Source organism: Marininema mesophilum (genome assembly GCF_900106775.1).
Classification (GTDB): domain Bacteria; phylum Bacillota; class Bacilli; order Thermoactinomycetales; family DSM-45169; genus Marininema; species Marininema mesophilum.
This window is the reverse complement of record NZ_FNNQ01000007.1, coordinates 57672-171666: the sequence shown is the minus strand read 5'-3', so window position 1 is coordinate 171666 and position 113995 is coordinate 57672. Positions and strand designations below refer to the sequence as shown.

Here is a 113995-nt window from a genome sequence, read left to right as displayed (position 1 = left end):
CCGGAACCAACCGGTGCCCTATAGGCTCATTACATTAATCCATCCCATAAAAGAATCCTTTTTTCCATTCCCCACTCTATGAGAGTTGAGGAAACAGATTTTTTTATCTTAAAGGGTTCTTTTCATCACATCGCGAGCAAGGTCCCGATACCGCTGTCCTGTTGGTGTATCGGCAGCATAAACCGATGGAGAATATCCTGGGTCTCCGGGATCTCCATTATCAGGAGCACCGAGAGGAATTTGCGCTAAGAGGTCTGTATCTAACTCTGCCGCTAGCTTCTCTCCGCCACCACGACCGAAGATATAATCCTTCTTCTTACAAGAGGAGCACTCATACCAAGCCATATTCTCTACTACACCGAGAATTTCATGATCCGTATGTAATGCCATCGCTCCTGCCCGGGCAGCGACAAAGGCTGCTGTAGCATGAGGCGTAGTTACCAATAGCTCCTTAGATTGAGGAAGCATCTGATGGACGTCCAGCGCAACATCTCCAGTACCTGGCGGTAAATCTAACACCATATAGTCCAGTGTTCCCCAGTCCACCTCTTGAAAGAAATTGCGAAGCATTTTTCCAAGCATGGGTCCGCGCCAGATGACCGGTGCATTCTCCTCAACAAAGAAGCCCATCGAAATCATTTTGATACCAAAACGTTCCACAGGATAGATCCTCTTATCCACTACACGAGGCCGTTCTTCAACACCCATCATGTCCGGGACACTGAAGCCATAAATATCTGCATCGATCACACCCACCTTAGCCCCTTCACGCGCTAGGGCAATGGCCAGGTTGACAGTCACTGTTGATTTACCTACGCCACCCTTCCCACTGGCAATGGAAATAAAGCGGGTCTTCGACTCCTTAGATAGTAGCGGCGGGGTATTCTGCTCGGAAGACAAAGCCGCACGCCCTTCAGACCGTTTGGTACGGATCTTTTCTTGGTGTTCTTCGCGAATCCGTTCAGAAAGAGCAGTCTGCTCTCGAGAACTAAGAACTTCTGTCTCTACTTCTACCGTAGCAGCTCCAATATTTTTCAGTGCCGTTATTACCTGTTGGATCAGCTCTTCCTTGTGAGGAGCATCCTCAGAGAGAAACATTAAAGTCAGCACAATTTTATCGCCAAAAATCCGGATGTTTCGCGCTAGATTTAATGTGACAAGGTTGTTCTTTAACTCCGGCTCTTCGACTTGCCGAAGGGCTTCCAATATCCGTTCGACCGTTAGCAAAATCAACACCCCAATTGGCTAATTACGTTTTCCTTGTCATTATAGCATACGCTACCCAGAATCTTTAGTAGCGAAGGGGCTCTTCTTGGCGAGTATAGTACAAGATGATCCCATTGTAGATCGAAGCAGCCAACTTTTGTTGATAGGAAGGGCTTGCAAGACGTTTTGCCTCTGCTGGATTGGATAAAAACCCAACTTCCACAAGGGCTGAAGGAACAGGGGATGTTTTTAGAATGTAGACATTTCCACTATGGCGTGCCAAACGCTTGGTGTTATCCAGGTTTCGGATTAACTCCGATTGAATAGACATGGCTAACTGTTGATTGGCCTCAAGGGTGGGGTAATAAAAGGTTTGCGCTCCTTTCCATTGAGAGGAAGGGGTAGAATTAAGATGGATACTAATAAAGGCATCGGGTGCTGTTTCCTTGACTAATTCAGCCCTTCTGATGAGGTCTTGAGACTTGCGCCGGATCGCATCCTCGTCCGCTAAGTCTCGATCCGTCTCCCTCGTCATCAAAACAAGTGCCCCTGCTTCTTGTAGATAATCCCGCACCCGTAACGTGATCTCAAGTGCTATCTTCTTTTCAATAACTCCTGAAGAACTAACAGCTCCGCCATCAATCCCACCATGACCTGCATCCAATACAAAGGTCTTTCCTGCTAAGGGTATACTCCATACTTCTCGGCTATTTTGAAAAGTAGACATAACAAATAAGAGTACTGCTATGAGTAACGCCACTCCGACCGTCCGCCAAAATGATGGCTTTTCCATCCATCTCCTCTTCACAACCCTCATCCTCCGACCTCCCCAGCAAGTCCGATAGGTTATTCATATATATGGGACAAGTCGCGCTGATATGTTAGAGGAGTCGCCGTTTACGCAGATGGATTCCATAGTCTATGCCATGGAGAAACCAACGAAGAGCTACTTCATCAAAAAAAACGAGCACCGATTGACTGGTCCATTCGTCTAAGTGATAAAAAAGGTCCATGTCACGAGCGATCCGGCTTACAAGCTCATCTCCCTCTTGACCGAAAACCTCATTACACCACCTTCTTCGCTCAACCTCTGATCGCTCGGGTGGGCACTCCACTTCCCCTCGACGGCATCCTTCGATTCCACACACATATGCCTCAAAAGCCAAGCGATACACAGCTTCGTCTAAGGTAAATCGCTTCCGCGGAGACAGAAAAGAAAGACAGGGTTCCAAAACTTCCTCTAAGAACCGTGATAGCTTCCCCCAGGGAAACCCATGCAGTGCTTCTTCGCGTAATTTTTCTATGCGATTGCAACGCCATACCTCTAACCAGACGACCTTTCCCACCGGTATCCCTCCTCAAGTACTCATAGTGTTACCGGAGGGAGAGGTCGTATCCCGATGAAGGACATAAAAAAACCCGTTTCCATGTTGGAAACGGGTACCATGCCACATCAGCGCTTGGAGAACTGAGGTGCACGACGAGCTTTTTTGAGACCGTATTTTTTCCGTTCTTTCATCCGTGGGTCCCGAGTCAAGAAGCCAGCTTTTTTCAGGGACGGACGTAGTTCCGGATCCACTTTCAGAAGTGCACGAGCAACGCCGTGACGGATTGCACCAGCTTGACCGGTAAATCCGCCGCCGTCTACGTTGACCAGCACATCGTAACGGTTCAGGGTTTCTGTGAGAACCAGCGGCTGTTTCACAATCGCTTTCAGGGTTTCGAGACCAAAGTACTGATCCATGTCACGACCGTTGATGACGATGCGACCATCGCCTGGAACAAGACGAACGCGAGCCACGGATTCCTTACGGCGACCTGTGCCGTAGAATTGGACTTGTGCCAAGATTAGTTTCCCTCCTTATAATTCTAAAGATTGGCTTTAACCGCCTACAAATTCTGATTCTGTGATGCACACGCTTTTTGTATTAACCGCGGAATTCCCAGTTAGCAGGCTGTTGTGCCTGATGAGGATGCTCCGTACCAGCGTATACTTTCAGTTTTTTCAACTGCGCCCGGCCTAGCTTGTTCTTTGGCAGCATACCACGAACAGCTAGTTCCATCATCAGTTGAGGTTTTTTCTCACGCAGGTCACCAGCGGAGATGGACTTAAGTCCACCTGGGTAACCCGTGTGACGGTGGTACATTTTATCTTCTGGTTTATTACCAGTCAGATGTACTTTAGACGTGTTGATAACGATGACAAAGTCACCAGTATCCACGTGGGGTGTGTATTGGGGTTTGTGTTTCCCGCGCAGCAGAGTAGCCACTTCCGTAGCGACACGGCCCAGCGGTTTATCCGCGGCATCGACCACATACCATTTCCGATCGACTTCGTTCGGTTTGGCCATAAAAGTGGTTCGCATCGTGTTCCCTCCTCATGAAAAGACCCATTGGATTATATTAGGTATGATCCAAAAGTGGTCAGGATTTTGCGTATTGCGCCGAACATTGTTCCACCGGGGCAAGTGGAAAAATACCAACGATTATACTACACCAAATGGCATTCGGTGTCAAGGATGGAGAGATTACTCCCATGGTTGATAGGATACCTCCACCATAGTTAGTCCTTCAGGCGGTAGCGTTTTGCCAATTCGTCCCCGATCCCGAGATGCAATAATTTCTGGAATTTGCTTTGGCGTTAGGCTTCCTCTCCCTACCTGAACGAGCAAACCCGCCATAATTCGTACCATGTTATAAAGAAAGCCATCTCCCGCCGTGGTAATAAAGACCCCTGTCGCCGTGCTTTCTACATCACATTGGTACAGTGTGCGCACTCTATTTTTTTTCGTGGACTTCGCTGAAGAAAGGGTTGTGAAATCATGGGTGCCCAGGAGGTGGTGCGCTGCCTCCTGCATCTTCAGGATATCGAGCTCACCAGCAAGCCTCGTCCGGTAACGCCGGGTAAAAACATCAGGAACGCGGCCAGTATCGATCTCATATCGATATCGTTTCCAGCACGCATGATAACGAGCATGAAAGGATTCATGTACCTCCTCAGCAACGAGAGCCGCCAAATCCCGTGGTAACATATGGTTTAGAACCCACACCCACTTCTCGAGCGGGATCATCGCCTCCGAAGTAAAATGAACCACCTGTCCCTTCGCATGTACACCGGCATCTGTCCGACCAGCACCATAGACGATCACCGATTCTCCAGTCACCTTCTTCAGAACCCGCTCCAACTCACCTTGTACTGTGCGTTGGGATTGTTGGCTCTGGAAGCCAGCGAAATCAGTGCCATCATAGGCGATGGTCAACTTAATCTTCCTTATGACTCCATCGCCTCCTTCACTGGTTTCGAAGCCAAAGTAACCCCAGGATAATCAATAATAAAAGAATGAAAGCCATTCCATCATGCCATGTAAAGGAAAGTTTCCTGAGACGAGTCCGCCCCTCGCCTCCGCGATATCCCCTCGCCTCCATCGCCAAGGCAAGTTCTTCTGCTCGTCGAAACGCAGAGACAAAGAGAGGGATCAAGACAGGGATATAACTTTTTAGCCGCCGGATTATGCTCCCACTCTCAAAGTCTGCTCCACGAGCCTTTTGCGCTTTGATAATCTTATCTGTCTCCTCCCAGAGTGTGGGGATGAAACGAAGAGAGATGGACATCATCAATGCCAATTCATGGGCAGGCACACCGATCCGACGAAAGGGTGACAACAGCCGCTCCATTCCATCTGTCAGATCAATGGAGGAAGTAGTCAAGGTAAGTAACATCCCCGTGACGACTAACAATAGAAAGCGAAGGGAGATCCATCCTGCTTGGGCCAACCCCTTCTCCTCTATTGTGAGTGGCCCAAGCGAGAGGAGTACTTCCCCTCCCTTAGTAAACAGCACATGGAGACCGGCAGTAAACAGAATGAGAATGAAGACAGGCTTTAAGCCGCGTAGAATCAGACGAAGCGGAACACCCGATAAGAAAACTCCTATCCCTGTAACCAGGATTAAAAGTCCATACGTTAGACCATTATTGGCTAGGAAGACAATTAGCATATAGGTGAAAATAAAGAGAATCTTTGTCCTAGGGTCTAAGCGATGGAGGATGGAATCCCCAGGAACATATTGTCCAAGTACAGGTGTAGAGAGAGCACTCATGGGTCCTCCCTCCCCTGCCACCGGTCATAAAGATACTTCTCCAATGCTTCTACCGTCAAAAGATCCTGGGGTACCGAGGATCCTAGTCGCTGACGAAGGAAAGCGCCTAGCATAGCCGCTGGCGGCAGTTCTAGTCCCCACTGCACGAGCTTCTCACGCTGAGAAAACACCTCAACAGGTGATCCGGACAACACTCTTCTACCCTCATGCATCACATGGATCACATCGGCATAACGAGCCGCTTCAGCCATGCTATGAGAAACAAGGATTACTGTCATGCTACGCTCTTGATGCAGCTTGTAAATCTTCTCTAGAAGCTCTCGTTGTCCCTTCGGATCGAGTCCCGCTGTCGGCTCATCCAGCACTAATACTTCTGGCTCCATCGCTAGCACTCCCGCAATGGCAACACGGCGCATCTGTCCACCAGAAAGGTGAAAAGGAGAACGTTCAGCAAAGGTCTCAGTAAGTCCCACCCACTCCATCCCTTGCCGCACCCGAGCTGCTAACTCTTCACCAACAATTCCTTGGTTGCTCGGACCGTAGGCGATGTCCTTGGCTACGGTTTCCTCAAACAATTGGTGCTCTGGATATTGGAAGGCGACTCCCACGTGGCGTCGCAATGGGGCCAATTTTTTCGTGTTGGAATCCACAGTGGTGTCAAAGACACGCAAACTACCTGTTGTAGGGCGCAAAAGGCCCGCAATATGTTGAATCAGCGTGGATTTTCCTGAGCCTGTTGAACCCAGAATCGCGACAAATGATCCTGCCTCTACTGTAAGATCAACATCGATCAATGCTTTCTTTTCAAAGGGGGTACCCGCCATATATACATGGCTTAACCCTTGGACAATAATCCCCATAATTCCTCCACCAGCTCCTCCGAGTTGGCGCTGTGTTGGGAAAGGGACATCCCCTGCCTACGCAAGCGTTCTCTGAGATCAATAAATAGAGGCACTTCGAGGGCGTCCTCTATCAGTTTTTCAGGCTTAGAAAAGATTTGAAGAGGCGTTCCTTCCCGCTGGATTTGCCCCTCTACCATCACAATCAAACGCTCTGCATGAAGGGCTTCATCTGCAGAATGGGTAATATGGATCACCGTCGTCCCTTCCTGATGAAGGGTTTTCATGGCAGCGATCACTTCCCGGCGACCCACAGGATCCAGCATCGAAGTAGCTTCATCAAAAATAATCACCGAGGGACGCATCGCCAAGATACCCGCTATCGCCAATCGCTGTTTTTGTCCACCGGAAAGGTGATGAGGAGCGGCTTTTTCTAAGCCAGTTAACCCCACACGGGCGATGGCATCCTGAATACGTTCCACCATCTCATCCCGAGATACTCCTCGGTTCTCTAAACCGAAGGCAATATCATCAAGCACTGTGGTCGCAACAATTTGGTTATCAGGATTTTGAAAAACCATCCCTACCCGGCGCCGAATCTCCCATACTTCTTCTAACTTGCGGGGATTCAATCCATCGACGGTGATTTCCCCTTCGGTAGGCAAAAGTAATCCATTGAAGAGGCGTGCCATCGTCGATTTTCCAGAGCCATTGGGCCCCATCACCGCTAGGTACTCTCCTTGATCCACCGTTAAGTCGATATTGGATAGTACCCTTTCCTCTGCGCCGGTTTCTTTAATGGACGGATATCGGAAGCCCACTCCCTTGAGTTGGATCATCCTTTATCACCGCCCTTTCTATAGAAATCCGGATAAAAGAAAAAAGGGCAGATTCCAGGATCGGATCGATCCTGCCCTCTCCCTTTGATCATACAAAAGCGGTACTTACACCAGTTCCAGAAAGACCATTTCCGTCGCGTCTCCGCGGCGAGGACCGATCTTGATGATCCGGGTGTAGCCACCGTTTCGTTCTTCATAACGGGGGCCTACTTCGTCAAACAGTTTCTTAACAGCGTCAACCTGCTGATGGGTGACTTCTTCCCCGTCTTTTTCCGTACGAGAACGCTGTTGACGAACGTAGGCGGCCGCCTGGCGGCGAGCATGCAAGTCATTGCGCTTCGCCAGGGTGATCATTTTATCAGCGACAGAACGTACTTCCTTCGCTCTAGAAGCAGTGGTTTCGATCCGCTCGTGTATGATCAAATCGGTCACCAGGTCCCGAAGCAAAGCTTTTCGCGCACCGGAATTTCGACCCAGTTTGGAATGTGCCATGTGTTTCCCCTCCCTCGTCTCAGAATGGGTGTTAGTCGTCGTTGCGCAGGGAGAGTCCAAGCTCAGACAATTTTTCCTGCACTTCTTCGAGCGACTTCCGCCCCAAGTTGCGAACTTTCATCATGTCCTCTTCTGACTTTTGAGTCAGCTCTTGAACAGTATTGATTCCAGCCCGCTTTAGGCAGTTGTAGGAACGAACGGAGAGATCCAGCTCTTCGATGGTCATTTCCATGACCTTTTCTTTCTTGTCCTCTTCCTTTTCGACCATGATCTCAGCATCCTGGGCTTCTTCGGTCAAACCGACGAACAGCATCAAATGCTCAGTCAAGATCTTCGCACCTAAACTTACCGACTCGTCCGGCCGTAAGCTACCATCGGTCCATACTTCCAAGGTTAGCCTATCGTAGTTGGTCACTTGACCGACACGAGTATTTTCAACCTTGTAGTTGACACGCTCGATCGGTGTATAAATAGAGTCAATCGGAATCACTCCGATAGACTGCTCTTCCGACTTATTGCGATCAGCAGGTACATAACCCCGGCCACGATTCGCTGTCAGACGAACATTTAGACGTCCATCAGCAGCCAATGTTGCGATGTGTAGATCCGTATTGAGAATCTCCACATCGGAATCTGCACGGATGTCACCAGCTTTTACTTCCCCGCCGCCTTCCACATCGATCTCGAGCACTTTCTCTTCGTCCGAGTGGACTTTCAAGGAAAGTTGTTTCAAGTTGAGGATAATTTCGGTTACATCCTCAACTACTCCAGGAATAGTGGAAAACTCATGCAGCACCCCGTCGATTTGAATCGACGTTACCGCCGCACCCGGAAGGGACGACAATAGGATGCGACGCAAGGAATTACCCAAAGTGGTGCCATAACCGCGTTCCAAGGGTTCCACAACAAACTTTCCGTATCGACTGTCGTCGCTGATCTCTACGGTTTCAATCTTCGGTTTCTCGATCTCAATCATACGGTCGAACCCCTCCTTCTAAAACGTCGCATTCCGGGTGATCGGTCTTTTGCGCTCACTTAATGGTGTACCATCGACGACTCGTCCCGGCAAACGAACGCTGGGCATACGTATAGCCATGATTTGTCCAATACCAGTATATACAAGTCATTGGTAATATAAACCAATCTCTCTCCCGGAACTCAAATTATTAAACTCGGCGACGCTTCGGCGGGCGGCACCCGTTGTGTGGAATCGGAGTGACGTCTTTGATCAGGTTCACTTCCAGACCAGCAGCCTGGAGTGCGCGGATAGCCGCTTCCCGACCCGCTCCAGGCCCTTTTACCGTCACTTCGACCGTTTTCAAACCGTGCTCCATACCCTGCTTGGCAGCAGCTTCAGCAGCCATTTGTGCTGCGAAAGGCGTGCTTTTACGAGAACCCTTGAAGCCCATCGTACCTGAGCTGGACCAGGCAATAACGTTACCCCGTCTGTCTGTAATCGTTACGATCGAGTTGTTAAAGGTCGACCGGATATGCACGATGCCAGACTCAATATTCTTACGGGCTTTCTTTTTCACGCGCTGGGTGGAAGTCCGTTTTTTTACAGCCATGGTTTTCCCTCCTTACTTCTTCTTGTTCGCCATCGTGCGACGTGGACCTTTACGTGTACGAGCATTGTTTTTGCTGTTTTGTCCACGTACTGGTAGGCCGCGGCGGTGCCGCAATCCACGGTAAGATCCGATTTCAATCAAACGCTTGATGCTTAGAGCAGTATCCCGACGTAGATCCCCTTCGACGATCAAGCTCTTATCGATCGTGCTACGAAGCTTAGCAACCTCATCTTCAGTCAGATCGCGAACACGAGTGTTTATATCGATGCCCGTTTCAGCGAGGATCCGGTTGGATTGAGCCCGACCGATGCCAAAGATATACGTCAGTGCGATTTCCACGCGCTTTTCGCGGGGAAGGTCAACACCAGCAATACGTGCCAAAATGACCCACCTCCTATCTTATCCTTGTTTTTGCTTATGTTTCGGGTTTTCGCAAATAACCATAACGGTCCCTTTGCGACGAATCACCTTACATTTTTCACAAATCGGCTTTACGCTAGGCCGTACTTTCATGTGTCTTTCCCTCCTGTCTTCTCCACGGATTTCTAATGGGCTTGGTACCCAGAGAGTCCCGTGGAGCCTCGGTGTCCATTATTGCCGGCTACGCGGCCCGCGGCGACATCCGAGCATAAGGGCTAGGTACCTTCACGTTACTTATAACGGTAGGTGATCCGGCCCCTAGTCAGGTCATAGGGGGAGAGCTGAACCGTCACCTTGTCCCCAGGCAGGATCCGAATAAAATGCATACGGATTTTGCCAGATACGTGGGCAAGAACTTTGTGACCGTTCTCCAACTCTACCCGGAACATCGCGTTGGGCAAAGGCTCGATAACCTTCCCTTCCACCTCGATTACATCTTCCTTGGCCATTGACTCACTCTCCTTTTCCTTCTCCGATGTGAAGAAGATATTGGTTCAAGGCGTAGCGCAACTTCGCATTGGAAACCCGGCCGTCAGCTTGTATCGACTCAGCAACTTCACGGTCGATATGGTTGGTGAGTTGGATATGCTTGACGTTTTTCTTCTTCGCCTGGCCAAACTTTCGCTTGTCCCCATCCACCAACCAAACGAAGTGTGGTTCATCAAACCGGATCACCACCGCATAACTCCCTGCCTCACGGCCTCGGGTCACCCGGACGATCTGTCCTGGCAAGGGCCGATGCTCGGCCTCCGTCACATCCATCACCCTTCACCTATACTGTGGTCAATACTTCGTGGCCGTCTTCCGTAATCGCGATGGTATGCTCGAAATGGGCGCACAGAGAACCATCCTGTGTAACAACGGTCCAGTTGTCAGCCAACGTTCGCACGTATCGCGTTCCCACATTCACCATCGGCTCGACGGCCAACGTCATCCCCGTTTTTAAACGAGGACCTTTGCCCGGCAGTCCGTAATTGGGAATGCTGGGCTCTTCGTGCAACTCCTGGCCAATTCCATGTCCTACATACTCACGAACAATGGAAAACCCGGCATTTTCAGCGAAAAGCTGTACGGCATGAGAGACATCCCCAATTCGATTACCCGGTTTCGCTTCGGCCAAACCCCGATACAGGGACTCCTCCGTTACTTCGAGTAACCGCGACGCCGTCTCAGAGACTTGCCCAACAGGATAGGTCCAAGCCGAATCGCCGTGATACCCATTGAGACAAGCTCCGATATCGATGCTGATGATGTCGCCATCTTCCAGCCGTCGATCTCCAGGGATGCCGTGAACCAGCTCCTCATTCACCGAGGTACAGACACTCCCTTTAAACCCATTGTAACCTTTGAAAGAAGGAATCGCTTTATTCTTCACAATGAAGTTTTCCGCGATTTTATCCAAATCCTTTGTCGTTACACCAGGTCGGATCGCGTCTTTCATGAGCTGATGCGTTTCGGCGACAATCCGCCCCGCCGCGCGCATATGCGCAAGCTCCTGACTCGATTTAAGTACAATCATCGGGCTGTACTCCCTAGAAGGTCTAAAATCGAATCCGATACGCTATCAATCGACTTTTCGCCGTCAATTGGACGTAGGTTGCCTTGTTTCTCGTAATACCCGACGAGAGTCCGAGTCTTTTCCATATTGACTGAAAGCCGTTTGGCAACAGTCTTTTCTGTGTCGTCTTCCCGCTGATACAATTGACCGCCACACCGATCACAGACACCTTCTTCTTTCGGTGGGTTGAACACCACATGGAATGTGGCGCCACAATCCTGGCAAATCCGCCGGCCGGTCAACCGTTTCAAGAGTTCTTCCTCAGCCACTTCAATATAGATGACGTGGTCAAGGGTCTTTCCCATCTCCTTCAGCATCTCATCCAACGCTTCCGCCTGGGGCACCGTTCTTGGAAACCCATCTAACATGAAGCCTTTAGCACAATCATCCTTAGCCAAGCGATCCCGGACAATTCCGATTGTGACTCGATCAGGAACCAATTGACCTTCATCAAGGTATGACTTGGCTTCCCGACCAAGTGGTGTCTCTTCCTTCACTGCTTGGCGGAACATATCTCCGGTAGAGATGTGAGGGATGTGAACTGCCTCAGTGATGCGATCAGCTTGTGTGCCTTTCCCGGCACCGGGCAGTCCCATCAGCACGATATTCAAGCCTCATCCCTCCCGCTGATTGACAGCACAGGGCGATCCGCCAAGATGACCCTACAGGGTACATCCCTGACTCCAATCATGGTGCCAATGGCTTTCGTCCTGCCTTCGCAGCCTAGTAAGCTCCGGTTTATGCATGATCCCCGGAAGGGATCCGGGGGGTAGCATTACTTGTTGATAAACCCTTTGTAGTGCCGCTTGATCAATTGGCTCTCAATGGTTTTCATCGTCTCCAGTGCAACACCGATAACGATGAGGATGGATGTTCCACCGATCTGTACCGAGGCAGGCAAGCCTGCCAATTTGGTGAAGAAAACAGGTAGAACAGCAATCGCCGCCAAGAAGAGTGATCCAGCAAGGGTAATTCGGTTCATAATCCGCGTCAGATATGTGGTGGTGTTCTTCCCTGGACGAATCCCTGGAATGTAACCCCCGTTTTTCTTCATCTGATCAGACAACTGCATCGGGTTGATCTGCACAAATGTGTAGAAGTAAGTAAACCCGATGATCAGTAGAACATAGAAGACAGTGCCTAGGGGTGCTCCAAGTTGGAAGTTCGCCGTAATCCAATCCGCAAACGCATTACCCTTCCAGAACTGAGCGATAGTAACTGGGAAGAGTAACAGCGACATCGCGAAGATTACAGGGATCACACCAGCAGCATTCACTTTCATCGGAATGTGAGTGGACTGACCACCAAACATCTTCCGACCAACCACGCGCTTAGCATACTGCACGGGGATTTTGCGAATACCCTGTTGAATGAAGATCACACCTGCAATCAAAGCGACAATGACCGCCAAGATTAGCACAACCTCAACGATACCCAGAAAGACCTGACCTTCGTTTTTCTGAAATAAAGACGTGTAGATCTGTTGAGCCCCTCCAGGAATTCCGGCGATAATCCCACCAAAGATAATGATCGAAATTCCGTTACCAATCCCTTTTTCCGTGATCTGCTCACCTAACCACATCAGGAAGGCTGTACCCGCCGTCAGAGTAAGAGCAATCAACGCAAATGTAGAGACGTCAGAAGTCTTAATGAACTGGCCACCCGCTTGAGCACTCATCTTGCTAAAACCAATCGTCAGTCCGATGGACTGAATCAGTCCCAAGATAATGGTACCATAACGAGTCACTTGACCCAATTTACGGCGGCCCACTTCTCCTTCTTTGGCCCACCTTGCAAAGGCCGGAATCACATCCATCGTTAACAGCTGCACGATAATCGACGCTGTAATATAAGGCATGATTCCCATCGCAAAGATAGAGAAATTGGCAAGCGCGCCCCCAGAAAAGGTGTTGATCAACCCCAATGCACCGGACTGCTCAGCCATCCTTTGCAATGCATCACTGTCTGTACCTGGAACAGGAACATGGGCTCCGATCCGAAAGACGATCAGCATAGCAAGTGTAAAGAGAATCCGACGACGGAGATCCTCCACCTTCCAAATATTGCTTACGGTTTGAAACATCAGAGCACCTCCGACGTACCTCCGGCTTTTGCAATCTGTTCAGTAGCCGCTTGAGAGAACTTATGTGCCTTGACAGTCAACTTTACCTTCAGCTCCCCATTTGCGAGCACTTTCAAACCGTCCTTCATGTCTTTTACAATGCCCTGCTCCTTGAGGAACACAGGAGTTACTTCGGTACCTTCCTCAAAGCGATTCAAATCTTCGAGGTTGATTACCACGTACTCCTTACGGTTCACGTTCTTGAACCCACGTTTTGGCAACCGGCGGTACAAAGGGTTCTGACCACCTTCAAACCCTGGACGTACACCGCCGCCCGAGCGAGCTTTTTGACCTTTATGACCTTTACCGGAGGTTTTGCCTTGACCTGCGGAGATCCCGCGACCCAGACGCTTACGGGTTTTACGAGCACCAACAGCCGGTTTCAGTTCATGAAGATTCATTTCCTTGCACCTCCTCGATAGGCCTCTCTTCTTGAAGAAGAATTATTGTTGTACTTCTTTTACTTCAAGCAGGTGAGAGACTTTCTTGATCATCCCACGGATCGCGGGGCTGTCATTTTGAATCACAGTCTGTTCCCGTTTCGTCAGCCCGAGTGTCCGAACGGTTACCCGCTGGGTTTCCGGACGGCCGATTAGGCTACGTTTGAGGGTAATAGCCAGCTTGTTTGCCACGGTCAATCCCTCCCTTATCCCAGCAGTTCCTCGACGGATTTTCCGCGCATTTTGGCTACATCTTCCGGCCGTTTCATGTTCTGGATACCTTGCAGGGTAGCCCGAACCATGTTGATTGGGTTGTTAGATCCCAACGACTTCGTTAAAATGTCACCCACACCAGCTACGGTGAGAACGTCACGGACAGCACCGCCTGCGATAACTCCCGTACCTTTGGAAGCGGGTTTCAACAATACGCGGCCAGCGCCAAAACGGCCAATGATCTCGTGAGGAATCGTTGTTCCTTGAAGAGGAACAGTGATCATGTTGCGTTTTGCTTCTTCTACACCCTTACGAATCGCTTCTGGTACTTCAGTTGCTTTTCCGTAACCTACGCCCACTTTACCTTTTCCATCGCCGACGACGACTAGAGCAGTAAAGCTGAAACGACGGCCGCCTTTAACAACTTTGGATACGCGGTTAATTGTGACGACTTTTTCGTTCAAATCGTCCTTGGCCTGATCGTTGCGCATGCTTCTACCTCCTTTGCTCAAAACTTGAGACCTCCTTCACGGGCACCTTCAGCCACCGCTTTAATCCGGCCATGGTAGATGTAACCACCACGGTCAAAGACTACAGTGTCGACCCCTTTTTCGATAGCACGTTTCGCTAGAAGTTCGCCTACTTTCCGGGCTGCTTCCACGTTGCCACCGTAGATTCCGCTCTCTTTCAGCTCAGCATCCTGGGTAGAGGCTGCTGCCAAAGTTACGCCTTTAATGTCGTCGATCACTTGAAGGTAGATGTTACGTGCAGAACGAAATACGTTCAAACGAGGACGTACCGCTGTGCCCGTAACTTTTTTACGTACTCGCAGATGACGACGCTGTCGGCTCTTGCTCCGATCGAGCTTGCGAATCATGCCGCATACACTCCTTTCCTATCAATCTTACTTACCTGTCTTCCCTTCCTTACGACGCACGTATTCGTTACTGTAACGAATCCCTTTCCCTTTGTAAGGCTCAGGTTCGCGGACCGAACGGATTTTAGCAGCTTGCGCGCCCACTTTCTCCTTATCGATCCCTTTAACGATCACTTGCGTTTGGCTTGGGACATCCAGTTCAATACCCTCTTGAGGATCGATTTCTACTGGATGAGAGTATCCCACGTTAAGAACGATTTTCTCGCCCTTTTTCGTAGCCCGGTAACCGACACCCACGAGTTCCAGAGATTTCTGGTAGCCGTTAGTCACGCCTTCGATCATGTTAGCAACGAGGCTACGGATCGTACCATGTAGTGCACGGTGTTTACGATGATCACTTGGGCGCTCCACGAGCACTTCGTTTTCTTCCACTTTGACCGTGATTTCAGGATGCAATGACCGGGTGAGAGAACCTTTCGGCCCTTTCACGCTGACAGTAGTGCTATCCAGCTTCACTTCCACTCCAGCAGGAATGGTGATCGGTTTTCTACCGATACGGGACATCTGCGTTCACCTCCATCCTTTCCGGCGACTTTACCAAATATAAGCTAATACTTCGCCGCCCACTTTCGCGGTGCGAGCTTCCTTGTCCGTCATAACCCCTTTTGAGGTAGAAACAACGGCAATCCCAAGGCCACGCAATACGCGAGGGATCTCATCGTACTTTGCATACACACGCAGACCAGGCTTACTGATCCGTTTCAGTCCAGTAATTACCCGCTCGTTGTCTGATCCGTATTTTAGGAAGATACGGATGATCCCTTGTTTGCCATCCTCGACATATTCCGCATCGCGGATGAAGCCTTCACGCTTCAAAATTTCAGCAAGGTCCCGCTTCAGCTTGGAAGCCGGCACCTCCAGGCTCTCATGCCGAACCAAGTTTGCATTGCGGATACGAGTTAGCATATCAGCAATCGGGTCAGTCATCACCATGCCGGGTTCCCTCCTTCCACTTCTAGATTACCAGCTCGCTTTTTTTACACCGGGAATCTGACCTCTATAGGCCAAATCACGGAAACAAATCCGGCAGAGACGAAACTTACGGATTACGGAGTGAGGACGACCACAACGCTCACAGCGTGTATAACCTTGTACTGCAAACTTCGGCTTGCGGTTCGCTTTCACAACCATCGATTTCTTGGCCAACGGATTCCCTCCTTATTAAGAGAAGTTAGCGGCGTTGCCGCTCTGTATTCAAATCCGGTTGTTACCGGTCAAATATTACTGCTTACGGAAAGGCATTCCCACTTGGGTGAGAAGTTCGCGCCCTTCCTCATCGGTGTTTGCGGTGGTTACGATAATGATGTCCATCCCGCGTACTTTATCCACTTGATCGTATTCGATCTCAGGGAAAACCAACTGTTCTTTCAGGCCCAATGTGTAGTTCCCACGACCATCAAAGGCTTTCGGGGAGATACCACGGAAATCGCGTACACGAGGCAGAGCGGCATTGATCAACCGATCCAGAAAGTCATACATCCGTTGTCCGCGCAGGGTAACTTTTGCCCCGATTGGCATACCTTCGCGTAGCTTAAAGCCAGCGATGGATTTTTTCGCCCGGGTGATGACCGGCTTCTGACCAGAGATGGTGGTCAAGTCCTCAACTGCACTGTCGAGTACTTTTGGGTTCGCAACCGCTTCACCAACCCCCATGTTGATAACCACTTTCTCGATCTTCGGCACCTGCATAGAAGATTTGTATTCGAACTTCTTCATCAGCGAGGGCGAGATCTCTGCCTCATAGTGTTCTTTGAGACGTTGTGCCAAGGTCTCCATCCTCCTTTCCGGTCAACTCTATTACTTATCCAGCACTTCGCCGGATTTTTTGGCGTAACGGACTTTCTTCTGTCCGCTCTTGCCGTCGATCGTTTTATAACCAATCCGAGTTGGAACTTTCTCTTTCGGATCTTCGATCATCAAGTTGGAAATGTGAACCGCAGCTTCCTGCTCGATGACGCCACCTTGTGGGTTGTCTTGGGAAGGGCGGGAATGTTTCTTCACCATGTTCACACCTTCTACCAGCGCACGACCTTCTTTAGGTAGCACTTTTAGGACACGACCTTTGGTGTAAACCTTTTTACCGTCCTTATCCAGGGTCGGCGCTTCTTTCCCACGCATCACAATCACAGTGTCGCCTTTTTTGATATGCAACTTGTTTGGACGCTTGGCCTCCATGCTCGGCACCTCCTCTTCCGGGAGTTCACGTTCCCAGGCTTAACCGGTGTTAGATAACTTCCGGAGCCAGTGAAACGATTTTCATAAATTCATGTTCACGCAGTTCCCGGGCGACCGGTCCGAAGATCCGGGTGCCGCGGGGGCTTTTATCATCCTTGATGACAACCGCAGCGTTTTCGTCAAATCGAATGTAAGAACCATCCTGACGGCGAGAAGAACGCTTCGTACGTACGATGACGCACTTCACGACTTCCCCCTTCTTGACAACGCCCCCGGGTGTAGCTTGTTTTACCGATGCGACGATGATGTCACCGATCCCTGCGTACTTACGCTTGGATCCACCCAGTACTTTAATGCACATCAGTTCCTTTGCGCCAGAGTTATCAGCAGCGCGCAGGCGGGTTTGTGCTTGAATCATCGGTCTCCCTCCTTCCGCCAGTCAGTTAAACTTAAACGATCACTGATTCTTCGACGATTTCAACGAGACGCCAGCGTTTGTCCTTAGACAGCGGCCGCGTTTCCATGATGCGAACGACATCGCCCAATTTGGCTTTGTTCTCCTCATCATGAGCTTTAAACTTATTGCTGTATTTCACACGCTTGCCATACAGTCGATCTTTTTTATAGGTTTCCACCGCTACGATGATCGTTTTGTCCATCTTGTCGCTGACGACTTTACCTAGACGTACCTTACGCTTGTTCCGCTCGGTCATGCCTGTTTCCTCCTTTCGATCCCTAGCTCGCGCTCCCGCACAACGGTTTTGGCACGGGCGATGTCCTTGCGCACTTGTCGGATCCGGGCCGGATTGTCCAACTGGCCAGTCGCAGCTTGGAACCGGAGGTTGAACAACTCTTCCTTTAAAGAAGTCAGCTTTTGTTCGATCTCTGCGGTGGTCATATCAAAGAGCTCTTTAGCTTTCATTGCTTCCACCACCCGCTTCGTCACGTATTACAAATTTCGTTTTCACTGGTAGTTTCATCGCTGCAAGACGTAGAGCTTCACGAGCTACTTCTTGCGGAACACCAGCTAGTTCAAACATGATCTTGCCCGGTTTCACAACGGCAACCCATTTTTCAGGGGACCCTTTACCGGAACCCATCCGTACTTCGAGAGGCTTTGCAGTGACAGGTTTGTCTGGAAAGATCTTAATCCAAACTTTACCGCCCCGTTTGATGTAACGGGTCATCGCAATACGCGCTGCCTCGATCTGACGGTTAGTGATCCAGGATGCCTCAAGAGCCTGCAAGCCGTATTCACCGAAGGCTACCTCCGTACCGCCTTTCGCTTTCCCTTTCATGCGGCCACGGTGTTCTTTCCGATACTTTGTCCTTTTAGGCACCAGCATGGTCACTTACCTCCTTCCGCATCTCCCTTTTTCTTGGTCGGGAGTACTTCGCCACGGTAGATCCACACTTTCACGCCAATACGACCGTACGTAGTGTGAGCTTCCGCAGTACCATAGTCAATGTCTGCTCGTAGCGTATGAAGTGGTACAGTTCCTTCGTTATACCCTTCAGAGCGTGCAATGTCAGCGCCGCCGAGACGACCAGACACTTGGGTGCGAACTCCTTTTGCACCAGAGCGGAGTGTACGTGTGATAGTTTGTTTCATCGCACGACGGAAAGAAATCCGACGCTCTAGCTGTTGAGCGATGTTCTCTGCCACAAGGCGAGCATCCAACTCAGGGTTTTTAATTTCGTTGATATTGATGTGAATTTTCTTTTCCGTCAGCTTGTTTAGCTGCTTGCGCAGAGTTTCCACCTCAGAACCACCCTTACCGATAACCATACCAGGTTTGGCGGTGTGGATGGTCAAGTTCACGCGGTTTGCAGCACGCTCGATCTCCACAGTGGAGACAGCCGCGTCTTTCAGCCGCTTCGCCAGGTATTCACGGATTTGGATGTCTTCGTGCAACATGTTTGCGTAATCCTTACCGCCGAACCACTTGGATTCCCAGTCACGGATAACGCCAACACGTAAACCTACCGGGTTGACCTTCTGACCCACGTGCTATCCCTCCTTATTTTTCAGATACGATCACAGTAATATGGCTGGTTCGCTTGTTAATCTTACTTGCCCGGCCCATGGCACGGGGGCGGAACCGTTTCATGGTCGGTCCTTCGTCGACCATTGCAGTCTGGACCACGAGGCTATCGGGGCTCAGGTTGTAATTGTGCTCCGCGTTGGCAATAGCCGATTTCAAGACTTTCTCGATAATCGGGGATGCTGCGCGAGGCGTATATTTCAGAATGGCCAGGGCCTCACCCACGGACTTACCGCGGATCAGATCGATGACCAGACGCGCCTTGCGAGGTGCGATCCGCACTTGGCGAGCCATCGCCTTAGCTTGAGTCGCTTCCATCATCTGACCTCCTCTCTTTCAGCCGAGCTTGGGTTAGCGTTTGCGCGTTTTCTTGTCGTCCCCAGCGTGGCCTTTGAAGGTCCGTGTGGTGACGAATTCTCCCAGCTTATGGCCTACCATATCTTCCGTCACGTATACAGGAACGTGCTTGCGACCATCATAAACAGCGATCGTGTGGCCCAAGAAATCTGGGAAGATCGTAGAACGGCGAGACCAGGTTTTGATAACCTTTTTCTCATCATTCTTGTTCAACAGCGCCACTTTTTTCAACAAATGATCGTCTGCAAAAGGCCCTTTTTTCAGGCTGCGACCCATGCATTCAACCTCCTTTCCAACATTGCGCGCAAGCGTGCGCGAAAATTACTTCTTGCGGCGACGCACAATATATTTGTCGGACGGCTTGTTCTTCTTGCGAGTCTTGTAACCGAGGGTCGGTTTACCCCAAGGAGTAACAGGAGATTTACGACCGATCGGAGCGCGACCTTCACCACCACCGTGTGGGTGATCGTTCGGGTTCATTACAGAACCGCGGACAGTTGGGCGGATACCTTTCCAACGAGAACGACCCGCTTTACCGATGTTGATCAACTCATGATCGAGATTACCCACTTGACCGAGAGTCGCACGACATTGGCGTTGTACCATACGGGTTTCACCCGAGGTGAGACGCAGGATTGCGTATTTGCCATCTTTACCGAGCAACTGCGCGGAAGTACCCGCAGCACGTGCCATTTGACCACCTGCACCAGGCTTTAGCTCGATGTTATGGATGGTGGAACCTACCGGGATGTTTTCCAGGGGTAGTGCGTTACCCACTTTGATGTCCGATTCAGGACCGGATACGATGGTAGCGCCCACTTTCAACCCATTAGGGTGAAGAATGTAGCGTTTCTCACCGTCCACATAGTGGATCAAAGCGATGTTCGCGGAACGGTTTGGATCGTATTCGATCGTAGCAACCTTACCAGGAATGCCATCTTTGTTCCGTTTGAAGTCGATGATCCGGTATTTCCGCTTGTGACCGCCACCTTGGTGACGCATGGTCAAGCGACCTTGGTTGTTCCGCCCAGCTTTTTTCGTCAACGGAGCCAACAAGGATTTTTCCGGAGTCGCGGTGGTGATCTCTTCAAAGGTAGAGACCGTCATTTGCCGACGACCTGGAGAAGTCGGTTTAAACTTCTTGATACCCATTGGTGTTTTCCTCCTTTACTATAAGATCAGCCTTCGAAGATCTCGATGCCTTTACTGTCTTCAGTCAGCTTGACGATCGCTTTTTTACGATCGGAGGTCCGGCCAGTGTGACGACCGAAGCGCTTCGGCTTCCCTTTAACACGCAACGTGTTGACCTGGTCCACTTTTACGCCAAAGATCGATTCGATTGCTCGTTTGATCTCGGACTTGTTCGCTCTCAGATCCACTTCAAAAGCATATTTGTTTTGTTCCATGAGGTCGGTGGTTTTCTCCGTCACAAGCGGGCGACGGATGATATCGCGAGGATCTCTACTCACTGCCCCAGCACCTCCTCTACGCGAGACACCGCTTCCTGAGTGATGATCAGTTTATCGTAGTTCAATACGTCTAGGACGTTCAAACCTTCAGCATCGACAAACTTCACACCAGGAATGTTCCGCGCAGACAGTACTACGTTCTCATCATATCCACGTCCTACGACCAAAGCTTTGCGGTCGGCCTTCAGATTATTGAGGACCTTTGTCATTTCCTTGGTCTTAGGAGCATCGAAGCTCAATTGATTGAGAACCACTAGTCCGTCGCTCTTCACTTTGGAAGATAGTGCGGAACGAATCGCTAAGCGGCGCACTTTTTTCGGCATTTTAAAGCCATAGGAGCGCGGGGTTGGTCCGAAGGCCACACCACCACCCACCCAGATCGGGGAACGGATGCTGCCGTGACGGGCACGCCCGGTTCCTTTTTGTTTCCACGGCTTGCGGCCACCACCGCGTACAGCGGAACGGTTTTTGACAGCATGGGTACCGCGACGCAGGGAAGCTTGTTGCATCACGACGGCTTCATGAAGCACAGCTTCATTGGGCTCAATACCGAAGACGGAAGCGGATAATTCCAATTCGCCTACTTGGCTGCCGTTCATGTCGAGTACGTTTACTTTAGGCATGACGTCTCCTCCCTTCTCGGTGAAATTACTTACCCTTCACCGCAGATTTAATCGTTACGTAGCTGTTTTTCGGACCCGGAATCGAACCTCTTACAAGAATCAGATCTTTATCGGTATCCACCCGGACAACCTCCAGGTTTTGGATGGTTACTTTATCGGTACCCATCCGACCAGCCATCTTGTGGCCCTTAAATACGCGCATAGGATCAACAGCGCCCAAGGAACCAGGACGGCGATGGAAGCGAGAACCGTGAGACATCGGACCACGAGCATGGTTGTGCCGTTTGATCGTACCAGCAAAACCTTTCCCTTTAGACGTGGCGGTGATATCTACTTTCTCGCCCGCTTCGAACAAGTCTGCTTTTAGCTCTTGACCAAGTTCAAAGTCGCCTTCCACACCGCGAATTTCACGAACGAATTTCTTAGCGGCAGTACCAGCTTTTTTCGCATGGCCAGCTTCTGGCTTGCTTGCTCGGTGTTCTTTTTTATCAGCAAAACCGATCTGAATAGCTTCATAGCCATCGATGCTCACTTCTTTTTTCTGAAGCACAGCACAAGGACCGGCGTTGATAACTGTTACAGGGATCGAGGTGCCATCTTCGGCGAATACCTGCGTCATCCCCAACTTTTTACCGAGAATTCCTTTCACGTCGTACACCTCCTGTCGGCACGTTTCAATAGAACATTAGAGTTTGATTTCAATGTCGACGCCGGATGGCAAGTCGAGACGCATCAGCGCGTCCACAGTCTGCGGAGTCGGGTTGACGATGTCGATCAGCCGCTTATGGGTGCGCATCTCGAATTGCTCCCGTGAGTCCTTATATTTGTGAACCGCACGTAGGACCGTGTACACTGCACGCTCTGTAGGGAGCGGAATAGGTCCAGATACATCCGCCCCCGTCCGATTGGCCGTCTCGACAATCTTCTCTGCCGACTGGTCCAAGGCGCGGTGTTCATACGCTTTAAGGCGAATGCGAATCTTTTGCTTTGCCATGTATGCCCCTCCTTTTCGCTCATTTTCTCGGAAACGAACTTGCTCCACGGAAATTATCCCGACTTCCACCCATGGCAAAGGGGCCGGGTGTGTCGGCAACCTTCCGCATCATAGCCGTCCATGACCAACATTCCTCATTATACGGGAATCGCCTGGTCATTGCAAGGAAAAATAGGCCTACAACATCGGTTTTGCGAGAGAGTCGCACCTTTGTCACAGACTTATGCCCTTTCCTTGCGGGCAGACAACCCTATGTATCCTATCACGGGGTAAGGGGTGGATGCAAATGTTTAGGAGCGTATAGGAATAGAGAAAAAGCCCCAAGATTTTTTCGGGGCAAACATCGCTTAAATTTGATGCAAATATATAGTTAATATGTACTCTCATATAATAACACAATATTATATGAGAGTACATATTAACTACATTTATCTGCGCGATTCATTTTTCTTTCCCCTTCAATTGTATATATTTTTCTTCCATTTCGCAGATGTAATCTAGATCATCCTCCCAATCACTATAAGAAGGGTGCGATTGTCCAAAACAATTTAATAAGCTATTAAAAAAATGGACAGCACCTAAATAAATCGTCTCTACAAACTCTTTTTTAGGTAGTATCCACTTTTCCATACCAACCTTAAATAATATATTCTTAGATCCATTAAGGTTGGACATGGCAAGCTTAACTGGCATATCCGGAAATGTTCGGAAAGATTCTTGTTGTTCTTCTAGTTCATTAATCATTTGAACAAGATAAGTCCAAGTTTGATCAACTAAATCCCACTTATTAAAGTCTAATAAAGGTGTATCGTAGTATTTAAGTACTATCGCACCATTTAAATACCACCAATCTAATGTTTTTTCTAACCTTTTTAACTCTTTACAGTTTTCCACATCTATAAAGAATTTGTGCATTTCGTTTTTAAATATCTCGTCCGAAGTATGTTCCATTTTTGGAATGTCCAAAATATAGGATTTAATTGAAAACATACAGTTCTCATCCCTCTTATTTAGGATACAATTGTCCTAATTTATACTTATTGAAACCTAATGTATATTCTTTACCATCCACAACAATATCCACTTGCGGTCCCATCCCAGCTAAAATCCCAATCGTGTAAATATCCTTCACGTTTTCTCCATCCTCTTAAATCATTTTAGACAACGTCGTACCCATAACTGACATTCTAATGGCATAAAGATGGCTCACATTCTATTGAAACTAGAACGTCTCAAGTCCTACTTTGAATCTACCTCTCAATATTCCTACAACAAAATGCATTTCCTATTAACATTAAAGGTATTTAAAATGTTCTTAGCGAATAACTGACCAGAGGTGATAGCATTGAAAATAGGCTTTTTAATTATTGATATGCAAAGAGCATTCTTGCAAGATCAAATGAAAGAATTAAATGTCGAAGGCGCATGTGAATACATTAATTATGTTGCAGACTTGCTTCGCTCATCTGGTCATCATATCATTCACATCCAGGATATCGAAGGAAAGGATGAAACTCCCGCTGAGCTACTGGATATTATTCCAGAAATCAATGTAGATGAGAAAGATACTCGTATTACAAAGATCCATTCAAATGCATTTTGGAATACTGAATTGGAACATATCTTAAAGAACAGTGGCGTTGATCTAGTAGTTGTATCAGGTTTTGCTGCTGAACACTGTGTACTCTTCACTTACAATGGCGCACTTGAAAGAGGCTTTAAATCGGTGATTCTGCAAAATGGAATTTTGAGTACAAACATCGATAATATAAGTCTGACTTATCGTGACAGAAAGATTATTTCATATCCCGTTATCGAGAGTATAATTCATATTTAATCGGATCGTTAATGATTAGTAAATAAACAAAAGAATCTACGCACTAATGAGTAGGTTCTTTTGTTTAAACAACTTATTGAAAATTAGAATATGAGGCGCCTTTAGCTTTTTGGCTATAATTAAATTTATCAGAACCCGCTTCTTTTTTCATAGAGATATAAAAAACCATTAATAGAATCATAAATCCACCTAACCATTGATAGATTCCAAAGGGAATCTTGAGCCATAAAACAGATGTAAGTATGGCAGATAGTGGCTCAATACTTCCTAACAAGCTGGTTTCTTGTGCATTCAGATATTTTAGACTCTCTAAGTAAAACCAAAAAGCAAACATGGTCCCAAAGAAAATAACGAATATCAAAAAGACCAATGTATCAAAGGAAAAATCTGTAACATTAGCTTGCCAAGGTGGGTTAAAAACACCTAATACTACTCCACCAATTACCATAGCCCAACCAATAATATTCAACGAACCCCACTTGTTTAATAAAGGTCCTGCATATAAGGTATAAAACGCCATGGCTACACCCGATAAAATACCCCAAACTACGGAGGAATAAGGGACGGACAGTGTTGATAATGAACCATTTGACAGTAAAAGAAATGTACCTGTTAGCGCTAAGACAATCGCAACAACGTACCTGATTTGTAGCTTTGTTTTACCTGTAATCAGCAAATAAAGCATGATAAATACCGGCGCTAAATACTGCAGTAACGTTGCAATAGCGGCATTTCCATGGCTAATAGATGCCATATATGTGTACTGAACAGTTAATATCCCCAATATACTAAAAAAAAGTAATTGTACCACGGCTTTTTTATCTTTCCATATACCCCATACCTTATTTCTATTTTTTAAAGTGAGTGCTAGCGCAACCATGATCACGCCAGATAATAATAATCTTACGGAAACAAGCCATTCAACAGAGACAGAACCTTTCTGAAATAACCGTTGAGCAACTGTCCCCCCAACACCCCATAACGATCCACCTATTAAAACTAACATATATCCTATATAATTATTATTTTTCATAATGGACACCCTTTTTCAATCTAAGGTAGAATGTTTACTTTCCAATTTTCTTTTATTGTATCTTTTGCTTTGCTTAATTCTTTAGATTGAATGTAATTAATCAACTCTTGATGCTGGGAACAAGAAAGAGAAATGTTTTGTTGATTATTAAAAAAATGATACTCAAAACGTTTTATTTTCTTTTTAAGGTAAGAGAGTATTTTTTGCAGCTCTTGATTTCTAGATTTGTTGATTATAATTCGATGAAATTCATGATCTAAATCAACACATTTAATGTGACTTAAATTTTCGTCATTTAATTTCTGATTGATGGCAGCCATTCGATCCAGGTCTGCATCCGTTATGTTAAAAAAAGCCTCTTCTAAAGCTAAAGCTTCCAGATTCCAGACAATGGGGTAAAGGGAATGAATTTCATTTGGATCGATAGAAGCCACTGTCGTCGAACGATTCCGTTTTGTCACCACAAATTCTTCGTCCTCTAACCTCAATAGTGCTTCTCGTATGGGTGTACGACTAATTCCAAGCTTTTTAGACAGTTCGACATCACGTAAACGACTTCCAGCCTTTAATTCGCCCGTAATGATCCATTGCAAAAGAAGGTTGTAGGCTTCATCACGTAATGAAGTCTGTTTGATGAGTACTTTTTCAACCACTGGTATCCCTCCCATGTGATATGTAATATATCACATGACAGTCTCAGTACTACAATTAAAATATTAACAATCAGGATACTCCGAAGCCTAATATCCACTTAACCAGTTGGTCATCGTTCCTGCTAAAATGTCTCACCCATATGGATAACAATATTTTTATTAATATACAGCATCATAATATATTAAATTATATATACTATATGATAAATTAAATAATAACATATCTTAAGCCGCCAATATCCGTTCAATTTATTACCGATATGTCATTTTAGACAGTGCCATAAAACAGCGATCAGAACTTCTCTTGCTACTAAAATTCAGTACGTAACTAACTGATATTTCATATGAGGCGTCTTTGGCTTTTTGAGGTACTGATTTATTTTATTTAAACAGATGAAAACGTGATAGAGGCCAGATAATAGCGACAACCTTTTCATCCACTGCCTGATACGAAATTGGGCCGAGTGTACGGCTGTCGATACTTTGAGTTAGGTTGTCTCCTAAAACAAAGATATGTTGCTCTGGTATATAGATAGAGGGAAAACTAGATACCTTCTGTTTTTGCCATCCACAATTCCGTATAGGTTGTGAATTGACATAGATCCGCTGATTTTTTTCCTCAACCTGATCACCTGTCAATGCAGCTACTCTCTTAATATAAGGAATGCTTGTCTTTTTTGTCTGAAAAGTAATGATATCTCCCTTTTCAATTTCACTGGGTTTAGGATTACTCTGAAGGAGGATCACATCATGTGACTGAAAAGTTGGTTTCATACTCGATCCAGTAATAACACTCCAATCAAAAAAAGAAAAAAGAAAAAGGGCGATCAATATCATCCCTGACCAAATTGCGATTGCTATTTTAACTATCTTTTCCAATTTAATTCCTTCTCCTTTCTCAATTTCTTTTTAATACTAAATTATTACCATATTGATCTTGAGGTTTCTACTTGGGATTTATATAATTAAGGAGTGGAATTAAAACCTTTTCTCAAAAGAGTTATGGAGGATGCAATGAGCTATTTAGATGAAGAAAAAGAAATTAAACCTTGGCTTTCTATGTGGTTTAAACCAAGGAAAACGGTTAGGCAGTATCTAGATTCAGATCAGTCCAAGTGGATCTGGTTATTAGTTATTTTTTCAGGTATTAAATTCTTCCTTGATAATGCAGATGCTCAAAATGTAGGGGATAAAGTTTCTGCAGGTTCTATACTATTTTTATCAATGTTCTTTGGTTCGATAATTGGGATTATTCAGTGGTTAATTATGAGTGCTTCCCTAGCATTTATGGGAAAATTCTTTGATTTGCATGCCACATGGGGGCAACTAAGGAAAGCAATCAGCTTGTCCTATATACCGTTAGTATGGGGTCTTCTTATATGGATTGTAAAGATCTATGCCTTTGGTCAAGAAAACTTCACCGCACTAACACCCACAATTGACGCAAGCATCCCTCTCCTTGCTTTGATTGTCCTTTGCTACTTACTGAACTACCTGATCTTATGTTGGTATGTAATTGTTCTTAGTAAGAGTGTTGCTGAAGTATATGACATTTCTGCTTGGGGTGCCTTAGGGCTAATTATACTTACCATCATTGTACTTTCAGTAGCTTGTTTAATATTGTTTTTACCGTTTATTTTTATCTTTGCAAAATGATTAAGAACTAGAAAGGAACTCCGATGGAATCAATTAATCAATACCTTCGTTATGGTTTACTCTATTTATTCGTTCCCAAGCGTGTGGTAAATCAGTCGATCCATGTTTCCCTCCCTTGGTATATTGCCTTTGGTTTCGTTATTCTTTTTGGACTTGGCTTTACGATGGATCAGTTATCGTATCAGCGATTAGGGGATTACTTTGATTCTGGAACTATCCTCCTCCTCACTCTAGGCATTGGTTTAGGTGGAGGCCCTCTGATCTGGATGATCCTTACTTCGTTGTTTTATGGTTTAGGTAAGGTATTTAAAGGAGAAGCGTCCTGGAGGGAGATGCAAACAGCAGTGGCTGTTTCCTTCACACCCTATCTATTTAAATTAGGATTGTGGATGATTCAACTTATTTTGTTTGGTAATGAGATGTTTACTACTCTCTCACCCCGAATTGACCATAGCTTTTTTCTTACTCTATTTTACTTATTGATTTTTCTATTAGATGCCATCATTACAGTTTGGTATTTGATTCTACTCATCTTTGCAGTAAGTGAAGCTCACCAGTTTTCGGCTTGGGTTGGTTTTATCATCACCCTCGTTGCGATGGGATGTATATGGTTTGTTTCACAATATATTTTCAATCTAACTCTGTTTCCTATTTAAAGAGAATGAGAGGAGGAATAATGTTTAATGAATAGATGGAAGAGTTGGTTAAGTCAATTTGGTAAAATAATTAATAATCGGCGAGGCGCCTCTACTGTAGAATATGTTATCATTTTAGCAGCAGTTGCACTTATTTGAGGATTTTTATATACCACATTAAGTAGTAATCAAACTGAAACAGCTATCAAACAAAAAATTAATGATGCAATTGAAGGGAAAGTAGGGGCTGGCCAAGAAGTCCCAGGTAAAGATAACCCTAACCAAAAACCACTACCCAAGAATAAACCAACTCTATCTCCCAAACCTTCGCCAAAGAAAGATAAGGGCTTTTTCAATAAAGTAGGTAATTATTTCTCATCAGGAAAGGTCCTCGATGATACCTTCAATATCGGAAAAGAAACAGCTAATTTTCTACTACTAGATGATTTATCTGGTTGTGCCACTGGTAAAGATATGGATGGCAATCAAGTGGGCGGTTGGGAAAGAGCCATTAGTTGTGGTTCCATGATACCTGTAGCAAAGCCCATCAAAGCATTAAAATATGGTGACGAAGCGGTAGGATTTGCAAAGAAGCTGGACAAAGGTCTTTCAAATAGCAGCGCTGGTAAAAAAGCAAGGAAAGCGAAAGATAAAGTTGATGATGTAGCGCAGAAGAAGAAAAAGTTTAAGTGTGCGTGTAAGCCTGCTGCATCTGTTAAATGGAAGGGTTTTCGAAAAAATAGTCTTGCACCACATTACGAAAAACATGGACATGAATTTGGAAATATAACTCAAGGAGAGTATTTTAAAAAAGCAAAGGAATTTGCGACTGAAACAGGAAAATCGTTTCAAGAAACAAACGTAGGTAATTTTGTTATAAAATATGATCCTGATACACGTCGTACTCTGATTGGGCATATAAAGAATCGAGAAATACGAACTTTTTATAAGGCTGATTATAGAGATGAGGATCCGTATAATGCAGCTATTGAATTAGCAAAAGAATTAAGCCGGAAATAAAGGGGATGAGTTTTTGTGGAAAGAGATCAGGCTATATTAATTATAGTTGAGAATGAGTTAAGGGGGCTAACAAAAGAAAAGCGTGAGGAGATGTTGCTAAATTGGTGGAGCATTGATGAAGAGGATTCAGAGTTTAATAGATTGTCAGATGGGTTACAGAAAGAAATAGTAGAGGAAAGTGGCCCTCTATATGATCCCTTGAATAAAAAATATGACCCTTTAATATTGGAAGGATTAAAAAATAAATTTATCGGCGTTAAAAATGCGTATTTATCCAAAAGAGTATCTAATATCGAGGATAGAGAAATTATTGTGACTGGAGAAGAAGAAAAATTATTCGCTTGTCCATGTTGTAGATATAGAACAATAGAGGACCGTGGACATTATGAAATATGTCCTGTATGTTTTTGGGAAGATGATGGAAGTGATCAAGCTACAGTCTACAGCTTTCCTAATCATATGACTTTAGAACAGGGGCGCTTTAATTTTGATAAATTTGGATGCGTAAATGATAGATTGAAAAATAAACTTTGTAAAGACTCTGTTGATATGTATATCTATGAGGTTAAGTAGGTTAATATAACGGTATTTGTGTAAGCAAATATAAAGCTCATCAAAAATCAGAAAGGGACAACTGCCCCTATATTTGAATCTATGATGTACATATGTTTAAGTACATCATAATTAATGTAGAAAAATTTGAACTTGTTTCTGCGTCTGAATAGAAATAAATATGCATGGTTGATTTATACGTGTTATTGATGTTAAATAGGGATCAGCTTCCTACTTGGGGGATTTTAACGATTAAAGATATTTAACAAACGCAGCATCTATAGCTATGGATGCTGCGTTTGATGTAGTCTAGAACAGCAAATGGGATAAATAACTGAGAAAAAGGAAACTGAAGTGTTCATCGACAACACTTCAATAAATTATATAAAATTACCCACGAAGGAAGTGCTTGGAGTTTTTCAGCTGTGAGAGTATCGAATTCTGAATTTAAAAAGCACCCTAAGATAACTTATTTAATAACACAATTTTTCTTTTCTGTTGGTTACCACACATACTCAAGGAGGTTCCCCCATGATCATTCGCAAAGCAACCATCGACGACACATCCAACATTGCTAAAGTTCAGGTGGAAAGCTGGAGAAGTACGTACTCAGGCTTCATTCCTGCTGATTATCTTGATTCTCTTTCTCTCTCTGAAAAAGAGGCTCTCTGGCACAAAGTGATATCGGCTAATAAAAGTAGCACTTACGTTGTGGAAATACCCTCTCATCAGGTCATCGGATTTGTAAACGGGGGACCTGAACAGACAGGGGCGTTCCCATATAGTCATGAGCTTTATGCGATATACATTCTAAAGGAATACCAGCAACAAGGCTTAGGTATCCGGCTGTTTCAAGAATTAGCGAAGGATGGTATTCACTCTTTTGTTGTGTGGGTTCTAGCACAGAATCCGTCCCGTGAATTTTATAAATATCTGGGAGGAAGAAAAATTGCAACGGAGATGGTTACGATTGGTGGGGTGAATTTAGAAGAGGTGGCTTATGGAATTACCCTAACTAAAATGAAATGACTTGAATTATTAGAGCTTATATCCTCTGCTTCGTATCTCAATTGCCCGCATTTCGGGAATTCGTTATTGAAGCATTAAAATGCGCAAAAACAGAACAACCTCGTAGCTATGAGTACTCCGAATGGACGAATTTATAACACAAACCTATATCTAACTGAAGAAAACACTGCTGATCCCATGGTTTCCATGGGATCAGCAGTGTTTTTTAATTGGATCAAAACTGAGAAAAGGAGGTAAATGGGCAAAAATAAGAAAAATTGCAGGCTAAAAATTAGCAAACCAACTTCTAAAAAAAGAATTGGATAACATTACCGCTCTGCTGAGCACTGTGACCCTGCTAAAATAGAGTTACAAATTATAAAGAAATAATACCTCGGTTATGATGGAGGAAGTTTTATGGCATTTAAAAAGCCGAAAAAACCACCTGAGGAAAAAAACATATTTAGGATTGTGAACAAGCAACCGGTGTCACTGGAAAAAGTACTCATGGACCAACGATTGTCACTGAAATCAAAAGGGCTGATGTGCCTGTGTCTTATAACAAAATCGGATGAGAGCCCGTTTAATTTTGCACATCTAATTGAAAGATCAAATAATGGTAGAGTTTCAGTGCAATCAAGTATCACTGAACTGAAAAATTCAGGATATATACAACAAGTAGTCATTCGCAGAGTCGGTAAGATCAGTAGCTACGAATACTTAGTCTTCGAAGACCCCAGTCAAAATCCATTTGATCCTGAAGTATGGGGAGAAATCATATATGTTACTGAAGAGGATAGAGAATGTGGATTGCTTGAATAACCGATTTAGCACAAACAAAACCGGGACAGTTTCGCACTGTCCCGGTTTTTCTATCTTAAGCATTTAATCTTTCAAAATTCGTAGCTCTGCTTGATCGCGGGGTACCTCACATTGGAAAAGAAGGCTTTTTCCTGTACTGGTTGGCGACTTGATATCCTCTACGCTATAGGCTGACCAGGTCGCTTTATTGTGGGATAACTCCAAGACGGCATATCCATAAGTAGTGCTATTAAAAAGTTTCAACCACGGATTCTCCACGCTAACAAGATTAAAAATCTTCTCAAGGATTTTATCGATCACGTCATCCATTATATCCTGCTCACGGATTTTATTTTTCTTCGCTTTTTCCTGCGCATCCTCAATTAACTTCCCTGCATCAATTTTAGAGAGAATCTCATCAAAAGCTTCCTCAGGAATCGGATAAGAATTGGATGATTTCCTTTTCTTCGCCATAGGTAAGATACCTCGCACTTTATCCTTCGCCATATCGGCATAGTTGGCAGAGTTGATGGATCCCACCATAAATTCGACACCCAGAGCCTCCTCATCGCGATCTTTCTTAAAATCATCCTTAACGATCGCTGCCTCATAACTGTGTAAATCCCCTGTGAGGATGATCCAATTTTTAATCCCTGCTTTTTTCAATTCGGAGGTGATGATTTTCCGCTCACCACTATACCCATCCCAAGCATCTAGATTCATATAGCGGCCTAGAATTTTCATCGGTGTAAACTGCACACCATTGGCCCATATCTTCCATACATTTTTGGATTTTTGCATGCGATCCAAGAACCAATCCCGTTGCTTACTCACTTGATTACCAAACATCGATTGGTTGGGGTCGAACATCTTATCGCATCCATTGGCAAAAAACTTGTCTGATGATTTGCTTCCACAGGGTGGTGCATCTCGATATAAACGTTCATCCGTGAGAATCAGTTCAGCCAAATCACCAATGGCAATTGATCTATATATTTGAAATTCCGAGAACTTTTGTTTGCGATCAAAGTGCACTCGTGCCGGTGTATATTCAAACCAGGCTTGGTTGGCAATCAGTCTTCGCCCAGGATTGGATTGATCACTATCATCAGGTGCTATAGCGGGATAGTAGGTATCATTCGCGAACTCATGATCGTCCCAGATCGCAACCATAGCATGGTTTTGATGAAGGAGTTGTAGATCTTTATCCGACTTTATCGTTTGATAAAGAAATCGATAATCATCGATGGTAAAGGCATGATCAGCGCCACTAGGTAGCTGGATCTTTCGTTCAGCCACCGTCCCATACTCCACCTCAGCGTAGATATAATCCCCTAGGTGAACGACAAAATCTAACTCCTCCTCAGCCAGATTTCGTACCGCATGGAAATATCCATTGGTATAGTCCTGACAGGTTAACTGGCCAATCTTCACAGATGGTAGATGTGCCCCCTTTGATGGCAAAGTTTTAAATCGACCCGTCTGACTAACCAATCCCGACTTCGTGATAAAGCGATAATAGTATGTTTTTTTCGATTCCAGATGTCCATCCAAATCCACTTTAGCTACATGATCAAACCCATTCCAGATTGGAGTATAGCATCGCATAGCAAGTTTATTAAAGGTTGGAACTTCGGATACTTCAACCATGATAAACTGCCCATCTTCGATTGCTTGCCGGACGGCTTTGTTGGGGGGCTTCGATCCAGAGTCTAGCCACTGCACTAAACTCATATCAAAATCATCCCCAGATAGACCGGCTTTCTCTTCTGCAGGATCCACCCTTGTCCACAATATGGCCCCTGTAGCAGTTGGATCCCCAGCTGCTATGGATTGGGGAAATCCTTTACCTACTGCGCCCTTTGGTTGAAAGACTGGTAAATCGTATGCCTTAATAGCGGATCGTGTATCGCCATCAGCCAACACCTTCGAAATTAATCCACCACCAAAGCTTTGTGCAACAACCAATGCTGAACCAGTCAATAACGATTTGAGAAATACCCGTCTACCCTTGTCCATTTCTTTTGAATCCACGTGTAGTCCCCTCTCATTGTTACATGGTTAATGATGCATGGTGTTTTTCAGTCAAATTTACTTTGCGCTACCTTCTACATCAGTCATATTGAAGGAAGCTACACCTTTCCTGCCCATACTTCATTGTAGGACATTACGTGAAAATCACCAACCCTCTTTTTGCTGATTTACCGATAAATAAAGCAATTTTTCACGATCGTCATTATAACTTTACAGAAAAATAAAACCACTAGAGCTAAAAACTGCTTGAATACCGTAGAACGCGGCCTCAATACGTTCCTTTCCCACTCACGACCGCACTCCCAAACGGTAGGCACCCTATATTCTTTTGCGCAAAACGCTGCTCTTTTCCTTTCTTCTCAAAGGATAAATTTAGTACCCGATTGAAGGTATGGGATTCTTATCTTCGCAAAAAATAAAGTACACTTCCCGTATATCCAATCCACCTCTTTCCTCAAAGTACCTCAGTCCACACCTAGGAGCGATTTCATATGAGTCAAGGAAACCGATTTATTACAGTCACTATGACGGTTATAACCTTCTTCATCCTAATCTCCACCGTATCATGTGCCAATCAAAAGAACGCATCTCTGATTCCTTCTAGTCAATCCAATGTGTTAGTAATCGCTCATCGAGGAGCTTCTGGATATGCCCCAGAGCATACACTACCTTCGTATAACCTCGCTAAAAAAATGAAAGCCGACTATCTAGAAGTGGATTTACAACGAACGAAGGATAACAAACTGGTCATTATTCACGATGAGACACTGGATCGAACAACCACTGGTACCGGACGTGTCAAGGACCACACCTTAGCAGAAATAAAAAATCTCGATGCAGGTTCTTGGTTTAATAACATGTACCCGAAGTTAGCCGACAGGGAGTTTGCAAAACAAAAAATCCTTACCTTAGATGAAATACTTAGTTACTATGGGAATGGAGTAAAGTATTATATTGAAACCAAGGCTCCAGAAGTTTATCCAGGCATGGAAAAAGAGCTTCTAGCCATGTTAAAAGCCCATCTTCTATTAGATAAAAAATCATTGCAAAAGCGACAAGTCATTATTCAATCCTTCAGTGCAGATAGCTTGAAAAAAATCCATAAGATGAACCCTGATATCCCCCTTGTTCAATTACTTTGGTACACCGGAAAAGGCAAAGGACAGATCAGCAAAAAGCAGATGAACATCTATGACGACTATGCCTTCGCCGTTGGACCCAACATTGAAAAAATTGATGCAGCATACGTTAAGAAGGTTCGTGGCCATGGACTAGCCGTTCACCCTTATACCCTCAATGATCCTAATGCGATACAGAAAACATTGAACTGGGGTGTGGATGGGATGTTTACTAACTACCCAGATCGTCTTCATGATGCGGTTTTTAAGAGAAGTCGGCGGTAATAGGGCCTCCATTTGGAGCTATCTTCGATACTTCCCCATGTCCATGCATATTTTAACCACAAAAAAAGCCCCTCCATAAAAGGAGAGGCTTTTTCCGTAGAATTACTCAAAGATGGTGGTTACTGCGCCAGCACCTACGGTACGGCCACCTTCGCGAACAACGAAACGAGTTCCGTTTTCAACAGCGATAGGAGCGATCAATTCTACGTCCATTTCGATGTTGTCGCCAGGCATAACCATTTCGGTACCTTCTGGCAGTTGAATTACACCAGTTACGTCCGTTGTACGGAAGTAGAACTGAGGACGGTAACCGTTGAAGAAAGGAGTGTGACGACCACCCTCATCTTTGGAGAGGATATATACTTGAGCTTTAAACTTGGTGTGCGGTTTTACACTACCAGGTTTAGCAAGTACTTGACCACGTTGGATATCTTCACGGTTTACACCACGGAGAAGAGCACCAATGTTGTCTCCAGCTTCAGCTTGATCCATCAACTTACGGAACATCTCAACACCGGTAACAACCGTTTTACGGGTATCAGTAATACCGATGATTTCAATCTCGTCAGATACTTTAATAACGCCTTGTTCTACACGACCGGTAGCAACTGTACCACGACCAGTGATGGTGAATACGTCCTCAACAGGCATCAAGAATGCTTTATCGATGTCACGTGCAGTGGTAGGCACGTACTCATCTACAGCTTTCATCAAATCAAGGATTTTCTCAGCCCAGTCGCTATCTGGGTTTTCAAGAGCTTTTAGAGCAGAACCAGCTACAACTGGGATGTCATCGCCAGGGAAGTCGTACTCGGAGAGAAGTTCACGAACTTCCATTTCTACGAGTTCCAACAACTCTTCATCGTCAACCATGTCGACTTTGTTCAAGAATACGACGATGTGCTCAACACCAACCTGGCTGGAGAGCAGGATGTGTTCACGAGTTTGAGGCATTGGGCCGTCAGCAGCGGATACAACGAGGATTGCACCGTCCATTTGAGCAGCACCAGTGATCATGTTTTTAACATAGTCAGCGTGACCTGGGCAGTCTACGTGAGCATAGTGACGGTTTTCAGTTTCGTACTCAACGTGAGCGGTGGAGATGGTAATACCACGCTCGCGCTCTTCAGGAGCATTATCGATTGAATCGTAAGCCATAGCGGTTGCGCCGCCAGCTTTGGACAAGATGGTGGTAATTGCAGCAGTCAGCGTGGTTTTACCGTGGTCAACGTGACCAATAGTACCAACGTTAACATGGGGTTTCGTACGTTCAAACTTAGCTTTTGCCATGTCGTTACATCCTCCCTTAAATCTTTCATCAGTTTGTTTGATGTATGAGGGAGAAAGTCTTAACGGTATGAACCGTTTGACTTTCTTCACCGATTGATTCAGCTTGCCAATGGCTTATTGACCAGAGGCTTTCGCTATAATCTCATCCGCGATGTTCTTCGGCACTTCTTCATAGTGATCAAAGTGCATGGAGTAAACACCGCGGCCTTGCGTGCGAGAACGGAGGTTGGTTGCATAGCCGAACATTTCAGCCAGCGGAACCATTGCACGGATGACCTGACCGCCAGAACGTGCTTCCATTCCTTCTACACGACCACGACGGGAACTTACATCCCCCATCACGTCACCCATATACTCTTCGGGGACAGTGACTTCCACTTTCATGACGGGCTCAAGCAACACGGGGTTACATTTACCTTTGGCTGCTTTAAGTGACATAGAACCAGCAATCTTAAAGGCCATTTCCGAGGAGTCAACATCATGGTAGGAACCATCAACGATGGTAGCTTTAAGGTCTACTAAAGGATAGCCAGCAATTACCCCATTCTGCATCGACTCTTCAATCCCTGCCTGAACAGCTGGGATGTATTCTTTTGGTACTACACCACCGACGATCTTGTTGACGAACTCAAAGCCGCCACCAGCATCCATCGGTTCAAACTCGACCCAAACGTGACCGTATTGACCACGACCACCGGACTGGCGGACAAACTTACCTTCCACCTTAGCCCCGTTACGGAAGGTTTCGCGGTAGGCTACCTGAGGTTGACCCACATTAGCGTCTACTTTGAATTCCCGCTTCAAACGGTCAACGATGATATCCAAATGCAGTTCGCCCATCCCTTTGATGATCGTCTGCCCAGTTTCTTCATCGGTTTCCGTCCGGAAGGTCGGATCTTCTTCAGCCAATTTGGCAAGAGCGATCCCCATTTTATCCTGGTCACTTTTGGTCTTCGGCTCGATGGCAACGTTAATTACCGGCTCAGGGAAGACCATGGATTCCAGGATAATCGGGTTTTTCTCGTCACACAGAGTATCACCCGTACCGGTGTCTTTCAGACCCACAGCAGCTGCGATATCTCCAGCGTAGACGGTTTTGATCTCTTGACGGGAGTTCGCATGCATCTGGAGAATCCGGCCAACCCTCTCTCGTTTCTCCTTGGTGGAGTTCAAGACATAAGAACCAGAATCCAGTGTACCGGAATACACCCGGAAGAAGGTTAATTTACCCACATAGGGGTCTGTCATGATTTTGAAAGCAAGGGCTGCAAAAGGCTGATTGTCATCGGATTCGCGAGAGACTTCGCTACCATCAGGTAGTTCACCTTGGATAGCAGGTACGTCTAGTGGCGACGGCATGTAGTCTACTACCGCATCCAGCATCGGCTGAACCCCTTTGTTCTTGTAGGAAGAACCGCAGAACACAGGGATGATCTGAACGTCGCATACACCTTTGCGCAATGCTGCTTTCAGTTCTTCTTCTGTGGTCTCTTCACCCTCGAGATACTTTTCCATCAACTCTTCATCGAGTTCTGCGATGGATTCGATCATATGGGTACGGTATTCTTCCGCTTGCTCTTTGTACTCATCAGGAATATCGCGGGCTTCCGTAGTAGTCCCGAGATCATCCAAGTAGTAGTACGCCTCATTTTTGATCAGGTCGATGATTCCTTCAAAGGTATCTTCTTTCCCGATCGGTAGTTGGACAGGCACCGCGTTCGCTTTCAGGCGATCACGCATTTGCCCTACCGCACCGAGAAAGTCTGCACCGATGATGTCCATTTTGTTTACGTATGCGATCCGGGGAACATGGTATGTGTCCGCCTGACGCCATACGGTTTCGGATTGGGGTTCTACGCCACCTTTAGCGCAGAAAACTCCAACCGCTCCATCGAGCACGCGGAGGGAACGCTCAACTTCAACGGTGAAATCCACGTGACCTGGCGTATCAATGATGTTGATACGATGGTCGTTCCACTGAGCGGTTGTCGCAGCAGAGGTAATGGTAATCCCCCGCTCTTGTTCTTGCTCCATCCAGTCCATCGTGGCAGCACCTTCGTGTACTTCACCAATCTTATGAACTCGACCAGAGTAGAACAGAATCCGTTCAGTCGTTGTGGTTTTCCCAGCGTCGATGTGAGCCATGATCCCAATATTGCGCGTGTCTTTTAAGGAGAACTCACGTGCCATCGGAAACTGTCTCCTTTCGTGTTGGGAAAAAAGCTTAGGACGAATCTTACCAGCGGTAGTGAGCAAACGCACGGTTTGCTTCTGCCATACGGTGGATGTCCTCTTTTTTCTTAACCGCTGCACCAGTGTTGTTAGCAGCATCCATTAGTTCATTAGCCAAACGCTCCTGCATGGTTTTTTCACCGCGCAGACGAGCGTAGTTAACGATCCAGCGAAGTGCTAGACTCGTGCGGCGTTCTGGCTTTACTTCAATCGGCACTTGATAGTTCGCACCACCCACACGGCGAGCTTTTACTTCAAGCACCGGCATAACGTTTTTCAGAGATTGTTCAAAGACTTCCATCGGGTCCTTGCCAGCTTTATCACGTACGATATTGAATGCATCGTACAAGATTTTTTGGGCTTTACCCTTTTTCCCGTCATGCATCAGACGGTTGATCAAACGAGTGACCAACTTGCTACTGTATAGCGGATCAGGTAGGACTTCCCGTCGCTCTACGGGTCCTTTACGAGGCATGGTTTCCCCTCCTTTGCTGTAATGTCACGGATGCGCAAATTATTTCTTAGGGCGCTTGGTACCGTATTTGGAACGACCTTGCATCCGGTTTTGTACGCCAGCGGTGTCGAGAGCGCCGCGTACGATATGGTAACGTACACCTGGCAAGTCTTTTACACGACCACCGCGCACCAATACCACAGAGTGCTCCTGCAGGTTGTGACCTTTCCCCGGGATGTAAGCCGTCACCTCGATGTTGTTGGACAGACGCACACGAGCATATTTCCGCATTGCGGAGTTCGGCTTTTTCGGTGTCATCGTACCTACACGGGTGCATACCCCACGTTTTTGCGGAGAGCTTTGGTCCGTCGCTTTCTTCTTGTAGCTGTTATATCCTAGTTGCAGGGCGGGTGCAGTGGATTTTTCCACTTTACTTTTCCGACCTTGGCGGATCAGCTGGTTAATAGTTGGCATGGTGTCACCTCCTCTTTATTTAAGTCCACAGAGCCAGGCGGTTCATTTTGAGGCATAAAATTGGAACCCACCCCAAACCGAACCGCGTCCTCTTCCGCAGAACGCGGTTCGGTTTGGGTATATAGCGGGCTTCCAATCATTCGCTCATTTTAGAACTGCAGCCGTCGCAGCACCTACGTCAATCCCACAGGCTCTGCCTAACTCTTTCATAGAGTCAACATAGACGACGGCGATACCATGGTTTCGGCAAAGGGTAGAGAGGGCTGTAGTCAACCGCTCATCAGCGTCCCGAGCTATCAGGACTTCTTCTGCCTTCCCCTGTTCAATCGCCTTCTTGGTCTGCTTGGCTCCGATCACAATCGTTCGCGCCTCTTTCACTTTATCATAAGACAAGAAAGTCGCCCTCCAAAGTGAATTTGACCCAAGCACACGAAGACATCTTACCATCTAGCATTCTCAATGTCAACAAGTGGATAGACCCTCTTAATCGACGAGAACCGTTGGTTCTATTGCTTCGCTCTCCTTCGCAGAGGCTTGATTGCCTTCTTTGGTTCCCATATGGCGATAACGGGACATCCCTGTACCAGCAGGAACCAGTTTTCCGATGATCACATTCTCTTTCAAGCCAAGGAGACGATCGACTTTTCCTTTGATCGCTGCATCCGTCAGAACCCGTGTGGTCTCCTGGAAGGAAGCCGCAGAGAGGTAGGATTCTGTCTCTAGGGAGGCTTTGGTAATCCCTAGTAGGATCGGACGAGCTACTGCTGGTTCACCTTCTTCAGTGAGGGTCTCTTGGTTTGCTTTCTCGTAATCATGGATCTCAACAAAGGAACCAGGCAACAACTTGGTATCTCCAGAATCAGTGATCCTCACTTTGCGCATCATTTGCCGGATCATAACCTCAACGTGCTTATCATTAATTTCTACCCCTTGCAGGCGGTAAACCTTCTGCACTTCTTGCAGGATGTACTCCTGTACACCCCGTACACCCTTGACCTGAAGAAGCTCTTTCGGGTCAATGGAACCTTCAGTCAGTACATCTCCAGTTTCGACCGCGTCTCCAAGCTGGATCTTGATCCGAGAACCGTAAGGAATCGTGTAGGTTTTGGTTTCAACTTCACCCTCGATCTCCACTTCACGACGGTCCTTCACTTCACGAATATCGATCACTTTTCCGCCGATCTCGGTAATCGTCGCTTGCCCCTTCGGATTCCGAGCTTCAAAGAGCTCCTGAATACGAGGCAAACCTTGGGTGATATCGTCTCCAGCCACACCACCAGTGTGGAAGGTACGCATGGTCAACTGGGTACCTGGTTCACCGATGGATTGTGCCGCGATGATCCCAACCGCTTCACCAATCTCCACTCGTGTACCTAAGGCCAAGTTGCGCCCGTAACATCTGCGGCAGACACCGTGGTGTGTCCTACAGGAGAGAACAGAACGAATCTGCACTTCCTTCACGCCTGCTTCCACCACAACAGCGGCCAATTCTTCATCGATCAACTGATTGCGTTGAACGAGAACTTCTCCGGTCTCCGGATGACGTACAGTGTTAAAGGCAAGACGACCCACAATACGATCGAAGAGCTCTTCGATCACTTCGCCGCCATCTGCGATATCAGAGACAGGTAGCCCCTTATCTGTACCACAATCATCTTCACGCACGATAACATCCTGGGCCACATCCACAAGCCGACGGGTGAGGTAACCGGAGTCAGCAGTACGAAGAGCCGTATCAGCCAATCCTTTCCGCGCACCGTGGGTGGAGATGAAGTATTCCAACACCGACAGGCCTTCACGGAAGTTCGATTTAATCGGCAACTCGATGATCCGACCCGATGGGTTAGCCATCAACCCACGCATCCCAGCAAGCTGGGTGATCTGCGAAACGTTACCACGAGCACCCGAGTTAGCCATCATAAAGATCGGGTTAAATTTACCCATTTGCTTCATTAAGACTTCCGTAATATCGTCCTTCGCTTGACTCCAAATAGCAATGACGCGTTCATACCGCTCTTCATCGGTAATCAGACCCCGACGATATTGCTTCAGAACAGTTTCTACCTTCCCCTGAGCCTCTTCGAGGATACCAACCTTCTCTTCCGGCACAATAACGTCAGAGACAGACATGGTGATCCCAGCCTTGGTGGAGTAGGAGTAACCGAGAGCTTTGATATTGTCGAGCAGGACAGAAGTTTCCTTCGTACCAAAACGACGGAAGCATTCGGAGATGATCGATCCGAGGAACCCTTTTTTCAGAGCCCCAGCATCAGGCAGGGCCTTAATTCGTTTTGGAATATCTTCACCCTTGTCGTAGATGAAGTATTTTTCTGGAGTTCCCTTGGTCAAATTCTCCTTGGAAGGTTCATTGATATACGGGAATTCTTCCGGGAAAATCTCGTTGAAAATCAATTTCCCAACGGTGGTGATCAACAACGCTTCTTTTTGCTTCTCTGTAAAGTTAGGTTTATCGATGCTTTTTACTGGGATCGCAATCCGAGTGTGCAAGCTAACGTAACCCTGGGTGTACGCGTTGATCCCTTCCCCTACAGTCGAGAAGACCTGCCCTTCACCTTCATCCCCCTCACGCTCCATGGTGAGGTAGTAGGAACCAAGCACCATATCTTGAGAAGGTGTAACAACCGGTTTACCATCTTTGGGGTTAAGGATGTTTTGAGCAGCCAACATCAACAGGCGAGCTTCCGCTTGTGCTTCTGCGGACAAAGGTACGTGAACAGCCATTTGGTCCCCATCAAAGTCCGCGTTGTATGCCGTACAAACAAGAGGATGGAGGCGAATAGCCCGCCCTTCAACGAGAATGGGCTCGAATGCCTGAATTCCCAAGCGGTGAAGCGTAGGTGCCCGGTTAAGGAGCACGGGATGTTCTTTAATGACTTCTTCAAGTACATCCCACACTTCAGGATGAACCCGTTCAACCTTCCGCTTGGCACTCTTGATGTTGTGAGCTAACCCTTTCGCGACAAGCTCTTTCATCACAAAGGGTTTAAATAGTTCCAGCGCCATTTCCTTCGGCAAACCGCACTGATACATCTTCAGGTACGGACCAACAACGATTACGGAACGGCCAGAGTAGTCTACCCGTTTACCCAAGAGGTTTTGGCGGAAACGACCCTGCTTCCCTTTTAGCATATGGGAGAGGGATTTTAATGGACGGTTACCAGGACCCGTAACCGGACGGCCGCGACGACCGTTATCGATCAATGCATCGACAGCCTCCTGCAACATCCGCTTTTCATTCTGTACAATGATATCTGGAGCGCCGAGGTCAAGAAGACGCTTCAGGCGGTTATTCCGGTTAATCACCCGGCGATACAGATCATTAAGGTCTGAGGTAGCAAACCGCCCCCCATCCAACTGTACCATCGGGCGCAATTCTGGTGGGATCACTGGCAGGACATCGAGTACCATCCAGTCAGGATCATTGCCTGATGCACGGAAGGATTCAAGTACTTCCAAGCGTTTGATCGCACGGTTGCGACGTTGCCCTTGGGCCGTGTTCATCTCTTCCTTCAAGCTTAGTACATCTTTATCGAGGTCGATATCTGCCAACAGGCGTTTAATGGCTTCAGCACCCATCATCGCACTAAAGGCGTTACCATACTTCTCCCGATAGTTGCGATACTCCTTTTCCGAGAGAAGCTGCTTCTTCTCCAACGGAGTGGCACCTGGATCGACGACCACATAGGAGGCGAAGTAGATTACTTCTTCGAGAGAACGGGGAGACATATCGAGTACCAAGCCCATCCGGCTTGGAATTCCTTTGAAATACCAAATGTGGGAAACTGGAGCCGCAAGTTCGATGTGGCCCATACGTTCCCGACGTACTTTAGAACGGGTTACTTCTACGCCGCAACGATCACAAACGACGCCTTTATAGCGAACCCGCTTGTACTTCCCGCAATGACATTCCCAGTCCTTCGTAGGTCCGAAGATCTTTTCGCAGAAGAGACCTTCCTTTTCCGGCTTCAACGTCCGGTAGTTAATCGTCTCCGGCTTTTTCACTTCACCCCGAGACCAGGAACGAATTTTATTGGGGGAGGCGAGTCCGATTTTCATAAACTCAAAGTTATTGACGTCCAGCACTGGTCATTCCCTCCTCAGGATCATCCATATCCAAAGCGCGCGCTTCTCATGATCCTTTGATGACGAAACGCCTCATAGATCGAGGCCCCACGGCGGTCAGGATGATCGCTCGACTTCCGTCTCCATCTCCAAACCAATTTTCTCAGAAGTCGGCTCATCTTCATCATCGAGTTCCCGCATCTCGATCTCTTCTTCATCCCCAGATAGGATCTTTACATCCAAGCCAAGGCTTTGCAGTTCTTTGATCAAGACCTTAAAGGATTCAGGCACACCAGGTTCGGGGACATTTTCTCCTTTGACGATCGCTTCGTAGGTTTTTACACGGCCCACCACGTCATCGGACTTAACAGTGAGGATTTCTTGTAGGGTGTAGGCAGCACCATACGCTTCAAGCGCCCACACTTCCATCTCCCCAAACCGCTGCCCACCGAACTGAGCCTTCCCGCCGAGAGGTTGCTGTGTAACGAGAGAGTATGGACCTGTCGACCGAGCATGGATCTTGTCATCAACCATGTGAGCCAATTTAATCATGTACATCACACCGACGGTTACGCGATTTTCAAAAGGATCCCCAGTACGTCCATCGAAGAGAGTTGTTTTACCATCTGCATCGAGCTCTGCTTCTTCTAAAGCGCTAAATACATCCTGCTCTGTCGCACCATCGAAGACCGGGGTAGCCATATGAAGACCCATCTGACGAGCCGCCATACCAAGATGAACTTCCAACACCTGACCGATGTTCATCCGCGATGGTACACCCAGTGGGTTCAAAACAACTTGGACAGGAGTACCATCAGGTAGGAAAGGCATATCTTCCTCAGGAAGTACCCGAGCGATAACCCCTTTGTTTCCGTGACGTCCAGCCATTTTGTCCCCTTCAGAGATCTTCCGCTTCTGAGCGATATAGACACGTACCAATTGGTTAACACCTGGTGGTAGTTCATCGCCATTTTCCCGTTCAAACACTTTTACGTCGACAACGATCCCGTCGGTACCATGGGGTACACGAAGAGAGGTATCGCGTACTTCCCTCGCCTTTTCACCGAAGATCGCGTGGAGTAGACGCTCCTCAGCCGTCAGCTCCGTAACCCCTTTTGGAGTTACTTTACCAACGAGGATGTCACCGGATTTGATCTCCGCACCAATGCGGATAATCCCACGCTCATCTAGGTTTTTCAGCGCATCTTCACCGACGTTGGGGATATCCCGGGTGATCTCTTCTGCTCCCAGTTTGGTATCCCGTGCTTCGGACTCATACTCCTCGATATGAACAGAGGTGTAGACATCCTCTTTCACCAATTTCTCTGAGAGAAGAATAGCATCTTCGTAGTTGTACCCCTCCCACGTCATGAAAGCAACAACAACGTTACGACCTAGCGCCATCTCACCCTGATCGGTAGAGGGGCCATCTGCCAAGGTATCCCCGACAGCTACTTTTTCACCCGCGCTAACAATCGGACGTTGGTTAACGCTTGTTCCTTGGTTGGAGCGGATGTACTTGTGCAGCTTATAGCGATCGAGATCACCTTTTACGGGACGCCCATCCACTTCTTCCTCATGGCGGACCCAAACTTCCTCTGCACTTACCCGTTCCACCGTACCTGGGCGCTTCGACAAGACCATAACCCCGGAATCCCGAGCCGATACATACTCCATTCCCGTTCCGACAAAGGGAGCTTCTGGCTTCAAGAGCGGCACTGCTTGCCGCTGCATGTTAGAACCCATCAGCGCACGGTTGGAGTCATCATTCTCAAGGAATGGGATACATGCTGTCGCTACAGATACTACCTGCTTTGGCGATACATCCATGAAGTCAACCCGTTCACGAGGAACTGGCATCGTCTCTTCTTTATAACGAACGATGACCTGTTCATTCACAAAGCAGTAGTCATCATCCAATGGTGCATTTGCCTGGGCAACATAGTAGTTGTCCTCTTCATCCGCAGTCAAATAAACGATCTCAGTCGTTACCTGATTGGTCTCTGGATCTACTTTACGATAGGGGGTTTCAATAAACCCATAATCGTTGATTCGAGCATAGGAAGACAATGAGTTGATCAACCCAATGTTCGGACCCTCAGGAGTTTCAATCGGGCACATCCGACCGTAGTGAGAGTGGTGAACGTCACGCACCTCAAAGCCTGCCCGTTCCCGAGTCAAACCACCAGGACCCAGAGCAGAGAGACGCCTTTTATGGGTCAGCTCAGCCAAGGGGTTGGTTTGATCCATAAACTGAGACAACTGAGAGCTACCAAAGAACTCCTTAATCGAGGCAATCACAGGGCGGATATTGATCAAAGCCTGTGGGGTAATCGCATTGGCATCTTGAATCGACATCCGTTCGCGAACCACACGCTCCATCCGAGAAAGTCCGATCCGGAATTGGTTCTGCAAAAGTTCACCCACAGAACGAAGACGACGGTTACCCAAGTGATCGATATCATCGGTGTTCCCTACTCCATGCAATAAGTTGATGAAGTAGTTAATTGAGGCGATGATATCTTCTGGAGTAATGTTTTTTACGGACTGATCCACATTGCCATTGGACATTACTTGAATCACTTTGCCTTCTTCCACAGGGGAGAAGATCTTAACCGACTGAATCTTGATCGAACCGTCCTCGGGCACACCCCCACGTACAGAGTGTTCCACCCAGCCAAAGCTATCTTCCTTTTCAAGCACAGGCATTAGACGGTGAATCACACGCCGGTCGATGACCTGTCCTGCCTCAGCGATAATTTCACCTGTTTCAGGTTCGATCACACTCTCGGCCAACCGTTGGTTTAAGAGACGGTTTTTGATATGAAGCTTCTTGTTCATTTTATAGCGACCCACATTGGCTTGGTCATAGCGCTTGGGATCGAAAAAACGAGAGAATAAAAGACTACGTGCGTTATCCGCTGTTGGTGGTTCACCTGGACGTAAACGCTCATAGATTTCAATCAATGCCTTTTCCGTGTTCCCTGTATTGTCCTTATCCAAGGAATTACGAAGATACTCATCATCACCAAGTAAATCGAGAATCTCAGCGTCGCTAGAGAAACCTAGAGCACGCAAAAGGACCGTCACCGGTATTTTCCGCGTACGATCAATCCGCACGTAGATGATGTCTTTGGCGTCGGTTTCAAATTCTAGCCACGCTCCTCGGTTAGGGATCACCGTAGCAGAGTATGTCAATTTGCCGTTCTTATCGACCTTACTGTTATAGTAAACGCTGGGCGAGCGTACAAGCTGACTAACAATAACACGCTCAGCACCGTTGATGACGAAGGTGCCAGTATCGGTCATCAAAGGAAAATCACCCATGAAGACTTCCTGTTCCTTCACTTCACCCGTTTCTTTATTGATCAAACGTACTTTCACCCGCAATGGGGCAGCATATGTGACATCCCGCTCTTTAGACTCATCAACACCATACTTGGACTCTTCCAACGTATAGTCGATGAATTCTAACACGAGATTGCCCGTGAAGTCTTCAATAGGTGAGATGTCTTGGAACATCTCTCTCAGTCCTTGATCCAAGAACCACTGATAGGATCGTTGCTGTATTTCGATCAGGTTAGGCAGATCCAAAACCTCATTGATCCTTGCGTAACTGCGCCGCTTTCTCCGACCGTACTGGACTAGTTTACCTGCCAAACGAGCTCCCCCCTCAAACCCAATCGGATGTGCACACTCTCCAACCGAGACCGTGCGACACCTCAACGCTTAGCGTCTTCGGGTTGCGTGCACCGCACAAAGCGGTGTTACTACGAATCTTGCATATCTCCTACCTTAAGGAAAACCAAAATCAACCGTTATGCTTCACTCTCAATGAAGAACTATCATTCTCCAATAAAATTCAAACTTGCCAAATCTCCCGCATAGTCAAGCGTTAGCGGTGTTATAAAATAAAAGGGGCGATGAAAGTCTGTTCTTCAAGCAGGAAATTCCGGTGCACTTGAAGAAAAAATATAAGGAAACTACGTACATATGTGCTGACTAGCAAATCGGCACGAGAGAGCACCCGGTCAAACTTTAGTCTAAAATCCGTCTAAGTAGGAAATCCCCCCTAAAAAACCGACAACCACTAAAAGGATGTGACGGTTTATAAATCACCCTCAAAATACCGCATTTTTCCAGCGACGAGGGTCCATTTATACAGGGTTGACAAAAAGACTCTTACTCATACACAACAAAAAACACCCGTACGTTGTTGGATTCCAATTTCAACAAGCAATGGGTTTAGCATTCTAAAACAATATCACAGCACTAAACCCGTGTCAATCAATATCTTTCAGCTTTTTATGCTTCTTTTTTTGCCTTTAAAATCCAAAATCCCTTTTTTTGTACTGCGCGCTCGACTGTAGAAAATAATTCTTCCAATCGAGTTTTTGCAGAAGGACCCCCGTGTTGCTTGCGGATGACTACCCATAACACCCCGCCCGACGTCAAACATTCATGTGATTCTGTAAATAAACGGTGAACGGTCTCCTTACCTGAACGAATCGGCGGATTGGTGATCACAGCATCAAAGCGTTGCTCAGACAACTCTTCTAATCCATCGCTTTCGCAGACTGTAATCCGCTCCCCAACTCCATTGCGGTCAGCATTTCTCCGCGCAAGTTCCAGGGCTCGCTGGTTCACATCCACCATCGTCACTAAGCTATCCACTACCGTATGTGCAATCGCGATTCCTACTGGTCCATATCCACATCCCAGATCCAGCACTGTAGCTCCCGCCGGGACTTCCGCAGTCTCAATCAAAAGCCGTGTACCATAATCGATGCTATCCTTGGCAAAAACCCCACGGTCCGCTGTGAAACGAAAATGGGATCCGCGCAATTCCGCTTCGATGGCTCTCTCCTGACTTTTTGCTCGTGGCTCTGAACTATAGTAGTGCTCGCTCATGCCGCTCTCTCCTTACAGAATCTAATTGATAGAAAAAAAGACCCGCCAGATTCCTGACCGGCGGGTCCGGCTAGCCGATGGTTATTTAAGTTCTACCGTAGCACCAGCTTCTTCCAACTGGGACTTAATTTCTTCTGCTTCATCTTTAGAAGCGCCTTCTTTGACTGGTGCAGGTGCGCCATCAACGAGAGCTTTTGCTTCTTTCAGGCCGAGACCTGTAACACCACGAACAGCTTTGATAACGTTGATTTTAGAGGAACCAGCGTTAGTTAGGACTACATCGAACTCCGTTTGCTCTGCAGCAGCTTCACCAGCAGCGCCACCAGCAGCAGCTACTGGAGCAGCAGCGGTTACACCAAATTCTTCTTCGATTGCTTTAACAAGGTCGTTCAATTCAAGAACGCTCATGCCTTTGATCGCTTCAATGATTTGCTCTTGACTCATGAGATAGTACCTCCCAAAAATATTGTAGTAGTGATGCGCCTATGAAACGCACCCTATAGTTTGATAACTCTTAAGCTTCTTGAGCTTCGCCAGTATCTTCTTTGTCTGCCACCGCTTTGACGGCCAGAGCAAAGTTGCGTACTGGAGCTTGCATAACGGAAAGCAACATGGATAGAAGACCCTCGCGGGAAGGAAGCTCAGCAAGTGCTTTCACTTCATCCAGGGTTACTACACGGCCTTCTACAACTCCACCTTTAATTTCAAGCGCCTGATGATCTTTAGCGAACGTATGCAACACTTTTGCTGGAGCAACTACGTCTTCCTGGGAGAAGGCGACAGCTGTCGGTCCTACTAAGTGCTCATCTAGTTCGTTTAGATTCGATTCAGACGTTGCACGGCGGGTCATGGTATTTTTCAAGACACGATATTCGACACCCGCTTCACGCAGTTGTGAACGAAGTTCATTCATCTCAGCAACGGTTAGCCCGCGGTAGTCGGTGATGATCGTCGATTTGCTGTTTTGAAACTTCTCAGCGATCTCAGCTACCACTTGTTTCTTGCTCTCGATTGCCTCGGACATGAACCACACACCTCCTTTGAGAAAATCAAACCGCAACCATTGAAAAAAGCCTTCGCTGTTTGCAGACGAAGGCCGGGAACATACCGTGATCGTTTCCTTACAGGAACACATCATGATACAAAATCCCTTGGCCTCGGTCGAAATTAAGTGCAGTAAAGCACACCGACTGTCTGCGGCTAGAGCTTTATTCAGTTATCACGGTACAGTTTATTTTAGTAACCACTAAATGAAATTAGCGGCCAATAAAACGCGAAGTGCCAACAGAGACACCAGGTCCCATCGTAGAGGAAACAGCGGCATTTTTAACATAAACGCCTTTTGCAGCAGCTGGCTTCGCTTTGATCAAGGTTTCGATCAGAGTAACGAAGTTTTCAACCAACTTCTCGGTGTCGAAGGAAACTTTCCCGATCGGAGCGTGGATGTTACCAGATTTATCCGCACGGTATTCAATCTTACCGGCTTTTACCTCTTCAACAGCTTTCGCTACTTCAAAAGTAACGGTGCCTGTTTTCGGGTTCGGCATCAAACCGCGAGGTCCGAGAATACGGCCTAGTTTACCAACTTGACCCATCATATCGGGAGTAGCAATTACGACATCGAAGTCGAGCCATCCTCCAGTTACTTTTGCTACGAGATCTTCTTCGCCTACGAAATCAGCACCAGCGGCTTCCGCCTCTTTTGCCTTTTCTCCTTTAGCGAAAACGAGTACTCGTTGCGTTTTACCAGTACCATGAGGAAGAACAACTGCTCCTCGTACTTGTTGGTCAGCCCGCTTGGTATCGATACCCAAACGGAAAGCTACTTCAACCGTTTCGTCAAACTTTGCTGGAGCGACCTCTTTGACGAGACGAAGCGCTTCTTCCACTTCGTAGGATTGTTCCCGGTCGATCTTTTTCAGCGATTCTTGATATTTCTTGCCATGTTTAGCCACGGGTATTCCCCCCTTCGTGGTGATAACGGATATTCCTCCCACTCGTGTACCGGCCCGTGGCGGCCTTGCACACGTGTTCCATACTTGATCAGTCTTCGACGTTGATGCCCATGCTACGAGCGGTACCTTCAACCATCTTCATAGCACCTTCGACATCAGCAGCGTTCAGATCAGGCATTTTCAGTTCAGCGATTTCGCGAACTTTATCCCGCTTGATCGTTGCGACCTTATTCTTGTTAGGCTCGCCAGATCCCTTGTCAAGACCTGCGGCTTTTTTCAACAATACAGCAGCCGGAGGTGTTTTCGTGACGAAGGTGAAAGAACGATCTTCAAAAACGGTAATCACTACAGGAATGATCATACCCGCTTGATCAGCAGTGCGAGCGTTGAATTCCTTACAAAAACCCGGAATGTTAACACCAGCTTGACCCAGTGCCGGACCAACAGGCGGTGCTGGGTTGGCCTTGCCGGCGGGAATTTGCAACTTCACAAGTTTGATGACTTTCTTGGCCAAACCATCCAACTCCCTTCTAAGTGTGGTTTTCTCGGGCTATACCCTCCCACGGTCGAACAACCAAAGCGCGAAGGATGCCTAAGCGCTTTGGCTTGCGAATCCAAACATTCATAATGTAGCATACTTTTTTCCAAAACGGAAGAAAAAAGCCGATTAAAGTTTTTCCACCTGGTAAAAATCGAGTTCCACCGGGGTTTCCCGACCGAACATGTTTACCAGCACCTTCAGCTTCTGACGGTTGATATCTACCTCTTCAATCGAGCCTACAAAGTTAGCAAATGGACCTTCCTTCACTTTTACGCTCTCAGAGATTTCAAAATCAACCTTCGCCCGAGCTTCTTCCATTCCCATTTGGTTGAGAATAGTGTGCGCTTCCTCTGGCAGAAGGGGGGTCGGCTTTGAACCGGACCCAGTGGAGCCCACGAATCCCGTAACACCTGGTGTATTGCGTACCACATACCACGAGTCGTCGGTCATAACCATCTCGACAAGGACATACCCCGGGAAGACTTTTCGTTGGACGGATTTACGCTTCCCATCCTTATGTTCAATTTCTTCCTCCGTCGGTACGAGGACGCGGAAAATTTTATCCTCCATATCCATTGAGTGGAGGCGTTTTTCCAAGTTTGTCTTTACTTTGTTCTCGTATCCTGAGTACGTGTGGACAACATACCAGTTCTTCTCCATGCAATCGGGGCCGGATCGCCCCGTCCCCCCTTATGACAAATTACTGCCGACGGTACTTACTTTTGAATAACATCAAACAAACTAGCTAACCCCATATCAATCACAAATACGTATAGAGTAACTAGAACCACCGTTACCAAAACCACAGTAGTGTAGTTAACCATCTCTTTGCGATTAGGCCAACGAACTTTCTTCAGTTCAGCTACACCGGTCGAGAAGAAGCCGGTTGTCCCAGAAACACTTTTTTTGATATTGGTTCCCAATTGGCCGAAAAAACCCATGCACCGATCCCTCCTGCGGAAATCTCCCAATCATCACTTTGTTTCGCGGTGCGATTTGTGCCCATTACAACGGGGGCAGAACTTACGAAACTCCATCCGGTCGGGATGTTTTCGTTTATTTTTGGTGGTGGAATAATTGCGCTCTTTGCAATCGGTGCAAGCTAGCGTCACCAGTACCCGCATTTGACACACCTCCTTGACTCCGCATCCAGCGGACCCTAACTCACGGGCGTTATACAAAATACCCAAACAACATTATCATAGAGTGTCGATCATGTCAATGAATGACAGTCGTTACTCTAGAGGGCGATTGCAAGCGTTTTTTCCGTACTCTAGAGGCCTTCTCTTTCTCTGCCAGTATATCCCCACTGCGCTTTCAGTCAAACCTCGTTCATCCATTCAATTTTCTTGTATAAAGGAAAAGGATTTTGGCGATTGGTGTCGAAACCCTTCCCTAAGGCTAAAGAAAAAAAGAAAGAGGGTCTCCCCTCCATCCTCAGCGATCACATAATATTATCATTAAGTGCTCACTTCACGTACTTCCAAGTAACGCTCTAGTTTTCGCTTTACCCTTTGCAGGGCATTGTCGATAGATTTAACATGCCGTTTCAGATCGACAGCAATTTCCTGATAGGACCGACCATCAAGATAGAGCATCAAAACCTGACGTTCAAGTTCACTTAAGATTTGCGACATCTTATCTTCTATATCGTCAAACTCTTCTTGATTGATATAGAGTTCTTCTGGGTCAGAAACACGCCCACCTGTGAGGACATCCATCAACGTACGGTCTGAATCTTCGTCGTAAATGGGCTTGTCCAAAGAGACATAGGAATTGAGGGGGATGTGTTTTTGACGTGTCGCAGTTTTGATCGCAGTGATGATTTGGCGGGTAATACATAATTCTGCAAAAGCTTTAAATGAAGCCAGCTTGTCCCCTCGGAAGTCACGAATCGCTTTATAGAGACCGATCATTCCCTCTTGGACGATATCTTCATGGTCCGCTCCGATTAGAAAATAGGAGCGGGCCTTCGCCCGGACAAAATTTTTGTATTTACTGATCAATTGCTCCAATGCGGCGCCGTCAGCCATACGTACAGCTTCCACCAGCATCTCGTCGGTCATCGCTTCATCAGTTGTGGACACGCTCCATTGAAGATTGACACTCACCTTCATCCCTCCGACCCGTGGGGTGGAAAACCAAGATAGATTTATTATAGCTGAGTTGCTACAAAAACGTCAAATTTTCAACCTATTTTTCCCGCCGCCATTTTTCCAGAATTTCTAATAAGTCTCCAGCTAATCCTTGACCTAATGTCGCAGGTCTTTCTTTTTTTTCTTGAATTCGCCGAGATATTTTTTTATCGATTACTGCTAAGTCTTGAATAAGTTCCCGGGAGGAGACGCGGTAAGCCCCCTGCCCAAATACCATCCGCTGTTCTAAATAATCCGATGTGGCAACATAGATGTGCCGCTTGGCTTTTTTGTGTTGTCGTACTAATCTCTCAATCATCTGATCAGCGGTCTCATGCTCTCGAGTAAACCAGACGCTCACTCGACTCTCTATTATTTTCGTTTCCGCCCCAGGAGAGCGGTGGGCATCAAAGACAACGGTCACTTCTCTTCCCATCACAGCCTGATACTCTGCCAAAGCAGCTACAAGGAGATCGCGAGATTCATCCAACGGAAGAGTAGCCCATTTTATATGCGCCCCGATGACGTTGTACCCATCCACAATCAGCCACTCTTCCATTAGAATTCACCCCGTCATCCTTCACGCTTTCGCAATACTTCATACATGAATAGCGCCGCCGCTACTGAAGCATTTAGAGAAGAGACTTGTCCTTTCATAGGCAAATTGACAAGGAAATCACAACGTTCACGCAGGAGGCGGCTAATCCCCTTGCCTTCATTCCCAATGACAAAAGCCAAGGGTAGTGCATAGTCGACCCCATCATAGCGATCATAGGCATCCGCAGCACTGCCTACCAGCCACATTCCACGCTCTTTTAGTTCCTCGGCGGTCCGATTTAGATTGGTTACACGAGCAACTGGAACGTGTTCAACTGCACCAGCGGAAGTCTTGGAAACAATTTGGGTTAGCCCCACTGCCCTCCGCTTGGGAATAATCACCCCGTGGACTCCTGATGCATCTGCTGTACGCAGAATCGAACCCAGGTTGTGTGGATCTTCAATCCCATCGAGGATTAGGAAGAAAGGATCCTCTCCTTTCTCCTCCGCTCTCCGAAAGAGATCATCTACAGTCGCATACTCATAAGCTGCTACCAAAGCGGCTACCCCTTGATGGTTCTCCCCTTCAGCGACTTGATCCAGCTTCTTACGCGGAACCTCTTGTACCAGGACGCCACCCTTCTTCGCCTCGACTAAAAGAGCTGCAAGAGAGCCTTTACTCGCCCCCTCAGCTACCAGTAACTTCTCCATATCGCGCCCAGCTTTTAACGTTTCCTTGACCGCTTGTCGGCCAATCACCCATTCATTCCCCATTATCTTCGCCTTCTTCCAATACTTGAATCATCCGTTTCATCATCTCAGTCAGCCGCTCCGTTTGCCCTGTAAGGTACCAATGAGCGACAAGGGTTTCCAACCCCGTTGCATAACGATACTCTGAAGGTTTTGCGCTCTTTGGAACACCACCCGACTTCGCGTTGCGCCCTCTCTTCAGAACTTCCCATTCCTCATCTGTCAATTGTTCCTCTACTGCTCGGACACCACGCGCTTGAGCTGGTGCCGCCACGAAACGGATTGCTTCATCATGAACCTCCTTCGGCCGAATGTCACTCCTTTTAACGAGATGATAACGAATAAAGAGTTCATAGATCGCATCACCTAAATAGGCTAGGAGAAGTGGATTCATTTCCTTCGTCTCTTTCAGGTCAACTGTCTCCGTCATGCCAATCTCCATGCCAACCCCTCACTTTCGACGCCAGCGTACGCCTTGGGGTGTATCTTCAAGAAGAATCCCCTGAGCTGCTAGCTCATCACGAATGGCATCTGCACGGCTAAAATCTCGATCTCTTCTGGCTTGTTGACGTTCTTCGATCTTCGCTTCGATCTCCGCTTCTAAATCGACTTCTCTTGTTGTTTTTACAAGACCTAGGATATCCCCACCAAAGTGGTTCAACCAACCCAGGACTGCTTCCAGTGAGCCACGGGAGACAACATCTCTTGCTACCAGTTCATTAGCCAAGTGGACCCCTTCAAAGAGGACACTGATTGCGTTAGCAGTATTGAGATCATCATCCATCGCTTTTTCAAAGTCGACAGTCAGCGTACGTAAACGCTCACGCATTACCTTCTCCGCCTCCCCATCCAGAGCCGCACCAATGCGATGGGAGAGGTTGGTGACCGCTGTGTCGATACGAGCGATAGCTCCTCCGATTTGGCGGATCGATTCGTCAGAAAAGGAGATCGGATTGCGATAATGAGCGGAAAGCAAAAACCAGCGAAGCTCTCTACCTGTGTAGCGACTACGTAAATCTCGTACACGCTCCACATTACCTAGGGACTTGGACATCTTCTCCGCTCCCATATTGATAAACCCATTATGGAGCCAATAACGAGCAAAGGGTTTTCCTGTCCATGCCTCACTTTGGGCAATCTCGTTCTCATGATGAGGGAAGCATAGATCCATCCCCCCGGCATGAATATCCAAGGTGTCACCTAGGTATTTCCGCGCCATCGCTGAACATTCGATATGCCAGCCAGGCCGCCCTTTACCCCATGGGCTATCCCAAGAGATTTCTCCAGGCTTGGCCTTTTTCCACAATGCAAAATCAAGGGGATTATCTTTACGGTCATTCATTTCTATCCGCGCTCCCGCTTTCAATTCTTCTAGGGGTTGATTGGATAGTTGACCATAGTCTTCTTTTTTGAGTGGACGATAGTAGACATCCCCATCCACCTCATAGGCATATCCCTTCTTGATTAACGCACGAATCGCGTCCTGCATCTCTTTGATATGTTCCGTCGCCCGTGGGTGAACATCCGCGCGATTCACACCAAGGTCATCCATATCTTCAAAGTAAGCCTTTATATAACTCTCCGCTACTTCTGGAACCGCCCTCCCTTCTTCGATGGACTGCTTAATCAACCGATCATCCACATCCGTAAAGTTTTGAATGTAATGGACCTCATACCCTCGATAGGTAAGATAACGTCGCACTACATCAAAGAAAACAAACACCCGGGCATTACCGATATGAATGAAATTATAAACTGTCGGTCCGCAAACATAAAAGTGAACTCGATCCTTTTCCAAAGGCTGGAACGGTTCTTTCCTCCTCGTCAGCGTGTTATACAGTTGTATCGTCATATTCTGTTTTCCCCTTTCCTGCCGGTTCCACTTCTTTACGTAATTGATTTAATTCTTCGCGCAAACGATCAATCTCCTGTTGCAACTTGCCACAGGTTTCAGCTACTGGATCAGGGAGATTCACTTGATCGAAATCGGCATGCTCGACGTGGTTTCCCTGATGAGCACGAAGGACTCGAACCCCATCTTGAACCACCACATGTCCAGGTACTCCTACTACCGTAGAGTTAGGAGGAACGTCCCGTAGGACCACAGAACCCGCACCGATCTTGGAGCAATGACCGATACGAATCGAGCCAAGTACCTTAGCACCCGAGGCGATTAGTACACCATCCTCTACCGTCGGATGACGCTTTCCTCGTTCCTTACCTGTACCACCTAAGGTAACCCCCTGATAGATCGTGACATAATTGCCGATTTCACAGGTCTCACCAATCACAACTCCCATCCCATGATCGATAAAGAATCCAGTACCTATTTTAGCTCCAGGATGGATTTCAATCCCAGTAAAGAAGCGGCTCAGTTGCGAGATGACCCGGGCAATAAAATACCCTTTGCGTTTATAAAACCAGTGGGCAAAGCGATAGGACCATATCGCATGTAACCCCGAATAAGTAAAGATAACCTCAAATGTATTCCGCGCTGCTGGATCCCGGTCGAACACCGCATCAATATCTGAACGCATCAAGGAAACTACGTTTTGCATCCGCTTCATCATTCCCATCCCTCGTTTCAACCTTTCATTCCACATTACTTTAAGTTTGCTCGTTCTCTCTCATCTCACACATCAGCGATAAACAACTAGATTAAGAAAACAAAAAAGCCCCTGCAATCTGTTACCAGATTACAGAGACGGTAATACCGCGGTTCCACTCTGTTTGACTAAAGCCCATATAGGCACTTATTCGTCCGCTCAACCCGATAACGGTGGGTACCGGTTCTTCCTACTCCCTTACGGTTTGGGTCGAACAGCTCACGGGGGCATTTCGAGCGGCTTAAGAACAGAACCCTCTCAGCTAATAGGTTCCTCTCTGGTGATCTTGCAAACGCTGTACTCTCCCGATCATCGCTTAGTGGTTACTTATAATTCCATTATATCAAAAAAGAACAGTTGACGCGAGTGATCCGATCACCCTTTAATTACCTAAAAATGTATTCAAACGGGAAGTGACTTGTTCCTTACCAAGAAGAGAAATAGACTCCCTCAAATCCGGACCATGAGTTTCACCAGTCACTGCCGCACGTACAGGCATAAAAAGTTGCTTTCCTTTATAGCCTGTCTCTTTTTGTACAGCTTTCAATAGCTTCTTTACTTCTTCCGGATCCAACTCACCCTCATGGCGGGCAACCTGTTCAACAAAGGCCGCAAGCACAATAGGCACTTGTTCCTCAGCCAGGACAGTAGTCGCTTCCGCTGAATGCACAACCTCTTCCCGGAAAAAGAAAGCGGTCAAATCTACGATTTGCGCCACATGATCCAACTGTTCTTGATAGAGTCCAACAAGACGCGTTACCCATGCACGCTCTGATTCACTGAGGGACTCTGTAATCCGCCCTGCCTTTACAAGATGAGGAATGGCCAACTCGGTGATTCGCTCCAGGGAAGCTTCTTTGATGTAATGATTGTTCATCCATTTCAATTTGCCTGTATCAAAGACTGCTGGTGCTTTAGAAATCCGATCCAATGAGAAGATATCGATGAGCTCTGCTAATGAGAAAATCTCTTCTTCTGCTTTCTCCCCAGATGGTGCCCAGCCCAAGAGAACGATGAAATTATTAATAGCCTCCGGCAGATAACCTAGATCCCGATACTGATCGATAAACTGAATAATCGACTCATCCCGTTTGCTCATCTTCTTCCCATCGGGGTTAAGGATCAATGGCGCATGGGCAAAACGAGGGGCTTCCCAGCCAATGGCTTCGTAGAGGAGAATCTGTCTTGGGGTATTGGAAATGTGCTCCTCCCCACGCACAACATCGGTAATCTCCATCAATGCATCATCGATAGTTACAGCGAAGTTGTAGGTAGGTCGACCATCGGGACGAGCGATAATAAAATCCCCTAATCCATCGGTCTCGAAGGAGACATTGCCCCGCACAAAATCCTCAACAACGATGGTACGACCTCCTGGAACACGAAAACGAATCGATGCCTGGCGCCCCTCCGCTACGCGCGCAGCTCGCTCTTCCTCAGTGAGATCACGGCAACGACCTATGTATCGCGGGGCTTGTCCAGCTGCCATTTGCTTTTCCCGATCCTGCTCCAATTCCTCCGAGGTACAGTAGCAAGGATACGCCTGTTCACTGGTCAAAAGACGCTGAAGATACTCCTCATAGATTTCTGTCCGATCCATCGACCGATAGGGAGCATGAGGGCCACCCACATCCACACTTTCATCCCATTGAATACCGAGCCAAGCAAGACCCGCCATCTGCTTTTCTTCAGCATCGGCTACATTGCGCTCGACGTCCGTATCTTCAATCCGAACGATGAAGTCTCCACCGTGTTTTTTTGCCCATAGATAGCTAAATAACGCCGTCCGTGCACCACCGATATGGAGGTGTCCCGTTGGACTTGGAGCATATCGTGTACGTACTCGATCAGCCATAACACCCTTCACCTCGCTAAATTTCAGAATGGTAAAAGTTCCATAACGTTCTTTTGCTATTAATTTTTCAAAAGACACACGATGGCCATCGCCGCAATTCCTTCTTCACGACCTGTAAAACCGAGTTGCTCCGTTGTCGTCGCTTTGATATTGATATCTGAAATCTCCGCCCGCACCAGGCCAGCCACTCTCCCCCGGATCTCTGGGATATAGGGTGCCATTTTTGGCCGTTGGGCAATTACTGTCGCATCGAGATTACCAAGGCGATACCCCTTCGCCTCCGCCATTTCCCATACGAAACGCATTAATTCCGCGCTATCTGCTCCTTTAAAGTTAGGGTCTGTATCAGGGAAGTGCTTGCCAATATCTCCTTCTCCCAAGGCACCTAACACCGCATCGGAGATCGCGTGTAGCAACACATCTGCATCGGAATGGCCCGCTAGTCCAAGGGGATAGGGGATGGTTATTCCACCAAGGATCAATGGACGATTCTCCGCAAAAGCATGAACATCAAAGCCTTGTCCTACTTTAATCATCGGCCAAACACCTCATATTCCAAATCGCTTCGGCTAAAACTAGATCTTCTGGTGTCGTTAACTTCAAATTAGTATAATCCCCGCGCACGACTTGAACCGAGACGCCCATCGCTTCCACTAACTTCGCATCATCAGTCGCTTCTAGTGCCGATTCGGCCCCTTGTTCATAGGCCTCCATCAGTAGCTCTCTAGAAAAAGCCTGGGGCGTCTGTACTGCCCACAACTGATTTCGATCCAGCGTCGTCTCTACTACACCCGCCTCAGATACTTGCTTCACTGTATCTTTGACGGGCACCGCCAAGATGGCAGCTCCGGTCTCCTTAGCTACTGCCAATAATTGATCCACCTGGGCGCTTGTCACAAAGGGACGTACTGCATCATGAACCAGTACCCACTCTGCCTGTATTTCACACAAACCGTGATAGACACTGGATTGACGCTCTGCTCCTCCTTGTACAAGGCGAATTCGCTTTGGATCAAACTCATAACGATGAAGGAGCGCTATCACCGCTTCACGCTCTTCTTCTTTTACAGCAAGTACGATCTCCATGACAGCTGGGTGTTCGTCAAACACACGTAATGTACGAATCAAGACTGGCTCCCCTGCAATATCGAGAAACTGCTTACTTACCTTCGTACCCATCCGCTTCCCAATCCCAGCAGCCGGGATAACAACCCCCACTCCCACATCGCTTCCTCCTTCAAAACACAAGAGCGCCCGGCGACGGAGATGCCCAGCGCCGGGCGATACCATGGTTAGGCGTCAACCATATACTCACTACAACGCCCGTTCCAGCAATTTTGGCTTAGCGAAAATCATTCTCCCTGCTGATGTTTGTAACACACTGGTAACTAATACGTCAATCCGTCCACCAATGTAATCACGCCCACCTTCAATAACAATCATCGTTCCATCATCCAGATAGGCTACGCCCTGTCCATGTTCTTTCCCGTCTTTGATCACTTGTACATTGATCTCCTCACCGGGTAGAACCACTGGCTTCACAGCGTTAGCCAGATCGTTAATATTGAGTACCTTAACCCCTTGTAATTCACATACCTTGTTGAGGTTAAAGTCATTGGTAACGACCTTGCCAGACAACACCTTCGCCAACTTCACTAGCTTGCTATCTACTTCAGACACTTCTTCGAAGTCTCCTTCATAGATCAAAACACGCATATTCAATTCCTTTTGAATCTTATTTAGAATATCTAACCCACGCCGACCTCGATTACGTTTGAGTACATCCGAGGAATCGGCGATATGTTGTAATTCCTCTAGGACAAAGCTCGGGATCACTAACGTCCCTTCAAGAAAGCCTGTCCGGCAGATGTCCGCGATACGACCATCAATAATGACGCTCGTATCGAGGATTTTATGTTCTACTTCCAGGGCATCTTGTTCCTTCTTCCCTTTATCCTTCGTTTGCCTTCCCATCGTAAAGACGGTAATGAGTTCATCCCGCTTTTTATATCCAACACGAAAACCGAGATAACCCAGCAACGCTGAGACCATGATCGGTAAAATAGCTGCAACTCCTGGAATAGGTAGCTTTGAAAGGGGCGGTTCCACCAGATATGCTACAATAAGACCGAAGACCAAACCCAAAGCTCCGAACAGAGTGTCCGCTGCGGGGATCTTCACCAACCGCTCCTCACTCCACTGAATCCATCGTACAACATATCCTGATAACCACATCGTTAATACGTATAGGAGGGCCGCCCCCAAAACAGCTCCGATGTATTGGGGGCCCGGCACCTCGCCAAAGTTAAGGGGAGAGCTCTGAAGAAAGCGAAACAGCATCGGTCCGACATAAAAACCAAGTGTCGCACCAAGTAATGCAAAAGCAACCTGCACAAACCTTTTTAACACGGGGCTTCACCTCCTCATTAACATTATAGACAATACTTCGTGATGAAAACCCTAAATGTTGTATCGTATTTGAGGAAATTTCCCCGCTCTATCCTTCTTTTAGCAGCCTGATGCCTTTTTATTCTCTTGGATTACTTGATCCAATAAACCGAAAGCTTGGTTTTCATCGATTTCTTTAGCAAGCACCATCTCACTGATCAGGATTTGACGAGCATTCTCCAGCATCTTACGTTCACCGGTAGAAAGCCCCTTCTCCCGTTCTCGAAGCATGAGGCAACGGACGACATCTGCCATGTCATAGATGTCGCCACTCTTCATCTTATCGAGATTGGCACGATAACGACGATTCCAATTGTTTGATACATCAGGATCACCCTCACCTAAACGTTGGATGACCTCAGTAATCGTGGCTTCGTCCACGACTTCTCTCAAACCAATGCTTGTTACGTTGCTCATTGGGATCATCACTTTCATATCCCCCAGCGGTAACCTCATGATGTAATACCTTTGGGATTCACCGAGGATTTCTTTCTCCTCGATTGATTCGATAATGCCTGCACCGTGCATGGGGTAGACCACTTTGTCTCCGACGTTGAACAAAAAACCCACCTCCAAGGAAGGGCAATATCCATTTTCCAAGATATCACATCCCGAGAATGATGTCAATAACAAACAAAATATCTTAGCACAGTACATAAGAGATCGTCAACACTTTTTTCAAAAAATCATGCATACTCTTCATGGTTTGATTTTGGTTAAATTGACACATTCTACAAATTCCCGCTATAATAGTCTTGTAAAGAATGTTCAGTCGCTTTTGAAAGTTCAATCAACCCCCATCAACGGGGCGGAATCTACATGGTGAGGTGAATGCGGTGAATGAAATCGATCCTAATACCCTGCAATCCTTCCAGCAACAAGTATCTGGATTACTGCTCCGCCACCGTAGCTTTCTCGACGTCTCTTCTAAATTTCAAGAAACAAACGGTCGCATCAATCGGGCGGTCACCAAATCCGTCACCGAATGCGGTTGTATGGAGATCAGCGCCAACAGTCAGCCCTTTACAGGAGATACTCCTTTAGCAGAGATGAAGGACCAGGTGAGTACCCACCTTTCAGGTCGTCTTTGCGACCACTGTCTCGAAGTGGTCATTGAAGAAATGGGCAAAAACCTTTTTTATTTGACCGCACTCTGTAACCATCTAGATATATCCTTACAAGAAGTAATAGAAAAAGAGGCCAAGAAGCTTGCTACCCTCGGAGTCTTTAACCTGCGTTGAGCCTAAAAACACCCCGCAACATCATCGATTATCGGACCCATGGCTACGCTTTCCAAATACCCACACAAAGATCGACTCCCATCGCCTCCTTTCAACAGAGCCATTTCGGTTCCCTGCCTTATTTTTCATAAGGGTAAATTTGGATCATTTTTGGTACACACACGGGTAGAATGTTGTTTTTCCCTTTTTTTCTACACAAAAAACACCCCTTCGGGGTGTTTTTATCTACATCAATCTTCGACTGGTTCATCTGCATTGGCTCGGCGCCGCCTTGTTACCGAGCGTTTTAAGCCGTAACATGCGTAAAGGGCCAGTGGAATAAAAACAAGTTTTGGAAACTCTTCCGGAAAACGTGCCGCAAACCACCCCAATGCAATGATCAAAAGGGGAGCAATCCAGTAGGTGCTCCGAGGAATACCTATCTTTTTAAAGTTTGGGTACTTGACCTGACTTACCATGAGATAAGAGAGGATAAGCATCCCCATAACTAAAACAGTAGGGCTTGCTGTCTTTCCACTATATAGGGCCATAGTAGCCAGTACCCCACCTGCCGCCGTAATCGGTAAGCCGATAAAATACCCTGGAATCCCAGGATGGACATTAAACCGAGCTAGACGTAAAGCTCCGCAAATCGGAAATACAGCCGCAATCACCCAACCTAAAACTCCTAGGTAATGAAGAACAGAAGTATACATAATAAGTGCAGGCGCAACACCAAATGAAATCATGTCGGATAGGGAATCTAGTTCTTTCCCAAATTCGCTTTGCGTATTTAACATCCGGGCGACACGGCCATCTAACCCGTCCAAAAACATACCGATAATCACCATGATCGCGCCGTATTTCCACTCGCCCTCTACAGCGAGGATCATAGCCACGACCCCGAGGAAAAGATTCCCCACCGTGAATATACTGGGCAACGCTCGTGCTAACATGAAAGGAACCTCCTAATAATGGGCAGGTGGTCCCCACCCCTAACAGGGCGGGACTACTTCCCTTCATAGTAATCCTAAGGATGCACTTAAAATCACTCGTACTGCGCAAATGCACAGCCTACTTTCACTACTACTCATGTACTTGAACGGAATCAATACATGCATATTATGCCATTATACGCTTACCCTTTAGCATTTAGCACTGCCACGTCCTATCGCGTACAACACACTCTACATCCTAGATAGTTAACGAGTTTGGATGCAAATATGGATGCAAACATCACCGTTGAAGTGAATGAAAAGCTTCATCATGAAGCACCCATCATTTACAAATCATAGATGACTCCATCATAGGAAATTTAGATATGTCTGTCAATGAAGACTTGCTCTTGAATCCGCTTAAGCCCTTCCTTGATCGCTCGTGCTCTCACTTCCCCGATTCCTTCCACCTCATCCAACTCCTCGATAGTGGCCATCATCACGCGAGGTAGGGAGGAGAAATTTCCGACCAACTTTCGGATAATCGGGCTTGGAACCCGAGGGATTTTATTGAGAATCCGATATCCCCGGGGGGAAACTGCTTCCTCGTGCAGGTTACCACCCGTTGGGTAACCCATATGACGCACGATATGTGGAAACTCGAGCAATTCATCCGCAGATAATTGATTGAGTCGCTCTAAGACCGTAGCAGGCGATTGGCAATCAGGGTCCTTACAATAATCTTGAATCACTAAATGCGCCTCTTCCTCTACATTTACCACCAGCTCTTCTAACTGCATACTAATTAGTCGGCCCTCAGTACCTAGTTCATTGATGTATCTTTCAATTTCACTTTTTACACGGAGAACCATTTCAATTCGTTGCATCACCATGGCCACTTCATTCATTGTGACAAGCTCTTCAAATTCCAAGGCAGATAGATTGGTCATCGATTGATCCAGCACCGATTTATACTTTTCAAGGGTTTGAATCGCTTGATTCGCCTTCGTTAGGATCACCCCAATATCTTTGAGGGCATAGCGCTGGTTCCCCTGATAAAGGGTGATCACATTACGCCGCTGAGAAATGGAAACGACCAATTTTCCTGTCTGGCGAGCTGTGCGTTGGGCTGTGCGGTGGCGAATTCCTGTCTCCGTCGATGGGATCGAGGAACTAGGGACCAACTGCGCGTTCGCATACAATATACGTCGTCCATCGTTGGAAAGAATGATCGCACCGTCCATTTTGGCAAGTTCATAGAGATAAGCTGGTGCAAAGGGACAATCAATATGGAACCCCCCATCCACCAGTTCCCGCACCAAATCATCGTAACCCACTACAATTAAAGCCCCAGTCATGGCTCCTAATACATTGTCTAATCCCAGTCGAAAAGATGTCCCTGGGGCGACCATACGAAGTGTACTCGATTCAAATAGATTATTTTTCGCTTCATCTTTCATCGGTTACCCTCCTCAAAGCGCCGCATCCAATGCTTCTTCTACTGTCTCCACCCACAGGATGTCCAAATTCTTTGGCGGATTCCATCCCCGGCGGTTTTTAGCTGGAAGGATCGCCCGAGAGAATCCCATATTGGCCGCCTCAACCACTCGCTGTTCAAGCCGAGTCACACCACGTACCTCTCCAGTCAACCCGACTTCACCAATCACCACATCTTTCGGCCGTGTCGCCACATCCCGAAAGCTTGAAGCAAGGCTCACAGCTATCGCTAGATCTACTGCTGGCTCATCCAATCGTACTCCACCTACCACATTGACATAGGCATCTTGATTCTGCAAAAACATCCCGAGTCGTTTTTCTAGCACCGCCATCACCATCGTTACCCGATGATGATCTACCCCTGACGCCATCCGTTTCGGGCTGGGAAAGCTAGTAGCAGAGACGAGTGCTTGTAGTTCAATTAACACAGGGCGCGTCCCTTCCATGCTTGCGGTCACTGCAGACCCTGCGACTCCTGATAATCGATCAGAGAGAAACATCTCAGACGGATTATCCACTTCTGATAATCCAGCGTCTCTCATTTCAAACAATCCGATTTCATTGGTAGAACCAAAGCGATTTTTTACTGCTCGTAGCACACGGTATGTATGATGCCGCTCCCCTTCAAAATAAAGAACACAATCCACCATATGTTCTAACATCCTCGGACCAGCAATCGCCCCTTCTTTAGTAACATGACCCACAATAATAATTGCAATTCCTAGCCCCTTAGCAATTCGCATTAAGCGGCCCGTACACTCCCTTACCTGTGCAACGCTACCAGGTGCGGAGGTAACCTCTGGATGATAGATGGTCTGAATCGAATCAATAACCAGCAAGCGGGGCTTTTCCCTTTCTACAAGCCCTTCGATTTCAGTCAAATCTGTCTCAGAAGCTACCAAAAGCCTTTCATCTAATGCCTGCAAACGATCCGCTCGCAGACGTGTCTGTTCTGTTGATTCTTCCCCGGAAACATAGAGCACCGAAACCCCTCGGTCAGCAAGCCGATGGGATGCTTGTAGGATGAGAGTAGACTTACCAATCCCGGGATCTCCCCCAACTAAGATCAGAGAACCCGATACTAATCCGCCACCTAACACCCGGTTCAACTCTCGAATCCCAGTATCCGAACGGGGTTCATCCACTTGTGCCACACGTGTGATAGGGGTAGCTGATTGGCGTGGGATCAACGTTCCCCCACGCGAGCGTACAGGGCCGGATCTGGACACATCCCGCTCTTCTACCAGGGTGTTCCACTCGCCGCATCCCGGACACCGCCCCATCCATTTGGGTGCTTCATAACCACACTGTTGACATGCAAATTTTGTTTTTTGTTTAGCCACGGTGGGTCCCCTCATACTTATGGTTTCAACATCCATTATATCAAAATCCTTCACAAAAAGCGCACCTCCCATAAGGGGGTGCGCTTTTTTTCTTACTTCACCGAGGAAGAAAGTTCGGTACGATGGAAGGTTAGTTTTCCATCTTTCTCCTTAATTTCTACCGTGTCACCATGTTTGATATTTCCTTTTAGTAACTCTTCCGAAAGACGGTCCTCAATATGCTTTTGAATGGCTCTACGCAATGGACGCGCCCCATAGGTGGGATCAAACCCACTCTTCGCCAATTGTTTCGCCGCTGCATCGCTAAGGACAAAATCAATTTCCTGCTCCTGAAGCCTCTTGCGCAGTTGATCAGACATCAGGGTCACAATCTCTTGGAGATGTTCCTCTTTCAAGGAATGGAAGACGATCACGTCATCGATACGGTTGAGGAATTCAGGACGGAAGCTTTTCTTCAGCTCCTCCATCACATTTTCCTTCATTGCTTCGTACTCATCCGCTGAGGTATCGCCAACAGCGAAACCAAGCCGTTTATTCTGCCTAATCAAGTTAGCTCCCACATTGGAAGTCATGATGATCACCGTATTACGAAAATCCACCGTGCGTCCTTTCCCATCGGTAAGTCGACCATCCTCAAGCACCTGAAGCATCACATTAAACACTTCGGGATGAGCCTTCTCCACTTCATCAAAGAGAACGACGGAGTAGGGTTTGCGGCGTACTTTTTCTGTTAGTTGACCACCCTCATCGTAACCAACATATCCTGGAGGTGCACCGACGAGACGAGATGTAGAGTGCTTCTCCATATACTCGGACATATCGATGCGAATCGTCGCATCCTCATCCCCAAACATCGCTTCCGCCAAGGCACGGGCGAGCTCCGTTTTCCCTACACCCGTGGGGCCGAGGAAGATGAATGAACCAATCGGACGCTTCGGATCCTTCAATCCAGCCCGCGCTCGGCGAATTGCCTGGGAGACCGAGCGAACCGCTTCATCTTGACCGATCACCCGTTTATGCAGGATCCCCTCCATGTTGAGAAGGCGCTCGGACTCATCCTCCGCCAACTTCCGAACAGGAATTCCTGTCCAACTACCCACGATATCGGCGATATCCTCTGCATTCACTTCAGAATCTGTTTTCCCTTGGTCTGCCTTCCAGCGGCTTCGGGTATTTTCCAGCTCTTCCCGAAGTTTCTGTTCGTTATCACGCAAGCCAGCTGCCTTTTCAAACTCCTGACTTTGAACCGCGGCATCTTTTTCTTTACGAACGCCGTCTAGCTTCTGCTCCATTTCCTTTAAGTCTGGCGGAATAGTGTAGGAGGAGAGGCGTACTTTTGAAGCTGCTTCGTCAATGAGGTCAATGGCTTTATCCGGAAGGAAGCGATCCGTAATGTACCGATCCGAGAGCTTTACTGCGGCATCGATAGCCTCATCGGTAATCTTCACCCGATGATGCGCCTCATAGCGATCTCGGAGGCCTTGGAGGATTTGGAAGGCTTCCTCCTTCGTCGGTTCATCCACTGTGATCGGCTGGAAGCGACGCTCCAAAGCAGCATCTTTTTCGATATATTTCCGGTATTCATCCAGGGTAGTCGCACCAATACACTGCAGATCCCCTCGCGCAAGCGCAGGCTTCAGGATATTGGAGGCATCGATAGCCCCTTCTGCGCCTCCCGCTCCAATCAAGGTGTGTAGCTCATCGATAAAGAGAACCACATTCCCTGCCTGACGGATCTCGTCCATAATCTTTTTCAGTCGATCCTCAAATTCGCCGCGGTATTTGGTACCTGCAACGACAGTCCCCATATCTAGGGTCATCACTCGTTTACCGCGCAAGGTTTCCGGCGTTTCACCATCCACGATTTTCTGCGCCAATCCTTCCGCGATGGCTGTTTTCCCTACACCTGGTTCTCCAATAAGAACCGGGTTATTTTTGGTACGGCGAGAGAGCACTTGGATTACACGCTCTATTTCTTTACTCCGACCAATCACAGGGTCAAGGTTGTCTTCCTTTGCAGATGCTGTTAGATCCCTGGCTAAGCTATCTAAAGTAGGGGTATTGGCATTATTTCCAGAACCCTGATGGGAGGATACTGCCTCAGAGCTCCCTAAGAGTTGTAGCACTTGTTGACGTGCTTTATTCAGGGAAACGCCTAAGTTGTTTAGCACTCGTGCAGCAACACCTTCTCCTTCTCTAATCAAACCAAGGAGAATATGCTCGGTGCCTACGTAAGTATGTCCAAGCTTACGCGCTTCGTCGATAGAAAGCTCGATCACCTTCTTTGCCCGGGGGGTGTAGGCGATATTGGTAGGTTGGCCTTGTCCGCGGCCAATGAGGGTCTCTACTTCCTTCTGGATCTTTTCTAGACCAAGTCCTAACCCCATAAGGGCTTTCGCAGCGATCCCTTCCCCTTCCCTCACCAGTCCGAGCAGGATATGTTCTGTACCGATATTGCTATGGCCGAGACGGACTGCCTCTTCTTGAGCTAGCGCTAATACCTTTTGCGCTCTCTCCGTAAATCGTCCAAACATCATGGTCATCCCACCTCACTTGGTATCTGGTTCAGCCAATGATCGATTTCTCTTACTGCTCATCCTCTGTTCCTTCATGATGTAGGCGCTCCCGGATCATTACTGCCCGGCGGATATCTCTCTCCTGAGAGTCCAGCCGCTCCTGAGCGTATTGTTGTAGAAAACCAGGCTGGGTCATCACGATCAATTCATTCATCACATTGGCATCGATATCACTTAAAATCCCCATATCTATACCTAAACGAAGATCAGATAATCGTTCCATCGCTTCTTTGGTGCTAATGACTCGCGCCTGGGAAAGAACACCATAGGAGCGGTACAACCGATCTTCCAACTGAATCGGTGTCCCCTCAGCTAACCGGCGGCGAGCACTTTGCTCATGTTGGATCATCTGTTTTACTACACTGGCTAGCTTATCGATGATCTCCTCTTCTCGCTGCCCCAGGGTAACCTGGTTAGAGACTTGATATAGATTACCCAGAGCCTCACTCCCCTCACCATAAATCCCTCTTACGGCAAGCCCTACTTGTGTAATCGCAGGGAAAAGCCGAGAGAGCTGCTTGGTGATCGCTAGTGCAGGGAGATGAACCATCACCGATGCTCGAATTCCCGTTCCTACATTGGTAGGACAACTGGTCAAATACCCAGTCTGTTCACTAAAAGCATAGGTTAGGTGCTTTTCAAACCAATCATCCAATTGATTGGCGATCCGCCATGCTTCCTGGGGTTGAAATCCTGGATAAAGAACCTGAATACGAATATGATCCTCTTCATTAATCATGATGCTAATCGCCTCATCCTTCGATAAGACAACCGCTCCATGACGGGACTCTTCCGCTAATTGAGGACTAATCAGATGCTTTTCCACCAACACCCGTTTCTCTAATTCAGAGAGATCGTCCATGCGGATCAACTCTGCTTCCTTTAAAACCGGAAGTTCTTTAGCCGCGTAAAGGGCTTCCTCCACTCGACGGACTACCTGTGAAGATTGCGCGGATGTAGCTAGCATCGGAAAGGGAAGACCCGACAGGTTACGAGCGACTCGAACCCGACTGGAAATAACAATGTCCGACTGCGGACCTTTTCCACGCATCCATTCACTCAACGCATGTTCAGTAAAACGCTTCAGCGACATGGACGGCTACCCCCCCTGACCCGCCAATTTCTCCTGTAGAGACCGGATCCGGTCTCTAATTCGGGCGGCTTCTTCAAATTCCTCATTCTCAATCCGACGGGACATATCCTGTTTTAATTGCTCAACTTCTCTCCGGATCTTCAAACGCCCCCCTGTACGGTGAGGCACTTTTCCTCGATGCGAGGTGTGCCCATGCACTCGACGGAACAAAGGATCCAGGCGATCATCAAAGGCCTGATAACAATCACTACACCCAAAACGGCCAATTTTAGAAAACTGAGTATACGTCAAACCACATGTAGGACATCGAACACCCATTGATGGCGTTTCATCATGAACCTGGTGTTGCCCTTCCGAGATGGAGGTATCCAGGTTAAGAAGACCAGAGAGCAGATTATGAATCGAGAAGCTCCCATCAATGCCAGGCATCTGCTCACCCTTTTCTCTGGCGCATGATTCACATAGATGGAACTCCGTTTTTTCGCCATTAATGATCTTGGTGTAATGAAGGGTCGCCGACCGTTCGCCACATTCCTGGCACTGCATCCGGCTCACTCTCCTTTGCTTGCATATAACGTCGTCACCACTGACCGCATCATCCGAGCCCGCACTTGATCCCGCACAAGCATCGGTAAATCCAATACATCTCGGGAAATCATCTTACGCACCAAGGTGGCTTCTCGCACCGACATCCAACCCTCGTCAATAAGACGATAGATGAGGTCCTCCGCCGCCGATTGACTCATCTGGGAACCAATCAGCTCTTGAAGGAGTTCATAATAATCCCCCGACGATGGCGGTTGTACTTTAAACAGGCGAATATATCCGCCACCCCCGCGTTTACTTTCCACGACATAACCTTTTTCCACAGTAAATCGGGTACTAATCACATAGTTAATTTGGGACGGTACGCACTGGAACAAATCCGCCAATTCGCTACGCTTCACTTGCAGTATGCCGGAAGGAGCATCTTGGAGCATTTGGATCAGATAGCGTTCAATGATGTCCGAAATACTTGACATCGAGAGTACCTCCTGCTGACTTTGACTAACTTTGACCTTGTAAGTTCATTATACTGAACGTCAAAACCTTTGCCAAGTAGCTTTACCGATGGATTCCAGTAACATTCTTTCCGTACCTGCCCAGATCATACGAAAAAACGGGGATTCCGCTCCCCGTTCCTCATCTCCCTCAGCGTACAGGTAGTCAATCAACGCGGAGTTTTGTCTATTCAATACATACCCGCATTGCCTGGCTTGTAATCCCGTTAGTCAAAATTGGGCAAAAAGAAGCCCTCGGTTACTATGTATGGTTGATTCACACGAAACAGTACACGTATCCATTACTCCACATGGACCTCTCTAGTACCCTTCACATCTTCTATCGCTTCGATGAGCTTTGACAACTCCATATCCCCAGGTAATTTCATGGTAAAGAAAATCTGCAGACGATTGCCATTCACCTCTCCGTGATCAATGGTCACTTTACGAATTTGGATACCAATCGCCCCAATCGCAGTCGCCAACTCTCCCATCCTGCCAGGACTTTTGTCCGTATCAATCCGCATAGTAATCAATCGCTTCCGCCGAAAGAGAAAACTCTCCGCTCGGTTGAGTAACTCCAGGCTCACCAGAGCAATCACGGTTGTCACCACTGCTGAAAAATGAAATCCCGCCCCCGCCGCGAGCCCGATCGCCGCTACTACCCACAACGATGCAGCAGTGGTTAGTCCACTCACCGTAAAACCATGGCGCAAAATCGTTCCTGCACCTAAAAAACCAATCCCACTCACAACTTGAGCGGCAATCCGACTGGGGTCAAGCCGTACTTTATCCTCATCTGCAAAGGCAGCAAAACCATAGATGGATAACAACATTATGAGGCAAGATCCCACCGAAACCAAAATATGAGTTCTAAGGCCAGCTGGATGGTTGTTATGCTCCCTTTCCCAACCAATCAGACCGCCTAGCACCGTAGCGACCAATAACCGCACCGCCATCTCCCAATGAGGAATAAACCATACACTACTTGTTCCCATACACAGCCTCCTTATTGCTTGGGTTTAATCATTATCTTATTGGATAAACGATCAATTTATTGATCTTCATTTCATCATTTGGGATTCCCCACAAGCCCCTTAATTTGGCTGAAATGATCAATCACATGATCTGCTCCCCGTAGTTCACCCTCATCGGCGAAGGTGGGGAATCCCGTATATCGACAACCGATGACAGGTAATTCATTCCCCTTTCCGCCCTCTACATCTGAACTGCGATCCCCAATCATAAACCCTCTACGGATTCCCATCTCTTGGAGCAAAATCCGGATCAACTCGCTTTTTTTCGCCACCTTTTCTTCCGCCGCGGAATACACTCCATCAAAAACACGATCTAGCTCGAATTTAGCTAATATCCCGTGCAGATAAGGGGCAAGACCATTACTCGCAATGACCAATTTCCATCCTCGTTCCTTTAGTTCAATCAAGGTTTCTTTTACTCCAGGATAAAGGGCTCCCAACCCTTCAGAAAGGCAGTCCAACTCATCTTCTAACCACCAGCCATCTGCCTGCTCCTTCACTTCCACCGAAGCTCCTGGCAATAAACGCTCCCAGATATCTGCACTCGTCATTCCAAATACGGAACAAACCTGATCATCTGTTGGAGACTTTCCCTTATATAAACCCCTATCGACTAACCGTTGAAACGTCCGATGAAAAGCGGGGACAGCTACTTTCTCTGTCTGAAATAACGTTCCATCCATATCAAATAGTATTCCTGAGTCATGTTTTGTCACCATTTTTGTGCCCCCTGTTTCATTAATATTTTTATGAAAAGAAAATAACTATATCCTGCTCCCTCAAATAAATCCAAACAATCACCTATTTAAGAAATATTCAGTTGACTGAACTGGAAAAACCATGTAAAATTATAATATCTACACTGTAACATTCACTTTTGAAAGGAGGTCGTCGGAATGTATGCGGATATCACAATCTCACAAAATGAAACCCAAGTTTCTCCCACAAAAGCGATAAATGCATACGCTATCCGTGTTGAAAACGAGTTTGTTCTTCCCCACGGTAAGAATGAGACTCCGCTCAGTGTAATGATGTCACCTTTACCACTGAGCTTATTCCGACGACTCCACGCCTCGGGGAAACCCATGGCTAACTAGGCGATACAATGCCGTGGGTCGTCAACGACCTACGGCTTTTTCTTCCCTGAGACAACCCATTTTTGGTATCTTAGGAAGAAAGTACCGTAGGCAGGTGCCTACGGTATTTTTGTGTCTAGAAAACAAAATAGAAAGGAGCAAGACCTCTGGAGCATTTTCCACCTAAGCCATCGCTTTTATCCATGATCACGTACCACCCAATAAGGAGGAGTTCATCTAATGAACTTAAATAGCTATTCTCTTGAGTACCACATCCGCTCTAAACAAGAAGAAGCCGACGAATGTTGCCAACTACCTAAACAGGATACTCCTTCGCTCTTCCATCGAATAGGTCAGAGGCTGGGACTCACCGTGCAACCGACGGCGAAGCCCGAGCCTCCAACCCCAACCATTATCGATATCACCGAACAACGTCCATCCAATCTAGTGTTCATACAATTGTATCGTAATCGTAGCCGACATCCAAAACAACGCCGCTCACAGCGTCAATCCTCCTAATACTAAGCGATATCCCATTATCGCTGTTCAATAGAAATTCACCAGATCCAAAAAGGGCCCCTAATTACCCATATAAAAATAATTATGGGCCCATTTATTTACAAACCAGATAAACCCCATTTAAAGACATCCAATGAGATGAATTATTGGGGGTTTTTTTGTTCTTACGTCCTCATATTCCTATACCAAATAACCAAACTCCTTAAACTGCTTCAATCTATTTACGGCGATAATACCCCACCAATCTCTTCTCGCAATTTCAAATTCTTCTGGGTAACTCCCCCAACTCCATGAAATATCCCAAAATCCTTCGTCAGACAATTGTTCACTATACATATTGAGATTCTCTTCAACAAGGGAACCAAAAATTTCACAAAGAGGATCATTTGGATGATCGATAAAATCTAACGGCAATGCTTTATAGCCTTTGTTCCAAGTTGAAACATCCTTATCTACACATTTTTCAGCAAGCTTCCATACTTGCTCAGAAACGCTTATCAACGAATATTCAATTTTAACATCAAAAGTGAACTCATAATTTTTTATAATTTTAACTAATTTAAGATAGTTATTTATTTCATGACTGTCCATTTCAGTTCTTTCCATTAGGTGGTCTACGGCTTTTCCAATAGCACTCCATCCTATTTCAGTACTTTTTTGCTCAGAAGACCAATGAACAAGAAATGCAGCCAGCTCTGCACTAGGATTAAACATCCAATTTTCTTGAATACCTTCCTCCCAATGCCACCAAGGGGCGTGTGGATATTCATTATTCTCAGGCAGTACAGAATCCCACATTCCAGTTTCAATATCCACAGTATTCATCAAATAAGAAATCATCGACCCAACCATTGGTTCATTTTTATCGGCATCAATTTCCATCAAGATTTGTCCTGCTGCCCATGTAGCCATTGGAGAAGAATTGGGCAACCAAAAGTCTGGCTCAATACCATGTCCAAAGCCGCCATCCTCATTTTGATATCTTTTTAATTGGTTTAAGACACCTTCCTTACTTCCATTTTCAAATAGAAATTCAAACCGAGAACGATCTAATTGCCGCGCATTTGATTTTATGAATGCTTTTGCTCTTTCAAACCGATTTTTAGGAAGTTTGCTCACTTAGTAAACCTCCACATCAAAATTAAAAATCAATTTAGATTCTATTTTTCCAAATAAGAAACCAGACCTTAGCTCACTACACTAGAATCCATCAAAGGTAACGTTCCAAGCTTATACAACATGTATACCAAGAAAGTAGCAAGACCGAGATAAGCTGTGCCATAGGCAAGACGAACGCGAGGTGCTACCTGATAATACGCCTTATCCTTACGAAGCATGGTTTCATCATCTCCAGGCATGTATTGCGCCTCTAGGCTCATCTTCAGCATTTCATCCCCATTGCTACCCTTCTTTACATCCGTTTTCGTTAAGCTTACCCCTTCAAAAAATCCTGAAAACCCATTCATGCGATGAATGATGCCTATACCAGGATAATAGATATCACACCAATGCTCCTGATCATCCATCGAACAATACTGCTGAAAGGGTAAGTCTCGACGATCTTTACCTGCTGGAATCGGTAGACCTCGATCAAGAAATTGTGAAACATCAGCCTCAGCAACCATCGTTACCTTTTTCAATTTTCCACGCCGACGCGAGAAAAAGGCCTCCCATAATTCAAAAGCAAACAACAACCAGATCACAATTAAAAGTAAACTTTTTGTGTAAATAATGAGTGCGAGCCCCCCTACTAATCCAATAGCCCAGAACCAGCGGGAGATCGCTGTAACGATGCGCCCACCGTCCAGAGGATGAATCGGCAACAAGTTAAACAAATTGATAATAAAACCAATCGCCGCTATCGCGCTTAGAACTTCCCACCCCGTCCAAACTCCCAGGAGATAACAAACAAAAGCACCCGCACTCCCTACCAAAGGGCCTCCTAATGCCACATACGCTTCTGTTTCTGCATCCTGGGGTAGTTTTTTTAAGGTAATTAACGCTCCCAAAAAAGGAATAAATGCCGGTGCAGATACGGGTAGTTTCTTATGTCTAGCTGCCCAGATATGTCCCATCTCATGAATAAAAATCATTGCAACAAGCCCGATAGAGAAAGACCATGGAAAAACTAGGGCGTAGGCACCAATAGTGATTAGCATGCTGATCAGTGTACCGCCTGCCTTCCCCAACTTTAAGAGCCCAGGCAAAAACTTCACCGCACCAAAGGCAACAGTAGCCCATCCCCCGATCTTACTCCAAGCCCCCTCGTGCTTCTCTTTTCTCGGATGGGTTTCCAAAGGAACACCCTCCTCCTTTACTACATTGATTTACTCCTATCGTATCATTCCCCTATCCTCTTTGGCTCTACACTTTTTGAGGGGTATTTTACGGATTCTACAGGAATCAGAGCAAAGATCAGTTTTGGAGATTGGACCGATGACGGGGTTTACTTCACCATATCCAAATAAATTGGAACGTTTCATCAATTCATTTACCAGTTTGACACAGCGTTCATTGTCTGAGGTGAGATTATCGCCATCGGAGAAGTGAAAGGGATAGATGTTAAAGCGACTTGGTGGATAGCGACTATCGATAATTTCAAGGGCTTTTCGATAGGCGGAGGAGCAGATGGTGCCGCCAGATTCGCCCTTACTGAAAAAATGATCCTCTGACACTTCCTTCGCTTCGGTGTGGTGAGCGATGAAGACGATGTCCACGTGATCGTATTTGGTACGGAGGAAACGGGTCATCCAAAAGAAGAAGCTACGGGCGATATACTTCTCGAAGATGCCCATAGAGCTGTAGCAGCTGAAATAAAGGGTGTGCTGTCTCTAAAACAACGAGGGACTCCATCCTATGATGAAATCCCTCGTGGTATTTTCTAATAGTGTGCTTCCGCGAAGAACTTGTAAAGTATATTTCCCAGGTTCGGTAAATCCATCGAAGCTATCATTGTAAGTCCATTCTAAGGTGAGACTAGAATCTGAAGGGTCGATTTCGTCTTTCATTCCATTCATCAATCACTCGTTTCTTAGATCCCTCTAATAAACGCAATTTTAAAACCGTCGTGTCAAATTTCTTTTTTCCATTAGTTGTGAAGGAAAGGGAAATTTATTCATCTCTACTAAAATGACCCCGGACATCTTCGAGATTTTATCCTGTATAATCGCCACTCTACTCTCATGACCGCCTACAAGAACATCGATAATCCCAAGTTTATGCACTACGTCATCAGAGAAAAGGGTCAGGTCTATGATTCATTGAAACATTTCTTCTCTAAACGAGAGTCAGAAAAAGTAAGAAAATGAATCTATTACAAAATATAGTATAGAATAATAGAAAATGCCCTCTTAACTGTGGTAACTCCTTAGGGATAATCTACCATAATTTAAGGGGGCATCTTTGTTATTTTAGGTGCAAGAAGTTTCAGCGGCAAATAACTCTTAAACGGTGTATTACCATCTATTATCAACATTGAATACCTTTATTTTACATAAAACTGGAGAACCATTGCGACCAGAGGGTTACTTTTTAGAATAAGGCATCGCAAAAACGAACATCCAACAACTCTATTAAATTGGCACAATATCAAATATAGTACAAGGATAATCTAAGCAAGCGTGTTTTGTGCTGGAAATCCATTACGGATTCGCGAGAAAACCACACGATCTCCAATAAAAAAATGACTCCTATAAATATAAGAGTCATTTACTGAGTGAAAAATAGTTTAGATCAACGTAAAACTTTTCTATGTTTGCTCATGCTACCTTTCATCAGAATCCCATACTTTTTCAAATCTAAATCCAGTTAAGAACCTTGCTTCTACTCTATTTTTAAATTCATCCGATACCAACACATTTAGATGTGGTCGACTATCAAGATACACTTTAAAAATATGTTGGCCCAGCAATCTCTCTGGATGAAAAGCATACTTTTTAAACCCTACTCGTAGTCCTGAGCTCAACTCTTTCAACACCGAATGATTGTAATCAATCGCATCGATCACTTGGATTACATTGATAATAAAATACTGATTTGTTGGATGCTTTAAAGGGAGCACCTCTGTGTGATCCGTTATCATATCATTTACTACATCCAACGCTTTCTCTGAAAAAACGGGTATACAAGAACCTCCCCAAAATTTTGGGGAATCACATTCTCGGCCATCTTCTTCCAATGAAAAAACTTCTACTCTCCCCCAATCATCAGCAATTGATTTAGCCTCCTGTATTTTTTGCATATATTTTTCATAATCAGAATCAAAATGGAGCAATTGCAACTCTTCAAAATCTTGTTCGAGGTCATTCTCCAATGCCCATACTTTCACAACGGATCGTCCTCCTAGTTTAATGGTAATTTTCCTGACATTAAATCTTTCCTGATTTCATTCAATTCGTTGACAATATCTTTTTGGGTACTACCTGGATGTGCTTCTATCTCTCGTAACCTTCTGTTTATCTCATCATAATAGCTTCTCCCGTGACTTCCTATATGAAGCGCTTCACTTCCTGCATATTTTTCCCCTGCTTTATATGGTAAAAATACACCATTGACTGCGGAATCGTACTCAATTCCAAACTTATCCAAAATCCTTCTGGCCTCTGCTGCTTTTTTCTCTTTCCAAGACACAATATGATGAGCTGCATTTGCATAAGGTGGCGTTTTTACACCTGCTGACTTTAACTCATCTCTTAATACTTGCGGAGGTGTTTTTGCGCCGATGTCTTCTGCTTCTACCTTGGTACGATCACTTACTTTCTCAGCATAGCCTTGTGGAGAAAATACAGAGGCACCAGGTTTTTTATCGCCACAGCCTGGATTCTTACTTGGAGTAAGGTAGATCAATGCGTATTGCTGAGAAGGAAGCGGTCGCTTACCTAAGAAATTCCAATTACACGCAAACTCTTTGGCACCTTTTCTAGCTTTAGCAAATGTATCTCCCAATTTTTTCTCTGCATAGTCTTTTATAGGATCAGTAACCCGCTTTACCGTGCGGTTAATTAAATCGCCACCATTTTTCCTTAGCTTGTCACCAGCAACTTTCGCTCCACTACTAAATAATTCCTTTGCCTTATTAATTAATGGACCGGCTTTACTAATAATTTTGGGTAGGGCTTTTGGTAAAACCTTTGCACCTACTTTCACACCAGCCACTCCTACTTTCTCTACAACTTTCGCAACAGCACCTGCTCCTGGTATAACACTAACAGCCCCTTCTGCACCTGCAAGTACACGTTCACCTACTCCTAAATCCTCTTCCAAAACTTCGTTTCGTCCGACAAACGCTTCCCTAAAATTCTTATAGGGATTAAAACCTAAAATGGTATCCATTACATCCCGATGAGTAAAATCGGCACCCAAAACTGAAAAAGCTACTTCATCCTTACTAAAATTCTTTTTCACCTGATATGTTAAGTGTCTATCCAAATTTCCCAGCAGTGCAACTTGCGGGCCTCCCATCAGTCTAGAAATCCCGTCCCAAGCCAGTTCCCCTGGTGAGTTCGCAATTTTCCCATCATAATCACCAAACATAAACTTAGCCAGTTCACTATCACGAACATCACTCAGTGTATCACGATCTATTAAACTAGGTAGTGGACCAAGTAGTGAACCGAGAATACCATACCCTATTGCATCTCTTGATGGTGTAGACGTTCCACGCACTATTGCATCTCTTGAAGGATCGGGTTCAGGTTGAGAACTATTCGGATTACCCGCTGGTGCAGAGTCTTGTGAATCCCCTCCAGACAGTTTGCCCGATATCGCTTGCTCTATTTTTTGCTTGAGCATATCGGATACGGATCCGCCAGATACCGCAGAGATTAGGACTCCTCCAAATAAAGCAGCTAACGTGAGGATGATCACATATTCTACAGTGGATGTACCTTTTCGATTATTAACAATAATTAATAATCGTTTCATGGAGATACCCTCATAACAAGATCGCCTGTAAAATGAGATAAACAATAAACATCGGAATTAAGTATCCGATTTTGGAAACTAAAAACACAAAAAACCCGCGCCAATTGGATTCAAATCCATGGGCTTCTGTTATCACATGCGAGGAAATATAAAGATAAAATATGAAGATTATGAACCAGAAGAGAGAAAAAATCAATCCTAAAATTACCTGGATAGCTGTAAAGTCTGAGTTATTTCGAAATAAATCTGGACCTAATATGATAAACAACGGGATCCAAATAACAATCATACAAATAATTAAAGGGACTTTGGTCCATACGGCTGCTAACATCGATTCACGCCACTCTCCATCCCCACCAAAGAGCCGCCCCACACCCCAATACAATAGGGATTCCACAATCCAGGATATAGGACCCCATAGAAGAGAAACCAGCAATGATAAAATTAATATTTTGTAAATTTCGACAGATTCACCAGATCCATTTCGCATGGCATTACTGAGTAGGTCATAAACACCCGTTAGGTATATGAATGGAGCCAACCAAAGCGCGGAAGACCATCTCCTCGAGTCTAATATCTCCTGGAATGTGCCACTTGGATTCCTCCAAATGGTTAGCAATGGATTGTTCATAGAGCTCTCTCCTTTTAACAAATGAATTTATATCCCATAATCTCTTTAACCTCCTTCATTTTACTACACTTAACTATATTTTACTATAATAATTAAGGAATCAAAGTTAGGGGGTAATATTGGAGTATTGACTACTATGGGCCAAATAAGATCAGGTGGGGGGATATCTGATCTCCACAGGAGAGACTGTTCACTAAACTCGCAGAGGAAGTGGCGTTCGTGTAAGGTCGAGAGAAGTGCATGGGGAAGCAGTTTCGCTGACTCTGATAGAGCCTATTTTCCTTCCCTGCATAGGTCACTCATCATGCCAAACCCTTAATATCGGCCGTTCCCTTTACGATTGTGCAATGCGATTATTGTAGCAACATTGGAACCATTAACCTGTGCGACTTGTCGGAATTACGTTAAGCAATCTATCTTCCGATTCCGTCGTATAACTTTAATTGTTTCAAGAGATCGAAAGAGAGCGCCGACTCGCTGAAACCGTCGACGCTCCTTCAGAATCACTTTGGGAAACAAAGTATTTTTTCTCGCACAACTTCTTTCAGATGTTGGGACAAAATAGCTTTAGCTGACTCCCCATGATTCACCACTCCAAGTATTCCAGCAACCGCATCCGAGCCAAATGCTTCTTATCATCAGGGAAATGAGTAATCTTATAGTTAATTATGAGTAGTGTAGGTCGCTCTACATCTTCCGATGTGGCAAGTTCTTTAGTTGCTTCCCATTTCACCATCACACAAACCTCCTTATTGTCCCCATATACGATGTCCCCCTGTATGAGGCTTGGCTTTGTCATGAATATCTTAATAATGAAGAGCGCATCCATCTCAAAAAGATAAACTAACACCTGTGGAATGTAACAATGTAGACGTCAGCTTATCTCTTAACTTAGTACTTTTCATTTTTTGTCCCCTCGTACAACCTAATGAAAAGAGTGTGTACTCATACTTCAAAGAGGGAATAGGCTCTATGGAACATCTAAAAACATTTAAATCGTAAATGCTTACCAAATCCAATCACATAATAAAGCAGGCGTTGCTTACTCAGCAAGCCTGCTACTTAACCATTGGGATGCTCTTTAATATATCTATGTATCTTCTACTACCAGTTACCGTCCGAATGGCCTTTCATATTGACGGAGACGTTCCGAAAGTTCCCTGTTTTCCGCCAATACTTCCGCATAATCATGGATGATCCGATCCAGAAACTGATTGACTCCTTGAATATCATAGCCATGGGGGGCGTGGAGAAACTGATGGCTATGGATTTCCTCTGGTGTGATACGCTGATGATTCCCAGGGTATGCTTGTGGCAATGAAGCAGGAATGTGGGATTGTCCAGGCGGATCCTCTTCAAAGGCCAATTCCTGTGAAGCACTTTGTTGTAGGATTCCTTCATAACTATCGATAATCTGATCGATATATTGATTGACCTCATCCCGATGATATCCGCGCATTTCCACACGGAACTTATGCTTTGCGATCTCCTCAGGGGTGAGCTTAGGGATTCCCTCCCCTCGCAACAAAATCTCGAAGGCGTGAATCACTTGATCCAGGAAATTATTTACATCATCCCGGTTATATCCACGTAAAGCGGTCTTGAATTCTTTATTGTGAATATCAACTGGGGTCAATATATGGACCACCCCCTATACCAAGGTTCTCAATCCATCACAGCTCACGTAATCGAGGTTTGATGGAAACAAGTTCCTCCCCCACCTTATCCATTTCTACAGCAACCGCTTGACGTTCCTGCTCAATTCCTTGGTAAAGTTCTATCAATTGGTTCCGTTCTTTCTCCCAAGTCATCTCTTTACGCGCTCGTAGTGTTCCGATGAAGTAAGGAAGAGGATTCGTCACGATTTCTTCGATAGCACGTGAAATCCCTTGCACGTCCAATGGATCCACAAGCAATCCCGCTTTATAGGTACCTATAACAATCGAATTGCCGGGTTGATCACTCGCTACCACTGGCAATCCCGCCTGAATGTACTCAAAAATCTTATTGGGCGTCGCTAATCGATGATTGATACATTGGCTAGGTTGTAAGGCAACTCCCACATGAGCATGGGCGATCAACTCAAGCATCTCTTGCGGAGGCACAAGAGAGTGAAAATAAACTCTTCTCTCTAGGTTATTTTCCTGGATCAAAACTTCTAGGGTCTCCCGTTGCACCCCATCACCCATCAACACTGCTTTATATATAGATGGAAGATACTTCAAAGACGCTATCAGCTCTTCAAGCCCACTGTTTTTTACAAAGGTGCCGTGATACAAAATGACTTTCGCATCGGGTTCCAAACCCAAACTTTGATGAAAATAATGCTTCTCTTCATCATCAGGTAATTGGTCAATTGAATCCGGTATGCTTCGTACAACAGTCGTCTTCACATCACTATACCGGGCTTCCAATTCCTTCGCCATAAACTCATTTCCCGCAATCAGGTGATCCACATGATTAATCCAAAAGGATTCCGCACGGTATCCTATCGCTCGTTCCCATCGATTTTTACTATTCGGTTCATTAAATAATTCATGGGAATCGTAGACCAGCCTGGCACCTAGTTTACGCTTAAGATACCCCCCAATACTCAGGGTATATGGATCATGGCAATGGATGACATCGTAGCTAGAATCCTCACAGAGACTCACTACTCTAAAGGAGAATTGCCTCTGAGCGACAACATCCTTTGCCAATTTTACAAGAGGATTACGGATAACTCGATAAACTCCTCGCTTCATCCGTTGATCCTTTTGCCGGTCAACTAACCGCTTTAATCGCTTGGTCTGTATCGTAAAACGAAGTAAGCGGACACGCTCATGTAAGTCTGGTGTTGGTTGGACCGTGGTCTTCACGCAGGCAATATCCACTTCCCAGCCCATTTGGGCCAGGGCGACGGCTTCCTGCTGCACACGGGCATCAGAATGGATGTCTCGGAACAGGATCATCAATACACGCATCGCCAGTCACCCCAATCCAAAATAGTAACATCATTCATACTTTTTTGCTTTTCCAATCTGTTTCAAGGCTTTCTGATATCGGGAATCCCTTGGATCGATTTTTAAAGCTTTTTCATAGGCTTGCTTCGCTTTCTCTTTCTTGCTATTTTTCTGCAAAACTACACCGTATTGATATTGGTAACTAGCTGTATTCTGAGAAATGTCAACTGCTTTCTTAGCATTATCCTCAGCTTGAGCAAGAGATCCATAAAAGTACAAAGATATAGATAAGTAATAAAAGGCCTTGCTGTTTTTAGGATCTAAGCTCGCTGCCTTCCGAAGGGCAATAACTGCCTTATTGGTTAGTTGTGTCGTACGTTTTTTTCCAAAATTTCCACCTTGAATTTCCTGCTCTCGTTCTACTAGATACGCTCGACCCAGCCCCACCCAGTGTGTTGAATTATTTGGTTCTAATTCGGTTGCTTTCAATGCATGCTCTCTCGCTCCCTGAGCATCCCCTGAATGTAATAGGTAATAAGATAACATCCCATGATAGCGAGAACTATCCTTCTGTAGCTTCACTGCTTTCTTCAAGGCCTGCGCTGCCGCATCATAGTTTTCCCGCGCCCCATATACTCGCCCCTGATGATATAAAAAAAGAGGGTTATCGGGTTCTAATTTTAAAGCTTTATCGATAGCTTCCCGTGCAGATTCCTCCTCGCCTTCCAAGAGGAGATAAACTCCTAACGAATCGTAGACCCTCGCTTTCGGCGCCGCCTTCACACCTTTTTGTAAGACGTTGATCGATTGCTCATATTGTTTCTTCTCTCCATAAAGATTGGCCAGATAGAGGAGATACTGTTCTTCTTTCGGATCAGCGATAACCGCTTTTTTTGCATAGGATAGCGCTTGGTTTATTTGATGTTCCTTATAGGATTTAACCGCTTCTCCATAATTGCGAGCTGCTTCTTCCTTTGCTGAAGATTGACCTCCACTCAGAAAGTAAGTACCAATACCAACTCCTAATAACGCAACAATGGTAGCCACAGCCACCATTGGACGTTCCGTAAGCCAAGCCTTCATCGGATGATTATTCATCGATTCTGGTAACAACTTTCGCTTCGGTTGCTGATCTTCCTTCCTATACTCGGCCTGAAAACGTTCTACCTCTGCTTCTTTCCTAGGTTCTTTCTCCACTTCGCTCTTAGGTGTGTGAGCCGGTTCGGTAACGGATTCCAATGTCGGAGTTGGGGTAGACTCCTCTACCTTCGGACTCAACCGTTCAAAGTCTGGAGTCACAGTGGTTCTCTTTACCCAAGGACCTGCTTCTACCTCACCCACTTCCCAACCGTCCCAACCGATCACATCAAAAGAGTCTACAGCAACTGGACTCCCCATTTCAGGAAATTGGAACAAGTACTTCTCTACACTTTCCTTATCCTGTTTCAGCCAGTAAACGGGGTCATCCTTTTTTTTTTCAAACTCCGTGTTTTTTGGAGGTAAGGTAGTGAGCCATTCCCAGATATCTACGACCCTTGGACGGGACTCGGGATCTGCTGTAAGGCTTTTGATGACAAATTGCTCTAACCTCGATGGCACATCTTTACGATAGGACTTAATCGGGGTTACCGATCCTGGCACAGGACTTGCTCCTGTCAACATGATGTACGCTAACGCACCTAGTGAGTATGCATCCAATCCTTCTTCTTTTTGCCGCTCACCCGCTGGAGTTGGTGGTTGCTTTCCTCCACCCCGCTTTGGAAGCATCCCAATCGGTCCACCGTATAAAAAACGAACGGTATCATTAGTGAGGATCATATTTTGCGGATGAATGATCGTAAACTCTCCGCGCTCATACATCCGTACCAAGTGACCGGAAACTGCCTTCAGTATATGGACCGATTCTGCTAACGAAAGAGGGACGGATCGATAAAGATGGTCAGCCATCAAATTCCCATCCAATTTTCCGAATACTTGATACAGGATGCCTTTCTCCACAAACAATCCCTGGAGTGGAGAAAAGGAGGATCGATCTCGCTTTAGTAGCTCCTTTGGCCCCGCTCCCCGACTCACTGAACGAAGATCCAATGCATGGATAAATCGCGTGGGTCCACGTTCGTTCTGCTGCCCTGAGGGACAAACCTCTACATAATAAAGAGCTCCCTGTATAAAGGGGAAAGCTTGCAAGACCCGATAAGCTTGACGGATCCATTCACCCTTCTTCTTCATATTCATGCACTATTCGGCTCCTTCACACAATATCAAGTTCGTTCTTTCGGCCTATAATATAATACAAATTCATCCATAATGATTGGAGTTTTCAGTTGGGTAACGGCTCTTTTTCTATAGGTTTCTACATTTCCTTTTTCCACCTCATTCTATCATAAGCCGTTGGGGCAGACACCCCTTCTCAAAGAAAATCCTGTCATTTTTTCGATGAAGTCACCTTTCTACAATTGACGAAGGGCTCTACGTAACCAATTTCTCCATATTTCCAACCATCTCATTTATAAGTTGTCATATAGTTCTTTAGTACTAGTGAATAGGTGTAATGGTTAGCTGGTGGTAGTTTACCCTCTATGCAAAGAGCCTCTCTTCCTAGTAACATAAATAATGCTTCCATTATGCAATGACAGTCTATTCCCTTCAATGTAAGACGTGTATGACTATAGAAGTCTATAAGGCATGCCTTCCTATCGATAAACATTATTTCAGGAAAAGGTGAGCTTATCTCACGCGTACTAATATAATGGTAGATAAGTGTCTACATCATCAGAGAGGATGATCCGATGAATCTTAAAGCTGTACGCTCATGGGTAATGTATGATTGGGCGAATTCGGCATTTGTCACAACGATCATGGCCGCAGTGATGCCTATCTATTATGCTGATGTGGCAGCGAAAAATCTGCCTGCTGAGGTAAAGGTCGCCTACTGGGGTTATACTCAATCTCTGGCTCTCGCTCTCGTCTTCCTTTTATCCCCTGTATTAGGAGCCATTGCTGACGCTACTGGTTCTAAACGTCCATTTCTTCGCTTTTTCACCTATATGGGAGCGCTTGCTTCCGCTCTTCTCTTTTTTGTTGGAGAAGGAGATTGGGCACTTGCCTCTATCCTTGTTGTCCTAGGTACCGTCGCCTTTTCTGGAGGAAATGTCTTTTATGACGCATATTTAACCGACCTCGTTCCCGATGAGCAGCGAGATGAGGTCTCCTCCCGTGGTTACGCTGTTGGTTATATTGGTGGCGGAATCCTACTCGCCATTAACTTAACCATGATTACCTTTCCAAAGGTATTCCTTCTTCCGAATGCCACCATCGCGACACAAGTCTCCTTCCTCACGGTGGGAATCTGGTGGTTTATCTTCTCTCTCCCTTTCTTTCGTCACGTCCATGATCAACGGTTGACTCCCTCACCTTCCATAAGCCCTCTCACCCACACGAAACAGGGTATTCGTTCAACATTCACCACCATTCGTCGTCTAGGACGCTATCCCGAACTTCTAAAGTACCTGATCTCCTTTTGGTTCTTCTCAGATGGGATTAATACCATCATCAAGATGGCTACCATCTATGGTCGAGAGATTGGCATCGGCCAAAAAGATCTTATCGCCGCTCTTCTGATCACCCAATTTGTCGGTATTCCCTGTACACTGATCATTGGCAAGCTATCCAATCGGCTTGGAGCGAAATCCACCCTTTCTTTCACAATCATTGCATATCTTTTCATCGTCCTCCTAGGATTCTTTATGCAATCAGCTATTCATTTTTATCTACTCGCAATCATGGTTGGACTTGTTCAAGGAGGAAGCCAAGCACTAAGTCGTTCCATCTTTACCCGCCTCGTCCCACCTCAACAAAATGCAGAATTTTTTGGCCTATATGGTTTATCCGGTAAATTTGCATCAATTTTCGGCCCAGCGCTTTTTGGTTTGATTGGACAGTTATCTGGATCCAGCCGCTTGGGCATTGCCTCCCTCGCTATCTTTTTTCTAGTCGGACTGATTATGCTTTACTTAGTCGATATCGATAAAGGAAAGCTTGAAGCTAATTCCTCATTCACTACATTAATAAAGCAGGCAGCAAAATAACGGGCCCTTTTCTTTAGGGGCCTTGCCCATACAACCGTTCTCTTTCGTATTCCACTGCTGATGTTAACAATTTCATACTAATATAGGCCAAAAGACGTATTCACACCAACTGGAAAAACTGGCAAAATGGTAAGGAAGTTTCTTCAAGGGAGGAATGAATTTTGCCAATTATTCGTAAACGCATGGTTACTTTGACTACTTTAGCAGTGGTCGGACTCATGGCGACTCAACCTGTAAGTTATGCGAATGCAAGTCCTTTAACATCAGCTAATGAGAATGCTACCCCACAGTCTCAAGTAGGTGAGTATCAGCTACCAGCTGAGAAGAGCCCAACGTTCCGAATTGCCATACCTAACCCACAACCATCTCCGGATCCAGCTCCCGAAAATCCACCTGCAGATCCTGATAATCCACCTCCACCGGATCCAGATGGTCCACCTCCACCGGATCCAAATGATCCACCTCCACCGGATCCAGATGGTCCACCTCCACCGAAGCCAGATAATCCGGATAACCCTGACAACCCAGATAATCCAGACAATCCGGATAACCCGGATAACCCAGGTACCGATCCAGGTAATCCGCCATCCAACCCAGGGAATGGTGGCATCAACCTACCTGATCCAAGCGATCCTTCCACTGTAGATAAACCAGAAACCGTGGGTACCATCAATAACGCAAAAGACCAAAACAAAGTGGACGACGAGGAAAAGGGCAAAAATATGCCGAATACCTCCGTCACTTATCCCATGCAGATTGCAACTGGCCTTTTGGTCGCACTTGCAGGTGCTGCGCTATTCTTCGTTCGTCGTCTAAAGGGAAATAAATCCTGATCTGAAGGATGAATCTTTTTGCTCTTACGAATATTTTCTACCCTCATAATCTTGAGCGGCCTCTCTTTTGCTGGTTATAGCGGATGGCACTGGTGGCAAGAAACTAACCTTGTCAAAGAATACGACGACAAGTACTCCGCATCAGCCAATGAGGAGGAGAAGCTCCTAAAACCTCTAGACAAGGGCATAAAGTACAAGAAAAAAATAAAAATCGGTCAATCCATTGGGGATCTGATTATTCCCCGGATCAAGGCACGTGTCCCACTTGTCGAAGGCATTGGAACAAATGAGCTAGCAAAGGGCGTAGGCCACTATCCTGGTGGCGGCATGGTCTTCCCAGGTGAAACAGGCCACTCCGTCCTCGCTGGCCATCGCGAAACCACCTTCAAAAAGATGGGCAAAATCAAAAAGGGTGATTACCTCATCGTAAACAATGATGAAGGGACCTTTACCTACAAGGTACAGAAAATGTGGATCGTAAAGGCAAATAATCACACCGTAATCGTGTCCAAGAAAAAGCCGACTTTAACCCTCATCACCTGCTATCCCTTCCGCATGTTCGGAAACTCTCCACAGCGCTATATCGTCCAATCTCAGCTAGTAAAGATTGAGAAGCCGGGAGAGAAGAAGTCTTAAGGTAGGTTGATAGGTAACTTTATTGATATAACAAAACCATCCCCCTCCCAGGGCCCGGGAGAGGGATGGTTTATTTTTAAGTAGCCCATGGGGAATATTTATTATACCTACCTTCTTACGTTGTCATGGTCATAAAAATAGAGTAGCGGGGACTAACCTCATAACGTTCCCATGTTTCAATTTTCGTATAGCCATTAAAAGTATCCGAGTGTGGTGACGTTGCCTTGTTCGTATTTGATTATTTTAGTGATCTTTTAGAATCTCTCATCGGTTCTTCGGGAATGAGTGTTACTGATCTCGTCGGTTTTTCTCAACGGTGTCGAAGCCTTTTTTGACGTCTTCTTTTAATTTATCTGAACTCTTATCGCTATTATTGTGGATGTTATCCGAAGTCTTCGAATACCTATCTAAAAAATATTTGTTAAGTGAATCTCTTCTCTCGAATTTATACATATCCAGTTTTTTGTACTCTTTTCTATTTAGCATATAATTTATTGCTTCAGTAAACCTGTCACTTTCGTTAATTTTCTTTTTATCCACACTGCCTGAAAGTTTAAGTAACTGGCCTGATTTTTGATTTTCATCATCCATATTCTTACCTAGATTAGCTTCATTGTACTGTCGCCATTTGTCCTCTAACTCCAGGTATTGCTTATAAAAATACTCTTTCAAATCTTCCTTGGATTGCGCCGTAAAATACGTTCCTCCACCAGCTTCCGCTACTTCCTGTAATGTCTGTTGCTCTTCATTATTCACATCAAAGCCAATGATATTGACAGTTGCTTTAATATGCGCTTTCGCCAACTTTTTGGCTTCTTTCACCGGATCCCCCCCACAGGTCTCTAACCCATCACTTACAACAAACACTACATTTTCTGCCTTGGCATTGCCTTTATTCGCAAAGCTTTCTCTTGCTTGCTTAATTGCACTTGCTAGAGGGGTCCATCCTGTCGGTTTTAACGGTGTTAAAGCAGACTCAAATTGCTTCTTATCCATTTGTTTCAAAGGGTAGACTTCCTCTACTGCAGAACAGGATATCTTTTTATCCGCTTTACTATTGCTTCCCTTGTGTCCATACGCTGTCAAAGAAACGTTGGTATCCTTCGGTGCTTTGGAAACAAATTGTTGCACAGCCGCCTTTGCGACTTCCATCTTCTGTCCACCACTCACCCGGGAAGACATACTTCCACTGCTATCAAGGAGAATGGCAAGGTTTTTCTCCTTCATATTCGGCATCTTTGTGTTATCTCCAGGTTTACTTCCTACTCTTGAGTAACTCGTATCAAATTCATCATAGGATTTCTTTTCAGGACGAAAATCTTCCCCAATTAAGTCCACAATACTGTTAAAAACTTCTTTGTCTGAGGCGTTCTTCGGAATCTTGTCTAACTCTTGCTCCACTTTCTTCTTATCATAGCGATCCCCTGCGTATTTGCCTGCTTTTCCTTTTAAGATTTCGTCCATCTTAACTGCTACCTTACGATTTTTAGGATCGTTGGCTTCTGTTTTACTTGTGGACGCTTGTTTGGGTGAATTAGCACAACCACTCAACATCAATACGAGAATAAGACCAAGTAGCCAAATCATTCGTAGATTTTTCATTCGGTTAATTTCCTCCTATAACTTATGAATTAATTACATATTGTTCCTCTATCATATACGTTACAATTCTACTTTGGTTTCAATTTTTTCAAATCTATTGACAAAAAAACATATGTAGCTATGCTGTTTGGACCTCCTAACTGCTTCGTCGGATATAACTATTAAATATCGACCATCTTCACTAATCGGCTTTCTCTACCCACAACAGCCAATTAGTATAAGTATTTTTTACCAAGTAAATTTATTGCGTGTTATTTCTTATAGAACCCATAGGAGAAAAAGGTCAAACGAACTACATTATGACCAATATAAAAAAGAGGACATATTCGGCTGAGTAAAAACAAAAGGCAGTAGGATATGTACTTACGAAAGTGATTGGGTTGTAAAACAGTCGCCAAAAGGCTAGGCACCCGACATTCCATAGTCATGTTATGGGTAAGACGTTTTAAAAAAGGAGGGTGCGGCAGGGGAATTGGAAAGGGGTCGAGAAGGCTAAAAGGAAACGAATACGAAATGATTAAGCAACTGATCGATCTTTCGGTGCAAGAAATCGTACTATGATGCAAAAAAAGGCCATGTGATTTCGAGCAATACCTAAAACCGAGAGTTCCAGGCTTCACGCTCTAATGAAAAATGGGTGACAGACATTACCTATCTTCCCTTTAAGCAAAAGTTTTTGTATCTTTCCGCAATCTATGATCTTTATAACAACGAAGTCATCGCTTATAAAATTCGCCCACAGAATGATCTTCGGGGTCAAAAAAGCGATTCACCAGCGAAAAACCCGAGGAACCCTCTTACATAGTGACCAAGGCTTTCAATACACTTCTAAATGGTATAACCACCTGGTAGAACAACATGGTATTCTTGCAAGCATGTCCAGGAAAGGAAACTGTCTCGATAACGCTTGCATGGAGAGTTTCTTTGGTCATTTAAAGAGTGAACGCTTAAAACTCCAAACGTTTACCAAAACTAGGGACCTAGTCAATGAAATTCATCGCTATCTTCAAATCCTATAACACGAAGCGATTCCAAAAGAAACTAAACAACCTTAGTCCGGTGTACCGAACTTAGGTTTACCTAATGTCGTTGCTTTTATTGGTTTGTCTACTTGACAAGGGTAAGATCAGGACCAGCAGAGGGTGTTTGTTTTAGTTATAGAGATAATAAAGATGGCCTTAATTATTTTTTTTAAAAATCCACTTAAAAAATTCATACACTAATACAAAAGGGATTAATGCAATCCCGATTACTTCCAATACACCTCCTATAATCCAATCAATAAACTGTTTTATTTTTCGGAGTAGAAACATTTTAATTCGCCCTCTTTCACAATTAATCTTTCTATAAATAAAATAAAATCGAAATCAATAAAATGATAAATAAGATACATTGTTAAATTACTGAAATGTCAAATAAATAAACATATAAAGGCCTATATTTCAACTAAGCTATCCAAATTACTAGTGCGAGTTATTACTAAGTATTAGTCACTTTTTCAAATATCCTATTAAAATTAATTAAACCTTGTAATTTAGATAGTAATACATCCCTATTATTTCTCTTAATACTTACTATAACAAGTATGTAACCAGTTGTAAAATTAATTAGTATACATGGCACCACCCCTTGATACTCTGCGACTCACAAAGAGTTCTCATTAAATAATCATTCTTTCATAAAGTCTAACTGTTAACTAATTACATCGATCCTTCTTCATTTTCTTATCATCTGTCTTGTATTTTTTCTACCATTACAGAAAGTCCAGCACCTACTATACAAAGAAGAACTCCATAAACAAGCCCAGCTAGTAACGAAAAGATATCAATAGCTAACATTGGACCATATATCCCAAATGTTATTAGCATATTTAAAATAACCAGACATATCCCGGTAATTCCCGTTAATAAAAATCGATGATTTTCATGTTTTGATACTAAGTAGCCTGCAGGTACATATGTAATGACTTGCATTAGCACAATTAAAAGTACCCCACTTTTTAAGCCAAAAAAGGCTGATACAAGACCAGTTGTTAAACACAGAAATATTCCAAGACATATTCCTCGAAAAACACGCAAGACCATTCTACAAAACCTCTCTTTCTGTATTTTTATTAGGCCAAGATGCATGAAATATTAGTACCACTAGCAGTAGACCTGAATAGATAAATGAACAAACAAATATTATGTCAAAGTAACGTGCCATTAGGAAACTAAATATCCCTGCTATACCCCCTCCAACGAAACCAACTAAAGCCAATACCTTACCTATCATTGTCTTAGGATTTTTCAACTCTTCTAGAATTCGGTTTTTATTATTATGAGCCAGAAAAATAATAAAAAAATGGAATATTACTAAAACTAAGACATGTAGCAAATTCCCGTGAAGTAATCTAACAATATATACAGCTGCAAAGATAGTTCCAACATCCAATTGCACCATACCAAATTTCACTTTAAAATCGTGATTATCATATTTCAGCAATTTGTACAGTATAATAAATATGAAAACAATAATGAAGTACATACTACTAAGAAAAAACATTAAATAAGATGGAGTTGGAAAAACCGTCGCCAATATTGCAAATATAATAGGTAAAGGTAAACCTTGAGTTATACCTACTTCACTTTGTCCTTCTTTTGGCTGACTTTTCTTTTCCAGAATGATCCCCCCCTATATTTAATTACTTTATATATTATACACTATTAGTAATTTATCATCCAATATATACTTACTTGTTTTATCATTTGTATATATTTAACTAAATGAAAGGAACCTCTATTTTTATCGATTATTCGATGACTGCACTTATTAAAAGAGGTTCCTTTTATTTTTGCTATTAGTAATTAATTAAATATATATTTCTAAGAAAACCACGATTTCACTGTATCTACCCCCTTTCCAATTCCTTCTTTCGCTTTATCTAATCCCCATTTGATGCCCTCTTTCGTTTTATTTTTTATCGTCTGTCCAACTTCTGTAGATAATGCAACACCTATTCCTGCTCCAATAACGGCACCAATGACAGTACCAACAAGTGGTACTGACGAACCTATGGTAGCTCCTGCTGCAGTTCCTGCCAAAACTCCAGCTAGAGCTGCACCAGCGCCAGCACTTACTACACCTGCCCCTACACCCCAACCAAGCTCATTTATAAATTCGGCACCTACATCCGTAGTTAATCCCTTCTCCTGAAACTCCCCATATGCACTATATAATGCCATCCCGCTACTAATCAACCATCCACCTGCTCCTTTTAGAGCGAAACCAGCACCCTTGCCAAAGCTATTAAACTGATTTTTCAATCCAAATTCGGTGCCATTTTTAAAATAACGTCCAAATAGCTTTTTATCTTTAAATGATGTAGGTCCATCTCCCGCATAACGGTAACCTGTTTTTACACCATCTGCATCATAAACGGGTATTAATCTTACCCCTAGACGCTTGTGGAGATTTTCATAGAAAAATTTCGACTTCCCATAGGCTCCTGCGGCCTTCTTCAGTGCTGTTATTAATAGCCCATGTTCTGCATTGATTTTGTCCCAACCATCTTTAAGTTTTTTTCCAGGGTCCTGATTTCCATTCATGTTATTGCCATTTATATCTTTTCCGTTGATGTCAGTTCCTTTAATATCTCCGTTTATTATAGATACAATTTTTTGGTGTATCTGTGACTGTCCACCATTAGACACGAAGTAGTTTAAAATGAAAGCAAGAAGAGCAATTCCAAATAGTAGTGCAACGTATTCTACAGTGGTAGCTCCTCGCTTCCACCACTGCAATTTATTATTTCCCATAATATTCCACCTTATTTAATTTTATTTCAAAAATGCTACTGGATCGACTGGTCGTCCACCAATTTTTACTTCAAAGTGCAAATGAGGACCTCGACTATTTCCGTTATTACCACTTTCCCCAATTTTTTGTCCTTTTTTGACCTCGTCACCCACCTTCACCACAGGTTGATCACTGTACATATGGGCGTAAAGTGTCTGTACTCCATTTCCATGGTCAATCACAACATAGGTTCCATAACTGCGATCACCTAGGTTAATCACCTTCACAACTTTTCCATCTTCAGCTGCTTTAATTGGTGTTCCAATAGGTGCTGGGAAGTCTTGTCCAGTATGGCCAGAGTAGCATGACATTCCACAACCCGGTGGCGCGGGAATGGGTGTGGCAAGGCGTCCTCCTGGAAGAACTGAGCCGCCTAAGAACGCACCACCAGCCCGTTTACCAACACCTACACCTACATCACCTCCGAAGGAAGCAGCGCTATTTAATAAGGGGGCATCAGAATCACTAGAGTAGGTATACGCCTTTGTGTCCATAAATAGGATCGGGATATCCGTATTGGCTTTTGCTGTAACCTCACCGTTTTTAATCTTCACTTTTAATTTTTTAAGCTTGTACCCTTCGGATTTACCAAAGGATGAAGTCCCTTCTTTTTCTGCCAATTCAGCATCACCTGTAAGAGAGGCAACCTTAACGGCATCACGAATCGCACTATGTGTATCCATAATGGCTAAACCGAAAATAGCAAACTGCCAGATAACAAAACTAAGGATTAATGTGAGAGGTAAGATCGTAACAAATTCTACAGTGGCCGCTCCTTCGCGTTGCCGCAACATTACAAGTAGACCCTTGATGGTTGATCGCATGCCTTCTCCTCCCTCTACCTACATAAAATTAAATTAATTAATAATGATCGCCTGTTTATGACTGCGGTATGTGATCTCCTTTGAGGGAAGAAAGATGATCCGAATCTTGGTCTCTGCACGCACTTTAATATGATTGTCTCTCTTCTTTTTGTACACATCGAAGGTTTTTAAGCGGTAATAATCCGGTGCCATTCCAAAATCTCGTTTACCATCACGTTCTGCCTTCTTGATGTTTCCTGTGCTTGCGGCATATCGAACTTGATCGCGCATAGTATTTTCTGTTTCCACAACCGCCATGACACAAATGGCCATTTGCCAGATAAAGCATGCTGTTAATAAAAGGAGAGGCAGAATCGCGACGAATTCTACCGTGATTGCCCCTCGTCGATTGCGCCATATCTTCACGTTCTTCACCTGATCTCTATCGGTTATATTTGACGTGAACTGCACCGTCGGAAATTCCATCCAAATAGTATCGTGAAGGGCCGCTTCCTGAACCCCGAATGTCATATTTAACAAAGTATTCCTTGGCCAGAATGGATTTGAACGGGGTTCCTGCTTGTACCTCTAAGCGACCACTTCGTGAAGTGATTAGTCCCTTTCCTTTAGCTCCATGTTTATCTACATATTTCTTCACTACGCGGACCAACTCACCACGATGGCGGGCCACTGACCAGCGGATAAAGGCTTCACGTTTGGCATCGTTCCCCATCGCCTCTTGATAGTTGTCTTTATGTAGATCGAGCCAAGCAGCCAAATCGCCACTGATCCACCCATCCATTTTCTTGGTTGCTGCTAGACTGGCAGCGTCACCGGCTACTTGGCTGTTGGAGTGGGACATCCACGCCACAGCCAATGAGCCGATGAACATAAAGAGAATGGCGAAAACGGGGAGGCTTGCTACCCAAAGGGTGGTGACATTACCTTGGGTGTTTTTGATAATAATAGTGATCTTTTTCATAGGATCCCTCATCGTTTCTTTGAGAATAACCTTATTGTTTTTTTGTCAGTTTTTCTCAACGCCATCAAACCCTTTTTTTACATCTTTATCTAATTTATTCTTTGATTTTTTATAATTATCACTCACTGCATTAGATGTTTTACCGTACCTATCCAAAAAATACTGAGTAATTGCTTCTCTCCGTTTCAATGCTAATGGTGTCAAGGAGTAAGCGTCCCGTTTATCTCTTATATACTCTATTGCTTGATGAAATCTATCTTCTTCATTTTTCTTTTTCTTATCTATAGATTCATTCAAATTTCTCAAATCACTATATTTATTTCCAAAGTCGTCGTTGAATTTCAATTGAGATCGATTGTCGTAGTTCCTCCACTCCTTCCTCATTTTTTCATATTGATCGTTGAAATAATCATTTAATTCTCTTTTGGATTGTGCAGTAAAGTAAGTTCCTCCACCGGATTCCGCTACTTTCTTTAGCTGCTTTTGTTCTTCATTGTTTACATCAAAGCCGATAATATTAACGGATGCCTTTACATTAGCTTCAACCATTTTCTTAGCTTCCGTTGATGGATTTCCTCCACAGGTTTCTAAACCGTCGCTTACTACAAACACAACATTATTTGACTTTTTGTTTTCTTCTTTACTAAAAGTAGCTCTCGCTTGACTTATGGCTCTAGCAATAGGAGTCCAGCCAGTAGGCTTTAAAGACTTTAAGGCAGAATCAAATTTCTCTTTGTCCATTGAACCTAAGGGATATACTTCCTCTACTGATCTGCACGATTTATTCTTATCTGCCTTGCTATTACTTCCTTTATGCCCATAAGCGGTTAAGGAAACTTTTGCTTCCTTTGGAGCCTTATTTACGAATTGTTGAACCGCTTCTTTAGCAACAACCATCTTTTGTCCACCACTAACATTTGAAGACATACTTCCACTACTATCTAAAAGTATTGCTATATTTTCGGGTTTTTTTTCAGGATTTTTTATATCATCATCTGGTTTTTTTCCCGTTTTATAAAAGATGTCAAAATCATCAAATGCTTTTTTTTCAGGACTAAAATCTTCTCCAACTAAATCCACAATACGGTTAAATATTTCTTTATCAGAAGCGTTTTTGGGGGTTTGCTCCAACTCTTTCTCTACTTTTCTTTTATCGTAGCGGTCCCCGGCATACTTTCCTTCTTTACCTTTTAAGATATCCTCAATATTTAATGCTACTCTATCTCTTAATTTATTACTTTCACTACTAGTAGTACTTGATTTATTAGAGGAATTAGAACACCCACAAAATAATAAAATTAAAGAGAGAAAAATAAAAACCATCGTCATTTTCTTAAAAATCATCAATGTACTCTCCTTATTTAACATACAGAGGCATATGATTTAAAATCATATGCCTGTGTATAAAATTAATTTATTTACTTACCAGTACCAATACTTGCGATTGCGGCTTTAACCTTTTCAAATAACGGTTTTTGCATATCCCCGGACATATTAAACAAAAGCATCCCAATTGCGGCAGCTCCAGCTAGAACTGCAACATATTCCACCGTAGATGCACCTTTTCTGTTTTCCAATACATTACTGAATTTTTTTGCTAACAAATAGGCCTTAACAGATAGTTTTTTCATTCAAAACCCTCCAATGTTATTGATAAACCCTTTTAAAAATAACCAACTATCTCTCGATAGAGAATCACCCCCTTTACTTTCTAAAAAAACTTATCTTTTCCCTGCATAAACTGCAACACCATCACTCCAAACACCAAAATCATAATAGAAGGTGTCAAAATCAACCCGGCAATTGCTGAAATCTTCGGTTCCGACTTCCCTGCCTGTTCCTTTGCTTTCTCTGCACGCATCGTGCGCATTTCGGAAGCTTGTTGAGCAAAAGTCTCCGATATTGGAGTTCCTAAATTATGCGCCTGAATCATCGATTGAATTAAAGCCTCCAGGTCAGGGGAATCCGTCCTACTAATTAAGGAGCGATAAGCTGTTTCCCGTTGGACACCAAAGGAGATCTCCTGATTCATACGCATAATCTCTTCACTTAATGGACCTTTTTGTGTACCAACAAAGTATTCAAGAGCTGAATCTAAGCTCATACCCGCTTTCAACGTAATACTCATCATGTCGAGAAAATCAGGCAATTCAAATTGAATTTCTAACTGTCGTTTTTTCGCTTTTGACTTAACCCATTGAATAGGGAATATATAACCAATTAGGGGTGCAAATACTGCAAATGTTCCAAAAGGTAAACCAAGGAGATAGTATAGTAGCCCACCAATACCAAATAATACAGTTCCTACTATCTTCGCTCCTTGTAACCGATCAATGGTTAAGCCATAGGGGCGACCCGCCTTGATCAAGTAATCCTTCAACTCTTCTGGATCACTCATCAACTCGATGCTCTTGCCTGCTTCGGCACATTTGTCACACCAGTGAAGAAGACTACTTTTCCACCCGTCTTCCTCCTTATCCTCGATGGACAGAGAACGAGGTGTTTGCTCAATGATTTTTTGTGTTACCTTGGCTTGTTCTTCCCGGTACTTCACATACATCATGCCAGCCATCACGACACAGATGAGGGAAGCTGTTACAATCACATACAATTCCATAAAGGGTCACCTCCTATCTCACACACGAATTTGGGAAAATTTCTTTACTAGTACTACGCCTAGGACTTGTAATAAACCGAATACGCCCAAAATTATCATCCCAGGTAAAGAGGACATCAATTCCCAAAATCCGTCTATCATTTTGCTCAACATGAGCGCAATTAAGATGGAGATAGCTGGTAAAGCATACGCTGAGGTTCGAGCCTGCGCAGTTACCGCACGGATTGTCTGGTGGATAATCTTCCGCTCTTCCATCGTAGAAGCCATCTCACTCATCACTCTAGCTAAATCGCCACCCGCACGGCGTTGGATAATTAGCGCATTTGCAAATACTTGTATATCGTTGGTATTGACTCGTTGTTGAAGATCGCGGACCGACTCTTCTAAATCCTTTCCAAGCTCAATCTCACGCACTACCCTACCTAGCTCTACCTTAATCGGAGATGGCATCTCCTGTACGACCAATTGTAGTCCTTGAGGGATGGACAAACCTGCTCGAGCTGCACTACTCAGTAATCGACAGGCTTCTGACAACTGATTATCCAATCTCTGTGCATAAATGTGCTGTCGGGAGCGCAAGAAAGCAGTGGATCCAACTGGGACGGTGACAATGGAAATCAGTACACACACAAGGATGGATTCAATGCCGACCATCATATTCATGATGAAGATCATGCCGATCAATCCCATAGCGAGGAACGAACCATAATCAGAAGGTTTTAAATCCAAACTGGCCTGGTCCAACTTCACCCTCATCTTCTTTGCCCATTCTGTACCATCTACACGATCCGCTAGAGAGTCCGACCAGCTAGATTTTTCTAAGCCCTTGTACATCCAGTCATTTAACTTATCATGGGCTTTCTTTCTTTCATTGCTAAGTAATAGATAGTAGTGCAAAGCCCAGATTGCACATGCTGCGGCTCCTGCTATCAGGAGAGCACTCATGGTGTGCTCACCTTCTTCTTTTTAGGAGTGAAAATGGAGGCATCTACAGGAGCTCCATAGGCATGCAATCGTTGGAAACATTTTGGTATTTCTCCACTCGCCGTATGGAACCCTTGCACAACTCCCTCTGTATCAACTCCTGTCTGTTTAAAACTGAATAGTTCCTCCAGTTCTATAGAACCATCTGGGCGTTCTTGCATTTCCGAAATCGCGATCATCTTCCGTTGACCATCGGGCAAACGGGAAATCTGAACGATAAAGTCTATAGCACCAACCAAGTATTCACGGATGATAGAGGGAGGCAATTCGGCACTGGACATCATCACCATCGCTTCGAGGCGTCGCATTGCATCTCCTGGTGTATTGGCGTGAACCGTTGTCAAGGATCCTTCGTGACCCGTATTCATTGCTTGCAGCATATCAAAGGCCTCTGCTCCCCGTACCTCTCCAACAATAATCCGGTCAGGACGCATCCGCAGGGAGTTTTTCACCAATTGACGGATCGTGATTTCCCCTTTGCCTTCTACGTTAGGAGGACGAGCTTCCATTCCTGCCACATGGCCATGAGGTATGCGCAGCTCCGCCATATCCTCAATGGTCACTATCCGCTCATTTTCTGGAATAAAGTTTGCTAGAGCATTTAGAAGAGTCGTTTTACCACTACCCGTCCCCCCAGAGATGATAATATTCAGCTTCGATTTCACAACCGCTGCCAAAAAAGTAGCCATATCCGGAGTTAAGCTCTCAAATCCTACTAAATCCTCCATCTTGATCGGTGTCTGTCTAAATTTACGAATAGAAAGTAGTGATCCTTTCAAACTTACAGGAGGAATAACACCGTTCACCCGGCTACCATCTGGTAGGCGAGCATCTACTAGAGGGGAACTAACATCTACTCGCCGGCCCAGAGGAGCTACGATTCGGTCGATAACATGGCGTAGCGCTTCTTCATCACGAAACTGAATATCCGTTTTGTGAATGCGACCTTTTTTTTCGTAGTAGATCTCCTTAGGACCGTTTACCATTACTTCGGTGACATCCTGATCTTCTAGAAGAGGCTCTAAAGGACCATACCCTACTGATTCATCAATAATTCGAGTGATCAAGCGATCTCGATCTTGACGGGAAATTACTACCTGCTCATCTGCTAAATATCGACCAATTAGTCGGTCTAGTGTGATCCGCAATTCGCTCGAAGGCATCTGTGTCAGTTTTTCCAGATCTGTCTCACTGAGCAGACGAGCTTTAAAGTGGCGAGCAAGGGCATCTAGGCGTTCATCACTAGCATTGGGTTTTTGTGGTTTAGCCGTTGATGTTCGTTGAGATTGCCGTGCTCGCGGGGAAGGTTTTGGTTTTTCGCGATTAAATAGGGACATCTATATCCCTCCTTTAGGAAGCGGAAGCAGCATTTTTGGATTGCTGTCCCAACAAGGAGTCGGCTAGTTGTTTTATATCCTTAAGAAAAGGTGTACTTCGCTTTTCTTTCTGTGCTGTTCGCAAGGGTAATCCTCGGTTAATCGAGGGTTGTACACGCTTAGCGTCTTCACGCACGGTTCCTAGAACAGGATAATCAAAATGTTGCTTAATATCCTTATCGCGTAATTCGGTCTCTCGTCCGACACGATTTAAAATCAGTTCTAGACGGTCCGCTGGATCGACACCGATTTTATCAAAGAGCTCCAGTACCCGACTAAAGGATCGAATCGAGGGTGCATCAGGTGTCATCACATAGAACATTCGGTCTGCTTCTTCCAATGAAGCATAACTGATCGCATTCATATCCGTCGGCAAGTCTACTAAGATATAGTCGTAGTAAAGACGAGATGCGCGGAGTAGACGCTGGACATGTTCTTCAGTCACTTGTTCTGCGATTTCCGCATCCCGCGGGCTCACAAGAACTTCTATGTGGGAAACCTGTTCGATAGCAGTGACATTTCGTATGTGGTTATCATTCAATTCCTTTAGGACAGGGGTTAAATCGAAGATAGAACGTTCGTGATCCACATCTAGGTAGGTTTCCACGCCACCATACTGAAGGTTTAAATCTACGAGCAAAACACTGCTATTGGAGTCCAATTGTAGTGTCTGAGCCAAAGTGGAAGAAATTAAGCTACGCCCACAACCGCCTTTCCCACTATAAAAAGCCATTACTTGACCACGGCCCCAACTAAATCCGCCAGACGCTTTTTCTTTTACTTCCTTTTGAAGCGCACCCGCTTTTACCGCACGAGTCAAAACATCCATAATCGCTGTAATCTCATCTGGCAAAAACAAAATATCAAAGGCACCGGATCGATTTACATCTCTTGCTTTAATCGGATCTCTATAATTGGTTAAGTAGATTACGAGTGTATTAGGTAGCTCATTAACAATATAGTGCAGGGTTTGCAACCCACTTGAATCATCACTAGGTTCTTGCAATATGACGATATCTGGTTCTAAACGAGCAATCTCTCGTCTTACCTCTCCAGGGGTGATATGCATATATTGTGGGAAAGTATTTGCCACACGACTGATGATATCCTGTGCATGGACCTCATCCTCATCAACGATCAATAGCCGAACTGTTTCGCTCATTTTTTATCCCCCCTTTGATTAATTATTACTTTGTGCTGGTTGTTGTTTTGTATTGCTTCCTTGTTGGCCGGATCGGGGATTCGGTTTTTGTTGCCCCTTACCTGTTCCTGTTCCTGGTTGTTGTTTCGTTCCCTCGCCTGGTTGATCTTGTTTTTGTGGAGCTTTAAGAACCCGGATAGAATGGGCAAAGTTTTCTGCCTCAACTAATCGTTTTGATTCATCCAATGATAGCTCAACACCAATAGCTTTATTTCCTTTAGCTACACTGAATACTAACTTGTCGCTTAATAAGAATTTAGTATAACCTTTTCCATTTTCTCTTTCATAAGAGACCAAGATATCAACTCGATCCTGTGATTGAAACATATCATCAAACAAGACTCTTTCAGAAGTACGCAGACCCACTAACCTCTTCGCGGGATCTTCTAGCTGAGTTGCTGGCCTCAACACATTACTAGTTAGCTCATCCCCCTTAGCGATGGCTACAACAGAGACCTTTCCATCCAATAGCTTTAAATCCCCCACCTGATTGGGCTTATAATATCGTACAGGTATCGACTTTAAATCAAAATCTGTACGGCGCAATGGTTCCCGTGATGAGATATCACGTTTAGCAACAAGAACCATCCGCTCTTCACCCAGTCCTGCGCGTAGTGCATTACTCTCCTCTAAAAACATGTACGCAGCCACGCCTGCTAATAACACCGATAACACAGCAAATATGATAGCTCTACGTTTGGCATCTTGCATCGAAGCAACACCCTTATCCATAGAAATAAAACAGCTGAACTATAGTTGTATAAATATTTAGATATTATACGTTAGTCTGTTTTTAAATAAATATGACTTGATATTTTATGAATATACGTGTTGAATTAGATAAATATATACATTCCATAAGTGATAAGTAAACCTAATAGAATGAATGGTGCAAAGGGCATTTCCCACTTACGATCTACTTCATGTCTGTATTTTATTTTTGCGTATACTGCATAAAAAGCTCCGAGAAGATGTGATACGAAAAAAATACATAAAAACGCTTCGAATCCTAAAGTAAATGCAATTGCAGCAAATAACTTGATGTCTCCTCCACCAATGGATCGCCCCCCAGTGAGGATTGCTATGACAGCTAGCCCTAGAAAAACTCCAATTGCCGATAATCCATACTCCATCCAAGCTGTAGAACCTATAGAGAATTGTTCATAAAAGTGAACAAGAAAGCCCCACCCGAGGAGTGAGAGCACAAACCGATCATAAATTAATCGCTCGCGTAAATCAGTCCAAGTTGCGAAAAGCAAAATAACAGCAGTACCAATAAATAGTAAGTGTTGGATCATCCTGTATCTCCGTTGAAAGGATAACGTTGCTTTTTTCGTTGCTTTTCTGGAAACAATTCCTTCTAACGACTATTATATGTGAATGAGGGGCCGAAGCCAACTGTTTTTAAAAAAATATGTCAAAATAACTACAAAAAAGATGTTTCAAGCAATTAAACACGTACCAACTAATAGTGAGTACCCTGGAATTTGCGCTGTTTCAGCTAGTTTCTACACAAATAAGTGGATTAGCTCTGGCTCTCATTAGCGTTCCATTTTTAAAACAAAAGCACTATTAACATAGGTATAAAGTACTAGTCCGCATTTCCTCTTCCCTTATTAGGAGTCACCGGACCATTTCGGAAAAATTGTAAGCTAAGACATATTTCGGCCACAAAGGAGCGCCAGGATTTTACCTAGCACTCCTTTTTTAATAAAAAACAGAAAATACAATTGATTTTTTGTTCATATTGTATATAATATATTCGAAAAGTAAAATATAAAAAAAGGTGGTTTTGACATGATATTCAAAAAAATATCTGCTATGATTGCTGTTGGTGCAGTGGCTGTTTCCCTATTAATGCCATCTGCAACATTTGCAGATGGTCTCAATGCTCAAGGTTGGGATTATGTAGGAAAGAGTACATTTACAACTCAAAGTTCAACAGTTAAATCTGGTGGCGGAAATTTTCAGTTTTGCTTTAGCCAAACTTCAACCATCGTTCCTGGAAAATACGGTTTATGGGAACAAGATGGGGATGATTATCAAGCTGCAGGCGAGGTCACTATAAGAGCTGGTGCGAATCCATGTGCAGTGTTTAATGATATTGGGAAGTTTGTTGATGGTTCAAATAAGAGAGCAGAATTTCTCATAACTAAAAATAACTCTAAAACAGCCACAGTAAAATTTTATGATTGAATAAGTGAGAGTATTTTAAATTAAATAAGCGAACAAAAATTGAGGCTGTCGAGACTTTCTCGACAGCTTATTTTTACCCTTTTCATCCTCATTATAGTAAATTAGGATAGAAATATAAATAAGGAGAAAGTATTTTCACCTTAATTCATAACCCCCTAACACAAAGCAGGAGTTACTCATGGAATTATGAAGGAATTGAATTTGCTGCTATTAACCCCCGCTGAAGATTGTGTCCAACTAGCAATGGACCTCTCTGAAGAAAAGTCAAACAGATTCATTCGCTCAAGTATTCAAATGGGGCGCTTATACATAGAACAAGAAAAGTGGGCCAAAGCGGAAGCAGTATTAAACGAATCAAAGCGAATTGCTGAGGATTTAAATAACATGGTCTACTTGACTGATGCACTCCTTGCACTAGAGAGATCTTTTTTTAAGCAAAAAAATAATGCAGAGGCTATCATTTATTATAAGAGAGTGATTGATCAAGCCAAAACGTATAACTACTTAGATAGAATACCAAAGATGGTACTGGTGGACTGATTGTGTCAAAGTCCATCTACCCCTATCTCCGAAAAAGACGTCCATTCATTTTTTAAATAATGACCTGCTTTATTACGATTTGCAGGGTTATATTTTTTGACTCTCCAAAACTTCATTTTTATTCTCCTATACCAACCAGTTATTAAGTCCAACTCTGAAAAGAGGCTAACAGTCAATCAGTCGCCAATTCTTTATAAATTCGCGTCATACGTACCCATTCTATTTTTTTTGCTACCTAAATCTTTAATTGAACCAGCCATTTTCCATACACCACCATTATGACTATCTTTATCTGGGGTGATATATCTATTCTTTTTCTTAAATATTGGTTGACCATGTGTAGGAAATTACACTCAATAATAATTTAAGGACTAAGGTTCTTGTTACAAAGCGCGACAAAAAACCCCTATCAAGTTTGTTGTAGGACATTTATCCTCATGAACAAAACCCATAGGGGATTGAAATTATTCAATATGTAAATTAATCTCCCACAAACCAAATTTCTTCGCATTCTTCATTTTTCAATGTGTTAATTAGATGATCAATATCTGATATATATACTTTATTATTTATAAATAACTTCATGTTCTCTAATTCTTGTGCCAATTGATCTATTTTTGCCTGTTCCAACTTTACATCAGTTAAATAAAAATCACTCAAAGTTCTCAAAACCAAATAGCTTCTCCAATTATTGTTAGATTTAAAAATCTCATTGTGTAATGATTCGTTAAATTCTTCTCTTTTAAACAGACTACCATTTTTATAAAGAAGTATATCTAGCGCCATTCATTACCACCCTCATTTATTTTTATTTCCATTTTTTCTGTGGAAAAGAAGTTACAACTTCTCCATTTTTATTAACAACAACTCTAATTTTATAAAGTTTACTTCCATCTTCGTCAACACCAAGTGGTTCTTTATACTCTTTCTCATAAATAAATCTGTCGCCATCTTTTGTGACTCTATCCGGTTTTCTAAATGTGTTTCGGGAATATGTTCTCCACTGTCCCCCTGAAATTGTCCATTTGCTTTTGTAAGGAAATTTTTTATTTCCCATATGTCGCTCTTCTACATGTCTATTAGACTTTCTAGAAAATATTATTTTATTAGGAGGCTTGACTTTTTTCTTGTAATTTTGTTTACAATTATTCCCGGCAGCACATCCCTTGCGCTTAAACCGATTTTTCGCTCGCTTTGCGGCCCTAGATGCGTCCATGAGGTCATCCGCTTTTTCAATTCCTTTTGCGGCTCGCTTTACGTGCTTGGCGCCTGGAATAACTATACCAGCAGCAGCTATCACTCGATCTTTCTTATTCAGTTTATTACCAAAAATATCATATCCACTACCAGCTTCAAAAGCTGACTTTATATTAGAAACCACTGGAACGCTATCTAGGATAAAGCTAGTCCCTTCTTGAACTATAGGGTTATGAGTCACTTTTGAGACAGTTGATTCACTTTTGGAAGGGGGTTTTTTCTTTGGAAAAGGGGTTTTTTTGGGCTTCGGTATATCCTTCGCTTTTCCCGGTATATCTCCACCTGTAACTTTACCAGCAATTATTTGTTGAACTTTCTCTTCAATAGCATTCTTCACAGTGCCGCCAGATAAGAAATTATAAAGTACTCCAGCGATCAGTAAAGCCGCTACCAGAATAATAACATATTCAATAGTACTAGCACCTTTGCGACTTTTCAAGAGGACGCGAAAAGGATTTTGCATTCTATTGCTTCACTCCTTGAATTTATAACATAAATAAAGCAAAGCCAATGAGACTGATTAGGATCATTGCCACTATAACTACTAAAAAACTTAGTAGTAGGATCCCAAAACCTTGAATGGATGAGATATTGTGTGCTTCTCCGACGCTCTTCGATATAACAACTACATACCAAACTGTAAGAACAAGATCCATCAAACCAAAAATCCAAAACAATACTGACAGCAATACTGATGTATCCAATAGTGGGTGCAGTGTAGTAAAGTTATCCTTCTGAAAAAGTAATAGTTGAGGTATCCAAAGAATTCCTTTTACAATAAAAGGAATTCCTCCCCATGCCATGGCAATTCGTGTTTCCATCCAATCAGCATCACCGCTAAAAAATCGGCTTCCAATCCAATATATAAGCCAACTAATCACTATCCACATCACTAGACCTTGGATAATACCTAGGATCGGAGAGCCAACCACAATAAGGCCAAAGGAGTACTTATCTCCCAATGTTCGGCTTACTGCTGAATCGTAACCAAATACCAAACCAAATAATGCAACGAGTAGAAGTTGCCTTGACAAAGGTGTATCATTTATCAAACTTTGTATAGTTTCTCTTGTTCGCAACCAAATTGATAACCATGGCTTAATTTGATCCATAATAACCCTCCTAATAAATTTACTTAAAGACTAAAACACCCCGAATTTGTTTATAAGTCACAGTTCCAAATTCACGACTGTCTCTGCTTCCTGCTAAGTGGTCACCCAAAACAAATACATGGTTCTTTTCTACTGTGATAGGTCCAAAATTAGAAGAACCTTTTCCGTTGATAGGAAAATTGAATTTCTTTCGATTAATAAACACTTGCCCTCTTCTAATCTCAATTTGATCATTAGGGAGACCCACAACACGCTTGATATACTCCGCACCAATTATGGTAGGGTGTTGAAAACCAATAATATCTCCGCGGTCGATGTCTTTTAAGGCAAACTCTCGGCTAAGTACAGATTCGTGATTTGTGAGAGTAGGGCTCATGCTATATCCATCCACTTCATAAAAAAAGAAATACTGAAAAAAAATAAATATGCAAATAATCATGACGATACATACACTTAAAGAGATCGTAATGATTTTTTTCATATTATTTCTCCCTTCATTATGAACAATAGAAGTAATCCTTCTAAATCATACCAATATCATCCTTTAAGCTCAATAAAACTTAAGTACTAATACAAAGGAAATGACTTATGTTTATATAGTCAAGTATCAAATACTCTCTCTCCAAACAACGAAGGAGAAACTACCTTCTACGCATATTCTCAACCATTCAACCACAAAAGAGGTGAGTGACCCATAAATGAAAGTGAATGGAGTTTTCACAGAACCACAGAAAAGCTCCCTCTTCATTTACAAAAGGGAGCTTTTCTTACTTCTATTCTTTTCAACTCACCCCTGCTCCTAATGCAGATGTACCCCAACAATCAAAATAATGACTTGAAGTTGCAATGCAATCTCAAGTCATTATTTCGCAATGTGAGTGAGTGCCTTTTATTGCATCCTTTCCGCAACTGAAACGACACGCTTGGCCTGATGTTTCACGGCATTTTGAAAAGCTTGCTTATCTCCAACCATTTTATTGTTTTCATCGACAGATACACTGGTTCCGTAAGGATTTCCTCCTGCGCCAAAAGCGGATTGGTCGGTATATCCCGGTGCGACCACAATGGCTCCCCAATGGTACATTGATGTGTAAAGAGACAAAATCGTGGCTTCTTGTCCACCGTGAACATTTTGAGCGGATGTCATGGCGCTAACAACTTTATTAACCGTTTTCCCACTGAACCAGATGCCACTAGTGGTATCTATAAATTGCTTCATTTGGGCAGAGACGTTTCCAAATCGTGTAGGTGTACTGAAAATAATGGCATCTGCCTCTGCGACATCATCGGGGGTAGCCACTGGGATATCTTTTGTGGCTTCCACATGGGCTTTCCAAGCGGGGTTTCCATCGATCACGGTTTGTGGAGCGAGTTCTTGCACCTTACAGATCTTCACTTCAGCTCCGGCTTCCTTCCCACCCTCAGCAGCCCATTGTGCTAACTCATAGTTCGATCCAGTGGAACTGTAATAAATAATAGCGAGTTTAACGGACATAGTAAACCCTCCCTAAATATTAGTTTTATACAACTGACCTTTTTTACTATCCCTTCAAGGAAAGGTAAATATCCATTGAAAACCCCAGTCTTTTTTCTAGGACACTTAATATCACTAATTACAAACATCAAAAAAGCCTCCCTTTTCATTTACAAAAGGGAGGCTTTCTTATTTCTATTTATTCTATTCAGCTTACCCCTGCTCCCGCATCACCGGGAACAACAGCACATCACGGATCGAAGGACTATCTGTCAGTAACATGACGAGGCGGTCGATCCCGATACCGAGGCCGCCTGTTGGAGGCATGCCGTATTCGAGGGCTTCGAGGAAGTCTTCGTCCATCGGGTGGGCTTCGTCATTGCCTTGGGCCTTCTCTTTTACCTGGGCTTCAAAACGTTCCCGTTGATCGATGGGATCGTTTAGCTCAGTGAAGGCGTTGGCGTGTTCGCGACCAACGATGAAGAGTTCAAAGCGGTCGGTGAAGCGCGGATCGTCTGCGTTTTTCTTGGCAAGGGGGGAGATCTCTATAGGATGACCATAGACGAAGGTTGGCTGAATCAGGGTTTCTTCTACCTTTTGCTCGAAGAATTCATTGACGATGTGTCCAAATTTCATACCTGGTTTCGTTGTGATTCCGTGTTCTTTCGCTAGGGCCAGTGCTTCTTCATCACTCATCTTGGTCCAGAAGTCAACTCCGGTATGCTCCTTGACGAGGTCGACGATATGCTTACGTGTCCAGGGACTTGTAAGCTTGATCTCTTCCTCTGCGTAGGTGACGGTGTCTGAACCAAGCACTTCTTTGGCCGCATGGGTAATGATATTTTCGGTCAGATCCATGATGTCATGGAAATCAGCGAAGGCTTCGTATAGTTCCAGCATCGTAAATTCGGGATTATGGCGAGTAGAGATACCTTCATTCCGATAGACACGGCCGATTTCATACACTTTTTCAATACCACCTACGATGAGGCGCTTTAGGTGTAGTTCGATAGCAATTCGCATGTAGAGTTGCATATCGAGGGCATTGTGATGGGTGATAAAGGGACGCGCTGCAGCCCCACCGGGAATCGTGTGAAGTGTAGGGGTTTCTACTTCTAAATAACCCCGCTGATCCAGGTAGCGGCGAATCGAGCTAATAATTTTGCTCCGGGCAACAAAGGTGTCCTTTACTTCTGGATCCATGATGAGATCGAGGTACCGTTTACGATAACGAAGTTCAACATCTTTAAGACCATGGAATTTTTCTGGCAAAGGGCGCAGGGATTTGGATAGGAAGGTAAGTTCATGAGCTTTGACACTAGTCTCCCCACGGTTGGTTTTAAAGACAATCCCGCTGATACCAAACCAATCCCCTAGATCGGCACTGGTAAAGGTTTCGTATTGTTCCTCGCCAACAGCATCCTTACGGACATAGATCTGGATACGGCCAGATTGATCCTGTAAATGAGCAAAGGAAGCTTTTCCTTGCTTTCGTTTAGCAACAAGTCGACCGGCGATCACAGCGGGTTGGCTTTTTTCTTCTAGCTCTTCCTTGGAAGACTCACCATATGTGGAGAGAATGTCCTGGGCGAGATCTGTGCGATCAAATTTTTGGCCAAAGGGATCAATGCCTCGTTCACGTAAGGTGGTTAGTTTGTCGTGCCGAATTTGCAGAAGCTCGTTAAGCTCTTCTTCCTGCAACAGTGCTTGTTCTTCTTCTCGACTCACGTCGGATTCACACCTTTCCAAATAGCAATACGCCCTGTTAACCGCTATACCACTCGTTATGGGCAAAAGATCGAGGAATTAGACCGATAAAAGCCGCCTTAGCCGGCGGCAAAATGATTCTACCGTGGAATAAGAATGCTCTTTTCTATCATATACCCGCTCGTCCATAAGGGACAAGCGGGTATATGGGAGAAAATAACGTAAAGAGGTGTCTTAAGAGCTACAATTCTTTAAGCGGGAACTACCTTTTTACGCTCTTCTAAACCAGTGACAAAGTCCGCCAATACCTTCGCCATCCCGTCCCGTGTCACTTGTTCGTTCACCTGATCCTTAATCCGGGCGCCGCCACGTAATCCACGTAGATACCAGGCAGCATGTTTGCGCATTTCGCGCACCGCTACATCTTCTCCCCGAAGGGCGATTAGCCGATCCATATGAAGAATGGCGATATCGATTTTCTCACGTGAACTAGGCTCTGGTGCCAGCTCTCCATTGGTCAAATAATGAATGGTGCGGTACAGCATCCATGGATTCCCCAAAGCCGCCCGCCCGATCATGACCCCGTCGCACCCGGTGGTATCCAACATGCGCCGGGCATCTTCTGGCGTCTGTACGTCTCCATTGCCAATCACTGGGATATTGACCGCTTCCTTCACCTGGCGAATAATGTCCCAATCCGCTTTACCGGTATACATCTGTACCCGGGTACGACCATGAACGGATACCGCTTGCCCACCAGCTCGCTCCACGCGCTGTGCATTCTCAACAGCATAGATATGCTCCTCATCCCAGCCGATGCGCATCTTCACCGTAACCGGCTTATCCACTACATCCACTACCGCCGAAACCATCTCCTCAATCTTATCGGGATTGAGAAGCCAGCGGGCTCCCGCATCACATTTGGTCACCTTCGGTACAGGACATCCCATGTTGATATCGATGATGTCCGCATTGGTCTGCTTGTCGACGACACGAGCGGCCTCTACAAGGGAAGCTTTATCTCCGCCAAAGATTTGAAGGGAGAGGGGTTTTTCCCGCTCATCGACATAGAGCATCTGCTTGGTTCGTTCATTCCCATGGATGATCGCCTTATCGCTCACCATCTCAGCGCAGACGAGGCCTGTGCCAAATTCCTTGGCGATGAGACGAAAAGCCGGGTTACATACGCCGGCCATCGGAGCCAGCACAACATTGTTCTGTGTTTCCACAGAGCCGATTTTTAATTTCATCCCTTCACACCTCCTTCATATGGATCGGTTTTCTTGAAGCTCATTTCTGATCGAGAGAGTTCATAGGTGAGCTATCCCTAGGTAACCAAGACAATGGATGGCCTAAACAGACTAACTCCTCGTTCTCCCCCTTCTCCACTTGTTCCGCTCTCCACTTGGCGACACTTTTTTGTGTACCTGGGACTATCACATCGGGAGCAAGATCCGCAAGGGGGGCGAGAACAAAGGAACGGGTTGTCATCCGAGGGTGGGGAACTCTCAGGCCCTCCTCTTGAATGATCTCATCTCCATATAAGAGAAGATCTAAATCAATTGTTCTCGGACCCCAGCGTACCTTACGCACACGATGAAGCTCCTTCTCCACCGCAAGTAGATCCTGCAGTAATTCCTCTGGAGTACGAATGGTTTCAAGGGCGGCACACAGGTTTAAAAAGTCAGGCTGATCTCGTAAGCCCCATGGCTCTGTCTCATAGACCGGAGAGATCCCAGTCACTCGGAGTCCTGGACGATTATCCAAATGGTGCAGGGCATCCGTGAGATAAGCTAGCCGATCACCCAGGTTGGTTCCAAGACCAATATACGCTGTCTTCTTGGTCATGTTCTCCCCCGGTGGATCCCCACCCCTACGGACTCGTAGTGACCTGGGATCGGTGGATCCGGCTTGGTCACACGAACGCGCACCTCAAGCACAGGGAAATTCGTGAGAATATGGTCAGCGATTGTTTCTGCGAGCGTCTCCACGAGGGTGTAAGTATTTCCTTCGACGACTCCCTTAACCACCTCATAAACTGAGGCATAATTGACCGTAAGTTCCAGATCATCCGCATCCGCAGCAGGCTTTAAATCCTTGGATAACTCCAGATCCACTAAGAATCGCTGACCAAGGCGATTCTCTTCGGCAAATGCCCCATGGTATGCGTAAAAGGCCAATTTGTTAAAAAAGATCGTATCTATCCTACTCACTCCTCTCACACCGCTCGCACCATCGCATCGGTCATCCGCGCTACACGGACCATTTCCTTCACATCATGAATCCGGATCATCTGACAACCCTTAGTAATTCCCAGGGTCACGGTAGCCGCAGTTCCTTCGATACGCTCGGTTACTGGTAGACCTAGTGTGTTGCCAATCATCGATTTACGTGATGTGCCCAGGAGCACAGGGTAACCAAGACCGACGATGCGCTCCAACTGACCCATGACAGCGAGATTGTCCTCGTTCGTCTTCGCAAATCCGATTCCAGGGTCGAGCAGAATTCGGTTTCCCTGTACACCCGCCGCATGGGCAAGCGCGACACTCTCCATCAATTCCTGGCATATTTCGTCCAGCAAATGGTTGTAGCCCGTCTTCTCCCGATTATGCATCAGGATGACGGGCACATCCAACTCAGCAACAACCTGCGCCATCAAGGGATCTTTCTTCATCCCCCATATATCATTGATGATGTGTGCGCCTGCCTTCACTGCATAGCGAGCAGTTTGTGCTTTATAGGTATCGATGGAAATCGGCAGATCTACTTCCTGAGTAAGTCGCTCGATCACAGGAAGCACCCGTTCCATTTCTTCCTCGCAAGAAACGGACTGATGGCCGGGTCGGGTGGATTCCCCGCCCACATCGATGATATCCGCCCCTGCCTTTACCATTTCTTGAGCATGGGCTACCGCTACATCTAGTCGATGATAACGCCCTCCATCTGAGAAGGAATCCGGAGTCACATTGAGGATTCCCATAACGATGGTACGCTCATGAATAGGTAAGGAATATGGACCCACTTGGAGCGGACCTGAAAGGGGAGTCGGTAACACTCCCATCGATTGCGTCATGAGTAGAATCTCCTTCAATACTTCGCTCTGACTTGCAATTGAAACCGTAGAATAGATCTCCTGATCCAGGATGCCCTTTTACAATCGATGCACCGTAATCAAAGGAGTGAGCCTGTCATACAGGTATTGTTCGATATGTTGCAAGGAAATTAGCCAACATCCGCTTACCATCCTCCGTCAGGATCGATTCCGGGTGGAACTGTACACCCTCGAGTGGAAATTCGCGATGACGGATCGCCATCACTTCCCCTTCGGTGGTCTCCGCACTAATTTCAAATTCAGGAGGAATACTCTCTCGTTCTAGAATGAGTGAGTGATAGCGATTGGCTCGAAATGGAGAGTGTATTTCAGTGAAGAGTGTCTTCCCATCATGAAAAACAGGCGAGGTTTTCCCATGCATCAGCCGTGAAGCACGCACTACCCGCCCCCCAAAGGCCTGGACGATCACCTGATGTCCAAGGCAGACACCCAGGATCGGGAGCTTGCCAGCTAACTGACGCACCAAATCTAAGCTAATACCTGCCTCATCAGGATTACCTGGGCCAGGT

Annotated in this window: 133 protein-coding genes, 4 pseudogenes and 1 other annotated feature (1 of these 138 running past the window's edge); of the genes and pseudogenes, 18 read left to right on the top strand and 119 right to left on the bottom strand. The window is 45.2% G+C overall.

Going from position 1 to position 113995, the window contains the following annotated elements; all coding sequences use genetic code 11:
- Positions 1-108: 108 nt before the first annotated feature.
- The 42 genes from BLV90_RS08845 to BLV90_RS16685 all read right to left on the bottom strand — a co-directional run bounded on the left by BLV90_RS08845 (position 109) and on the right by BLV90_RS16685 (position 23527).
- Positions 109-1227 (bottom strand): Mrp/NBP35 family ATP-binding protein, encoded by a 1119-nt coding sequence (locus BLV90_RS08845; protein ID WP_091739420.1) that lies wholly within the window; start codon positions 1225-1227, stop codon positions 109-111.
- Between the two features lie 64 nt (positions 1228-1291).
- Complete coding sequence (gene cwlD / locus BLV90_RS08840; protein WP_091739484.1) at positions 1292-1999, bottom strand: N-acetylmuramoyl-L-alanine amidase CwlD; 708 nt, start codon at positions 1997-1999, stop codon at positions 1292-1294.
- A gap of 88 nt (positions 2000-2087) precedes the next feature.
- The gene (locus BLV90_RS08835; protein ID WP_091739418.1) at positions 2088-2552 is read right to left on the bottom strand and encodes a hypothetical protein; all 465 of its coding nucleotides are present in this window, start codon (positions 2550-2552) and stop codon (positions 2088-2090) included.
- Between the two features lie 107 nt (positions 2553-2659).
- The gene (gene rpsI, locus BLV90_RS08830; RefSeq protein ID WP_091739415.1) at positions 2660-3052 is read right to left on the bottom strand and encodes a 30S ribosomal protein S9; all 393 of its coding nucleotides are present in this window, start codon (positions 3050-3052) and stop codon (positions 2660-2662) included.
- Between the two features lie 82 nt (positions 3053-3134).
- A complete protein-coding gene (rplM, locus tag BLV90_RS08825; protein ID WP_091739412.1) occupies positions 3135-3572 on the bottom strand; it encodes a 50S ribosomal protein L13 in 438 nt (145 codons plus the stop codon).
- Positions 3573-3734: 162 nt separating this feature from the next.
- On the bottom strand, positions 3735-4466 hold the full coding sequence (gene truA / locus BLV90_RS08820; protein ID WP_342707314.1) for a tRNA pseudouridine(38-40) synthase TruA: 732 nt from the start codon (positions 4464-4466) through the stop codon (positions 3735-3737).
- Positions 4467-4497: 31 nt separating this feature from the next.
- Positions 4498-5304, bottom strand: coding sequence for an energy-coupling factor transporter transmembrane component T family protein (locus tag BLV90_RS08815; RefSeq protein WP_091739407.1), 807 nt, complete (start codon positions 5302-5304; stop codon positions 4498-4500).
- Positions 5301-6164 carry an energy-coupling factor transporter ATPase gene (locus BLV90_RS08810; protein WP_091739404.1) on the bottom strand — a complete coding sequence of 288 codons (864 nt, stop codon included), beginning with the start codon at positions 6162-6164 and terminating at the stop codon, positions 5301-5303. Before BLV90_RS08810 ends, BLV90_RS08815 begins: the two co-directional genes overlap by 4 nt.
- Complete coding sequence (locus tag BLV90_RS08805) at positions 6140-6982, bottom strand: energy-coupling factor transporter ATPase (RefSeq protein WP_091739402.1); 843 nt, start codon at positions 6980-6982, stop codon at positions 6140-6142. Before BLV90_RS08805 ends, BLV90_RS08810 begins: the two co-directional genes overlap by 25 nt.
- A 105-nt stretch (positions 6983-7087) precedes the next feature.
- Positions 7088-7474, bottom strand: coding sequence for a 50S ribosomal protein L17 (rplQ, locus tag BLV90_RS08800; RefSeq protein WP_091739399.1), 387 nt, complete (start codon positions 7472-7474; stop codon positions 7088-7090).
- A 31-nt stretch (positions 7475-7505) separates the two neighbouring features.
- Positions 7506-8450 carry a DNA-directed RNA polymerase subunit alpha gene (locus tag BLV90_RS08795; RefSeq protein ID WP_091739396.1) on the bottom strand — a complete coding sequence of 315 codons (945 nt, stop codon included), beginning with the start codon at positions 8448-8450 and terminating at the stop codon, positions 7506-7508.
- A 190-nt stretch (positions 8451-8640) separates the two neighbouring features.
- Positions 8641-9042 (bottom strand): 30S ribosomal protein S11, encoded by a 402-nt coding sequence (gene rpsK, locus BLV90_RS08790; RefSeq protein ID WP_091739393.1) that lies wholly within the window; start codon positions 9040-9042, stop codon positions 8641-8643.
- 12 nt (positions 9043-9054) lie between these two features.
- Entirely contained in the window at positions 9055-9423 is a 369-nt protein-coding gene (gene rpsM / locus BLV90_RS08785; RefSeq protein WP_091739390.1) for a 30S ribosomal protein S13, read from the bottom strand.
- 18 nt (positions 9424-9441) lie between these two features.
- On the bottom strand, positions 9442-9555 hold the full coding sequence (rpmJ, locus tag BLV90_RS08780) for a 50S ribosomal protein L36 (RefSeq protein WP_003322638.1): 114 nt from the start codon (positions 9553-9555) through the stop codon (positions 9442-9444).
- A gap of 137 nt (positions 9556-9692) precedes the next feature.
- Positions 9693-9911 carry a translation initiation factor IF-1 gene (infA, locus tag BLV90_RS08775; RefSeq protein ID WP_091739387.1) on the bottom strand — a complete coding sequence of 73 codons (219 nt, stop codon included), beginning with the start codon at positions 9909-9911 and terminating at the stop codon, positions 9693-9695.
- A gap of 4 nt (positions 9912-9915) precedes the next feature.
- A complete protein-coding gene (locus tag BLV90_RS08770; protein WP_091739384.1) occupies positions 9916-10224 on the bottom strand; it encodes a KOW domain-containing RNA-binding protein in 309 nt (102 codons plus the stop codon).
- Between the two features lie 10 nt (positions 10225-10234).
- Entirely contained in the window at positions 10235-10981 is a 747-nt protein-coding gene (gene map, locus BLV90_RS08765; RefSeq protein WP_091739381.1) for a type I methionyl aminopeptidase, read from the bottom strand.
- Positions 10978-11631 (bottom strand): adenylate kinase, encoded by a 654-nt coding sequence (locus BLV90_RS08760; RefSeq protein ID WP_091739379.1) that lies wholly within the window; start codon positions 11629-11631, stop codon positions 10978-10980. The genes map and BLV90_RS08760 overlap by 4 nt, the downstream gene beginning before the upstream one ends.
- Positions 11632-11795: 164 nt before the next feature.
- Entirely contained in the window at positions 11796-13103 is a 1308-nt protein-coding gene (gene secY, locus BLV90_RS08755) for a preprotein translocase subunit SecY (protein ID WP_091739377.1), read from the bottom strand.
- Positions 13103-13543 (bottom strand): 50S ribosomal protein L15, encoded by a 441-nt coding sequence (rplO, locus tag BLV90_RS08750; RefSeq protein WP_091739374.1) that lies wholly within the window; start codon positions 13541-13543, stop codon positions 13103-13105. The genes secY and rplO overlap by 1 nt, the downstream gene beginning before the upstream one ends.
- A gap of 42 nt (positions 13544-13585) precedes the next feature.
- Complete coding sequence (rpmD, locus tag BLV90_RS08745) at positions 13586-13774, bottom strand: 50S ribosomal protein L30 (protein ID WP_091739371.1); 189 nt, start codon at positions 13772-13774, stop codon at positions 13586-13588.
- A gap of 14 nt (positions 13775-13788) precedes the next feature.
- Positions 13789-14286 (bottom strand): 30S ribosomal protein S5, encoded by a 498-nt coding sequence (gene rpsE, locus BLV90_RS08740; RefSeq protein ID WP_091739368.1) that lies wholly within the window; start codon positions 14284-14286, stop codon positions 13789-13791.
- A 17-nt stretch (positions 14287-14303) separates the two neighbouring features.
- Entirely contained in the window at positions 14304-14672 is a 369-nt protein-coding gene (gene rplR / locus BLV90_RS08735) for a 50S ribosomal protein L18 (protein ID WP_091739366.1), read from the bottom strand.
- 27 nt (positions 14673-14699) lie between these two features.
- The gene (gene rplF, locus BLV90_RS08730; RefSeq protein ID WP_091739363.1) at positions 14700-15236 is read right to left on the bottom strand and encodes a 50S ribosomal protein L6; all 537 of its coding nucleotides are present in this window, start codon (positions 15234-15236) and stop codon (positions 14700-14702) included.
- Positions 15237-15266: 30 nt separating this feature from the next.
- Positions 15267-15665 (bottom strand): 30S ribosomal protein S8, encoded by a 399-nt coding sequence (rpsH, locus tag BLV90_RS08725; RefSeq protein WP_091739361.1) that lies wholly within the window; start codon positions 15663-15665, stop codon positions 15267-15269.
- A 27-nt stretch (positions 15666-15692) separates the two neighbouring features.
- On the bottom strand, positions 15693-15878 hold the full coding sequence (locus BLV90_RS08720; protein ID WP_091739358.1) for a type Z 30S ribosomal protein S14: 186 nt from the start codon (positions 15876-15878) through the stop codon (positions 15693-15695).
- Between the two features lie 75 nt (positions 15879-15953).
- Complete coding sequence (rplE, locus tag BLV90_RS08715) at positions 15954-16508, bottom strand: 50S ribosomal protein L5 (RefSeq protein ID WP_091739355.1); 555 nt, start codon at positions 16506-16508, stop codon at positions 15954-15956.
- Positions 16509-16529: 21 nt separating this feature from the next.
- Positions 16530-16883 carry a 50S ribosomal protein L24 gene (rplX, locus tag BLV90_RS08710; RefSeq protein WP_091739481.1) on the bottom strand — a complete coding sequence of 118 codons (354 nt, stop codon included), beginning with the start codon at positions 16881-16883 and terminating at the stop codon, positions 16530-16532.
- Between the two features lie 73 nt (positions 16884-16956).
- The gene (gene rplN / locus BLV90_RS08705; protein ID WP_091739352.1) at positions 16957-17325 is read right to left on the bottom strand and encodes a 50S ribosomal protein L14; all 369 of its coding nucleotides are present in this window, start codon (positions 17323-17325) and stop codon (positions 16957-16959) included.
- Positions 17326-17356: 31 nt separating this feature from the next.
- The gene (rpsQ, locus tag BLV90_RS08700) at positions 17357-17620 is read right to left on the bottom strand and encodes a 30S ribosomal protein S17 (RefSeq protein ID WP_091739349.1); all 264 of its coding nucleotides are present in this window, start codon (positions 17618-17620) and stop codon (positions 17357-17359) included.
- Positions 17617-17829: a 50S ribosomal protein L29 gene (gene rpmC, locus BLV90_RS08695; RefSeq protein ID WP_091739347.1), complete on the bottom strand. Its 213-nt coding sequence runs from the start codon at positions 17827-17829 to the stop codon at positions 17617-17619. Before rpmC ends, rpsQ begins: the two co-directional genes overlap by 4 nt.
- A complete protein-coding gene (gene rplP, locus BLV90_RS08690) occupies positions 17819-18253 on the bottom strand; it encodes a 50S ribosomal protein L16 (RefSeq protein ID WP_091739344.1) in 435 nt (144 codons plus the stop codon). Before rplP ends, rpmC begins: the two co-directional genes overlap by 11 nt.
- 2 nt (positions 18254-18255) lie before the next feature.
- Positions 18256-18915, bottom strand: a complete 660-nt coding sequence (gene rpsC, locus BLV90_RS08685; protein WP_091739341.1) for a 30S ribosomal protein S3 — start codon at positions 18913-18915, stop codon at positions 18256-18258.
- A gap of 13 nt (positions 18916-18928) precedes the next feature.
- Positions 18929-19273, bottom strand: coding sequence for a 50S ribosomal protein L22 (rplV, locus tag BLV90_RS08680; RefSeq protein WP_143035024.1), 345 nt, complete (start codon positions 19271-19273; stop codon positions 18929-18931).
- A gap of 30 nt (positions 19274-19303) precedes the next feature.
- Positions 19304-19585, bottom strand: coding sequence for a 30S ribosomal protein S19 (gene rpsS, locus BLV90_RS08675; RefSeq protein WP_091739335.1), 282 nt, complete (start codon positions 19583-19585; stop codon positions 19304-19306).
- A 45-nt stretch (positions 19586-19630) separates the two neighbouring features.
- The gene (rplB, locus tag BLV90_RS08670) at positions 19631-20461 is read right to left on the bottom strand and encodes a 50S ribosomal protein L2 (protein ID WP_091739332.1); all 831 of its coding nucleotides are present in this window, start codon (positions 20459-20461) and stop codon (positions 19631-19633) included.
- A gap of 26 nt (positions 20462-20487) precedes the next feature.
- A complete protein-coding gene (rplW, locus tag BLV90_RS08665; RefSeq protein WP_091739329.1) occupies positions 20488-20778 on the bottom strand; it encodes a 50S ribosomal protein L23 in 291 nt (96 codons plus the stop codon).
- A complete protein-coding gene (gene rplD, locus BLV90_RS08660; protein WP_091739326.1) occupies positions 20775-21401 on the bottom strand; it encodes a 50S ribosomal protein L4 in 627 nt (208 codons plus the stop codon). The genes rplW and rplD overlap by 4 nt, the downstream gene beginning before the upstream one ends.
- A 25-nt stretch (positions 21402-21426) precedes the next feature.
- A complete protein-coding gene (gene rplC, locus BLV90_RS08655) occupies positions 21427-22050 on the bottom strand; it encodes a 50S ribosomal protein L3 (RefSeq protein ID WP_091739323.1) in 624 nt (207 codons plus the stop codon).
- A gap of 36 nt (positions 22051-22086) precedes the next feature.
- The gene (rpsJ, locus tag BLV90_RS08650; protein WP_091739319.1) at positions 22087-22395 is read right to left on the bottom strand and encodes a 30S ribosomal protein S10; all 309 of its coding nucleotides are present in this window, start codon (positions 22393-22395) and stop codon (positions 22087-22089) included.
- Between the two features lie 441 nt (positions 22396-22836).
- A complete protein-coding gene (locus tag BLV90_RS08645; protein ID WP_091739316.1) occupies positions 22837-23385 on the bottom strand; it encodes a hypothetical protein in 549 nt (182 codons plus the stop codon).
- 16 nt (positions 23386-23401) lie between these two features.
- Positions 23402-23527, bottom strand: coding sequence for a hypothetical protein (locus tag BLV90_RS16685; protein ID WP_281242010.1), 126 nt, complete (start codon positions 23525-23527; stop codon positions 23402-23404).
- Between the two features lie 213 nt (positions 23528-23740).
- On the opposite strand from BLV90_RS16685, the gene BLV90_RS08640 reads away from it, so the two are divergent.
- Complete coding sequence (locus tag BLV90_RS08640; RefSeq protein WP_091739314.1) at positions 23741-24232, top strand: cysteine hydrolase family protein; 492 nt, start codon at positions 23741-23743, stop codon at positions 24230-24232.
- A gap of 73 nt (positions 24233-24305) precedes the next feature.
- Here BLV90_RS08640 and BLV90_RS08635 read toward each other — a convergent pair whose 3' ends face one another.
- From BLV90_RS08635 to lepB (BLV90_RS08625), 3 genes are all read right to left on the bottom strand, one after another.
- Positions 24306-25265: a DMT family transporter gene (locus BLV90_RS08635; RefSeq protein WP_091739312.1), complete on the bottom strand. Its 960-nt coding sequence runs from the start codon at positions 25263-25265 to the stop codon at positions 24306-24308.
- Positions 25266-25285: 20 nt separating this feature from the next.
- Entirely contained in the window at positions 25286-25918 is a 633-nt protein-coding gene (locus tag BLV90_RS08630) for a GntR family transcriptional regulator (RefSeq protein ID WP_177167966.1), read from the bottom strand.
- 381 nt (positions 25919-26299) lie between these two features.
- Positions 26300-26797, bottom strand: a complete 498-nt coding sequence (gene lepB, locus BLV90_RS08625) for a signal peptidase I (RefSeq protein ID WP_091739306.1) — start codon at positions 26795-26797, stop codon at positions 26300-26302.
- 135 nt (positions 26798-26932) lie between these two features.
- Here lepB (BLV90_RS08625) and BLV90_RS08620 point away from each other — a divergent pair, with 135 nt between their 5' ends.
- From BLV90_RS08620 to BLV90_RS08595, 6 genes are all read left to right on the top strand, one after another.
- Positions 26933-27574 carry a YIP1 family protein gene (locus tag BLV90_RS08620; RefSeq protein WP_177167965.1) on the top strand — a complete coding sequence of 214 codons (642 nt, stop codon included), beginning with the start codon at positions 26933-26935 and terminating at the stop codon, positions 27572-27574.
- 23 nt (positions 27575-27597) lie between these two features.
- Positions 27598-28230 carry a YIP1 family protein gene (locus BLV90_RS08615; protein ID WP_091739300.1) on the top strand — a complete coding sequence of 211 codons (633 nt, stop codon included), beginning with the start codon at positions 27598-27600 and terminating at the stop codon, positions 28228-28230.
- 468 nt (positions 28231-28698) lie between these two features.
- Positions 28699-29229 carry a hypothetical protein gene (locus BLV90_RS08610; protein WP_091739297.1) on the top strand — a complete coding sequence of 177 codons (531 nt, stop codon included), beginning with the start codon at positions 28699-28701 and terminating at the stop codon, positions 29227-29229.
- Positions 29230-29244: 15 nt separating this feature from the next.
- A complete protein-coding gene (locus BLV90_RS08605; protein WP_218142289.1) occupies positions 29245-29802 on the top strand; it encodes a CPCC family cysteine-rich protein in 558 nt (185 codons plus the stop codon).
- Positions 29803-30312: 510 nt separating this feature from the next.
- A complete protein-coding gene (locus BLV90_RS08600; protein ID WP_245726299.1) occupies positions 30313-30810 on the top strand; it encodes a GNAT family N-acetyltransferase in 498 nt (165 codons plus the stop codon).
- Between the two features lie 396 nt (positions 30811-31206).
- Positions 31207-31611 carry a hypothetical protein gene (locus BLV90_RS08595; RefSeq protein ID WP_091739294.1) on the top strand — a complete coding sequence of 135 codons (405 nt, stop codon included), beginning with the start codon at positions 31207-31209 and terminating at the stop codon, positions 31609-31611.
- Positions 31612-31674: 63 nt separating this feature from the next.
- Here BLV90_RS08595 and BLV90_RS08590 read toward each other — a convergent pair whose 3' ends face one another.
- The gene (locus BLV90_RS08590) at positions 31675-33624 is read right to left on the bottom strand and encodes an alkaline phosphatase D family protein (protein ID WP_091739292.1); all 1950 of its coding nucleotides are present in this window, start codon (positions 33622-33624) and stop codon (positions 31675-31677) included.
- Positions 33625-34115: 491 nt separating this feature from the next.
- Here BLV90_RS08590 and BLV90_RS08585 point away from each other — a divergent pair, with 491 nt between their 5' ends.
- Positions 34116-35027 carry a glycerophosphodiester phosphodiesterase gene (locus BLV90_RS08585; RefSeq protein WP_091739289.1) on the top strand — a complete coding sequence of 304 codons (912 nt, stop codon included), beginning with the start codon at positions 34116-34118 and terminating at the stop codon, positions 35025-35027.
- A gap of 102 nt (positions 35028-35129) precedes the next feature.
- Here the strand turns inward: BLV90_RS08585 and tuf are convergent, their stop codons facing one another.
- From tuf to BLV90_RS08455, 26 genes are all read right to left on the bottom strand, one after another.
- Positions 35130-36317 carry an elongation factor Tu gene (gene tuf, locus BLV90_RS08580; protein WP_091739285.1) on the bottom strand — a complete coding sequence of 396 codons (1188 nt, stop codon included), beginning with the start codon at positions 36315-36317 and terminating at the stop codon, positions 35130-35132.
- 114 nt (positions 36318-36431) lie between these two features.
- Complete coding sequence (gene fusA, locus BLV90_RS08575) at positions 36432-38507, bottom strand: elongation factor G (RefSeq protein ID WP_091739282.1); 2076 nt, start codon at positions 38505-38507, stop codon at positions 36432-36434.
- Between the two features lie 46 nt (positions 38508-38553).
- Complete coding sequence (gene rpsG, locus BLV90_RS08570) at positions 38554-39024, bottom strand: 30S ribosomal protein S7 (protein WP_091739279.1); 471 nt, start codon at positions 39022-39024, stop codon at positions 38554-38556.
- 39 nt (positions 39025-39063) lie between these two features.
- Positions 39064-39477: a 30S ribosomal protein S12 gene (gene rpsL, locus BLV90_RS08565; RefSeq protein ID WP_091739276.1), complete on the bottom strand. Its 414-nt coding sequence runs from the start codon at positions 39475-39477 to the stop codon at positions 39064-39066.
- Positions 39478-39621: 144 nt separating this feature from the next.
- Entirely contained in the window at positions 39622-39870 is a 249-nt protein-coding gene (locus BLV90_RS08560) for a 50S ribosomal protein L7ae-like protein (RefSeq protein ID WP_091739273.1), read from the bottom strand.
- 90 nt (positions 39871-39960) lie between these two features.
- Complete coding sequence (gene rpoC, locus BLV90_RS08555; RefSeq protein ID WP_091739269.1) at positions 39961-43581, bottom strand: DNA-directed RNA polymerase subunit beta'; 3621 nt, start codon at positions 43579-43581, stop codon at positions 39961-39963.
- A 96-nt stretch (positions 43582-43677) separates the two neighbouring features.
- Positions 43678-47220: a DNA-directed RNA polymerase subunit beta gene (gene rpoB / locus BLV90_RS08550; protein ID WP_091739266.1), complete on the bottom strand. Its 3543-nt coding sequence runs from the start codon at positions 47218-47220 to the stop codon at positions 43678-43680.
- A 645-nt stretch (positions 47221-47865) separates the two neighbouring features.
- Positions 47866-48471, bottom strand: a complete 606-nt coding sequence (locus BLV90_RS08545) for a class I SAM-dependent methyltransferase (protein ID WP_091739263.1) — start codon at positions 48469-48471, stop codon at positions 47866-47868.
- 81 nt (positions 48472-48552) lie between these two features.
- Positions 48553-48915, bottom strand: a complete 363-nt coding sequence (gene rplL / locus BLV90_RS08540) for a 50S ribosomal protein L7/L12 (protein ID WP_091739260.1) — start codon at positions 48913-48915, stop codon at positions 48553-48555.
- Between the two features lie 70 nt (positions 48916-48985).
- On the bottom strand, positions 48986-49495 hold the full coding sequence (gene rplJ, locus BLV90_RS08535; RefSeq protein WP_091739258.1) for a 50S ribosomal protein L10: 510 nt from the start codon (positions 49493-49495) through the stop codon (positions 48986-48988).
- 232 nt (positions 49496-49727) lie between these two features.
- Positions 49728-50426 carry a 50S ribosomal protein L1 gene (rplA, locus tag BLV90_RS08530; protein ID WP_091739255.1) on the bottom strand — a complete coding sequence of 233 codons (699 nt, stop codon included), beginning with the start codon at positions 50424-50426 and terminating at the stop codon, positions 49728-49730.
- 88 nt (positions 50427-50514) lie between these two features.
- Positions 50515-50940 carry a 50S ribosomal protein L11 gene (rplK, locus tag BLV90_RS08525; RefSeq protein WP_091739252.1) on the bottom strand — a complete coding sequence of 142 codons (426 nt, stop codon included), beginning with the start codon at positions 50938-50940 and terminating at the stop codon, positions 50515-50517.
- A gap of 153 nt (positions 50941-51093) precedes the next feature.
- Positions 51094-51627: a transcription termination/antitermination protein NusG gene (gene nusG / locus BLV90_RS08520; RefSeq protein ID WP_091739249.1), complete on the bottom strand. Its 534-nt coding sequence runs from the start codon at positions 51625-51627 to the stop codon at positions 51094-51096.
- 56 nt (positions 51628-51683) lie between these two features.
- On the bottom strand, positions 51684-51908 hold the full coding sequence (gene secE / locus BLV90_RS08515; RefSeq protein WP_091739245.1) for a preprotein translocase subunit SecE: 225 nt from the start codon (positions 51906-51908) through the stop codon (positions 51684-51686).
- A 33-nt stretch (positions 51909-51941) separates the two neighbouring features.
- A complete protein-coding gene (gene rpmG / locus BLV90_RS08510; RefSeq protein WP_091739242.1) occupies positions 51942-52091 on the bottom strand; it encodes a 50S ribosomal protein L33 in 150 nt (49 codons plus the stop codon).
- 336 nt (positions 52092-52427) lie between these two features.
- Positions 52428-53084, bottom strand: coding sequence for an RNA polymerase sporulation sigma factor SigH (sigH, locus tag BLV90_RS08505; RefSeq protein ID WP_091739239.1), 657 nt, complete (start codon positions 53082-53084; stop codon positions 52428-52430).
- A 76-nt stretch (positions 53085-53160) separates the two neighbouring features.
- Positions 53161-53661, bottom strand: a complete 501-nt coding sequence (locus BLV90_RS08500; RefSeq protein ID WP_091739236.1) for an NYN domain-containing protein — start codon at positions 53659-53661, stop codon at positions 53161-53163.
- A 14-nt stretch (positions 53662-53675) separates the two neighbouring features.
- Positions 53676-54413 carry a 23S rRNA (guanosine(2251)-2'-O)-methyltransferase RlmB gene (rlmB, locus tag BLV90_RS08495; protein ID WP_091739234.1) on the bottom strand — a complete coding sequence of 246 codons (738 nt, stop codon included), beginning with the start codon at positions 54411-54413 and terminating at the stop codon, positions 53676-53678.
- The gene (locus BLV90_RS08490; RefSeq protein ID WP_091739231.1) at positions 54403-54831 is read right to left on the bottom strand and encodes a Mini-ribonuclease 3; all 429 of its coding nucleotides are present in this window, start codon (positions 54829-54831) and stop codon (positions 54403-54405) included. Before BLV90_RS08490 ends, rlmB begins: the two co-directional genes overlap by 11 nt.
- Positions 54832-54840: 9 nt before the next feature.
- Positions 54841-56241 (bottom strand): cysteine--tRNA ligase, encoded by a 1401-nt coding sequence (cysS, locus tag BLV90_RS08485; protein WP_091739228.1) that lies wholly within the window; start codon positions 56239-56241, stop codon positions 54841-54843.
- Positions 56222-56947 carry a serine O-acetyltransferase gene (cysE, locus tag BLV90_RS08480; RefSeq protein WP_091739472.1) on the bottom strand — a complete coding sequence of 242 codons (726 nt, stop codon included), beginning with the start codon at positions 56945-56947 and terminating at the stop codon, positions 56222-56224. The genes cysS and cysE overlap by 20 nt, the downstream gene beginning before the upstream one ends.
- A 139-nt stretch (positions 56948-57086) precedes the next feature.
- Positions 57087-57317 (bottom strand) — a binding site (T-box leader).
- A 60-nt stretch (positions 57318-57377) separates the two neighbouring features.
- Entirely contained in the window at positions 57378-58850 is a 1473-nt protein-coding gene (gene gltX / locus BLV90_RS08475; protein ID WP_091739225.1) for a glutamate--tRNA ligase, read from the bottom strand.
- A gap of 59 nt (positions 58851-58909) precedes the next feature.
- Entirely contained in the window at positions 58910-59386 is a 477-nt protein-coding gene (gene ispF, locus BLV90_RS08470; protein ID WP_091739222.1) for a 2-C-methyl-D-erythritol 2,4-cyclodiphosphate synthase, read from the bottom strand.
- Positions 59379-60074, bottom strand: a complete 696-nt coding sequence (gene ispD, locus BLV90_RS08465) for a 2-C-methyl-D-erythritol 4-phosphate cytidylyltransferase (protein ID WP_091739219.1) — start codon at positions 60072-60074, stop codon at positions 59379-59381. The genes ispF and ispD overlap by 8 nt, the downstream gene beginning before the upstream one ends.
- 90 nt (positions 60075-60164) lie before the next feature.
- Positions 60165-61259: a PIN/TRAM domain-containing protein gene (locus BLV90_RS08460; RefSeq protein ID WP_091739216.1), complete on the bottom strand. Its 1095-nt coding sequence runs from the start codon at positions 61257-61259 to the stop codon at positions 60165-60167.
- Between the two features lie 99 nt (positions 61260-61358).
- Entirely contained in the window at positions 61359-61868 is a 510-nt protein-coding gene (locus tag BLV90_RS08455) for a CarD family transcriptional regulator (protein ID WP_245726301.1), read from the bottom strand.
- 275 nt (positions 61869-62143) lie between these two features.
- Here BLV90_RS08455 and BLV90_RS08450 point away from each other — a divergent pair, with 275 nt between their 5' ends.
- Positions 62144-62539: a nucleoside triphosphate pyrophosphohydrolase family protein gene (locus BLV90_RS08450; RefSeq protein WP_091739466.1), complete on the top strand. Its 396-nt coding sequence runs from the start codon at positions 62144-62146 to the stop codon at positions 62537-62539.
- A 230-nt stretch (positions 62540-62769) separates the two neighbouring features.
- On the opposite strand, the gene pssA is transcribed toward BLV90_RS08450, so the two are convergent.
- From pssA to BLV90_RS08405, 10 genes are all read right to left on the bottom strand, one after another.
- Entirely contained in the window at positions 62770-63474 is a 705-nt protein-coding gene (gene pssA, locus BLV90_RS08445) for a CDP-diacylglycerol--serine O-phosphatidyltransferase (RefSeq protein ID WP_091739213.1), read from the bottom strand.
- Positions 63475-63833: 359 nt separating this feature from the next.
- The gene (disA, locus tag BLV90_RS08440; RefSeq protein ID WP_091739210.1) at positions 63834-64913 is read right to left on the bottom strand and encodes a DNA integrity scanning diadenylate cyclase DisA; all 1080 of its coding nucleotides are present in this window, start codon (positions 64911-64913) and stop codon (positions 63834-63836) included.
- A gap of 12 nt (positions 64914-64925) precedes the next feature.
- Positions 64926-66293, bottom strand: a complete 1368-nt coding sequence (radA, locus tag BLV90_RS08435) for a DNA repair protein RadA (RefSeq protein WP_091739462.1) — start codon at positions 66291-66293, stop codon at positions 64926-64928.
- Positions 66294-66385: 92 nt separating this feature from the next.
- The gene (locus BLV90_RS08430; RefSeq protein WP_091739206.1) at positions 66386-68830 is read right to left on the bottom strand and encodes an ATP-dependent Clp protease ATP-binding subunit; all 2445 of its coding nucleotides are present in this window, start codon (positions 68828-68830) and stop codon (positions 66386-66388) included.
- A gap of 49 nt (positions 68831-68879) precedes the next feature.
- The gene (mcsB, locus tag BLV90_RS08425; RefSeq protein WP_091739203.1) at positions 68880-69962 is read right to left on the bottom strand and encodes a protein-arginine kinase McsB; all 1083 of its coding nucleotides are present in this window, start codon (positions 69960-69962) and stop codon (positions 68880-68882) included.
- Positions 69963-69968: 6 nt separating this feature from the next.
- Complete coding sequence (mcsA, locus tag BLV90_RS08420) at positions 69969-70508, bottom strand: protein-arginine kinase activator protein McsA (RefSeq protein WP_091739200.1); 540 nt, start codon at positions 70506-70508, stop codon at positions 69969-69971.
- A gap of 5 nt (positions 70509-70513) precedes the next feature.
- Entirely contained in the window at positions 70514-70984 is a 471-nt protein-coding gene (locus BLV90_RS08415; protein WP_091739197.1) for a CtsR family transcriptional regulator, read from the bottom strand.
- 60 nt (positions 70985-71044) lie between these two features.
- The gene (locus tag BLV90_RS16215) at positions 71045-71197 is read right to left on the bottom strand and encodes a hypothetical protein (RefSeq protein ID WP_177167964.1); all 153 of its coding nucleotides are present in this window, start codon (positions 71195-71197) and stop codon (positions 71045-71047) included.
- A 107-nt stretch (positions 71198-71304) separates the two neighbouring features.
- Positions 71305-72000, bottom strand: a complete 696-nt coding sequence (locus BLV90_RS08410; RefSeq protein WP_091739194.1) for an MgtC/SapB family protein — start codon at positions 71998-72000, stop codon at positions 71305-71307.
- A gap of 74 nt (positions 72001-72074) precedes the next feature.
- A complete protein-coding gene (locus BLV90_RS08405; RefSeq protein ID WP_091739191.1) occupies positions 72075-72758 on the bottom strand; it encodes an HAD family hydrolase in 684 nt (227 codons plus the stop codon).
- Between the two features lie 597 nt (positions 72759-73355).
- Here BLV90_RS08405 and BLV90_RS08395 point away from each other — a divergent pair.
- Entirely contained in the window at positions 73356-73634 is a 279-nt protein-coding gene (locus BLV90_RS08395; RefSeq protein ID WP_091739185.1) for a hypothetical protein, read from the top strand.
- Positions 73635-73814: 180 nt separating this feature from the next.
- On the opposite strand, the gene BLV90_RS08390 is transcribed toward BLV90_RS08395, so the two are convergent.
- The 3 genes and pseudogenes from BLV90_RS08390 to BLV90_RS08380 form a co-directional block, all read right to left on the bottom strand.
- Positions 73815-74753: a hypothetical protein gene (locus tag BLV90_RS08390; protein ID WP_091739182.1), complete on the bottom strand. Its 939-nt coding sequence runs from the start codon at positions 74751-74753 to the stop codon at positions 73815-73817.
- 68 nt (positions 74754-74821) lie between these two features.
- The gene (locus BLV90_RS08385) at positions 74822-75931 is read right to left on the bottom strand and encodes a site-2 protease family protein (RefSeq protein WP_091739180.1); all 1110 of its coding nucleotides are present in this window, start codon (positions 75929-75931) and stop codon (positions 74822-74824) included.
- A gap of 147 nt (positions 75932-76078) precedes the next feature.
- Positions 76079-76432: pseudogene (locus tag BLV90_RS08380) on the bottom strand (DUF444 family protein); the annotation flags it as partial.
- Positions 76433-76795: 363 nt separating this feature from the next.
- Here BLV90_RS08380 and BLV90_RS16530 point away from each other — a divergent pair.
- Positions 76796-76942: pseudogene (locus BLV90_RS16530) on the top strand (sporulation protein YhbH); the annotation flags it as partial.
- Between the two features lie 455 nt (positions 76943-77397).
- On the opposite strand, the gene BLV90_RS08375 reads toward BLV90_RS16530, so the two are convergent.
- The 7 genes from BLV90_RS08375 to BLV90_RS08350 form a co-directional block, all read right to left on the bottom strand.
- The gene (locus BLV90_RS08375) at positions 77398-77961 is read right to left on the bottom strand and encodes an imm11 family protein (RefSeq protein WP_091739179.1); all 564 of its coding nucleotides are present in this window, start codon (positions 77959-77961) and stop codon (positions 77398-77400) included.
- Positions 77962-77975: 14 nt separating this feature from the next.
- Positions 77976-79556, bottom strand: a complete 1581-nt coding sequence (locus tag BLV90_RS08370) for a DUF4244 domain-containing protein (protein ID WP_091739176.1) — start codon at positions 79554-79556, stop codon at positions 77976-77978.
- Between the two features lie 10 nt (positions 79557-79566).
- Positions 79567-80187 (bottom strand): Yip1 family protein, encoded by a 621-nt coding sequence (locus BLV90_RS16835; protein ID WP_091739173.1) that lies wholly within the window; start codon positions 80185-80187, stop codon positions 79567-79569.
- A gap of 586 nt (positions 80188-80773) precedes the next feature.
- Positions 80774-80923: a hypothetical protein gene (locus BLV90_RS16210; protein ID WP_177167963.1), complete on the bottom strand. Its 150-nt coding sequence runs from the start codon at positions 80921-80923 to the stop codon at positions 80774-80776.
- A 375-nt stretch (positions 80924-81298) separates the two neighbouring features.
- The gene (locus BLV90_RS08360) at positions 81299-81823 is read right to left on the bottom strand and encodes a DivIVA domain-containing protein (RefSeq protein ID WP_245726298.1); all 525 of its coding nucleotides are present in this window, start codon (positions 81821-81823) and stop codon (positions 81299-81301) included.
- 37 nt (positions 81824-81860) lie between these two features.
- The gene (locus tag BLV90_RS08355; RefSeq protein WP_091739167.1) at positions 81861-83150 is read right to left on the bottom strand and encodes a glycosyltransferase family 4 protein; all 1290 of its coding nucleotides are present in this window, start codon (positions 83148-83150) and stop codon (positions 81861-81863) included.
- Between the two features lie 30 nt (positions 83151-83180).
- Positions 83181-85364 (bottom strand): tetratricopeptide repeat protein, encoded by a 2184-nt coding sequence (locus tag BLV90_RS08350; protein WP_091739164.1) that lies wholly within the window; start codon positions 85362-85364, stop codon positions 83181-83183.
- A gap of 554 nt (positions 85365-85918) precedes the next feature.
- Between BLV90_RS08350 and BLV90_RS08345 the strand changes: the two genes are divergently transcribed.
- The 3 genes from BLV90_RS08345 (at position 85919) to BLV90_RS08335 (ending at position 88686) form a co-directional block, all read left to right on the top strand.
- Entirely contained in the window at positions 85919-87217 is a 1299-nt protein-coding gene (locus BLV90_RS08345) for an MFS transporter (protein WP_091739161.1), read from the top strand.
- A gap of 161 nt (positions 87218-87378) precedes the next feature.
- Positions 87379-88050 (top strand): hypothetical protein, encoded by a 672-nt coding sequence (locus tag BLV90_RS08340; protein ID WP_091739158.1) that lies wholly within the window; start codon positions 87379-87381, stop codon positions 88048-88050.
- A gap of 18 nt (positions 88051-88068) precedes the next feature.
- Positions 88069-88686 (top strand): sortase, encoded by a 618-nt coding sequence (locus tag BLV90_RS08335; protein WP_177167962.1) that lies wholly within the window; start codon positions 88069-88071, stop codon positions 88684-88686.
- A gap of 288 nt (positions 88687-88974) precedes the next feature.
- Here BLV90_RS08335 and BLV90_RS08330 read toward each other — a convergent pair whose 3' ends face one another.
- A complete protein-coding gene (locus BLV90_RS08330; RefSeq protein WP_091739152.1) occupies positions 88975-90288 on the bottom strand; it encodes a vWA domain-containing protein in 1314 nt (437 codons plus the stop codon).
- Between the two features lie 628 nt (positions 90289-90916).
- Here BLV90_RS08330 and BLV90_RS16910 point away from each other — a divergent pair.
- Together BLV90_RS16910 and BLV90_RS16765 are read left to right on the top strand one after the other, a co-directional pair.
- Positions 90917-91093: pseudogene (locus BLV90_RS16910) on the top strand (hypothetical protein); the annotation flags it as partial.
- Positions 91032-91307 carry a DDE-type integrase/transposase/recombinase gene (locus BLV90_RS16765; protein ID WP_177167961.1) on the top strand — a complete coding sequence of 92 codons (276 nt, stop codon included), beginning with the start codon at positions 91032-91034 and terminating at the stop codon, positions 91305-91307. The pseudogene BLV90_RS16910 and the gene BLV90_RS16765, both read left to right, overlap by 62 nt.
- 708 nt (positions 91308-92015) lie before the next feature.
- On the opposite strand, the gene BLV90_RS08320 is transcribed toward BLV90_RS16765, so the two are convergent.
- The 14 genes from BLV90_RS08320 to BLV90_RS08255 form a co-directional block, all read right to left on the bottom strand.
- Positions 92016-92372, bottom strand: a complete 357-nt coding sequence (locus BLV90_RS08320; protein ID WP_091739145.1) for a hypothetical protein — start codon at positions 92370-92372, stop codon at positions 92016-92018.
- A 1-nt stretch (position 92373) separates the two neighbouring features.
- Positions 92374-92730, bottom strand: a complete 357-nt coding sequence (locus BLV90_RS08315) for a hypothetical protein (RefSeq protein WP_143035022.1) — start codon at positions 92728-92730, stop codon at positions 92374-92376.
- Positions 92731-93152: 422 nt separating this feature from the next.
- On the bottom strand, positions 93153-94085 hold the full coding sequence (locus BLV90_RS08310) for a hypothetical protein (RefSeq protein WP_091739139.1): 933 nt from the start codon (positions 94083-94085) through the stop codon (positions 93153-93155).
- 21 nt (positions 94086-94106) lie between these two features.
- Positions 94107-94949: a peptidoglycan DD-metalloendopeptidase family protein gene (locus BLV90_RS08305; protein WP_091739136.1), complete on the bottom strand. Its 843-nt coding sequence runs from the start codon at positions 94947-94949 to the stop codon at positions 94107-94109.
- Between the two features lie 33 nt (positions 94950-94982).
- Complete coding sequence (locus BLV90_RS08300) at positions 94983-95354, bottom strand: TadE/TadG family type IV pilus assembly protein (protein WP_177167960.1); 372 nt, start codon at positions 95352-95354, stop codon at positions 94983-94985.
- Between the two features lie 16 nt (positions 95355-95370).
- Positions 95371-95910, bottom strand: coding sequence for a hypothetical protein (locus BLV90_RS08295; protein ID WP_091739130.1), 540 nt, complete (start codon positions 95908-95910; stop codon positions 95371-95373).
- Between the two features lie 45 nt (positions 95911-95955).
- On the bottom strand, positions 95956-97254 hold the full coding sequence (locus BLV90_RS08290; protein WP_177167959.1) for a vWA domain-containing protein: 1299 nt from the start codon (positions 97252-97254) through the stop codon (positions 95956-95958).
- A gap of 74 nt (positions 97255-97328) precedes the next feature.
- Positions 97329-97541, bottom strand: a complete 213-nt coding sequence (locus BLV90_RS08285) for a hypothetical protein (protein WP_091739125.1) — start codon at positions 97539-97541, stop codon at positions 97329-97331.
- An 80-nt stretch (positions 97542-97621) separates the two neighbouring features.
- A complete protein-coding gene (locus BLV90_RS08280; protein ID WP_091739122.1) occupies positions 97622-98527 on the bottom strand; it encodes a type II secretion system F family protein in 906 nt (301 codons plus the stop codon).
- Positions 98528-98545: 18 nt separating this feature from the next.
- The gene (locus BLV90_RS08275; protein WP_091739119.1) at positions 98546-99472 is read right to left on the bottom strand and encodes a type II secretion system F family protein; all 927 of its coding nucleotides are present in this window, start codon (positions 99470-99472) and stop codon (positions 98546-98548) included.
- A complete protein-coding gene (locus BLV90_RS08270) occupies positions 99469-100848 on the bottom strand; it encodes a TadA family conjugal transfer-associated ATPase (RefSeq protein WP_091739116.1) in 1380 nt (459 codons plus the stop codon). Before BLV90_RS08270 ends, BLV90_RS08275 begins: the two co-directional genes overlap by 4 nt.
- Positions 100849-100861: 13 nt before the next feature.
- On the bottom strand, positions 100862-102049 hold the full coding sequence (locus BLV90_RS08265) for a CpaE/TadZ family protein (protein ID WP_091739113.1): 1188 nt from the start codon (positions 102047-102049) through the stop codon (positions 100862-100864).
- Positions 102050-102067: 18 nt separating this feature from the next.
- On the bottom strand, positions 102068-102799 hold the full coding sequence (locus BLV90_RS08260) for an SAF domain-containing protein (protein ID WP_091739110.1): 732 nt from the start codon (positions 102797-102799) through the stop codon (positions 102068-102070).
- Positions 102800-102924: 125 nt separating this feature from the next.
- Positions 102925-103386 (bottom strand): prepilin peptidase, encoded by a 462-nt coding sequence (locus tag BLV90_RS08255; protein WP_091739107.1) that lies wholly within the window; start codon positions 103384-103386, stop codon positions 102925-102927.
- Positions 103387-103885: 499 nt separating this feature from the next.
- On the opposite strand from BLV90_RS08255, the gene BLV90_RS08250 reads away from it, so the two are divergent.
- Positions 103886-104284: a hypothetical protein gene (locus BLV90_RS08250; RefSeq protein ID WP_091739104.1), complete on the top strand. Its 399-nt coding sequence runs from the start codon at positions 103886-103888 to the stop codon at positions 104282-104284.
- A gap of 186 nt (positions 104285-104470) precedes the next feature.
- On the top strand, positions 104471-104824 hold the full coding sequence (locus BLV90_RS08245; protein WP_091739102.1) for a tetratricopeptide repeat protein: 354 nt from the start codon (positions 104471-104473) through the stop codon (positions 104822-104824).
- 191 nt (positions 104825-105015) lie between these two features.
- Here the strand turns inward: BLV90_RS08245 and BLV90_RS08240 are convergent.
- The 12 genes and pseudogenes from BLV90_RS08240 to BLV90_RS08185 form a co-directional block, all read right to left on the bottom strand.
- A pseudogene (locus tag BLV90_RS08240) lies at positions 105016-105165 on the bottom strand (toxin C-terminal domain-containing protein); the annotation flags it as partial.
- Between the two features lie 139 nt (positions 105166-105304).
- Complete coding sequence (locus tag BLV90_RS08235) at positions 105305-105610, bottom strand: hypothetical protein (protein WP_091739099.1); 306 nt, start codon at positions 105608-105610, stop codon at positions 105305-105307.
- 22 nt (positions 105611-105632) lie between these two features.
- The gene (locus BLV90_RS08230; RefSeq protein ID WP_091739096.1) at positions 105633-106544 is read right to left on the bottom strand and encodes a DUF4244 domain-containing protein; all 912 of its coding nucleotides are present in this window, start codon (positions 106542-106544) and stop codon (positions 105633-105635) included.
- A 22-nt stretch (positions 106545-106566) separates the two neighbouring features.
- Positions 106567-107193, bottom strand: a complete 627-nt coding sequence (locus BLV90_RS08225; protein ID WP_091739093.1) for a YIP1 family protein — start codon at positions 107191-107193, stop codon at positions 106567-106569.
- A 19-nt stretch (positions 107194-107212) separates the two neighbouring features.
- A complete protein-coding gene (gene lepB, locus BLV90_RS08220) occupies positions 107213-107674 on the bottom strand; it encodes a signal peptidase I (RefSeq protein WP_091739090.1) in 462 nt (153 codons plus the stop codon).
- A 408-nt stretch (positions 107675-108082) separates the two neighbouring features.
- The gene (wrbA, locus tag BLV90_RS08215; protein ID WP_091739087.1) at positions 108083-108688 is read right to left on the bottom strand and encodes an NAD(P)H:quinone oxidoreductase; all 606 of its coding nucleotides are present in this window, start codon (positions 108686-108688) and stop codon (positions 108083-108085) included.
- Between the two features lie 192 nt (positions 108689-108880).
- Complete coding sequence (gene lysS / locus BLV90_RS08210) at positions 108881-110395, bottom strand: lysine--tRNA ligase (protein WP_091739084.1); 1515 nt, start codon at positions 110393-110395, stop codon at positions 108881-108883.
- 230 nt (positions 110396-110625) lie between these two features.
- Positions 110626-111624 (bottom strand): tRNA dihydrouridine synthase DusB, encoded by a 999-nt coding sequence (dusB, locus tag BLV90_RS08205; RefSeq protein ID WP_091739082.1) that lies wholly within the window; start codon positions 111622-111624, stop codon positions 110626-110628.
- Between the two features lie 40 nt (positions 111625-111664).
- Positions 111665-112222 (bottom strand): 2-amino-4-hydroxy-6-hydroxymethyldihydropteridine diphosphokinase, encoded by a 558-nt coding sequence (folK, locus tag BLV90_RS08200; RefSeq protein WP_091739079.1) that lies wholly within the window; start codon positions 112220-112222, stop codon positions 111665-111667.
- Positions 112219-112578 (bottom strand): dihydroneopterin aldolase, encoded by a 360-nt coding sequence (gene folB, locus BLV90_RS08195; protein WP_091739454.1) that lies wholly within the window; start codon positions 112576-112578, stop codon positions 112219-112221. The genes folK and folB overlap by 4 nt, the downstream gene beginning before the upstream one ends.
- A gap of 14 nt (positions 112579-112592) precedes the next feature.
- A complete protein-coding gene (gene folP / locus BLV90_RS08190) occupies positions 112593-113447 on the bottom strand; it encodes a dihydropteroate synthase (protein WP_245726297.1) in 855 nt (284 codons plus the stop codon).
- A 115-nt stretch (positions 113448-113562) separates the two neighbouring features.
- A protein-coding gene (locus BLV90_RS08185) for an anthranilate synthase component II (protein WP_091739076.1) crosses the window boundary here: on the bottom strand, positions 113563-113995 show its 3' portion. Its footprint extends 149 nt past the window's final position; the window shows 433 of its 582 coding nt (coding positions 150-582); its start codon lies beyond the right edge, outside the window; the stop codon is at positions 113563-113565.

What these genes read in the sequence shown, in the direction of transcription:
- rplN (WP_091739352.1), bottom strand. Translation starts at nt 17,325, where the DNA reads ATGATTCAAGCACAAACCCGCCTGCGCGCTGCTGATAACTCTGGCGCA.
- BLV90_RS08795 (WP_091739396.1), bottom strand. Translation starts at nt 8,450, where the DNA reads ATGATTGAGATCGAGAAACCGAAGATTGAAACCGTAGAGATCAGCGAC.
- BLV90_RS08280 (WP_091739122.1), bottom strand. Translation starts at nt 98,527, where the DNA reads ATGGAATTGTATGTGATTGTAACAGCTTCCCTCATCTGTGTCGTGATG.
- BLV90_RS08350 (WP_091739164.1), bottom strand. Translation starts at nt 85,364, where the DNA reads ATGAATATGAAGAAGAAGGGTGAATGGATCCGTCAAGCTTATCGGGTC.
- BLV90_RS08235 (WP_091739099.1), bottom strand. Translation starts at nt 105,610, where the DNA reads ATGGCGCTAGATATACTTCTTTATAAAAATGGTAGTCTGTTTAAAAGA.
- BLV90_RS08635 (WP_091739312.1), bottom strand. Translation starts at nt 25,265, where the DNA reads ATGAAAAATAATAATTATATAGGATATATGTTAGTTTTAATAGGTGGA.
- BLV90_RS08620 (WP_177167965.1), top strand. Translation starts at nt 26,933, where the DNA reads ATGAGCTATTTAGATGAAGAAAAAGAAATTAAACCTTGGCTTTCTATG.
- BLV90_RS08405 (WP_091739191.1), bottom strand. Translation starts at nt 72,758, where the DNA reads ATGGTGACAAAACATGACTCAGGAATACTATTTGATATGGATGGAACG.
- BLV90_RS08615 (WP_091739300.1), top strand. Translation starts at nt 27,598, where the DNA reads ATGGAATCAATTAATCAATACCTTCGTTATGGTTTACTCTATTTATTC.
- BLV90_RS08295 (WP_091739130.1), bottom strand. Translation starts at nt 95,910, where the DNA reads ATGAAAAAGATCACTATTATTATCAAAAACACCCAAGGTAATGTCACC.
- BLV90_RS08415 (WP_091739197.1), bottom strand. Translation starts at nt 70,984, where the DNA reads ATGTCAAGTATTTCGGACATCATTGAACGCTATCTGATCCAAATGCTC.
- pssA (WP_091739213.1), bottom strand. Translation starts at nt 63,474, where the DNA reads ATGTTAGCACGAGCGTTGCCCAGTATATTCACGGTGGGGAATCTTTTC.
- lepB (WP_091739090.1), bottom strand. Translation starts at nt 107,674, where the DNA reads ATGAAAAAAATCATTACGATCTCTTTAAGTGTATGTATCGTCATGATT.
- gltX (WP_091739225.1), bottom strand. Translation starts at nt 58,850, where the DNA reads ATGGCTGATCGAGTACGTACACGATATGCTCCAAGTCCAACGGGACAC.
- rplO (WP_091739374.1), bottom strand. Translation starts at nt 13,543, where the DNA reads ATGAATCTTCATGAACTGAAACCGGCTGTTGGTGCTCGTAAAACCCGT.
- BLV90_RS08595 (WP_091739294.1), top strand. Translation starts at nt 31,207, where the DNA reads ATGGCATTTAAAAAGCCGAAAAAACCACCTGAGGAAAAAAACATATTT.
- BLV90_RS08270 (WP_091739116.1), bottom strand. Translation starts at nt 100,848, where the DNA reads ATGTCCCTATTTAATCGCGAAAAACCAAAACCTTCCCCGCGAGCACGG.
- BLV90_RS08395 (WP_091739185.1), top strand. Translation starts at nt 73,356, where the DNA reads ATGAACTTAAATAGCTATTCTCTTGAGTACCACATCCGCTCTAAACAA.
- folK (WP_091739079.1), bottom strand. Translation starts at nt 112,222, where the DNA reads ATGACCAAGAAGACAGCGTATATTGGTCTTGGAACCAACCTGGGTGAT.
- secY (WP_091739377.1), bottom strand. Translation starts at nt 13,103, where the DNA reads ATGTTTCAAACCGTAAGCAATATTTGGAAGGTGGAGGATCTCCGTCGT.
- BLV90_RS16765 (WP_177167961.1), top strand. Translation starts at nt 91,032, where the DNA reads ATGATCTTCGGGGTCAAAAAAGCGATTCACCAGCGAAAAACCCGAGGA.
- rplF (WP_091739363.1), bottom strand. Translation starts at nt 15,236, where the DNA reads ATGTCCCGTATCGGTAGAAAACCGATCACCATTCCTGCTGGAGTGGAA.
- rplP (WP_091739344.1), bottom strand. Translation starts at nt 18,253, where the DNA reads ATGCTGGTGCCTAAAAGGACAAAGTATCGGAAAGAACACCGTGGCCGC.
- BLV90_RS08585 (WP_091739289.1), top strand. Translation starts at nt 34,116, where the DNA reads ATGAGTCAAGGAAACCGATTTATTACAGTCACTATGACGGTTATAACC.
- rplM (WP_091739412.1), bottom strand. Translation starts at nt 3,572, where the DNA reads ATGCGAACCACTTTTATGGCCAAACCGAACGAAGTCGATCGGAAATGG.
- rpsH (WP_091739361.1), bottom strand. Translation starts at nt 15,665, where the DNA reads ATGGTGATGACTGACCCGATTGCTGATATGCTAACTCGTATCCGCAAT.
- BLV90_RS08345 (WP_091739161.1), top strand. Translation starts at nt 85,919, where the DNA reads ATGAATCTTAAAGCTGTACGCTCATGGGTAATGTATGATTGGGCGAAT.
- tuf (WP_091739285.1), bottom strand. Translation starts at nt 36,317, where the DNA reads ATGGCAAAAGCTAAGTTTGAACGTACGAAACCCCATGTTAACGTTGGT.
- rpsK (WP_091739393.1), bottom strand. Translation starts at nt 9,042, where the DNA reads ATGGCTGTAAAAAAACGGACTTCCACCCAGCGCGTGAAAAAGAAAGCC.
- folP (WP_245726297.1), bottom strand. Translation starts at nt 113,447, where the DNA reads ATGACGCAATCGATGGGAGTGTTACCGACTCCCCTTTCAGGTCCGCTC.
- rpsS (WP_091739335.1), bottom strand. Translation starts at nt 19,585, where the DNA reads ATGGGTCGCAGCCTGAAAAAAGGGCCTTTTGCAGACGATCATTTGTTG.
- rplR (WP_091739366.1), bottom strand. Translation starts at nt 14,672, where the DNA reads ATGATTCGCAAGCTCGATCGGAGCAAGAGCCGACAGCGTCGTCATCTG.
- BLV90_RS08285 (WP_091739125.1), bottom strand. Translation starts at nt 97,541, where the DNA reads ATGAAAAAACTATCTGTTAAGGCCTATTTGTTAGCAAAAAAATTCAGT.
- disA (WP_091739210.1), bottom strand. Translation starts at nt 64,913, where the DNA reads ATGAAAGATGAAGCGAAAAATAATCTATTTGAATCGAGTACACTTCGT.
- map (WP_091739381.1), bottom strand. Translation starts at nt 10,981, where the DNA reads ATGATTGTACTTAAATCGAGTCAGGAGCTTGCGCATATGCGCGCGGCG.
- rplE (WP_091739355.1), bottom strand. Translation starts at nt 16,508, where the DNA reads ATGGAGACCTTGGCACAACGTCTCAAAGAACACTATGAGGCAGAGATC.
- BLV90_RS08265 (WP_091739113.1), bottom strand. Translation starts at nt 102,049, where the DNA reads ATGAGCGAAACAGTTCGGCTATTGATCGTTGATGAGGATGAGGTCCAT.
- BLV90_RS08330 (WP_091739152.1), bottom strand. Translation starts at nt 90,288, where the DNA reads ATGAAAAATCTACGAATGATTTGGCTACTTGGTCTTATTCTCGTATTG.
- BLV90_RS08370 (WP_091739176.1), bottom strand. Translation starts at nt 79,556, where the DNA reads ATGAAACGATTATTAATTATTGTTAATAATCGAAAAGGTACATCCACT.
- BLV90_RS08770 (WP_091739384.1), bottom strand. Translation starts at nt 10,224, where the DNA reads ATGGATGTGACGGAGGCCGAGCATCGGCCCTTGCCAGGACAGATCGTC.
- BLV90_RS08500 (WP_091739236.1), bottom strand. Translation starts at nt 53,661, where the DNA reads ATGGAAGAGTGGCTGATTGTGGATGGGTACAACGTCATCGGGGCGCAT.
- BLV90_RS08245 (WP_091739102.1), top strand. Translation starts at nt 104,471, where the DNA reads ATGAAGGAATTGAATTTGCTGCTATTAACCCCCGCTGAAGATTGTGTC.
- rpsQ (WP_091739349.1), bottom strand. Translation starts at nt 17,620, where the DNA reads ATGACCGAGCGGAACAAGCGTAAGGTACGTCTAGGTAAAGTCGTCAGC.
- cwlD (WP_091739484.1), bottom strand. Translation starts at nt 1,999, where the DNA reads ATGGAAAAGCCATCATTTTGGCGGACGGTCGGAGTGGCGTTACTCATA.
- rpmG (WP_091739242.1), bottom strand. Translation starts at nt 52,091, where the DNA reads ATGCGGGTACTGGTGACGCTAGCTTGCACCGATTGCAAAGAGCGCAAT.
- BLV90_RS08490 (WP_091739231.1), bottom strand. Translation starts at nt 54,831, where the DNA reads ATGGAGATTGGCATGACGGAGACAGTTGACCTGAAAGAGACGAAGGAA.
- BLV90_RS08805 (WP_091739402.1), bottom strand. Translation starts at nt 6,982, where the DNA reads ATGATCCAACTCAAGGGAGTGGGCTTCCGATATCCGTCCATTAAAGAA.
- BLV90_RS08815 (WP_091739407.1), bottom strand. Translation starts at nt 5,304, where the DNA reads ATGAGTGCTCTCTCTACACCTGTACTTGGACAATATGTTCCTGGGGAT.
- BLV90_RS08250 (WP_091739104.1), top strand. Translation starts at nt 103,886, where the DNA reads ATGATATTCAAAAAAATATCTGCTATGATTGCTGTTGGTGCAGTGGCT.
- BLV90_RS08230 (WP_091739096.1), bottom strand. Translation starts at nt 106,544, where the DNA reads ATGCAAAATCCTTTTCGCGTCCTCTTGAAAAGTCGCAAAGGTGCTAGT.
- BLV90_RS08320 (WP_091739145.1), bottom strand. Translation starts at nt 92,372, where the DNA reads ATGGTCTTGCGTGTTTTTCGAGGAATATGTCTTGGAATATTTCTGTGT.
- rpsG (WP_091739279.1), bottom strand. Translation starts at nt 39,024, where the DNA reads ATGCCTCGTAAAGGACCCGTAGAGCGACGGGAAGTCCTACCTGATCCG.
- cysS (WP_091739228.1), bottom strand. Translation starts at nt 56,241, where the DNA reads ATGACGATACAACTGTATAACACGCTGACGAGGAGGAAAGAACCGTTC.
- BLV90_RS08645 (WP_091739316.1), bottom strand. Translation starts at nt 23,385, where the DNA reads ATGTTTTCAATTAAATCCTATATTTTGGACATTCCAAAAATGGAACAT.
- rpsL (WP_091739276.1), bottom strand. Translation starts at nt 39,477, where the DNA reads ATGCCAACTATTAACCAGCTGATCCGCCAAGGTCGGAAAAGTAAAGTG.
- fusA (WP_091739282.1), bottom strand. Translation starts at nt 38,507, where the DNA reads ATGGCACGTGAGTTCTCCTTAAAAGACACGCGCAATATTGGGATCATG.
- secE (WP_091739245.1), bottom strand. Translation starts at nt 51,908, where the DNA reads ATGGGTTTTTTCGGCCAATTGGGAACCAATATCAAAAAAAGTGTTTCT.
- BLV90_RS08410 (WP_091739194.1), bottom strand. Translation starts at nt 72,000, where the DNA reads ATGGGAACAAGTAGTGTATGGTTTATTCCTCATTGGGAGATGGCGGTG.
- rpsE (WP_091739368.1), bottom strand. Translation starts at nt 14,286, where the DNA reads ATGCGCAACGATCAGGCCAAGGACGATTTGAACGAAAAAGTCGTCACA.
- rplL (WP_091739260.1), bottom strand. Translation starts at nt 48,915, where the DNA reads ATGAGTCAAGAGCAAATCATTGAAGCGATCAAAGGCATGAGCGTTCTT.
- BLV90_RS08255 (WP_091739107.1), bottom strand. Translation starts at nt 103,386, where the DNA reads ATGATCCAACACTTACTATTTATTGGTACTGCTGTTATTTTGCTTTTC.
- BLV90_RS08430 (WP_091739206.1), bottom strand. Translation starts at nt 68,830, where the DNA reads ATGATGTTTGGACGATTTACGGAGAGAGCGCAAAAGGTATTAGCGCTA.
- rpmC (WP_091739347.1), bottom strand. Translation starts at nt 17,829, where the DNA reads ATGAAAGCTAAAGAGCTCTTTGATATGACCACCGCAGAGATCGAACAA.
- BLV90_RS08260 (WP_091739110.1), bottom strand. Translation starts at nt 102,799, where the DNA reads ATGCAAGATGCCAAACGTAGAGCTATCATATTTGCTGTGTTATCGGTG.
- rplQ (WP_091739399.1), bottom strand. Translation starts at nt 7,474, where the DNA reads ATGGCACATTCCAAACTGGGTCGAAATTCCGGTGCGCGAAAAGCTTTG.
- BLV90_RS16835 (WP_091739173.1), bottom strand. Translation starts at nt 80,187, where the DNA reads ATGAACAATCCATTGCTAACCATTTGGAGGAATCCAAGTGGCACATTC.
- BLV90_RS08225 (WP_091739093.1), bottom strand. Translation starts at nt 107,193, where the DNA reads ATGGATCAAATTAAGCCATGGTTATCAATTTGGTTGCGAACAAGAGAA.
- rpsJ (WP_091739319.1), bottom strand. Translation starts at nt 22,395, where the DNA reads ATGGCAAAGCAAAAGATTCGCATTCGCCTTAAAGCGTATGAACACCGC.
- BLV90_RS08310 (WP_091739139.1), bottom strand. Translation starts at nt 94,085, where the DNA reads ATGGGAAATAATAAATTGCAGTGGTGGAAGCGAGGAGCTACCACTGTA.
- nusG (WP_091739249.1), bottom strand. Translation starts at nt 51,627, where the DNA reads ATGGAGAAGAACTGGTATGTTGTCCACACGTACTCAGGATACGAGAAC.
- BLV90_RS08810 (WP_091739404.1), bottom strand. Translation starts at nt 6,164, where the DNA reads ATGGGGATTATTGTCCAAGGGTTAAGCCATGTATATATGGCGGGTACC.
- mcsB (WP_091739203.1), bottom strand. Translation starts at nt 69,962, where the DNA reads ATGTCGCTGAAGCGTTTTACTGAACATGCGTTGAGTGAATGGATGCGT.
- dusB (WP_091739082.1), bottom strand. Translation starts at nt 111,624, where the DNA reads ATGAAATTAAAAATCGGCTCTGTGGAAACACAGAACAATGTTGTGCTG.
- rplD (WP_091739326.1), bottom strand. Translation starts at nt 21,401, where the DNA reads ATGCCTAAAGTAAACGTACTCGACATGAACGGCAGCCAAGTAGGCGAA.
- cysE (WP_091739472.1), bottom strand. Translation starts at nt 56,947, where the DNA reads ATGCAAAACGTAGTTTCCTTGATGCGTTCAGATATTGATGCGGTGTTC.
- rlmB (WP_091739234.1), bottom strand. Translation starts at nt 54,413, where the DNA reads ATGGGGAATGAATGGGTGATTGGCCGACAAGCGGTCAAGGAAACGTTA.
- ispF (WP_091739222.1), bottom strand. Translation starts at nt 59,386, where the DNA reads ATGATTAAAGTAGGACAAGGCTTTGATGTTCATGCTTTTGCGGAGAAT.
- rpmJ (WP_003322638.1), bottom strand. Translation starts at nt 9,555, where the DNA reads ATGAAAGTACGGCCTAGCGTAAAGCCGATTTGTGAAAAATGTAAGGTG.
- wrbA (WP_091739087.1), bottom strand. Translation starts at nt 108,688, where the DNA reads ATGTCCGTTAAACTCGCTATTATTTATTACAGTTCCACTGGATCGAAC.
- BLV90_RS08315 (WP_143035022.1), bottom strand. Translation starts at nt 92,730, where the DNA reads ATGGTGCAATTGGATGTTGGAACTATCTTTGCAGCTGTATATATTGTT.
- mcsA (WP_091739200.1), bottom strand. Translation starts at nt 70,508, where the DNA reads ATGCAGTGCCAGGAATGTGGCGAACGGTCGGCGACCCTTCATTACACC.
- infA (WP_091739387.1), bottom strand. Translation starts at nt 9,911, where the DNA reads ATGGCCAAGGAAGATGTAATCGAGGTGGAAGGGAAGGTTATCGAGCCT.
- BLV90_RS08545 (WP_091739263.1), bottom strand. Translation starts at nt 48,471, where the DNA reads ATGAGCGAGCACTACTATAGTTCAGAGCCACGAGCAAAAAGTCAGGAG.
- BLV90_RS16210 (WP_177167963.1), bottom strand. Translation starts at nt 80,923, where the DNA reads ATGGTGAAATGGGAAGCAACTAAAGAACTTGCCACATCGGAAGATGTA.
- rplV (WP_143035024.1), bottom strand. Translation starts at nt 19,273, where the DNA reads ATGATGGAAGCGACTCAAGCTAAGGCGATGGCTCGCCAAGTGCGGATC.
- rplJ (WP_091739258.1), bottom strand. Translation starts at nt 49,495, where the DNA reads ATGTCCGAGGCAATCGAGAGCAAGAAACAAGTGGTAGCTGAGATCGCT.
- BLV90_RS08355 (WP_091739167.1), bottom strand. Translation starts at nt 83,150, where the DNA reads ATGCGTGTATTGATGATCCTGTTCCGAGACATCCATTCTGATGCCCGT.
- BLV90_RS08290 (WP_177167959.1), bottom strand. Translation starts at nt 97,254, where the DNA reads ATGATTTTTAAGAAAATGACGATGGTTTTTATTTTTCTCTCTTTAATT.
- BLV90_RS08305 (WP_091739136.1), bottom strand. Translation starts at nt 94,949, where the DNA reads ATGCGATCAACCATCAAGGGTCTACTTGTAATGTTGCGGCAACGCGAA.
- BLV90_RS08275 (WP_091739119.1), bottom strand. Translation starts at nt 99,472, where the DNA reads ATGAGTGCTCTCCTGATAGCAGGAGCCGCAGCATGTGCAATCTGGGCT.
- BLV90_RS08600 (WP_245726299.1), top strand. Translation starts at nt 30,313, where the DNA reads ATGATCATTCGCAAAGCAACCATCGACGACACATCCAACATTGCTAAA.
- rplB (WP_091739332.1), bottom strand. Translation starts at nt 20,461, where the DNA reads ATGGGTATCAAGAAGTTTAAACCGACTTCTCCAGGTCGTCGGCAAATG.
- sigH (WP_091739239.1), bottom strand. Translation starts at nt 53,084, where the DNA reads ATGAAGGTGAGTGTCAATCTTCAATGGAGCGTGTCCACAACTGATGAA.